The sequence below is a fragment of the Streptomyces sp. NPDC003032 genome, assembly GCF_053591415.1.
Map to the genome: position 1 here is coordinate 1 of NZ_JBSFTT010000024.1, position 112996 is coordinate 112996.

Genomic DNA, 112996 nt, shown 5'->3' on the forward strand with positions numbered 1-112996 from the left:
TGGCGGCTCCTGAACGGCCTGGACGACATCAGCATCACACTGCGGAACGAGCCCGACATCGCCGCCTATGAGACCGAGCGCCCCGCCTACAAGCCGCGAACCGTGCGGGTCTGACACCGCGCAACAACCGCAACGCCCTGTTGTACCCCCAATCGTGGACGGTTGGGGGTACTTCTGCGTGGGGGTCCGGAGAGGTGCCCGATGGCCTGAACGGGTGGTCTCAACTCCCTTGATTCGGACGGAAGAAGAGGCCGGAAATCCCCTTGCACTCGGCCGGACCGGGTACCCTCATGAGGGCGGTGGATGGCGGTAGTTACCCCCTGCGGAGGCGACAACTCGCCCCAGATGGCACAATCGGTGCATGGGACGCGACAGCCAACTCGAGCTCTACAGGCTCGTCGCCGACCAACTGAAGGAAGCGCACTCACGAGTGCGTGCACTGCAAGTCCCGGAGGGCGTACGGATGGCGCTGACCCGGAAGCTGCTGGTCATTACGGCCGCGGCCAAACACGATCTCGCCGATGCGGCAAGGCGTCTGGAGCGATTGATGGCGTCCCTCGACGAAGCCGACGAGGGCCGATTCCCCGAAGACACCTGAGCCTCAAGCCTCAACGGGCCTTCGAGGAACTCCGAGATGGGCCAGTTCGTTGCGGCACAAGGGTGATTAGCCCGTTTCGTGTTTGATTTGCGGTATATATCTGCCTAACGTGCGAAAAAGCCGGAGTATTTCGCTCCCGGCAATGTCTCCGAAGGGGAAGACGTGAACAAGGCGCAGCTCGTAGAAGCGATTGCCGACAAGGTGGGAGGCCGCCAGCAGGCCGCCGACGCCGTCGACGCGGTACTGGACGCCGTCGTCCGCGCCGTGGTCAGCGGGGACCGTGTTTCGGTCACCGGCTTCGGCTCGTTCGAGAAGGTCGACCGCCCGGCCCGCTACGCCCGCAACCCGCAGACCGGGGAGCGCGTGCGGGTCAAGAAGACCTCGGTTCCGCGCTTCCGCGCCGGCCAGGGTTTCAAGGACCTGGTGAGCGGCTCGAAGAAGCTGCCGAAGAACGATGTCGCGGTCAAGAAGGCGCCCAAGGGCAGCCTGACCGGCGGTGCTTCGGCGACGGTCAAGAAGGCCGCGGCCAAGAAGGCCACCACCGCCAAGAAGGCGGCCGCGAAGAAGGCCACGCCCGCCGCCAAGAAGGCCACGCCGGCGAAGAAGACGACGGCGACGGCGAAGAAGGCCACGGCGACGGCGAAGAAGACCACCGCCAAGAAGGCCACCGCGACGCCGACGGCGACGAAGGCCGCGGCCAAGAAGACCACCGCGAAGAAGGCCGCACCCGCCGCCAAGAAGGCCACGCCGGCGAAGAAGACCACGGCGCCGGCGAAGAAGGCCACGGCCAAGAAGGCGCCCGCCAAGAAGTCCACGGCGCGCAAGACGACCGCCAAGAAGGCCACCGCCCGCAAGAAGTAAGGGCACAGGGGCACTCACGCGCCGGGCCGGACTCCCACGGGGGAGCCCGGCCCGCGTCGTGTGCCCACAGGGCGTCCCGTGACGTCCTTGGGCCCGGCCCCGGAAGGTCTTCGGCCCGGTCTCAGAACGTCTGGAGCGTCACCAAGGTGATGCGGCGCGCCGCGCCCTCACCGTCGACCTCGATCCGCACCCGCTGGCCCGGCCGCAGCAGCCGCAGCCCGCCCGCGTCGAACGCGGGGGCCTCGAAGGGCACCGGAGTGCCGTCGTCGAGCAGCACACTGCCGCTGCGGGTCTCGGAGTCGTACGTATACGCGGTCGCCTGCATGGAAGCAGCGTACTCAGTCGGCGATGAGCAGCCTGGCGGCGGCCGTCGCGGTGCGCGGACCCACGCCCAGTGCGAGGGCGGCGCGCAGGTCCTCTCCGGTATCCACGTCCTGGCGTACGGAATCGACGCCGGCGAGCGTCAGTTCCACGGCGCCGGACGCCGTGTGTCGGGCGCGGGACGCCGTGCCGAATGCGGGGCGCAATTCCATTCCGCTCACCGCGGTCAGCAGTGTCGTCCCGATTCCGGCGGCGTCCGGCAGAAATGCGCGGGGAAATGGAGCGGCCCCGTCCAGGACGCGGGCCAATTCCATGGGGCGCAGCGCGGGCAGATCGGCGTTCAGGGCGGCGACGGACGCTTCGGTCCGTTCGGCGCGTACGGCCGCCGCCCCGTGCTGCAGGGCGGCGTTCAGGCCTTCTCCCGGTTCGTCCGGGACGATCCGGGCGCCCAGCGCCGCCAGCTCGCGGCGCGCGAGGGCGTCGTCCGTGACGACCGCCACATCCCGCACCGCCGGGCACGCCACCGCGGCGGCCACGGTGTCCTGCGCGAACGCCAGGGCGAGGCCCGGACGCAGGCCGTCGCCGGCGGTGGGGGTGAGCCTGCTCTTGGCGCGCGCCAGCGGTTTAAGGGGTATGACCAGGGTCCACTGCACGGGCGCTCCGTCCTTGTCGTCGGCCTATTGTGGCCCGCTCGCAGGGGCGGTGGTGGGAGACGGGTGGGCGTACGGTGTTCTCGACAGACCGGCAGCCTGGGCGACACTTGTGCGGCCGACAGGTTCATGGAGGAAGGTGTCCGCGTGTCCCGCCGCAGAATCGGCTTCTGGTACCGCCTGGCGGCGGTCATCGCAAAACCGCCGCTGGTGGTTCTGTTCAAGCGGGACTGGCGTGGAATGGAACACATTCCGGCCGACGAGGGTTTCATCACGGCGGTGAATCACAACTCGCATATCGACCCGTTGTCGTACGCACACTTCCAGTACAACACCGGCAGGGTGCCGCGTTTCCTGGCAAAGGACGGCCTTTTCAAGGCGGGCTTTGTCGGGCGGGTCATGAAGGGCACGGGCCAGATCCCCGTCTACCGCGAGACCACGAACGCGCTCGACGCCTTCCGCGCCGCGGTCGCCGCCATCAAGCGTGGCGAGTGCGTCGCGTTCTATCCCGAGGGCACGCTCACCAGGGACCCCGACATGTGGCCGATGACGGCCAAGTCCGGTGCCGCGCGGGTCGCTCTGGAGACCAGGTGCCCGGTGATCCCCGTCGCGCAGTGGGGCGCCAACCTCGCGCTGCCGCCGTACAGCAAGAAGCCCGCGTTCTTCCCGCGCAAGACCCTTCAGGTGAAGGCCGGGGCCCCCGTCGACCTGTCGCGCTTCTACGACAAGGAGCCGACGCCCGAGGTGCTCCGCGAGGCGACCGAGGCCATCATGGCCGCGATCACCGAACTCCTTGAGGAGATCCGGGGCGAGAAGGCCCCCGACCGGCCGTACGATCCGCGCCGGGCACGGCTGGAGCAACGACGCAAGGCGGCGGGCCGCAACGCCGCGCGGAACGGCACGGGGAGCACGACACAGAGCACCGCGGAAAGCACCACGAAAAGCACCGCACAGAGCCCCGCACAGAACCCCACTCAGAGCACCTCGGAGGACAGCAAGTGACGAACCCCGTGAACTCGGCAGGTTCCGTGAAGGCCGCCGTCTTCGGAACGGGCTCCTGGGGTACGGCGTTCGGCATGGTGCTCGCCGACGCGGGGTGCGACGTCACCCTGTGGGGCCGTCGCGCCGAACTCGCCGACGCGGTCAACTCCACGCGGACCAACCCGGACTACCTCCCCGGCGTCGAACTCCCCGAGAACCTCAGGGCGACCACCGACCCGGCCGAGGCCGCCGCGGGCGCCGACTTCACCGTCCTCGCCGTGCCCTCGCAGACGTTGCGCGGCAACCTCGCCGCGTGGGCGCCGCTGCTGGCCCCCGAGACCGTCCTCGTCTCCCTCATGAAGGGTGTCGAGCTGGGCTCCGCGATGCGCATGAGCGAGGTCATCGGGGACGTCACGAAGGTCCCGGCCGACCGGGTCGCCGTCGTCACCGGCCCCAACCTCGCCCGTGAGATCGCCGCCCGGCAGCCCGCGGCCGCCGTGGTCGCCTGCCGGGACGAAGCGGTCGCCCAGCGTCTCCAGAGGGCCTGCCACACGCCGTACTTCCGTCCGTACACCAACACGGACGTGGTCGGCTGCGAGCTGGGCGGCGCCGTCAAGAACGTCATCGGGCTCGCCGTCGGCATCGCGGACGGCATGGGCCTCGGCGACAACGCCAAGGGCTCGCTCATCACGCGCGGCCTCGCCGAGACCACCCGCCTCGGGCTCGCCATGGGCGCCGACCCGCTGACGTTCTCGGGACTCGCGGGCCTCGGCGACCTGGTGGCCACCTGCTCCTCGCCGCTCTCGCGGAACCACACCTTCGGCACCAACCTCGGCAGGGGGATGACCCTGGAGGAGACCATCGCGGTCACCAAGCAGACCGCCGAGGGCGTCAAGTCCTGTGAGTCGGTGCTGGACCTGGCCCGCAGGCACGGCGTCGACATGCCCATCACGGAAACCGTCGTAGGCATCGTCCACGACGGCACACCCCCGGTGGTGGCCCTCAAGGAGCTCATGTCGCGCAGCGCGAAGCCCGAGCGTCGCTGACTGTTTTTCGGTCAGCGGGTACGCTCAACGCGATATGAGCAGCGAGAACCTCCCCCTGAGCCCTGATGCGAGCCCCGAGGCGCGCTCCGAGAAGCCGCTCCGCAAGCTGTGCGTGGCCGTCGTGTTCGGCGGCCGCAGCTCGGAGCACGGCATCTCCGTGGTGACGGCCGGCGCCATCCTGAGCGCCATCGACCGCACCAAGTACGACGTCCTGCCCATCGGCATCACCAAGGACGGCCGTTGGGTGCTGACCGCGGACGAGCCCGAGCGGATGGCCATCACCGACCGCAGGATGCCGAGCGTCGCCGAGATCGTCGACTCCATGGAGGGTGGCGTCGTACTGCCGCTCGACCCGGGCGACCGCGAGGTCGTCTACAGCGAGCCCGGCTCCGTGCGCAAGGCGCTCGGCGAGGTCGACGTCGTCTTCCCGATGCTGCACGGTCCCTACGGAGAGGACGGCACCCTCCAGGGGCTGCTGGAACTCTCCGGAGTGCCGTACGTCGGCTCCGGTGTCTTGTCCTCGGCCGTCGGCCAGGACAAGGACTACATGAAGCGGGTGTTCACGTCCTTCGGGCTGAACGTCGGCCCCTACCTGGTCATCCGCCCGCGCGAGTGGCACCAGGACGAGGCGGGCGCCCGGCGGCGCGTCGCGGACTTCGCGGGCGAGCACGGCTGGCCGCTGTTCATCAAGCCCGCGCGCGCGGGCTCCTCGATCGGCATCACGAAGGTCGACTCCTTCGAGGGCCTCGACGAGGCGATCGCCGAGGCGCAGCGCCACGACCCGAAGATCCTCGTCGAGGCGCTTCTTCGCGGCCGTGAGATCGAGTGCGGCGTCCTGGAGTTCGAGGACGGCCCGCGCGCGAGCGTCCCGGCCGAGATCCCGCCGGCGCAGGCGCACGACTACTACGACTTCGACGCGAAGTACATCGACTCGACGCCCGGCATCGTGCCCGCCCCGCTGACGCCCGAGCAGACCGCGGAGATCCAGCGGCTCGCGGTCGAGGCGTTCGAGGCGGCGTCCTGCGAGGGCCTGGTGCGCGCGGACTTCTTCCTTACGGAGGACGGCCGGTTCGTGATCAACGAGATCAATACGATGCCGGGCTTCACGCCCATCTCGATGTACCCGCAGATGTGGGAGAAGAGCGGTGTCGGCTACGCGGAGCTGGTGGACCGCCTCATCCAGGCGGCGCTGAACCGCTCGACAGGACTGCGCTGACGCACCCCTACGGGCCTACGGAGTCAGGCGATCCCCTTGGGGACGGTCTCCTTGATGGGCGCGGCGAAGTCCGTGAGCGGGCCGAGGCCGTCCCCCGTCCGCTCCTCGGGCAGCGTCACCTCCACGTAGGCGAGCCGCGCCCCCGTGGTGAAGGTGTACGAGCCGTCGTCGCGCTTCTGCAGAAGCCAGGCGACGCCGTTCACGCGCACGCCGTTCTTCTCGGCGTACGCGGGATCGATCATCTCGGGGGGCCGCTCCACTCCGCAGCGCAGTATGATCGCCGGGTCTCCCCACCCGGCGGTCAACTCCGACTTCGGCCCGGGGTCGGTGCGCCCCAACCCGTCGATTTCCTTCGGGAGCTGCTCGTGCAGGTCCCGGCAGAGCCCGGCGGCCTTCGCGTCCGGGGACGGAACCACCACCGACGCCCCGTCGTCCGTAGCTGAGCAGGCCGCTGTCGTGATCGACAGGGCGAGAGCGGACGTTCCTATGAGGCAGCGGCGCCGGAGACGAGCGATGTTCACCGGGTCAGGGTAGACGGGGGCTACAAGTGCACGACCGGGCAGGTCAGAGTTCGGGTGATGCCGTCCACTTGCTGGACCTTGGCGACCACCATGCGGCCGAGCTCGTCCACGGTGTCCGCCTGTGCGCGCACGATGACATCGTAGGGACCGGTCACGTCCTCGGCCTGGATCACTCCGGGGATCTTGCCGATCAGTTCGGCGACGGTCGACGCCTTGCCGACCTCTGTCTGGATCAGGATGTACGCCTGTACCACGGAACCTCCAGGGCGGCGACGAGGATCATGTGGGGGAAAGAGACGCAACGGTACCGCGTCGTCGCTCGCCACGGGGAGACCCGGGCGAGCTGTGGCGCGCACATCGTGGTGGACGGACAGCACAAGTCGACGCTCACGTCGACCGTACCGACGACAGTGACGGCTCGCGACCGGGGGCCGGGCAGCGTGAAAGGGCATGGTGAGACTCGGTGAAGGGAACCGTGGGCGAGTTGGGGGAGTTCGGGCTCATCAGAGAGCTCACCTCGCGGCTCACCTCGACTCCGGCCGTACGGCTCGGCCCCGGCGATGACGCCGCGGTCGTGTCCGCTCCGGACCGCAGGGTCGTGGCGAGCACCGACATCCTCCTGGAGGGGCGGCACTTCCGCCGCGACTGGTCCACCGCCTACGACGTGGGCCGCAAGGCCGCCGCGCAGAACCTCGCCGACATCGCGGCCATGGGCGCCGTGCCGACCGCGCTCCTGCTGGGTCTGGTCGTCCCGGCCGAGCTGCCCGTCAGCTGGCCCACCGAGCTGATGGACGGCCTCAGGGACGAGTGCCAGGTCGCGGGCGCGGCCGTCGTGGGCGGCGACGTCGTCCGCGGCGACACCATCACCGTCGCGATCACCGCCCTCGGTGATCTGCGCAACCACGAGCCGGTCACGCGCGCGGGCGCGCAGCCCGGCGACGTCGTCGCCGTCACCGGCTGGCTGGGCTGGTCGGCCGCCGGGCACGCGGTGCTCTCCCGCGGCTTCCGCTCGCCGCGCGCCTTCGTGGAGGCGCACCGCAGGCCCGAGCCGCCCTACCACGCGGGCCCCGCGGCCGCCGGGCTCGGCGCGACCTCCATGACGGACGTGAGTGACGGGCTCATCGCCGACCTCGGCCACATCGCCGAGTCCAGCAAGGTACGCATCGACATCCGCTCCTCAGACGTCGACGTGCCCTCCCAGATGAACGACATCGGCCAGGCCGTCGGCGTCGACCCGCTCCAGTGGGTGCTCAACGGCGGCGAGGACCACGCGATCGTGGCGACCTTCCCTCCCGACGTCAAGCTGCCCGCCCGCTGGAAGGTCATCGGCGAGGTCCTCAATCTCTCGGCGCTGCCCCAGGTGACCGTGGACGGCGCCCCCTGGACCAGCAAGGGCTGGGACCACTTCGGGGACAACGGAGACGCGGAGTGACCCCGCCCCCGCGGGTGCTCACCGTCGCCGGCTCCGACTCCGGGGGCGGCGCGGGCATCCAGGCCGACCTGAAGACGATGCTCGCCCTCGGCACGCACGGCATGAGTGTCGTCACGGCCGTCACCGCGCAGAACTCGTTGGGCGTGCAGGGCTTCTGGGAGCTGCCGGCCGAGGCGGTGCGGGCCCAGTACCGCAGCGTCGTCGACGACATCGGCGTACAGGCCGTGAAGACCGGCATGCTCGCCTCCGCCGAACTGGTCGAGACCGTCGCCGACTTGCTCGCGGGCACCGAGGCGCCCGCCGTCGTCGACCCGGTCGGCGTCTCCAAGCACGGCGACTCGCTGCTCGCGGCCTCCGCCCTGGACTCGGTACGCACGAAGCTGCTGCCTGCGGCCACCGTCGCCACGCCCAACCTCGACGAGGTCGCCCAGCTCACCGGCGTCGAGGTCACCTCCGAGGACGACATGCGGCGCGCGGCCGCCGCCGTCCTCGCGTACGGCCCGGAGTGGGTGCTCATCAAGGGCGGCCATCTGCGCGGCGACGCCGTGGACCTGCTCACCGACGGCTCCGAGGAGCATGTGCTGCGCGCCCCCCGCCACGACAACCGCCACACGCACGGCACCGGCTGCACCCTCGCCAGCGCGATCGCGGCGCAGCTGGCGAAGGGACGGAGCGTTCCGGAGGCCGTCGCGTCGGCCAAGGAGTACGTCACCGGGGCGATCGCCGCCGGGTTCGCGCTCGGCGGGGGGATCGGGCCGGTGGATCACGGCTGGCGGTTCAGGGAGGCGTAGCCCTCCGCGGGCTGCCGGGCGTAGTCCTTGAGCGTGAGATCGCTCGCGGCCTTCTCCGTCAGCCTCTTGAAGAAGCCCGCGAGGAGGCGGGAGCTGAGCAGGCGGTACGCGCGGTCGCGGCTGCGGATCTTCTTCTGTGAGGGCGGGGCGAGGAAGGGGCCCGCGTTGCCCGAGGTCTTCTGGCAGCCCTTGGCATAGGCGCTGATCTCCGCCTCGTACGCGGCGAAGCCGACCCGGTGGTCGCCCCGCGCGGCGGCCAGTTCACCGGCCAGGACGTACGCGCCGACCAGCGCCGTACCCGTGCCGATGCCGCCCATCGTGGCGCCGTACCCCGCATCCCCCAGGAGCACCACACGGCCCTCGGAGAGCCTGTCGACGTGGATCTGCGCGATGGCGTCGAAGTAGAGGTTCTCGGCGCCCTCAAGGCCCTCCAGGACCTGTGCGGCGTGCGTCCAGCCCATGTCCGCGAACTTCTCGGCGAGGATCGCCTTCTGCCGGCCGATGTCGTGGCGGTCGTACGAGAGCCGCTCGGACCTGAAGACCAGGGCCGCGCCCGCCCTCTCCGGGTCACCGTCGTAGTTGTTGATCATGAGGGTGCGGCCGGGTTCCGTGTAGATGCGGGCGGTGCGGTCCAGTCCCAGGTGGTTGGGGAGGTCGAAGCCCGCCACGTAGTAGCCGAGGAACCGCAGGTACCGGGACTCGTCACCGAAGACGAGGCGGCGCGTGTGCGAGTGCAGCCCGTCGGCGCCGACGACGAGGTGGAAGCGGCGGGGAGCGCCGTGGTCGAAGGTCACGTCGATGCCTTCGGAGTCCTCGGTCAGCGAGGCGATGGAGTCCCCGAAGACGTACTCCACGCGGTCCCTGGTGCGCTCGTACAGGATCTTGGAGAGATCGCCGCGGAAGATCTCCACATCGCCGCTCATCAGGAACGCGGGCAGATCCACGCGTTCCTTGTCGTCGGCTTCGACGATGGTCTGGCGGCCCATGTGCGTCTGGCGGCGGTGGACCTCGTCCCAGACGCCCATGCGCCGCAGCACGGTCCGGTGCACGTCGCCGCGGAAGTCGACCGCGAAGCCTCCCTCGCGCAGGGCGGGCGCCTTCTCAAGGACGGTGACGTTCGCGCCGTAGCGGGAGAGCCACAGGGCGAGCGCGGGGCCCGCGACGCTGGCCCCGGAGATCAGGACGTCCAGGTGGCCGAGGCTGTGGGTGGCGGTCTGCGTCGTGCTCGTCGCTGTCGTCATGCCACGAAGCTTCGGGGTGGGCGCTGACCGTCCGCCTACCGTCCCCTTACCGCCGCTGACCGCAGCTGCCGACCCTGCTCGAAGGCCTTCTCGTACGCCTCAGGGGAGAGCCGCCCACGCGCCGACCGCTCCACGGGTACGACATCGGGGTCGTCGGCGATGAGAGTGCCGCGCAGGCCGTGGGCGGCGCCCAGAAGCCGGGCGGCGTCCTCGGAGCAGGGGGCGACGGCCGCCAACGCCTCGGCGACCTCGGCCAGTTCACCGGTGTCCGAGGCGAGCACGCGGGCCTGCTCGAACCAGTCGGCCGCCTCCCCGGCACGGGCCTCGGCGAGCGCGCTACGGCCGAGGCCCACCAGGGTCCGCACGCTCTCGCCCAGGCTGTACCAGTTGGCGGCGCACGCCTCCAGAGCCGCTTCGTAGTGCTCACGCGCGCGTGCCGTGTCTCCGGAGAGCCGCGCCACGTCCCCGAGGCCGCGCCGCGCGGTCGCCACCTTGTCGGGCACACCCGTGGTGCGGGCCAGGGCGGCCGAGTGCGTGTAATGGGCGGCGGCCCCTTCGAAGTCGCCGGCGTGCAGCAGGACCGTGGCGCGCCGGTGCAGCAGATCGGCGGTCTCTTCGGGGGCGGCCAACTCGCGTACGTACGTGAGCCCTTCGTCCAGCATCCCAAGGGCCCGCTCCCGCTCGCCCCGCCAGTCGGCGAACATCCCCAGCGGATCGAGGCAGTTGGCCATGCCCCAGCGGTCCCCTGTCGTCCGGAAACCCGCGAGGGCGTGGGCGAACGCCGACTCGGACGCGTCGGCGCGGCCCGCGAACAGCTCCTGGAAGCCCCGGCCCAGGCCGAGGAGGGCCACACCTCAGGGATGATCGCCGACCTGGGCCCGCACCCGGTCCTCCATGGCGCGCGCGGGGCCGCCCGCCACCGACCAGAGCACCACCAGGTGCGGCAGCCGCAGAGGTCCCTCCAACTCCGCGAGCAGGCCGTCCGCGCGCGCGAGGCGCTCCGGTTCCGTGGGGTCGGCGCCGTCACCCGCGATCGTGTTGATCACGCACAGGACGTACTCCTCGGTGAGCCCCTTCGGAGGCTCGGTGCCCACGGCGTCGAGCAGTTCCCGGGCGAGGAGCGTCCGCTCTCCGTAGAGGCCGCGCAGCCGCCAGAACCAGGAGAGCGCCGCCATCAGCCGGAGCCCGCCATGGGGCTCGGTGCCGGTCAGATGGCGCAGCGCGGCGTCCAGATTGCCGCGCTCGGCGGCGAGCCCCGCCAGCCAGGGGAGCTGCTCGCGCCCGCGCAGCCGCGGTTCGGCCAGCTCGGCGAGGTCCAGGAAGTACGCGGCGTGCGCGGCCCGCAACCGGCCCTCCTCGCCCGCTTCGGCGAGGTGCCGGGCGCAGAACGCGTGAATGGTCCGCAGCATGCCGTACCGCCCGTCGGCCACCTCGAGAAACGACTTCTCCGCGAGGGAGGCCAGCAGATCCTCCGGATACGGGATCCCGCAGACGGCCTCCACGGCGGCCGCGGTGGCGCCCCCGGAGAACACCGTCAGGCGGCGGGCCAGCTCCCGCTCCTCGTCGTCGAGCAGCTCCCAGCTCCACTCCACGACCGCGTGCAGGGTGCGGTGGCGCGGCGCCTTCGTGCGGTCGCCGCGCGACAGCAGCCGGAAGCGGTCGCCGAGGCGGGCGGCGAGCTGGTCCAGGGTGAGCGTGCGCAGCCGGGCGGCGGCCAGCTCGATGGCGAGCGGCAGCCCGTCGAGGGCCGCGCAGATCTCGGCGACGAGCCGTCCACCGTCCCCGGCGGCGAGTCCTTCCAGGTCGGGACGTACGGCGGCCGCCCGGTCCGCGAAGAGCCGGGCGGCGGGTCCGGCGTCGAGCGGCGGCACCGGCCACAGGACCTCTCCGGTGATCCCGAGCCCCTCCCGGCTGGTGGCGAGGACGCGCACACCGGGGCAGGCCCCGAGCAGCAGCCCGGCGACCCGGGCCGCCTCCTCGACGAGGTGCTCGCAGTTGTCCAGGACGAGCAGCAGCTCACGGCCGTGCAGCACGGACAGCAGCCGCTCGGCGGTGTCGCCGCCCGGCGCGTGGAAGCCTTCCCGCACCCCGAGCGCGGTGAGGATCGCGTACGTCACCTGGGCCCCGTCGGCGAGCGGCGCCAGTTCCACGTAGCAGACGTCGGGCAGCGCGCGGGCGGCCTCGATCGCCAGCCGCGTCTTGCCCGCGCCGCCCGGCCCGGTGAGCGTGACGAGCCGGGCCCCGGTCAGCAGGGCGCCGATCCGCGCCAGCTCGTCGGCCCGCCCGATGAACCGCGTCAACTGCGCGGGCACCCCCCGCTGCCGGGTCGGCTCCTGGCCCTGGAGCAGTTCCAGATGGAGCGCGGACAGCTCGGCCGAGGGGGCGGTGCCCAGTTCTGCGGCGAGGATACGGCGGGCGTCCTCATAGGCGGTGAGCGCCTCCGCGGGCCGCCCCGCCGCGTGCAGCGCCCGCATGAGCTGGGCGTGGAGCCGCTCGCTGAGCGGATGCGCGGCGGTCAGCTCGCGCAGCTCCGGTACGAGTTCGGAGCCGCCGCCCAGCGCGAGGTCGGCCTGGACGCGGTCCTGCGTGGCGGCGAGCCGCAGCTCGTCGAGACGGGCGACGGACGCGTGGGCGTCCGGAAGGCCGGCGAGGGCCGGGCCGTGCCACAGGCCGAGCGCCTCCCTCAGGAGTGCGGCGGCCCCGGCGTGGTCGCCGGAGCCGAGCGCCCGGCGTCCCTCACGGGCGAGGCGCTCGAAGCGGTGCAGGTCGACGTCCTCGGGGGAGACGGCGAGGCGGTAGCCCGTGGGGAGGGCCTCGATGTCCAGGCCCAGGCGCTTGCGCAGTCGGGAGACCTGGGACTGCAGGGCGTTCGCGGCGCCCGCCGGCGGTTCGTCCCCGTAGAGCCCGTCGATGAGTCGCTCCACGGAGACGGCACGCCCCGCGTCCAGGAGCAGCAGGGTGAGCAGGGCGCGGGGGCGCGGTCCGCCGGGGTCCAGGGGGACGCCGTCGCGGGAGCGTATGTCGAGGGGACCGAGGATGCCGAAGCGCATCCGCCAGATTCTGACAGGTGCCCACGCGCGTGGGCGCACGAAAAAGCCGGCTCCCCGAGGGGAACCGGCTGATTCAGCAACCAGCTAGGTGGCCGCGCTGACGTCAGCGCGAGACCTTGCCGGCCTTGATGCACGAGGTGCAGGCGTTGAGGCGCTTCGGCGTCCCGCTCACCACGGCACGCACACGCTGGATGTTCGGGTTCCAGCGACGGGGCGTACGGCGGTGCGAGTGCGAGATGTTGTTGCCGAAGCCCGGCCCCTTGCCGCAGACGTCGCAGTTGGCAGCCACGGGTCACTCCAAAGACTTCAGATGCACTTACGGTTAATCCCGGCATGCCGAGATCAGTGCAATGATCGAAGTGGCGTTGCCAGGAGGAATGTCCCGATGAGTATCGGGCAACCGGAGCAGCATACAACGACTGCTTCGGTACAACGAAACTACCACGGCTCGCCCGGCCCCCGCCCCGGGCCCTGTGTTCACCCTGGGTCTACGCTGCGTCCATTCCGGATGGTCAAGGAGGCGAACAGGTGCCGCAGAACCTCGACGCGGTCGCGGTGCGCGCCTGGTGCCGACTGGCTCTGGACGCCCTCGGCAGGGCCCGCGAGGAGATCGACGCCATCAACGTCTACCCGGTCGCGGACGGGGACACCGGCACGAACCTCTATCTGACCGTGGAGTCGGCGTCCCAGGCGGTCGACGCGGCCTTCACGGGCCATGACCCGGCCCTTCCCTCGCTGGCCGAGACCGTGCGCGCGATGGCGCACGGGGCGCTCATCGGGGCCCGCGGAAACTCCGGCACGATCCTGTCCCAGCTGCTGCGGGGGATGGCGCAGATCCTCGGCGGCCCCGACAGCGACGACGCCCGAGACATCCGTGACGCCCTCGACTCCCGTGACGCGGATCACGCCGACGGGCGGACCCTGGCGCTCGCTCTGAGAAGGGCCGCGGAGTCCGCGTACGAAGCCGTCGCCCACCCCGTCGAAGGCACCGTCCTGACGGTGGCCACCGCCGCGGCCACGGCGGCCGAGGCGGCCGGCGGCGCCGCCGACTGCGAGGCGGTGGCACGAGCCGCGTACGACGGCGCCTGCGCCGCCCTGGACGCCACACCTCGGCAGCTCGCCGTCCTCGGGAGGGCCGGAGTGGTGGACGCCGGAGGGCGCGGCCTCGTCGCGGTGCTCGGGGCCCTCGTCGGGGCGCTGTCGGGCGAGACGGTGGCGCACAGGGCGGCCGACGGCCCACGCGCGCGCGTGCAGGACACCGAGCAGTGCGACACCGAGTGCGACGACCTTCCGGCGGCCGACGGAGGCGGGCCCGCGTTCGAGGTGATCTACCTCTTGGAGGCCGACGACAGCGCGGTGGCACGGCTGCGGTCCCGGCTCGACGGGCTCGGCGACTCGCTCGTGGTGGTCGGCGGCGACGGGCTCTGGAACGTCCACGTCCACGTCGACGACGCGGGAGCCGCCGTCGAGGCGGGCGTCGAGGCGGGCCGCCCGCACCGCATCCGCATCACCCACTTCGGAGCGGGCGACGCGCACACCACCGCGCAGCCGCCCCGGGAACGTACGCAGCGGGCCATCGTCGCCGTCGTACCCGGCGAAGGGCTCGCCGAGCTCTACGCCGAGGCAGGGGCGACCACCGTGCCCACGCGCGTGGGGGAGCCGCCCGCGAGCGGCGAGCTCGTCGACGCCATCCGGCGGGCGCACGCGCGCGAGGTGGTCCTGCTGCCCAACGACGCCGAGCTGCGCCACACCGCGGCCGCCGCGGCGGAACAGGCCCGTACGGAAGGCGTGCGCGTCGCCCTCATCCCCACCCGCTCCGCAGTCCAGGGCATCGCGGCCCTCGCCGTGCACGCGCCGGACCGCCGCTTCGACGAGGACGTCGTCGCCATGACATCGGCGGCCGGCGCGACCCGCTACGGCGAACTGACCGTCGCCGAGCGGCAGTCGTGGACGATGGCGGGCATCTGCCAGGCCGGCGACGTCCTCGGCCTGATCGACGGCGACGTCGCGGTGATCGGCTCGGAGGTCGCCCACACCGCGGCCTCCGTCCTGGACCGCATGCTGTCGGCGGGCGGCGAGATGGTCACGCTCGTGCTCGGCGAATCCGTGCCCGACACCGTCGCCGACCGGCTGGAGAAGCATGTGCGCGAGACGTACCTGGCCGTCGACACGGTCGTCTACCGCGGCGGCCGCCAGTCCGCGCTGATGCTGATCGGCGTGGAGTAGCGCCGCCTGCGACCGGTCGATCCGCGGGACCTGCGGCGGATTGTCAGTGGCGTGGTGTGCAATGGATCTCGTGCCCGCGCTCGAAGAACCCCTGAAGAAAGTGGTCGGCCCCGCCACCGCGAAGGTGATGGCCGAGCATCTCGACCTGCACACGGTCGGCGACCTCCTGCACCACTACCCCCGGCGGTATGCCGAGCGGGGCGAGCTGACCCGCCTCGCCGACCTCCCCCTGGACGAGCACGTCACGGTGGTCGCCCAGGTCGCGACCGCGCGCCTGCACACGTTCAAGTCGCCCAAGGCACCCCGGGGCCAGGGCCAGCGCCTCGAAGTCACCATCACCGACGGCAGCGGCGAGCTGCGCCTGGTCTTCTTCGGCCGCGGCGTCCACAAGCCGCACACGGAGCTGCTGCCCGGCACCCGCGCGATGTTCGCGGGCAAGGTCTCCGTCTTCAACCACCGCCTCCAGCTCGCCCATCCCGCGTACGAACCGCTGCGCGGCGGCGACCCGGACGCGGTGGACAGCTGGGCGGGCGCGCTCATCCCGATCTACCCTGCCTGCAAGCAGCTGGAGTCCTGGAAGATCACCAAGTCCGTCGAGACGGTCCTGCCCAGCGCCCAGGAGGCCCTCGACCCGCTGCCGCCCGCCCTCAGGGAGGGCCGCGCCCTGATCCCGCTCCCCGAAGCGCTCCTGAAGATCCACCGCCCGCACTCCAAAGCGGACATCGCCGCCGCCCGCGACCGCCTCAAGTGGGACGAGGCCTTCGTCCTCCAAGTAGCCCTGGCCAGGCGGCGGTACGCGGACGCGCAACTGCCCGCCGTCGCCCGCCGCCCCAAGGACGGCGGCCTCCTCGACGCCTTCGACGCCAAGCTGCCCTTCACGCTCACCGAAGGCCAGGAGAAGGTCTCCAAGGAGATCTTCGACGACCTCGCGACCGAGCACCCGATGCACCGCCTCCTCCAGGGAGAGGTCGGATCGGGCAAGACGATGGTCGCCCTGCGCGCCATGCTCGCCGTCGTGGACGCGGGCGGACAGGCCGCGATGCTCGCGCCCACCGAAGTCCTCGCCCAGCAGCACCACCGCTCGATCGTCGAGATGATGGGCGAGCTGGCCGAGGGCGGCATGCTCGGTGGCGCCGAGCAGGCGACCAAGGTCACGCTGCTCACGGGCTCCATGGGCACCGCTGCCCGCCGCCAGGCCCTGCTCGACCTGGTCACCGGCGAGGCCGGCATCGTCATCGGCACCCACGCGCTGATCGAGGACAAGGTGCAGTTCCACGACCTCGGCCTGGTCGTCGTCGACGAGCAGCACCGCTTCGGTGTCGAGCAGCGCGACGCCCTGCGCGGCAAGGGCAAGCAGCCCCCGCACCTCCTGGTCATGACGGCCACGCCCATTCCCCGCACGGTCGCGATGACGGTCTTCGGAGACCTGGAGACCTCCGTCCTCGACCAGCTCCCCGCCGGGCGCTCACCGATCGCCAGCCATGTCGTGCCCGCCCAGGACAAGCCGCACTTCCTCGCCCGCGCGTGGGAGCGCGTGCGCGAAGAGGTGGAGAAGGGGCACCAGGCGTACGTGGTCTGCCCGCGCATCGGCGACGAGGGCGACGAGGGTGACGCCCCGAAGAAGGCCAAGAAGAAGGCCGAGAAGGCCGAGGAAGAGGCCACCGCCGAGAAGCGCCCCCCGCTCGCCGTCCTCGACGTCGCCGAGCAGCTCGCCCAGGGCCCCCTGAGCGGCCTGCGGGTGGAGGTCCTGCACGGGCGCATGCAGCCCGACGACAAGGACGCCGTGATGCGCCGCTTCGCCGCGGGCGAGACGCAGGTGCTCGTCGCGACGACGGTCATCGAGGTCGGGGTGAACGTCCCGAACGCCACCGCCATGGTGATCATGGACGCGGACCGCTTCGGCGTCTCCCAGCTGCACCAGCTGCGCGGCCGCGTGGGCCGCGGCTCCGCCCCGGGCCTGTGCCTGCTGGTCACCGACATGCCCGAGGCCAGTCCCGCCCGCGCCCGCCTCGGCGCCGTCGCCTCCACGCTCGACGGTTTCGAGCTCTCCCGCATCGACCTGGAGCAGCGCCGCGAGGGCGACGTGCTCGGCCAGGCCCAGTCCGGCGTCCGCTCCTCCTTGCGCATGCTCGCGGTCATCGAGGACGAGGAGGTCATCGCCGCCGCCCGCGAAGAGGCGGTCACGGTCGTCGCGAAGGACCCCGACCTGGAGCACCTGCCGGAGCTGCGCACCGCCCTGGACGCCCTGCTCGACGCCGAGCGCGAGCAGTACCTCGACAAGGGGTGACAAGGGGCGACGCCCGCGCACGCCATATCGTGGGGGGACCACCGCCCAGCCAGAAGGACACAGATGACCCGCGTGATCGCCGGTGCGGCCGGCGGACGCCGCCTCGCCGTCCCGCCAGGGAACGGCACCCGCCCCACGTCCGACCGCGCGCGCGAGGGCCTCTTCTCCACCTGGCAGGCCCTCCAGGGCACGCTCGACGGGGCGCGCGTGCTCGATCTGTACGCGGGCTCCGGCGCCGTCGGCCTGGAAGCCCTCTCCCGTGGCGCCGCGCACACCCTGCTCGTCGAGGCCGACGCCAGGGCGGCCCGCACCATCAGGGAGAACGTGAAGGCGGTCGGTCTGCCCGGCGCCGAGGTACGAGCGGGCAAAGCCGCCCAGATCGTCCAGCAAGGGGCGCCCTCCACCCCGTACGACCTGGTGTTCCTCGATCCGCCCTACGCCGTCACCGATGACGATCTTCGGGAGATACTGCTCACACTCCGCTCGGAAGGCTGGCTCACGGACGACGCGCTCGTCACCGTTGAACGCAGTACAAGAGGCGGTGTCTTCGGCTGGCCGGAGGGTTTCGAGGCCCTCAGGTCCCGTCGCTACGGCGAAGGGACGTTTTGGTACGGTCGCGCCGCCTCTACGTGCGACGACTCAGTGATCGCGCCATGACCGGACCGGAGAGCGAGGGACTCACGTTGCGCCGCGCCGTCTGTCCGGGGTCTTTCGACCCCATCACCAATGGACACCTCGACATCATCGCCCGCGCCTCCAAGCTGTACGACGTGGTGCACGTCGCGGTGATGATCAATCAGTCGAAGAAGGGCCTGTTCGAGATCGAGGAGCGGATCGAGCTGATCCGCCAGGTCACCGCCGACTTCGGCAACGTGGAGGTCGAGTCCTTCCACGGCCTTCTCGTCGACTTCTGCAAGCAGCGCGACATCCCGGCCATCGTCAAGGGCCTGCGCGCGGTCAGCGACTTCGACTACGAGCTCCAGATGGCCCAGATGAACAACGGCCTCTCGGGCGTCGAGACGCTGTTCGTCCCGACCAACCCCACCTACAGCTTCCTCTCCTCCTCGCTGGTCAAGGAGGTCGCCGCCTGGGGCGGAGACGTCGCGCACCTGCTGCCGCCGGTGGTCCACGAGGCCCTCGTCGAACGCCTGGGCGAGAAGTGACCCACCCGCAGGTGTACTGACAGCCCGTCACCCGCTGTCGGGCGGGCGCCCCCTGGCCTTACAGTCGTCCCGTCCGTCTCCCAACCAGCTGTAGAGAGTGGCGAGCACACGGTGGACGTGCAGAAGAAGATCGACGAGATCGTCCGGGCGATCGGCAGCGCCCGGTCCATGCCCATGTCGGCCTCGTGCGTGGTCAACCGCGCCGATCTGCTCTCGATGCTCGAAGAGGTGCGCCAGGCCCTGCCCGGCTCCCTCGCCCAGGCCCAGGAGCTGATCGGCGGCCGCGAGCAGCTGGTCGAGCAGGCCCGCCAGGAGGCGGAGCGGATCATCGAGGGCGCGCACGCCGAGCGCGGCTCCCTGATCTCCGACACGGAGGTCGCCCGCCGCTCCCAGGGCGAGGCCGAACGCATCCTCGCCGAGGCCCGCCAGGCCGCCGAGGAAGTCCGCGTCGAGGCCGACGACTACGTGGACAGCAAGCTCGCCAACTTCGAGGTCGTCCTCACCAAGACGCTCGGCTCCGTCGGCCGCGGCCGCGAGAAGCTCCTCGGCACCGGTCCCGGCCTCGACGAGCACGGCTACGAGGACGAGGACGCCCCCGAGCGCAGCCACGACCCGGAGACCCTGCGCCGCAACGCGGACGCGTACGTCGACGCCAAGCTCGGTGCCTTCGAGGCGGTCCTCGCCAAGACCCTGGAGGCGGTCGGCCGCGGCCGCCAGACCCTGCACGGCCGGGCCCCCGCCGACGAGCTGGGCGCCCTCGGCGAGGGCGCCACCACACAGGGCCACACCACCGACGCCGAATTCCTGGCGGACCTCGCGGACCCGGCCGCCGCCCCGGCACCCCAGCAGGCCCCCGTACCCCAGCAGGCCCCGCCCCCGCAGCAGCCGCCGTACGCCCCGCAGCAGCCCCCGCAGCAGCCCGACCCGTACGGATATCAGCAGCAGGACCAGTACGCGTACCAGCAGCCGTACGAGCAGGACCCCTACGGGTACCAGCAGCAGCACCAGTACGGATACGCGCAGCAGGGCTACGAGCAGCCTCCGTACGAGACGCCCGCGGCGCTGGAGGAGGCCAGCCTCTTCGACACGACCATGATCAGCGCCGAACAGCTGCGCCAGTACGAGCAGGGGCGCCAGGAGAGGACACCGGGCCGGATTGGGCCGTGAGCGAAAGGTCCAGTATCCTGGCTCTTCGGTCGCGCATACGTCCGCGGCTCGGGCTGCCCACCCCAGCATCATCTTTGACGCATCGGTGAGGCGGCCCCCTCCTCATGAACTTCCAGGATCGAAAGCAGGAAAAGCCCTGAGTGCTCGCCTTGACCACCGCAACCCTCTCGTGTTCGACACACACGAGCTGGGTCGGCGTCCCGGTGCGCTGCAGCGGCTCACCCGTGAGATCGAGGCGCCCGGTCCGCCGAGCGCCTTCGGCATCGAAGGGGTCATCGGAGTGCCGCAGGGCGCCCCGGTCCAGCTGGAGGTCCGCCTTGAGTCGGTCATGGAAGGGGTGCTTGTCACAGGCACCGCCCGTGCATCGGCCGAGGGGGAGTGCGTAAGGTGTCTGGAGCCGCTAGAGCTGCAGCTCGACGCGGATTTCCAGGAGATGTTCTCGTACCCTGACGCCGACGACCGGAGCCGCACCGCGGAACCGGCCGACGACGCCGAGGAAGACGAGGGCAGGCTCTGTCTCGAGGACGGCATGTTCGACCTCGAGCCTGTGCTGCGTGATGCGGTGGTGCTCGCACTGCCGATGCAGCCGGTGTGCCAGGACGACTGTCCGGGCCTGTGCTCCCAGTGCGGGGCACGGCTCGCGGACGACCCGGACCACCACCACGACGCCGTCGACATTCGTTGGGCGGCACTGCAGGGACTCGCCGGGACCATCCAGGACGGCGAGAAGGACGAGATGAGCGGCGCCGGCGATGCGGGCGTCGACGAGAAGCAGGAGAAGTAGCCGTGGCTGTTCCGAAGCGGAAGATGTCGCGCAGCAACACGCGCCACCGCCGGTCGCAGTGGAAGGCTGCGGTCCCCACCCTGGTTTCGTGTGAGCGTTGCCAGGAGCCCAAGCAGCAGCACATCGCGTGCCCGAGCTGCGGCACCTACAACAAGCGCCAGGTCCTCGAGGTCTGAGCGGCTGGTGAGAGGCACCGTGTCTAGCCCCAAGAAGGCGGAAGACGCCAAGAAATTGGCGGAGACAACGGCCTCGTCCCACACGCTTCTGGAAGGGCGGCTCGGGTACAAGCTCGAGTCCGCCCTTCTGGTGCGTGCGCTGACCCACCGTTCGTACGCGTACGAGAACGGCGGCCTGCCGACGAACGAGCGTCTGGAGTTCCTCGGTGACTCCGTCCTCGGCCTCGTCGTCACGGACACGCTGTATCGCACCCACCCCGACCTGCCCGAAGGCCAGCTGGCCAAGTTGCGGGCCGCGGTGGTCAATTCGCGTGCGCTGGCGGAGGTCAGCCGCGGCCTCGAACTCGGCTCCTTCATCCGGCTCGGCCGGGGCGAAGAGGGTACGGGTGGCCGGGACAAGGCATCCATCCTCGCCGACACCCTCGAAGCGGTGATCGGCGCGGTCTATCTGGACCAGGGTCTGGACGCGGCGGGTGAGCTGGTGCACCGGCTCTTCGACCCGCTGATCGAAAAGTCCTCGAACCTGGGCGCGGGCCTGGACTGGAAGACCAGTCTCCAGGAGCTCACCGCGACGGAGGGGCTCGGCGTGCCCGAGTACCTCGTCACGGAGAGCGGCCCCGACCACGAGAAGACCTTTACTGCTGCCGCCCGCGTCGGAGGCGTCTCGTACGGCACCGGCACCGGCCGCAGCAAGAAGGAAGCGGAGCAGCAAGCCGCTGAGTCCGCGTGGCGCGCGATCCGCGCCGCGGCGGACGAGCGGATCAAGGCGGCGGAAGCCGCTGTCGCTGCCGCGCAGTCCGGGGGGATCGCCGACACCCCCTCGGTCTGACGGCCGTCTGTCCTTTGATGCCGGTCGCCCCCACGGGGCGGCCGGCATCGTGCTGGAGGAAACCATGCCTGAGTTGCCCGAAGTCGAAGTCGTCCGCCGTGGCCTGGAGCGCTGGGTCAGCGGGCGGGTCGTCGCCGATGTGCGGGTGCTGCACCCGCGTGCCGTGCGGCGGCATCTCGCGGGCGGTGAGGACTTCGGGGCCCGTCTGAAGGGGCACCGGATCGGCCTCGCCCAGCGGCGCGGCAAGTACCTGTGGCTGCCGCTCGCCGACTCCGGGCAGTCGATCCTCGCCCACCTCGGCATGAGCGGCCAGCTCCTGGTCCAGCCGCACGACGCCGCGGACGAGAAGCATCTGCGGATCCGCGTCCGCTTCGACGACGTCCAGAGCACCGAGCTGCGCTTCGTCGACCAGCGGACCTTCGGCGGGCTCTCGCTGCACGACAACACCGCCGACGGGCTGCCGGACGTCATCGCGCACATCGCGCGCGACCCGCTCGACGCCGCGTTCGACGACGACGCCTTCCACCTCGCGCTGCGCCGCCGCCGTACGACGATCAAGCGGGCCCTGCTCGACCAGTCGCTGATCAGCGGCGTCGGCAACATCTACGCGGACGAGGCGCTGTGGCGGGCCCGGCTGCACTACGAGCGGCCCACCGCCACCTTCACACGCCCGCGCACGGCCGGACTCCTCGGCCACATACGGGACGTGATGAACGAGGCGCTCGCCGTCGGAGGCACCAGCTTCGACAGCCTCTACGTCAATGTGAACGGCGAGTCAGGCTACTTCGAGCGGTCGTTGGACGCCTACGGCCGCGAGAACCTGCCCTGCCGCCGCTGCGGCACCGCGATCCGCCGCCGACCCTGGATGAACCGGTCCAGCTACTTCTGCCCGGGCTGTCAGAGGGCGCCGCGCGTGGCGTCGTAGCGCTCCTGCGCCTTCAGTACGTCGCCCTGCCGGCCCTCCACGAAGCGGATCAGGGTCAGCAGCCGCTCGGCGATCTCCCGTCCCAGTTCGGTGAGCCGATAGTCCACGCGCGGCGGGTTGGTGGGCTGCGCGTCGCGGTGCACCAGGCCGTCGCGCTCCAGCGCGTGCAGGGTCTGGGAGAGCATCTTCTCGCTCACGCCGTCGACGCGGCGGCGCAGTTCGTTGAAGCGGAACGTGCCGTCGTGCAGCGCACCGAGGGTGAGCGCGCCCCAGCGTCCCGTGACGTGCTCCAGTGTGCTCCGCGAGGGGCACTGCCGGGAGAACACGTCGTACGCCAGGTCCGTGGAATCCATGCGGACACCGTACTCCCGCACAGCGCTGTCCAGAAGACAGCGCTGCGGGGAGGGCGGCTCAGAAGCCGAAGTCCTGGGTCCACCAGGGGCCGCCCGGCGCGAAGTGCGCGCCGACGCCCATGGTCTTGTAGTCGCAGTTGAGGATGTTGGCGCGGTGGCCGGTGCTGTTCATCCAGGCGTCCATCACCGACTGGGCGTCGGTCTGGCCGCGGGCGATGTTCTCGCCGCCCAGATCCGGGATGCCGGCCTTCTCGGCGCGGTCCCACGGCGTCGCGCCGTCCGGGTCGGTGTGGTCGAAGAAGCCGCGCTCGGCCATGTCCGAGCTGAACCGGCCGGCCAGCGCGGCGAGCCCGCTGTCGGCGGTCACCGGGCGGCAGCCCACCTTGGCCCGCTCCTCGTTGACCAGAGTGAGCACCGCGGCCTCGGCCGCGCTCTCGCCGGACGGCGACGGCGTGCTCGCCGGGGGAGCCTTGGGCTTCTGCTCGGGCGGACGAGGCGTACGAGAGGGAGTCGGCTTCGACGTCCTGTCGGTGTCCGGCTTCGGCACCCGGGACGACGGCTTCCGGGAGGGCGTCTTCGACGGCTTCGGGTCGGCCTTCGATGGCGTGGGCTCCGGGGCCTCGGTGCGGCCGGTGCCACGGCTCGGCGACGGCTCACCGCGGTCGGCGCCGCCGCCCGAGCCGCCCTGGGGGTCGACCTCGGCGGGAGCGCTCGCGGAGTGCGCCTTGCCGGGCTCGTCGGCGCGGTCGAGGCGGTAGCCGTCGCTGCCGGGCAGCACGCCCGAGGCGACCGCTACGGCGCCCATCGCGACGGCGGCGGAGACGCCGAGCAGACCCGTGCGCACCGGGGCGTAGGCCCGGCCGGAGCGGCCCCCGAGGCGGTGCGACACCGACCCCGGGTGGTTCTCAGGGGTGGCGGCGGCCCGCCCAGCGCCGGAGCGTCGGTGGCGTCCCATCTCCTGGCCTTTCGTTCTCCACGATCTTTATGATCGAATTCTGTGATCAACGTTTATGATCAACGTGACTCACCCATACGGGTGAGTTCATCGAGTCGCGACTGTACGCGATGGCCTATGGGGACGAAGTGCTCCCAGAGCAATTGGCCGGTTAGCGTGCACCCATGAATGAAGAAGTGCGACTCACCGCCTGGGTACGAGGGCGCGTACAGGCCGTGGGTTTCCGCTGGTTCACGCGGGCCAAGGCGCTGGAGATCGGCGGCCTGAGTGGTTTTGCTCTCAATCTGGAGGACGGCCGCGTACAAGTCGTCGCCGAAGGGCCCCGCGCCGGCTGCCAGGAACTGCTCGACTGGCTTCGCGAGGGCGACACACCCGGCCGGGTCGACGGAGTCACAGAGATCTGGGACACACCACGTGGCATATACGAGACCTTCGCCATCCGCTGACCGTGACCCGGGCGGACGTCACCGGACGGGTTCCGCGACGGCCCCGTCCGGGTGTCTCAGGCAACTGCCTGGGGCAGAAAAGACCTGGTGGTTGCCAAGAACGGCTTGTCGTGGCAGGCTCCCGGAGTAAGGATGATCTCCACGCCCCCAGGGCCCCGAAGGAGAAGCCGCGCCGCCCGTTCCAAGGCCGCGCGCCCCCGGGTCGCCCGCCGATACGGGGCGTGATCGTGTTGACCGTCAAACTTTTTGGTGAGACTCTGGAAGCCCCGCGCACCTTAGCTGTTTGGCATGTGAGAACGGCCAGCAAGACCAGCAGAACAATGAGTGCCAAGCACCGCGGGTGCGATTCCCTCACGACCCACACCGCTTCGGTCGGTCACTCAGTGTGGAGGACCATCCATCATGGCAAAGGCGCTTCTCGGTTACGTCGGCGGCAGCGACCCGCGACTCCTCGCCGAGATGCGACGGCTCCAGCAGCGCGTCCAGGATCTGGAATCCGAACTCGTTCGGATCCAGCAGGAGAACGACGCGCTCGCGGCTGCCGCTTCTCACGAATCGCTCATGGAGAGCATCGACGTACCCCAGGCGGAGCCTGCGCTCACCTGACCACCACTTGATGAAGTAAGCACCGGCGCCTTCCCGTAAAGGCACCTCGCAATAAGCACGTGGTCAGGCTGTCGTGTCAGCCGCTGTCTCCAGATCTGCAAGGGACGCTTCGGCGTCCCTTCTTTCTTGCCCCCACGTACGCTGCTTCCTTTACCGTCTGATGTGCCCTGCACCTTCATCGGTGAAACGGCAAGCGAAAGGTAGAGTCCGACGGCGTGCATCTCAAGGCCCTGACCCTGCGCGGATTCAAGTCCTTCGCGTCGGCCACGACGCTGAAGTTCGAACCGGGCATCACCTGCGTCGTCGGACCCAACGGCTCCGGCAAGTCCAACGTCGTGGACGCGCTCAGCTGGGTCATGGGCGAGCAGGGCGCCAAGTCGCTGCGCGGCGGCAAGATGGAGGACGTCATCTTCGCCGGCACCACCGGGCGTCCCCCGCTCGGCCGCGCCGAGGTCTCCCTCACCATCGACAACTCCGACGGCGCACTCCCCATCGAGTACGCCGAGGTCACCATCACGCGGATCATGTTCCGCAACGGCGGCAGCGAATACCAGATCAACGGCGACACCTGCCGCCTCCTCGACATCCAGGAACTGCTCTCCGACTCCGGCATCGGCCGCGAGATGCACGTCATCGTCGGACAGGGCCAGCTCGACGGCGTGCTGCACGCCGACCCGATGGGGCGCCGCGCCTTCATCGAGGAGGCCGCGGGCGTCCTCAAGCACCGCAAGCGCAAAGAGAAGGCGCTGCGCAAGCTCGACGCCATGCGGGCCAACCTCGCGCGCGTCCAGGACCTGACCGACGAGCTGCGGCGCCAGCTGAAGCCGCTCGGCCGACAGGCCGCCGTGGCGCGCCGGGCCGCCGTCATCCAGGCCGATCTGCGCGACGCCCGGCTGCGCCTGCTCGCCGCCGACCTCGTACACCTGCGCGAGGCGCTGAACGCGGAGGTCGCCGACGAGGCCGCCCTCAAGGAGCGCAAGGAGCACGCCGAGGCCGAGCTGAAGGCCGCCCAGCAGCGCGAGGCCCGGCTCGAAGAAGAGGTACGACGCCTCACGCCGCGCCTGCAGCGGGCCCAGCAGACCTGGTACGAGCTGTCACAGCTCGCCGAGCGGGTGCGCGGCACCGTCTCGCTGGCCGACGCCCGGGTCAAGAGCGCCACCGCCGCGCCCCCCGAGGAGCGGCGCGGGCGCGACCCCGAGGACATGGAGCGGGAGGCCGCGCGGATCCGGGAGCAGGAGGCCGAGCTGGCAGCCGCCCTGGAAGCGGCCGAGCACGCGCTGGACGACACGGTCGCCCACCGGGCCGAACTGGAACGGCAGCTGACGGTCGAGGAGCGGCGGCTCAAGGACGTGGCACGGGCCATCGCCGACCGGCGTGAAGGGCTCGCACGCCTCGGCGGCCAGGTCAACGCGGCCCGTTCGCGCGCGGCCTCAGCCCGGGCGGAGATCGACCGGCTCGCCCTCGCGCGCGATGAGGCCGCCGAGCGCGCGGTCGCCGCGCAGGAGGAGTACGAGCAGCTCAAGGCCGAGGTCGACGGGCTGGACGCGGACGACGCGGAGCTCGGTGAGCGGCACGACGCGGCCAAGCGGGACCTCGCCGATGCCGAGGCCGCGCTCACCGCGGCACGGGAGGAGGCGACCGCCGCCGAGCGCAAGCGGGCCGCGGTCGCCGCCCGGCACGAGGCGCTCGCCCTCGGCCTGCGGCGCAAGGACGGGACCGGCGCGCTGCTCGGCGCCAAGGACCAGCTCACCGGGCTGCTCGGCCCGGCCGCCGCGCTTCTCACCGTCGACCCCGGCTACGAGGTGCCCGTCGCGGCGGCGCTGGGCGCCGGGGCCGACGCCATCGCCGTGCACGGTCCGAGCACGGCCGCCGAGGCTATCCGCCTGCTCCGCAAGCAGGACGCGGGGCGTGCGGCGCTGCTGCTGGGCGGCGCGCCCGACGACGTACAGCCGGAGCGTCCCGGCGGGCCGCCGTACGTCGCCGATCTGGTGCGGGGCCCCGAGGAGCTGATGCCCGCCGTGCGGCGGCTGCTGCGCGGGATCGTCGCCGTCGGGACGCTGGAGGACGCCGAGGATCTGGTCTACGCCCATCCGGAGCTGACCGCCGTCACCGCGGAGGGCGACCTGCTCGGGGCGCACTTCGCGCAGGGCGGGTCCGCCGGGGCGCCCAGCCTTCTGGAGGTGCAGGCGTCCGTCGACGAGGCCGCGGCCGAGCTGGCCGAACTTGCCGTGAGCTGCGAGGAGTTGGCGCGGGAGCAGGGCCGGGCGGGGGAGCTGCGGAAGGAATGCGCGGCGCTCGTCGAGGAGTTGGGGGAGCGGCGCAGGGCCGCCGACCGGGAGAAGTCGTCCGTCGCCAAGGAGTTGGGACGCCTCGCCGGGCAGGCGCGGGGCGCCTCCGGCGAGGCCGAGCGGTCCGCCGCCGCGGCAGCCAGGGCACAGGACGCCCTTGACCGGGCGGTGGAGGAGGCCGAGGAGCTGGCCGAGCGGCTCGCCGTCGCGGAAGAGGCGGCCCCCTCCGGGGAAAGAGGGGAGGAGGAGCCCGACACCTCCGTGCGCGACCGCCTCGCCGCCGACGGGGCCAACGCGCGCCAGACCGAGATGGAGGCCAGGCTCCAGGCACGGACGCACGAGGAGCGGGTGAAGGCGCTCGCCGGGCGGGCCGACGCCCTGGACCGGGCCGCGCGCGCCGAACGAGAGGCACGCGCGCGTGCCGAGCGGCGCACGGCGCGGCTGCGCCACGAGGCCGCCGTCGCCGAGGCCGTCGCATCCGGTGGGCGGCAGCTGCTCGCCCACGTCGAGGTCTCCCTCGTACGCGCCGATGAGGAACGCGCCGCGGCCGAGCGGGCCAAGGAGGTACGGGAGGCGGAGCTTGCCGCCGAGCGTGGCCGGGGCCGCGATCTGAAGGCGGAACTCGACAAGCTGACGGATTCGGTCCACCGCGGTGAGGTACTCGGCGCCGAGAAGCGGCTGCGGATCGAGCAGCTGGAGGCCAAGGCACTGGAGGAGCTCGGTGTGGAACCGGCGGGACTCGTGGCCGACTACGGCCCCGATCAGCCCGTGCCGCCCTCGCCCCCCGCCGAGGGCGAGGAGCTGCCGGAAGACCCTGAGCACCCGCGGAACAGGCCGGTGCCGTTCGTCCGCGCCGAGCAGGAGAAGCGCCTCAAGTCAGCCGAACGGGCGTACCAGCAGCTCGGAAAAGTGAACCCGCTGGCGCTTGAGGAGTTCGCGGCGCTGGAGGAACGTCATAAGTTCCTCAGTGAGCAGCTGGAAGACCTGAAGAAGACGCGGACGGACCTCCTCCAAGTGGTGAAGGAGGTCGACGAACGCGTCGAGCAGGTCTTCACCGAGGCCTACCGGGACACGGCCCGGGAGTTCGAGGGGGTCTTCTCGCGGCTGTTCCCGGGCGGTGAGGGGCGGCTCATCCTGACCGATCCCGACAATATGCTCGCCACGGGCGTGGACGTCGAGGCCCGGCCGCCGGGCAAGAAGGTCAAGCGGCTCTCGCTCCTTTCGGGCGGTGAGCGGTCGCTGACGGCGGTGGCGCTGCTCGTTTCGATCTTCAAGGCGCGGCCCAGCCCGTTCTATGTGATGGATGAGGTGGAGGCGGCCCTTGACGACACCAACCTGCAGCGGCTCATCCGCATCATGCAGGAGCTGCAGGAGGCCTCGCAGCTCATCGTGATCACGCACCAGAAGCGCACGATGGAGGTCGCGGACGCGCTGTACGGCGTGGCCATGCAGGGTGACGGCGTCTCGAAGGTGATCAGCCAGCGGCTCCGGTAGCCGCCCTCGGCCCACCTTTCACGACTTCAAGACTTGAACATGAGCAGCTTCACGTTGCCTGAAAATTCACAGCAGACCAGGTATTGACTTCGAAACTTGAAGGCATAGTCTCTGCAACGTTGCTTTTACCTTCAGGTGGTGGGCGGCACGAAGTTGTGCGCCACTTGAAGAGCTCGCCCCCACCCCCGGCAGTGCAGCCGGTGGCCCGAGGAGTACACGTGACCAGCACATCGCAGGCGCCTCAGTCCGGAGCCAGAGAGGCCCACCCGGACCATCTCGGCCATGTCATCTTCATTACGGCGGCCGCCGCGATGGGTGGCTTCCTCTTCGGCTACGACAGTTCGGTGATCAACGGCGCGACCGTCGCCATCCAGCACCGCTTCGACGTCAACGCCAACGTGCTCGGCTGGATCATCGCCACCGCGCTGCTCGGCTGTGCCGTCGGTGCCGCCGTCGCCGGACGCATCGCCGACCGCATCGGCCGCATCCGCTGCATGCAGATCGCCGCCGTGCTCTTCGCGGCCAGCGCCGTCGGCTCGGCGCTGCCCTTCGCGGCCTGGGACCTGACGATGTGGCGCTTCATCGGCGGCGTCGGCATCGGCATGGCCTCGGTGATCGGCCCGGCGTACATCGCCGAGGTCGCGCCCCCCGCCTACCGCGGCCGGCTCGCCTCCTTCCAGCAGGCCGCCATCGTCATCGGCATCGCGGTCTCCCAGCTGGTCAACTGGGGCATCCTGAACATGGCCGACGGCGACCAGCGCGGCAAGCTGGCGGGCATGGAGGCCTGGCAGTGGATGCTCGGCGTCATGGTGATCCCGGCGCTCCTCTACGGCCTGCTGTCCTTCATCATCCCGGAGTCGCCGCGCTTCCTGGTCTCGGCCGGCCGGCACGCGGAGGCCAAGAAGGTGCTCGGTGAGGTCGAGGGCCACGCCATCGACCTGGACGCGCGCGTCGACGAGATCGAGCGGGGCCTGCGCAGGGAGCACAAGCCGTCCTTCAAGGACCTGCTCGGCAAGGTCGGCTTCCTGCCGATCGTCTGGATCGGCATCGGGCTCTCGGTCTTCCAGCAGCTCGTCGGCATCAACGTGATCTTCTACTACTCGAACCAGCTGTGGCAGTCGATCGGCAAGGACCCGTCCAGCTCGTTCCTGTACTCGTTCGAGACCTCGATCGTGAACATCATCGGCACGGTCATCGCGATGATCTTCGTCGACCGCATCGGCCGCAAGCCGCTGGCCATCATCGGTTCCACGGGCATGGCCGCGGCGCTGTTCACCATGGCGTGGGCGTTCTCGTACCGGACCGGCTCCGGTGACAGCGTGTCCCTGCCGAACACACAGGGCCTGGTCGCGATCATCGCCGCCAACGCCTTCGTGCTCTTCTTCGCCCTGTCCTGGGGTGTGGTCGTCTGGGTGCTGCTCGGCGAGATCTTCCCCAACCGGCTGCGCGCCGCCGCGCTCGGTGTGGCCGCCTCGGCCCAGTGGCTCGCCAACTTCGCGATCACCAAGACCTTCCCGAGCATGTCCGAGTGGTCCCTGTCCGGCTCGTACATCATCTACGGCGCCTTCGCCGCGATCTCGATCCCCTTCGTCATGAAGTTCGTCAAGGAGACGAAGGGCAAGGCCCTGGAGGAGATGGGCTAAACCCCGCTGCCCCCTCCTCTTGAGGAAGCTGCCCCGGCTGAAGGACTCGTGCTCACTTGTCCTTGAGCCGGGGCAGTACGTTTTCGCAGAAGTGGTGCAGGCTGCGCCAGCCCTCGTCCACGGGCATCCCGCCGGCGAGCGGATGCAGGATCAGGCTGCCGGTGTCGCCCTTCGCGTACGCCACGCACTCCTCCGGCGTCACGACGCGGTAGATGCCCTCCGCGCGCAGCTCGCCGACCGTGGTGGCCGTCGACTTCACCGCCGAACGGATGGCGCCGTTCGACCGCGCCTGCCAGGAGGCGTACGTCCGCGCCTCGTGCAGGAAGTGCTCGCCGTGCTCGGCCCAGGTGCGGTCGGGGTCGTCGGCGATGTGCAGCAGCGGGGTCTCGGCGGCGGGCATCATCGTCCAGCCCTCGGTGCCGTGCGCCGCGAGCTGTTCGTTGTAGTACGCCTCCAGGTCGGGCAGGTGCGCGCTGGGGAAGAACGGCAGGCCGAACCGGGCCGCGCGCCGGGCCGCCGCCTTCGAGGAGCCGCCGACCAGCAGCATCGGGTGCGGCTGGGTGAAGGGGCGCGGGGTCACGCGCACCGTGCGGTCGCGGAAGGTGAAGGGCTCACCCGTCCAGGCCTTGAGCAGCGTCTCCACCAGCTCGTCCTGGAGCTCGCCGCGGCGCTTGAAGTCGACGCCCGCCCGTTCGTACTCCTCCGGCCGGTAGCCGATCCCCGCCACGGTGACCAGGCGGCCGCCGCTCAGCAGATCGAGTACGGCGATGTCCTCGGCGAGCCGCAGCGGATCGTGCAGCGGGCCGATGACCGCGGACACCGTCACCGCGATCCGCCGCGTCGCGCCGAAGACCGCGCCGGCGAAGACCAGGGGAGAGGGCAGCCAGTTGTTCCCGGCGCCGTGGTGCTCCTCGGTCTGGATGGTGGAGATGCCGCGGTCGTCCGCGTACGCGGACATCTCCAGGGCGGCCTTGTAGCGCTCGCTCAGCGAGGCCGGCCTGGCCGCGGGATCGACGAGGTTGAACCGTACAACTGTGGTGGGCATGGAAACGTCCCCCTTCACCGTGCGTGGGCGGCGAAGGGGGACGTTAGTTGACGTGATGTCAGATGGGTAGCCTCGTACGGAAGTTGGGGAAGTCCGTACGGAAGTTGGCGAGGATCAGGCGGAGACCAGCTCGGTGTCGCCCTCGCTCTTGCCGCCGGGGGCAGCGTCCTTCTCGACGAGCGGCGTCTTGGGCAGGACCGCGTACAGCACCGCCGCGACGACGATCGTGGCGAGCCAGCCCAGGCCGTGGCGGCCGATCCAGGATGTGGCGAGCGGGCCGCTGAACCAGTCGACCTTCGTGAAGAGCAGACCCGAGATCAGGGCGAGGGCCCACGCGGTCATGGCCTGCCAGGCGAAGCCCGCCTTGTACCAGTAGGCGCTGGTGCGCTTGGTGTCCATCAGGGCCTCGCCGTCGTACGTCGTACGGCGCAGCATGTCGACGCCGAAGACGCCGATCCAGGCGGAGAAGGCGACCGCGAGCAGCGTGAGGAAGGAGATGAAGGAACCCATGAAGCTCGTCGCCACGTTCATCAGGATGTAGCCGAAGATCAGGCTGATGACGGCGTTCACGCTGACCGCCCACGCGCGCGGGACCTTGATGCCGAGGGTCATGGCGGTGAAGCCGGCGGAGTACATCGACATCGAGTTGATCAGCAGCATGCCGACCAGGGCCATGATCAGGTACGGCACAGCGATCCACGTCGGGAGCAGCGAGCCGAGGAAGGACACCGGGTCCTGCGCCGAGGAGAGCTTCGGCGCGGAGACCGCCATGACGGCGCCCATCAGGACCATCGGGACGACGACGATGCCGGCGCCCCCGATGGCGTGGCCGATCAGCGGCTTGTTCGAGGCGGTGCGCGGGAGGTAGCGGGTGAAGTCGGGGCCCGTGGGCACCCAGCTGATGCCGCCCGCGGCGATCGTGCCGACGCCCGCGATCATCATCGCGGTGGAGCCCGCGGGCTTGTCGAAGACGGCGGACCAGTCGGTCTCGGCGAGGAGGTAGACCAGCACGAGCACGCTGAACGCGCCGAAGGCGTACGTCGACCACGTGCTGCAGATGTGCAGGATCTTCCGGCCGAGGCCGCTGATCAGGAACGTACAGGTGACGAAGGCGACCAGGGTGACGACGGTCAGCCAGGTGCTCGACTCGACGTCGAAGCAGATGTTCAGGACCGTGATGATCGCGTACGCGCCGGTGACGGCGTTGATCGTCTCCCAGCCCCAGCGGGCCACCCAGATCAGCGCGCCCGGGAAGAGGTTGCCGCGCTGGCCGAAGACCGCGCGCGAGAGCGTCATGCCGGGCGAACCGCCGCGCTTGCCCGCGATGGAGATGAGGCCGACGAGGCCGTAGCTCAGCAGGGGCGAGACGAGCGCGACGACCAGGACCTGCCAGAAGTTCAGGCCGTTGGAGACGATCAGGCCCGCGCCCATGGTGAGCAGCAGAACGCTGATGTTCGCCGCTACCCAGGTGGGAAACAGTTCGCGGGTCCGGCCCGTGCGCTCGGCGTCGGGGACGGGCTCAAGGCCGCGCGTCTCCAGGGCGCCTTCGGATTCGGCGGTGGTGCTGCTCATGGGGGTGGGTCCGTGCCTCTCGCTCGGCTCGCAACGTCGCGATCCGTCGGTGGGGGTGATTGCGATGGACTCTACGCGCGTTGATGCGGGACCTCTATCGTACTTTAATCTGAGTAGTACCTTCCCGTGGCATATGTTCTTTGGAGGAAGACACAAACTGGGCCTCCGGGAGGGCCATGGCGGATACTGGGTGAGTTATGGAAATCGTCATCCTTGCTGTAGTCATCGCCGTGGTCGTGATCGGCGCGCTCGGCGGGCTCGTGATCGGCAGCCGCAAGAAGAAGCAGCTGCCCCCGCAGGCCCCGTCCAGTACGCCCACCATCACCGCCCCTCCCGCCGAACCGCACGTCGGCGACGAGGCCGAGACGCCGCGCGACGAACCGCGCCGCACGATCGAGGAGGTGGAACTCCCGCTCGTCGAGCCGTCGGCCACGGCCCCGGTCGTCGTCGAGGAGCCGGTCGCCGAACCGGCCGCCCCGGAGATCGAGACCCCCGAGCCCACCGCCGGCCGCCTGGTCCGGCTGCGGGCCCGGCTCTCCCGCTCGCAGAACGCGCTCGGCAAGGGACTGCTCACGCTGCTGTCCCGCGAGCACCTCGACGAGGACACCTGGGAGGAGATCGAGGACACGCTCCTCACCGCGGACGTCGGCGTCGCACCCACCCAGGAGCTCGTGGAGCGGCTGCGCGAGCGTGTCCGCGTCCTCGGCACCCGCACTCCGGACGAGCTGCGCACGCTGCTGCGCGAGGAGCTCATCGCGCTCCTCGGCACGGGCTCCGGCACGGACTTCGACCGTACGGTGAAGACCGAGTCGGGCCTGGAGACGCCGGGCATCGTGATGGTCGTCGGTGTCAACGGCACCGGCAAGACCACCACCACCGGCAAGCTCGCCCGCGTCCTCGTCGCCGACGGCCGCTCGGTCGTCCTCGGCGCCGCCGACACCTTCCGCGCGGCCGCCGCCGACCAGCTGCAGACCTGGGGTGAGCGCGTCGGCGCCCGCACGGTCCGCGGCCCCGAGGGCGGCGACCCGGCGTCGATCGCCTTCGACGCCGTCAAGGAAGGCATCGCGGAGGGCGCGGACGTCGTGCTCATCGACACCGCGGGCCGGCTGCACACCAAGACGGGCCTGATGGACGAGCTGGGAAAGGTCAAGCGCGTCGTCGAGAAGCACGCCCCGCTCGACGAGGTGCTGCTCGTCCTGGACGCCACGACCGGGCAGAACGGCCTGGTGCAGGCGCGGGTCTTCGCCGAGGTCGTCGACATCACGGGCATCGTCCTCACCAAGCTCGACGGCACCGCCAAGGGCGGCATCGTCGTCGCCGTCCAGCGCGAACTGGGCGTGCCGGTCAAGCTCGTGGGCCTCGGCGAGGGCGCGGACGACCTGGCGCCGTTCGAGCCGGAGGCGTTCGTGGACGCGCTCATCGGCGACTGAGGGTTCGCACTCTCGTACGTACGTAGAACTCTCGTACGTACGCGGAACTCTCGGACGCGCGTGAAGAAGGGCCCCCTCGCACGGTGCAGGTGCGAGGGGGCCCTTTCGTCCGTCCGTCCGCCGCCCTACGCCCGCGAGCGATGAGCCACGTACGCCAAGGTCCCAAGGAGCAGCCGCGCCTGCGGTGGCTCCGTCGCCGAGTCGAGCGCGGGGGAGCGGAGCCAGCGGACCGGGCCGCGGCCGCCGCGGTCGGACGGGGGCGCCGTGATGTGATCGCCCGGGCCCAGACCGTGCAGGTCGAGGGCCGCGTCGTCCCAGCCCATGCGGTAGAGCAGCCGGGGAAGCTCGGCGGCCGAGCCCGGGGCGACGAAGAACTGCGCCCGGCCGTCGGGCGTGACCGTCACCGGCCCCAGGGGAAGGCCCATCCGCTCCAGCCGGACCAGGGCGCGCCGCCCCGCGGTCTCCGCCACCTCGATCACGTCGAAGGCCCGCCCCACCGGCAGCAGCACGGCCGCTCCGGGGAACTCGGCCCAGGCCGCCGCCACTTCATGAAGCGTGGCTCCGGCGGGGATCTCCGGGGCGAACCCCAAGGGGTGCGCGCCGGGTGCGGCGCAGTCGGCGACGCCGCACGAGCAGGCGCCGTCCAGGGCGCGGGCGCCCGGTACCGTGTCCCAGCCCCACAGGCCGGTGTACTCGGCCACCGCCGTGCAGTCCGACGGGCGGCCGCGCCGCCTGGATCCGGTCCGGAGCTTTTCGGTCCCCCGGGTGCCGCCGATCGTGAAGCCCATGCCCCCTCCAACGGGTCGAGCGTGCCGCGGTTACGTGAAGGAATCGGAACGTGACCCTCTGTTCTTGAGACGGCGCTTGGTGGTCTCGCGGGTGGTGCGTCCGGCGATACGCGCCCCGGCGCACCCCGTTCCGCCACTTTCCGTCGTCCCGTGTCAAGTCAATCGCGTGTAGCGGGGCGGGAGTTCATACGAAGGGGTGGCGAATGGTGGCGTTTCCGGGATCGCCCTCGCGGGAGGGGTGATCGTGGGATTACGTTCAGTACACGGCCCTTGGATTTCGAGCACTCGTGGGTATGCCGGAGGCAAGTCGGTTTCCTGTTCGACGGGTGACATTCTCCGGACGGACGGCCGCAACAGGCGGCATTCTGTTAGGGCTTGTGGGAACGCGCGGCGTGGTCGGCGCGCACGTGTCTTGAAGGATGGGGGCGTTCCAGTGGGCGGCAGTGGCGGAAGCGGTACGAACGCTGAGAAGCGCCCCAACGAGATGCTCACATCCTGGTTCGTGCGCAGCGGCTGGTCCAAGGGCGAGCTGGCGCGCCAAGTGAACCGCAGAGCGCGGCAGCTGGGCGCCCACCACATCTCCACGGACACCTCACGAGTGCGCCGCTGGCTGGACGGTGAGAACCCCCGCGAGCCGATTCCGCGCATTCTCTCCGAGCTGTTCTCCGAGCGCTTCGGCTGTGTCGTCGCCGTCGAGGACCTGGGCCTGCGCGCCGCCCACCGCACACCCGCATCCTCCGGGGTCGACCTGCCCTGGACCGGCCCGCAGACCGTCGCGCTGATCAGCGAGTTCTCGCGCAGCGACCTGATGCTGGCCCGCCGCGGCTTCCTCGGCACCTCCCTCGCGCTCTCCGCAGGTCCCGCCCTCATCGAGCCCATGCAGCGCTGGCTGGTGCCCTCGCCGGCGACGCCGCGCGAGGAGCCGGAGCCGGCCGCGATGCGCCGCCCGGCGCGTCTGTCCAAGCCGGAGCTGGACCTGCTCGAGTCCACGACGGTGATGTTCCGCCAGTGGGACGCCCAGTGCGGGGGAGGGCTCCGGCGCAAGGCCGTCGTCGGTCAGCTGCACGAGGTGACGGACCTGCTGCAGGAGCCCCAGCCCGAAGCCACCGCCAAGCGCCTCTTCAAGGTCGCGGGCGAGCTGGCCGAACTCGCGGGGTGGATGAGCTACGACGTGGGTCTGCAGCCCACCGCCCAGAAGTACTTCGTCCTCGCCCTGCACGCCGCGAAGGAAGCGGGCGAGAAGCCCCTCGGGTCGTACATCCTCTCCAGCATGAGCCGCCAGATGATCCACCTCGGCAGGCCGGACGACGCCCTCGAACTCATCCACCTCGCGCAGTACGGCAGCCGTGACTGCGCCGGCCCCCGCACCCAGGCGATGCTGTATGCGATGGAGGCCCGCGCGTACGCCACCATGGGCCAGCCCGGCAAGTGCAAGCGGGCCGTCCGGATGGCCGAGGACACCTTCGCCGACGCCGAGGAGTGCGACGAACCCGATCCGGACTGGATCCGCTTCTTCTCCGAGGCCGAGCTGAACGGCGAGAACGCCCACTCGTACCGCGACCTGGCCTACGTGGCAGGCCGCAGCCCCGCCTACGCCTCGCTCGCCGAGCCGGTCATGGAGCGCGCCGTGCGGCTCTTCGGGGAGGACGCCGAGCACCGGCGTTCGTACGCCCTGAACCTCATCGGCAAGGCCACCGTCCACCTGCTCCAGCGCGAGCCCGAGCAGAGTACGGTCCTTGCCGGGCAGGCCCTCGACATCGCCAAGAAGGTCCGCTCCGAGCGAGTCAACACCCGCCTGCGCAAGACCGTCGACACCGCCGTACGGGACTTCGGGGACGTCGCCGAGGTCATACAGATCACCGAGCGGCTCGCCATCGAGATGCCGGAGACCGCGGAGGCGGTCTGAGACCCGGCACGACCGGCTCCGGCCGCGGCGTCCATCCCGAACAACCCGACTCGGCTCCCCCCACGCCAAGTCATCCGGATGGCCGCCGCGGCCGGTTCGTGTGCCGTGCGCAGGGTAGGAAATCCCGCCCCGCGTGACCCGGCAGTTCATGGACGCGTAACACGTACGACCTCTTCGTCATTGCGGCGAAACACCGAGGGGCGCCCACCGAAACCGCGCTGCGCCAATCTCTTGGCGCATAACCGGCCCACAGCCCCGACCTCCCCAGGAGCACGGGCCCCCTCGGTACCGCACAGGCTTCGCCCGCACGGGCCGCATACGACGACGAGGAGACGCCGATGCCCCCAGGCATCACGATCGCCGCAGACGCCCCCGAGCTGTCTGCCGCAAACACCGGGTTCATGCTCATCTGTTCCGCCCTGGTGATGCTCATGACGCCGGGACTGGCCTTCTTCTACGGAGGCATGGTCCGCGTCAAGAGCACCTTGAACATGCTGATGATGAGCTTCATCAGCCTGGGGATCGTCACCATCCTCTGGGTGCTGTACGGCTTCTCCGTCGCGTTCGGCACCGACCACGGCAGTCTCTTCGGATGGGACAGCGACTACGTCGGACTCAGCGGCCTCGGCATCAACCAGCTCTGGGACGGCTACACCATCCCGGTCTACGTCTTCGCCGTCTTCCAGCTGATGTTCGCCGTTATCACGCCCGCCCTGATCAGCGGCGCCCTCGCGGACCGCGTCAAGTTCACGGCCTGGGCGCTCTTCGTCGCCCTGTGGGCCACGATCGTGTACTTCCCCGTCGCGCACTGGGTGTGGGGCACCGGCGGCTGGGCCTTCGAGCTCGGCGTCATCGACTTCGCGGGCGGCACGGCCGTCCACATCAACGCCGGTGCCGCGGCGCTCGGCGTCATCCTCGTCATCGGCAAGCGCGTCGGCTTCAAGAAGGACCCGATGCGGCCCCACTCGCTGCCGCTCGTGATGCTCGGCGCGGCCCTGCTGTGGTTCGGCTGGTTCGGCTTCAACGCCGGGTCGTGGCTCGGCAACGACGACGGCGTCGGCGCGCTCATGTTCGTCAACACGCAGGTCGCCACCGCCGCCGCCATGCTCGCCTGGCTCGCCTACGAGAAGATCCGCCACGGCGCGTTCACCACGCTGGGTGCCGCGTCGGGCGCCGTCGCCGGCCTCGTCGCCATCACCCCGTCCGGCGGCTCCTGCTCGCCGCTCGGTGCCATCGCCATCGGCGCGATCGCCGGTCTGCTGTGTGCCATGGCCGTCGGCCTCAAGTTCCGGTTCGGTTTCGACGACTCCCTCGACGTCGTCGGTGTCCACCTGGTCGGCGGTGTGGTCGGCTCGGTCCTCGTCGGCTTCTTCGCCACCGGTGGCGGGCAGTCGAAGGCCCAGGGGCTCTTCTACGGGGGCGGCCTTGAGCAGCTGTGGAAGCAGCTGGCCGGTGTCGGCGCCGTCCTCGCGTACTCCCTGATCGCCTCAGCGGTCCTCGCCCTGCTCATCGACAAGACGATCGGGATGCGCGTCAGCGAGGATGACGAGGTCGCGGGCATCGACCAGGTCGAACACGCCGAGACCGCCTACGACTTCAGCGGCGCGGGCGGCGGCACCGTCCCGCGCACCCCTCTCCCGGGGCCGGTCCAGGGCACGGCGGCAGCTCAGGCTCAGAAGAACAAGAAGGTGGACGCATGAAGCTCATCACCGCGGTGGTCAAGCCGCACCGGCTCGACGAGATCAAGGAGGCGCTGCAGGCCTTCGGCGTGCAGGGCCTGACCGTCACCGAGGCCAGCGGATACGGACGCCAGCGCGGACACACCGAGGTCTACCGGGGCGCCGAGTACACGGTGGACCTCGTACCGAAGATCCGCATCGAGGTCCTCGTGGAGGACGACGACGCCGACCAGGTCCTCGATGTCGTGGTCAAGGCCGCCCGGACCGGCAAGATCGGCGACGGCAAGGTCTGGAGCGTCCCGGTCGACACGGCCATCCGGGTGCGCACCGGCGAGCGAGGCCCTGACGCGCTGTGAACCGGTGCCGACCAGGCCGTGACGGGACGGAACTGAGCGGGACTGACCGGGACTGAGCTGAACTGAGCGGAACTGAGCGGGACGGAACAGGAGCTGCTGGGTGGCGAGTGTGGACGTACGAACCGAATCGGAAGCGGAAGACTCCGGACCCAGCGGCTACGCGGCGGCCCGGCTGCGGCTCCTCCAAGAGGAGTCGCGGTCCGGGCCGCCGCGCCGTTCCGCCCTCTCGGAGCTGACGGACCACTGGCTGGCCGGGCTCTTCCAGGCGGGCTCCGGCTCCCAGAGTGTGCCGCGGGGCGTCGCGCTCGTCGCGGTGGGCGGATACGGGCGCGGCGAGCTGTCGCCGCGCAGCGATCTCGACCTGCTCCTGCTGCACGACGGGAACACGGACGCCGCGCAGGTGGCCGCCCTCGCCGACCGTCTCTGGTACCCCGTCTGGGACCTCGGGCTCGCCCTCGACCACTCCGTGCGTACGCCGTCCCAGGCGCGCAAGACCGCCGGGGAGGACCTCAAGGTGCACCTCGGTCTCCTTGACGCACGGCACGTCGCCGGGGACCTGGGGCTGACCGCGGGGCTGCGTACCGCCGTCCTCGCCGACTGGCGCAACCTCGCCCCGAAGCGGCTGCCCGAGCTGCGCGAGCTGTGCGAGGAGCGGGCCGCCCGCCAGGGCGAGTTGAGCCACCTCCTCGAACCCGATCTGAAGGAGGCCAGGGGCGGACTGCGCGACGCCACGGCGCTGCGGGCCGTCGCCGCCTCCTGGCTCGCGGACGCTCCGCGCGAGGGCCTCGCCGACGCCCGGCGCCGGCTGCTCGACGTGCGCGACGCGCTGCACCTCGCCACGGGGCGGGCCACAGACCGGCTCGCCCTTCAGGAGCAGGACCAGGTCGCGGCCGCGCTGGGCCTGCTGGACGCCGACACCTTGCTGCGCGAGGTGTACGAATCCGCTCGCGTCGTCTCCTACGCCAGCGACGTCACCTGGCGCGAGGTCGGACGGGTGCTGCGGGCCCGGTCCGTGCGGCCGCGGCTGCGGGCCATGCTGGGCGGCGGCCGGGGGGCCGTGGCCGAGCGGTCGCCGCTGGCGGAGGGGGTCGTGGAGCAGGACGGGGAGGTCGTGCTCGCCCGCGCCGCCCGGCCCGAACGGGACCCCGTCCTGCCGCTGCGGGCCGCCGCGGCCGCCGCGCAGGCGGGGCTGCCGCTCTCCCTGCACGCCGTGCGGCGACTGGCCGCCTCCGTGCGGCCCCTGCCCACTCCGTGGCCCGCCGAGGCGCGCGAGCAACTGGTGACGCTGCTCGGCGCGGGGCGGCCGACCGTCGAGGTGTGGGAGGCGCTGGAGGCGGAAGGCCTCATTACGCGGTTGCTGCCCGACTGGGAGCGGGTGCGGTGCCGGCCGCAGCGCAACGCCGTCCACACGTGGACGGTCGACCGGCACCTGGTGGAGACGGCGGTACGGGCCGCCGAACTGACGCGGCGGGTGGGGCGGCCCGATCTGCTCCTGTTGGCCGCGCTGCTCCACGACATCGGCAAGGGCTGGCCCGGGGACCACTCCGTGGCCGGGGAGATCATCGCGCGTGACGTCGCGGCGAGGGTGGGCTTCGACGCGGGGGACGTGGCCGTCGTCGCCTGTCTCGTACGCCATCACCTACTGCTGGTCGAGACCGCCACACGGCGTGACCTCGACGACCCGGCGACGGTACGGGGGGTCGCCGAGGCCGTCGGTTCCGTCGGGACGCTGGAGCTGCTGCACGCCCTGACCGAGGCCGACGCGCTGGCCACCGGGCCCGCGGCCTGGTCGGCGTGGCGGGGCGCGCTGGTCACCGATCTGGTGAAGCGGGTGGCGGCGGTGCTCTCCGGGGACGCGCCGGGCGAGGCCTCTTCGGAGGGGGCGGCGCCGACGGCCGAGCAGGAGCGGCTGGCGGTTGAGGCGTTCCGTACGGGGGGGCCGGTGCTTGCCCTGCGGGCGCGGGCGGAGGAGTCTCCCGTAGAGCCGGGGCTGGCGCTGGAGCCGGCGCCGGAGCCGCTCGGCGTCGAACTGCTTATCGCCGTGCCGGAGCAGGCCGGGGTGCTGTCCGCCGTGGCCGGGGTCCTGGCCGTGCACCGGCTCACGGTGCGGACGGCGGAGCTGCGGGAGATCGCGCTGCCGTCCGGGATCGAGGGCGCGGCGGGCTCGGTGCTGCTGCTCGACTGGCGGGTCGCGTCGGAGTACGGCTCCTTGCCGCAGGCAGCGCGGCTGCGGGCCGATCTGGTGCGGGCGCTCGACGGGTCGCTGGACATCGCGGGGCGGCTGCGGGAACGGGACGCCGCGTATCCCCGACGGCGGGGAACCGTGGCGCCGCCGCCGCGGGTGACGGTGGCTCCGTCGGGATCACGCCTCGCGACGGTCATCGAGGTCCGCGCCCAGGACGCGCCGGGGCTGCTGCATCGGATCGGGCGGGCGTTGGAGGCGGCGGGGGTGGTGGTGCGCAGCGCGCACGCCTCGACGCTGGGGGCGAACGCGGTGGACGCCTTTTATGTGACGGGGCTGGATGGGGGGCCGCTGTCGGGGGAGGGGGCGGTGGAGGTGGCTCGGGGGGTGGAGGCGGCTCTGAGGGAGCTGGCGGGGGCGCCTTGAGCGGGGTCTGCGCCTTGGGTTCGTCTGTGGGGCGGGGCCGCGGGGGTATGTGCGTGCTCGCCATCTTGGTGTGGGCGTTGATTTGCTGCTGGGTTAGTTCTTCCACTGTGCTCCGCTCGCACATACCCCCACGTCCCCTCGCGCGCGCTCGCGGCCGCGGGCCGTCACGGCTTCCCAGCTCTTACGACCACTCCTGCCGCACGGGGAACTCTCTGCCCGCCGTATGTTCCCGCGCCAGCCTTTGCAGCGCGGGAGATCCCTACCCACCCACCCTCTGTTTCCCCACCCACCCCTACAGCGCGGGAGCTACCCACCCGCCCGTGTTCCTACGCCACCCCGCAACGCGGGGTAAACGGGTGGGTGGGAGACATCCGCCGCGGAGCGGCGGGACTGTTTGTGACGGGAGGGCAGTCGCGGGGGACAGGGCTACCGGCGGGGCCGAGGTCGCCGGGGGAAGAGCCGCCCAGAGCCCCAGGCACCGCCACACGCCAGATACTCTGGAAGGCGACCTGTCAGCCCGCCCCCAACTCTAGGATTCGCGACCGCCGTGTTCGATACTCTCTCCGACCGCCTCGCAGCGACATTCAAGAACCTCCGGGGCAAGGGCCGCCTGTCCGAGGCGGACATCGACGCCACGGCGCGCGAGATCCGCATCGCCCTGCTCGAGGCGGACGTCGCCCTGCCCGTCGTACGCGCCTTCATCAAGCAGATCAAGGAGCGCGCGGCCGGCGCGGAGGTCTCCCAGGCCCTCAACCCCGCCCAGCAGGTCATCAAGATCGTCAATGAGGAGCTCATTGGCATTCTGGGTGGCGAGACCCGGCGCCTGCGGTTCGCGAAGACCGCGCCGACCGTCATCATGCTCGCGGGTCTGCAGGGTGCCGGTAAGACGACCCTCGCCGGAAAGCTCGGCCTCTGGCTGAAGGGGCAGGGCCACGCGCCGCTCCTCGTCGCCTGCGACCTCCAGCGCCCCAACGCCGTCAACCAGCTGAGCGTCGTCGCCGAGCGCGCCGGCGTGGGTGTGTACGCCCCGCAGCCGGGCAACGGCGTGGGCGACCCGGTGCAGGTCGCCAAGGACTCCATCGAGTTCGCGCGGACCAAGCAGTACGACGTGGTCGTCGTCGACACCGCCGGCCGCCTCGGCATCGACGAGGAGCTGATGCAGCAGGCCGCGGACATCCGCGACGCGGTCAGCCCCGACGAGGTCCTGTTCGTCGTCGACGCCATGATCGGTCAGGACGCCGTCAACACGGCGGAGGCCTTCCGTGACGGCGTCGGCTTCGACGGCGTGGTGCTCTCGAAGCTGGACGGCGACGCCCGCGGCGGTGCCGCGCTGTCGATCGCGCAGGTCACCGGGCGTCAGATCATGTTCGCCTCGAACGGCGAGAAGCTGGACGAGTTCGACGCGTTCCACCCGGACCGCATGGCGTCCCGCATCCTCGGCATGGGCGACATGCTCACGCTCATCGAGAAGGCCGAGCAGACCTTCTCCCAGCAAGAGGCCGAGAAGATGGCCTCCAAGCTGGCGAGCAGCAAGGGCAAGGACTTCACACTCGATGACTTCCTGGCCCAGATGGAGCAGGTCAGGAAGATGGGCAGCATCAGCAAGCTGCTCGGGATGATGCCCGGCATGGGGCAGATCAAGGACCAGATCAACAACATCGACGAGCGGGACGTCGACCGCACCGCCGCCATCATCAAGTCGATGACGCCCGCCGAGCGGGAGGACGCGACGATCATCAACGGCTCGCGTCGGGCCCGCATCGCCAAGGGCTCCGGCGTCGAGGTCAGCGCCGTGAAGAACCTCGTCGAGCGGTTCTTCGAGGCGCGGAAGATGATGTCGCGCATGGCCCAGGGCGGCGGCATGCCGGGTATGCCCGGGATGCCGGGCATGGGTGGCGGCGCCGGCAAGCAGAAGAAGAAGCAGAAGCAGGCCAAGGGCAAGCGGCGCTCCGGCAACCCGATGAAGCGCAAGCAGGAGGAGCTGGAGGCGGCCACGCGCCGCGAGCAGGCCGGTCAGCCGGGGGACGCCTTCGGCCTTCCCGGTGGCCAGGCCGCGCAGAACTTCGAGCTGCCGGACGAGTTCAAGAAGTTCATGGGCTGAGCCGGTTCGCCGGTTCGGCCGGTCCGGTCCGCCGCGCGAGTTTATTTCGTACTACATCTGGGGCGCCCCTCCGAGGAGGGGCGCCCCAGGCGTTTCCAGGGGCATGGGGTGGGGGCGCGGAGCGGGTGCCTCCGTCTGTTTTCTGACGTAACGTCCCGATATGAGCAACCCTGTGCCACCGCGCCAGGCGCCCGATCGGCCGTGGCGCTCCGAGGGCGCGCCCTCGCCCGACCCCACGCCGCCGCCGAAGAAGAAGATGCCGGGCGGCTGGGGCGGGCTGATCCTGACGGCCCTGATCGTCTACCTCATCGCCAACCTCGTGCTGTCCTTCTTCAACGAGGGCGACGAGCCGACCATCTCGTACACCGAGTTCAGCAAGCAGGTCGACTCCGGCAACGTCTCGAAGATCTACTCCAAGGGCGACGCGATCCAGGGGCAGCTCAAGAAGGAGCAGGAGAAACCCGGTGACGGCAAGGGGAACTACACCAAGTTCACCACCCAGCGGCCCGCCTTCGCCGACGACAAGCTCTGGGACGACCTGACCGAGCACAAGGTCACCGTCACCGCCGAGCCCGTCGTGCAGGAGCGCAGCTTCCTCTCCAACCTGCTCATCTCGCTCGCCCCGATGCTGCTCCTCGTGGTGCTCTGGATCTTCATCGCCCGGCGCATGAGCGCGGGCATGGGCGGTGGTGGCGGCATGCTGGGGCGCAAGACGCCGCCCAAGCCGGTCGAGCTGGAGCCCGGCGCGAAGCGGACCACGTTCGAGGACGTGGCGGGCATCGACGAGGTCGAGGGCGAGCTGAACGACGTCGTCGACTTCCTCAAGAATCCCGACGCCTATCGCACGATGGGCGCCAAGATGCCGCGCGGCGTGCTGCTCTCGGGGCCGCCCGGCACCGGCAAGACCCTGCTGGCGCGCGCCGTCGCGGGCGAGGCGGGCGTGCCCTTCTTCTCGGCCTCCGCCTCGGAGTTCATCGAGATGATCGTGGGCGTGGGCGCCTCACGCGTACGGGAACTCTTCGCCGAGGCCCGCAAGGTCGCGCCGTCGATCATCTTCATCGACGAGATCGACACGATCGGGCGCGCGCGGGGCGGCGGCAGCGGCATGGGCGGTCACGACGAGCGCGAGCAGACCCTGAACCAGATCCTCACCGAGATGGATGGTTTCTCGGGGGCGGAAGGCGTCATCGTGCTCGCCGCCACCAACCGCGCCGACGTCCTCGACCCCGCCCTCACCCGGCCCGGCCGCTTCGACCGCGTCGTCAACGTCTCGCCCCCCGACCGCGGCGGCCGCGAGGCCATCCTCAGGATTCACACACGCGCCATCCCGTTGGCCGACGACGTCGACCTCGCCCAGGTCGCCCGTACGACACCGGGCATGACCGGCGCCGAACTCGCCAACCTCGCCAACGAAGCCGCCCTCCTCGCCGTCAAACGCAAGCGGAAGGTGGTCACGCACTCCGACCTCTCCGAAGCCATGGAGAAGGTCCAGCTCGGCGCCGAGCGGCCGCTGGTCATGCCGGAGGAGGAGCGTCGGCGTACGGCGTACCACGAGAGCGGTCACGCCCTGCTCGGCATGCTGCAGCCCGGCGCCGACCCGGTCCGCAAGATCACGATCGTGCCGCGCGGCCGCGCCCTCGGCGTCACGCTGTCCACCCCGGACTCCGACAAGTACGCCTACACGGAGGAGTACCTACGCGGCCGCATCATCGGCGCCCTAGGAGGCATGGCCGCCGAACACGTCGTCTACGGAGTCATCACCACCGGCGCCGAGAACGACTTGGAGCAGGTCACCAACATCGCCCGCGGCATGGTCGGCCGCTGGGGCATGAGCGAACTCGTGGGGCGCCTGTCCGCCCTGCCGGGCGACGCCCAGCAGGCGTACGGACTGTCGGCCGCCCCTCGGACGCTCGACACGATCGACGGCGAGATGCGGCGGATCGTCGACGAGTGCTACGAGAACGCCTGCCGCCAGCTGCGCGAGCACCGGGACCAACTGGACGCGCTGGCCGCGGCGCTGCTTGAGAGCGAGACCCTGGAGGAGGCCGAGGCGTACCGGGTCGCCGGCGTCACACGGAAGGCGTACCAGAACCACTGAGGCGTACCCGAACGGCTCATGCGTACCAGAACCGCTAAGGCGTACGCGCGATCAAGTACCGGAAGACGTTCGGCATCCACACCGTCCCGTCACGGCGCCGATACGGATGCAGCGCCTCCGTCAGCTCCTTGTCGACCTGCGCCTTGTCCGTCGCGCCCACCGCCGCGTCGAACAGGCCCGTCGAGAGCAGCCCCCGGACCGCGCTCTCCACGTCCGCGTATCCGAAGGGGCACGCGACCCGCCCCGAGCCGTCCGGCTTGAGGCCCGCCCGCTGGGCGACCTCCTCCAGGTCGTCCCGCAGCGCCGGGCGCCAACTGCCCGCGGCCCGCAAGGGGTCGGTGAGCTTGGTCGCCACCCTCATGACCGTGGACGTGGCGCAACGCTCCGGAGGACCCCATCCGGCGAGCACCACAGGGGCGCCCCGGCCGGTGAGCGGAGCCGCCGCCTCCAGAAGGCTGGAGAGCCCTTCGGAGTCGCCCCCCATGCAGCCGATCGGCTGGAACGCGGTGACGAGGTTGTACGCGGGCACGTCCGGGCCCGCCGCGTCCGCGGGGCCGCCTTCGACGAGCCGGGCCCCGGCACGCGCGCGCGCCTCCGACGTGGCGTCCGACAGCAGCCTCTCGCGCGCGAGGGCCAGCCGTTCGGGCGCCGACGCGTCGACACCGGTGACCGCTGCGCCACGGGATGTCGCCATCAGCAGGGCGAGTCCCGATCCGCAGCCGAGGCCGAGCAGCCGGGTGCCGTTGCCCACGTCGAGCCGTTCGTACACCGCTTCATAGAGCGGGACCAGCATCCGTTCCTGGATCTCCGCCCAGTCACGCGCGCGTGCACACAGGTCCACACGGGGCGCCGTGCCCGCGCGAGGGAGGTGCGACTGCACGAGTGTTGGTGTCATCGAAAGCGCCCCAATCCGCCGAGAGTTAAAGCCGTGCCGGAATTCAACGGTTCGTCCGCCCCCGTGTAGTGCGCTCGCACTCCCCCCGTATGCCAGAGAACTCCGCATCCGTCGTGGCGTCCAGAGGTTGTGGGCCAATGCTTGCGTGCCACCGTTGTGCGCCCCCCGGGGGAAATCGATTTACGCTCCCCGCAGGCTCGCCCCTACCATGCGCGCCATGGCCAAGACCCCCGTGCTCACGCCCCAGGCGGACGACTTTCCGCGCTGGTACCAGGACTTGATCAACAAGGCCGAGCTGGCCGACAACGGCCCAGTGCGCGGCACCATGGTGATCCGGCCGTACGGGTACGGCCTGTGGGAGCGGATGCAGCGGGACATGGACGCCCGCATCAAGGAGACGGGCACCCAGAACGCGTACTTCCCGCTCCTCATCCCGCAGTCGTACCTCACCAGGGAGGCCGAGCACGTCGAGGGCTTCGCGCCGGAACTCGCCGTCGTGACGCACGGCGGCGGCAAGGAACTGGAGGAGCCGGTCGTCGTGCGCCCCACCTCCGAGACGATCGTCAACGAGTACTTCTCCAAGTGGGTGCAGAGCTACCGCGACCTGCCCCTGCTGATCAACCAGTGGGCGAACGTCGTCCGTTGGGAGATGCGCCCCCGCCTGTTCCTGCGCACGTCGGAGTTCCTCTGGCAGGAGGGCCACACCGCCCACGCGACGTACGAGGAGGCCCGCGACTTCGCCGCCCGCATCCACCGTCACGTCTACGGAGACTTCATGCGTGACGTCCTCGCCATGGATTTCGTGCTCGGCCGCAAGACCGCCAAGGAACGCTTCGCGGGCGCCGTCAACACCCTCACCCTCGAAGGCATGATGGGCGACGGCAAGGCCCTCCAGCTCGGTACCAGCCACGAGCTGGGGCAGAACTTCGCCAAGGCCTTCCACACCCGGTACCTGTCCAAGGAGGGCGAGCAGGAGCTGGTCTGGCAGACCTCCTGGGGGAGCACGACACGGTTGATCGGCGCCCTGGTGATGATGCACGGCGACGACAACGGCATGCGCGTGCCGCCCCGCCTCGCGCCCGTGCAGGCCGTCGTCCTCGCCGTCAAGGGCGACGACGCGGTGCTCGCCAAGGTCCGCGAGATCGGCGCCGCCCTGCGGGCCGCGGGCGTACGCGTCCAGGTCGACGACCGTACGGACATCCCCTTCGGGAGGCGCGCCGTCGACTGGGAGCTCAAGGGCGTGCCCGTACGCGTCGAGGTCGGCCCGCGCGACCTGGAGAACGGCACCGCGATGCTCGCCCGCCGTATCCCGGGAGGCAAGCGGCCCGTCGCGATCGACGCCCTTGCCGAGCTGCTGCCCACCGTCCTGGAGGAGGACCAGGCACTGCTGCTCACCCAGGCCCGTGCGCGCCGCGCGTCCCGGACCTCGGACGTGACCACCGTCGAGGAAGCCGTGGAAGCCACCTCCGACGGCGGCTGGGCGCGGATCCCGTGGGCCTCGCTCGGCGAAGAAGGCGAGGCCGGGCTGGCCGAGCACTCCGTGACCGTACGGTGTCTGGTCGCCGAGGACGGGGCGGTGCCGGACGCGGAGGACACCCCGGGTAACGTCGCTGTCGTGGCCCGCTCCTACTGAGGAGCGCGGCCCCGGTGCGAAGCGCCCGTTTTCGGCTCGTACGCCTGTAGAGGCAACACAAGCCCCGGCGTGAGGGCTTTCCCTACGCGCCGGGGCGTACGCGCCACTACGTACCGGCTTGATGCGAGCTGTGAGGCTTCTCCGCAGATCAGCGCACCCGCCCTCGTCCGGACGCATCAATGGCAACTGACGGGTACGTGCAAATTATTTGGGATGCCCCGGAATGGAACCCCCGGGGCGCCCGGCTCGTTGTCACGACGTGAGCACGACACCACCTGTTCTCGCCGCAGAGCTGGCACAGGCGTGGGCCGACATTCAGCGGCACCACCCCGAGCTGCCCGATCTTGCCGCGCCCGAATCCCTGATCGGAGAGTCGTCGTCCGCGTGTGGCGCCGAGCTCTCCTTCGAGCGACTGCTTCACGAGGCAGTCCATGGCATCGCCGCCTCGCGCGGCGTACGCGACACCTCACGCGCCGGCCGGTATCACAACCGCCGGTTCCTCGCGATCGCCGAGGAACTGGGCCTGGACCATCCCGAGGAGCCGCATCCCAGCAGCGGCTTCTCACTGGTCACGCTCAACCCCGACGCCAAGAAGCGCTACCGCCCGACGATCGAGCGACTGCAGCGCGCCCTGAAGGCGCACACCGCGGCGACGACCGCGGACACCGCGCGCAGCTTCAGGGGCCCGGCAGCCCGGCACGGCTCCTCCGGAGGCGGCGTGCGCGTGAAGGCCGTCTGCGACTGCGGGCGCAACGTCCGCGTGGTCCCGTCCGTGCTCGCCCAGGCCCCCATCATGTGCGGCGGCTGCGGCAAGCCCTTCCGGATCCCGGAAGCGATCGGCGCGGGCGTGGGCTGAGCTGGACCGGGGCGCCCGGACCGGGGTGCGGGTGCCCCGGCGACGTATGGCACAATGGCTAGCTGTACTCGACAGTCGCATAGGACCCCTCTCTCCTCCGGCTGACGCGTCCATCGGGCACTCGAGTACCGCAACCCCACGCGGCATCACCGTTGTGCCCACCCACGTCAAGACCAGGAGACACCACTCCCGTGGCAGTCAAGATCAAGCTGAAGCGTCTGGGCAAGATCCGTTCGCCTCACTACCGCATCGTCGTCGCCGACTCCCGTACCCGCCGTGACGGCCGGGCCATCGAGGAGATCGGCCTGTACCACCCGGTGCAGAACCCCTCGCGCATCGAGGTCAACTCGGAGCGTGCCCAGTACTGGCTGTCCGTCGGCGCCCAGCCGACCGAGCCGGTCATGGCCATCCTGAAGCTCACCGGTGACTGGCAGAAGCACAAGGGCCTGCCGGCCCCCGCGCCGCTGCTCGTCGCCGAGCCCAAGGACAAGCGCGCCGCGTTCGAAGCCTTCACCAAGGGCTTCGAGGGCGACGACGCCAAGGGCGAGGCCATCACCCAGAAGGCCAAGAAGTCTGACAAGAAGGCGGACGAGGCCGAGGCCGCGTCCACCGAGTCGACCGAGGCCTGAGCATGCTCGAGGAGGCTCTCGAGCACCTCGTGAAAGGCATCGTCGACAACCCCGACGACGTGCAGGTCGCCTCGCGCAACCTGCGCCGTGGACGCGTCCTCGAGGTCCGGGTCCACCCCGACGACCTCGGCAAGGTGATCGGCCGCAACGGCCGCACCGCGCGCGCTCTGCGGACCGTCGTGGGCGCCATCGGCGGCCGCGGTGTCCGCGTCGACCTCGTCGACGTGGACCAGGTTCGCTGAACCGGGTTCGTAGAACCACAGCAACACCGGCTCGGGCCGGGGAGGGCTTTCGAGCCGTCCCCGGCCCGCAGTCGTATACCGAGGAGAGAACGCAGTGCAGTTGGTAGTCGCCCGTATCGGCCGTGCCCACGGCATCAAGGGTGAGGTCACCGTCGAGGTCCGCACCGACGAGCCCGAGCTGCGGCTCGGCCCCGGCGCCGTGCTCGCCACCGACCCCGCTTCCGTGGGGCCGCTGACCATCGAGACGGGCCGGGTGCACAGCGGCAAGCTGCTGCTGCGCTTCGAGGGCGTGCGCGACCGCACCGGCGCCGAGGCCCTGCGCAACACCCTCCTGATCGCCGAGGTCGACCCGGAGCAGCTCCCGGAGGACCCCGACGAGTACTACGACCATCAGCTGATGGACCTCGATGTGGTCACCAAGGACGGCGTCGAGGTCGGCCGCATCACGGAGATCTCGCACCTGCCCTCGCAGGACCTGTTCATCGTGGAGCGGCCCGACGGCGAAGAGGTCATGATCCCCTTCGTCGAGGAGATCGTCACCGAGATCGACCTGGAGGAGCAGCGGGCGATCATCGACCCGCCTCCGGGACTCATCGACGACCGCGCGGAGATCGCCTCCGCCCGGGACGCCGAGGAGACCTCGGGGGACGAGGCGTAATGCGGCTCGACGTCGTCACGATCTTCCCCGAGTACCTGGAACCCCTGAACGTCTCCCTCGTCGGCAAGGCACGCGCGCGTGGGCAGCTCGACGTGCAGGTGCACGACCTCAGGGAGTGGACGTACGACCGCCACAACACGGTCGACGACACGCCCTACGGCGGCGGCCCCGGCATGGTCATGAAGACCGACCCCTGGGGCGCGGCCCTCGACGACGTGCTCGCCGAGGGGTACGAGTCCGGGGCCCACGGGCCCGTCCTGGTCGTCCCCACGCCCAGCGGCCGCCCCTTCACCCAGGAGCTCGCCGTCGAGCTCTCGGAGCGCCCCTGGCTGGTCTTCACGCCCGCGCGCTACGAGGGCATCGACCGCCGTGTCATGGACGAGTACGCGACCCGCATGCCCGTCTACGAGGTGTCCATCGGCGACTACGTCCTCGCGGGCGGGGAAGCGGCCGTCCTGGTCGTCACCGAGGCGGTGGCCCGGCTCCTGCCCGGCGTCCTGGGCAACGCCGAATCCCACCGGGACGACTCCTTCGCGCCCGGCGCCATGGCCAACCTCCTCGAAGGCCCCGTCTACACCAAGCCCCCCGAGTGGCGCGGTCACGGCATCCCGGACGTCCTGCTCAGCGGCCACCACGGCAAGATCGCGCGCTGGCGGCGGGACGAGGCGCTGCGCCGCACCACCCGCAACAGGCCCGATCTCATCGAGCGTTGCGATCCCAAGGTCTTCGACAAGAAGGACCGCGAGATGCTCTCGATCCTGGGGTGGCGGCCGGGGCCCGACGGCCGATTTGGGCCTGACCCCGAAGCCGTGGAAGAATAGGCTGCTGCTGTACGTCCAGCGTGCGCCCCTGCCACAGGGGGAATGACGCCCGCCCGACGCGATCAGCTACCGAATCCTCATCTCCACGTACCGCTGATGACCTGTGGCATCAGTGAAGAAAGCAGACGATCATGGCTAACCTGCTCGACGCCGTCGACAGCGCGTCGCTGCGCAGCGACATCCCGGCCTTCCGCCCGGGTGACACCGTCAACGTCCACGTCCGCGTCATCGAGGGCAACCGCTCCCGTGTGCAGCAGTTCAAGGGCGTAGTCATCCGTCGCCAGGGTGCCGGCGTGCGCGAGAGCTTCACGGTCCGCAAGGTCTCCTTCTCCGTCGGCGTGGAGCGCACCTTCCCGGTGCACACCCCGATCGTCGAGAAGATCGAGCTCGTCACCCGCGGTGACGTGCGTCGCGCGAAGCTGTACTACCTCCGTGACCTGCGCGGCAAGGCCGCGAAGATCAAGGAGAAGCGCGAGCGCTGAGCTCCCGCGCGGGTCCACGGCGGCGCCGGATAGCATCTGGCTCCGATGGACACCGAAGCACGGCACACGGAGCGCGACCGCTCCTCCCCACCCTCCGATTCCGGAGACGTCCCGCACGTCGCCGAAGCATCCGAGGAGACGGAGGAACGGTCGCGCTCCGTTTTCATGTCGCTCGTCTCCCGGCTGCCGGGCGGCGGGTACACACTGACGTTCCTGCTGTGCGTGGGGGCCCTCCTCCTGGTCAGCGCCTTCGTGGTGCAGCCCTTCCAGATCCCGAGCCGTTCCATGGAGCCCGCGTTCCGCGTCGGGGACCGGGTACTCGTCAACAAGTTGGCGTACCGTTTCGGTTCCGAGCCGCAGCGGGGTGACGCGGTCGTCTTTGACGGCAGCGGTTACTTCGGGGATGCCGACTACATCAAGCGGGTCGTGGGCACCGGCGGAGACCGGGTGGTCTGCTGCCGGCGGGGGAGGATCAAGGTGAACGGCGAGCCCGTCGACGAGCCGTACCTCTACCCAGGGGACACCCCCTCACAGGTGCCCTTCGACGTCGTCGTCCCCGAAGGCAGCCTCTTCCTGCTCGGTGACCACCGCAGTGACTCACGTGACTCCCGCGACCATCTGGGACAGCCCGGCGGCGGCATGATCCCCGTCGACGAAGTCATCGGCCGGGCCGACTGGATCGCCTGGCCGATCGGCCACTGGACCTCCCTCAAGCGTCCCGACGGCTACGCGCGCGTGCCCGAACCGGGCGGCGCGCATGGGTAACCGCGGGCGGACACGCGCCGCCTCGGGCCACGGGGCCGACCCCCGGCTGCCCACGGGGTCCCGGCCCACCAGCGGCCCCGTACTGCCGGGCCGGGCGGAGCGGCGCAAGCTCGCGAAGAAGGTCAAGCGGCGCAGGCGGCGCTCGGCGATCAAGGAGATACCCCTCCTCATCGGTGTGGCGCTGCTGATAGCCCTCGTCCTGAAGACCTTCCTGGTGCAGGCCTTCGTGATCCCCACGGGCTCCATGGAGCAGACGATCCGCATCGGGGACCGGGTCCTGGTCGACAAGCTCACCCCCTGGTTCGGAGCGAAGCCGGAGCGCGGCGACGTCGTCGTCTTCAAGGACCCCGGCAACTGGCTCGAAGAGGAACAGGGCAGGAAGAAGGACGACCCGGTGGTCGTCAAGCAGGTCAAGGAAGGCCTGACCCAGATCGGTCTGCTGCCGTCCGACAGCGAGCGGGACCTGATCAAGCGCGTGATCGGCGTCGGCGGCGACACCGTCAAGTGCTGCGACAAGAACGACAAGGTCACCGTCAACGGCGTACCGCTCGACGAGCCCTACATCCACCCCGGAGACAAGCCGTCGGCGTTCGAGTTCAAGGTGAAGGTCCCCAAGGGGCGCCTCTTCATGATGGGCGACCACCGGAGCGACTCGGCCGACTCCCGCTTCCACCGTACGGAGAAGTTCGGCGGAACGGTCTCCGAGGACCAGGTCGTCGGGCGTGCCCTCGTCATCGCCTGGCCCTTCGGCCACTGGCGCGAATTGGAGGAGCCGGACACATACGCGTCCGTACCCGACGCGCGTGCGGCATCGGACACCGCCACAGGAGCGTCGCATAGGGTGGCACACGGCGATCGATACGGATTGATCCGACTCCCGACCCCTGCGGAACTCCCGCTCGTTATGGGAGTGGTGGGCCTGCATCGCATCTGGGGCAGGCGGCGGCACGGACTGAGGAGTGGATGTGGGGGATTTGGCGGTCGGCGCACGATCCGGACACGAGGGGCCCGAGGAGCGGCCGGGACGATCCGACGAGCCGGGCGTCGAGGCCGCCGCGGGCGGTACGAACCCCGGGAGTGACGCCGCGGACGGCGACCGGGCGGAGAGCGAGCAGGCGAAGAGCGAGCAGGACACCAAGCAGCCGAAGAAGCCGCGCTCCTTCTGGAAGGAGCTGCCGCTCCTCATCGGTATCGCTCTGGTTCTGGCGCTGGTGATCAAGTCCTTCCTGGTCCAGGCGTTCTCGATCCCCTCGGACTCGATGCAGAACACACTGCAGCAGGGTGACCGCGTCCTCGTCGACAAGCTGACGCCGTGGTTCGGCTCCGAACCCGAGCGCGGCGAAGTCGTTGTCTTCAGGGACCCCGGCCACTGGCTGGACGGCGAGCCCACGCCCGACCCCAACGCCGTGCAGCGGGTCCTCGGCTGGATCGGCCTGATGCCGTCCGCCGACGAGAAGGACCTGATCAAGCGCGTCATCGCGGTCGGCGGCGACACCGTGGAGTGCAAGGGCACCGGCCCGGTGAAGGTCAACGGCAAGGCGCTGAACGAGCCGTACGTCTTCGCCGGGAACACCCCGTGCACGGTCGACGACCAGGGCGGCCAGTTCAAGGTCACCGTGCCCAAGGGCAAAATCTGGGTCATGGGTGACCACCGGCAGAACTCGCTGGACTCCCGCTACCACCAGAACCAGCCCGGCGGCGGCGCCGTCCCCGTGGACAACGTCGTGGGCCGCGCCATCGTGATCGCCTGGCCGCCCACCCGCTGGGCCACGCTGCCCAAGCCGGACACGTTCGACCAGCCGGGCATCAACGCGCTGTCGAGCGCCGCTCCGGGCGTCCTCGGCCTCGCGGGCGCCGTGCCGATCGTGCTGTGGCGCCGGCGGCGGCTGACGATCACGGCCGCGCGGGACGCGAGGGTTTCTGGCGGCAGTACCGCCGGGTAGGGTGCCGTCCCAGATCGCCGATCTTCCGCCGTCCGTACGCACGGGCGGCGGAGTCGTCTCCAGGACGGGGGAGCACCGGGATGAGCAGGACACGTCGTACGGACGAGGGCCGGGGCCGGCTCGGCAGCGTGCTGTCGGGTGTGGCCGTGGCCCTCGGCTGTGTGCTCTTCCTCGGCGGCTTCGTCTGGGGCGCGGTCCTGTACCAGCCGTACACGGTGCCCACCGGGTCGATGACGCCGACGATCGGCTCGGGCGACCGGGTACTGGCGCAGCGGATCGACGGTGACGAGGTGCGCCGCGGTGACGTCGTCGTCTTCAAGCAGGAGACCTGGGGCGACCTGCCGATGGTCAAGCGCGTGGTCGGCGTGGGCGGCGACAAGGTCGCCTGCTGCAAGGACGGCAAGCTGACCGTCAACGGCAAGGAAGTCGCAGAACCGTATCTCCCCGAGGGGCAACAAGCCGCGGCCATCGGCATCCCCACCACGACCGTCCCCAAGGGCCGCCTGTTCCTGCTCGGCGACGAGCGCAGCGGCTCCCTGGACTCCAGCGTGCATCTGAGCGACGGGGAGAACGGCTCGGTGCCGCGCGGCGCGGTGCGGGCGAGGGTCGACGCGGTGGCCTGGCCGATGGACAAGTTCGGCATGCTGGAGCGCCCCGAGGGCTTCGCGGACATGCCGGGCGGCCTCTCCACGCCCGGCCCGCTGCGCATGGTGGTGACCGCGGTCGTGGTGGGCATGGGGCTCGTCCTGGGCGGCGCCGCGTACGGCCCGGTGGCCAGGCGCCTGGGCCGCGGACGCGGCAACAGTCGTACGAGGGAGGCCGTCGGTGCCGCCTGAGCGGCTGCGCAGGGTCGCCCGGGTGGTGCTGCTCGACCCGAGCGACCGCATTCTGCTGCTGCACGGACATGAGCCAGGCGACCTCGCGGACGACTGGTGGTTCACGCCGGGCGGCGGTCTGGAGGGCGACGAGACGCGGGAACAGGCCGCCCTGCGCGAGCTGCGCGAGGAGACCGGCATCACGGAGGTCGAGCTCGGCCCGGTGCTGTGGCGCCGGGTCTGCTCCTTTCCCTTCGCCGGGCGCCGTTGGGACCAGGACGAGTGGTACTACCTGGCGCGTACGTCGCAGACGGCGACCGTCGCCGAGGGACTGACGGAGCTGGAGCGCCGCAGTGTCGCCGGAGCACGTTGGTGGACGTGCCGAGAACTGACCGAGGCTCATGAGACGGTGTACCCGACCAGGCTCGCCGAGCTGTTCCGCAGACTGCTCGACGAGGGGCCCCCGGTCCGGCCCGAGATCCTCGACACGGAAATCGTGTAGGGGTTCGCGGGGCTGACGCACAATAGGGGGACGCACGGCTGAAGGGGAACATGCCATGAGCGCCGAGGACCTCGAGAAGTACGAGACCGAGATGGAGCTGAAGCTCTACCGGGAGTACCGCGATGTCGTCGGTCTGTTCAAATACGTGATCGAGACCGAGCGGCGCTTCTACCTCACCAATGACTACGAGATGCAGGTGCACTCCGTCCAGGGCGAGGTTTTCTTTGAGGTGTCCATGGCGGATGCCTGGGTGTGGGACATGTACCGGCCCGCTCGGTTCGTGAAGCAGGTGCGCGTGCTCACGTTCAAGGACGTGAACATCGAGGAGCTGAACAAGAGCGACCTGGAGCTGCCCGGAGGCTGAGGCCGGGAGTTCGGGCGCGGGCGGCTTCACTCGCCGGGGTGGCGGGGTTTTCCACAACCGGCGAGTAATGCACCAAGATCCAATAGGTGTGGCCGGGTCCGTGACTGTGGGTGCCGGAGGTGGTGCCGACATGAACGCACGGGGAGCACTCGGCAAGTACGGCGAAGACCTGGCCGCGCGGCGGCTGGTCGAGTCGGGGATGACGGTCCTGGAGCGCAATTGGCGCGCGGGCAGGACCGGTGAGATCGACATCGTGGCCATGGACGGCGAGGCCCTCGTCGTCTGCGAGGTCAAGACGCGCAGGGCGGGCCTGGTCGGCACCGCGCTGTTCGAGCATCCGATGGCGGCCGTGGGCCGGGCCAAGGCGGAGCGGCTGCGGCGCCTGGCGCAGCGCTGGATCGAGCAGCGCGGAGGCCCGCCGCCGGGAGGCGTCCGCATCGACCTGGTCGGTGTCCTGCTCCCGCGGCGCGGCGCTCCCGTCGTCGAGCATGCGCGGGGGGTGGCCTGATGGGGTTCGCGCGTACGTGTTCCGTGGCCCTGGTCGGCGTCGAAGGCGTCGTCGTGGAGGTGCAGGCCGATCTGGAGCCGGGCGTGGCGGCGTTCACGCTGGTGGGGCTGCCGGACAAGAGTCTGACGGAGAGCCGTGACCGGGTCAGGGCCGCTGTGGTCAACTCGGGTGGGGAGTGGCCCCAGAAGAAGCTCACGGTGGGGCTGAGCCCGGCATCGGTCCCCAAGGGCGGCAGCGGTTTCGATCTCGCTGTCGCGTGCGCGGTGCTCGGGGCGGCCGAGCGGATCGATCCACGGGTGCTCGCCGACATCGTGATGATCGGTGAGCTGGGGCTCGACGGGCGGGTGCGACCGGTCCGGGGAGTGCTGCCGGCGGTCCTGGCCGCGGCGGACGCGGGGTACGAACAGGTGGTCGTCCCGGAGTGCACGGCCGCGGAGGCCTCGCTGGTGCCGGGGGTCTCGGTCCTCGGGGTGCGCAGTCTGCGGCAGCTCATCGCGGTGCTCACCGACGAGCCGGTGCCGCAGGAGGAGCCGGACGAGCCAGGGCGGCCCGATCCGCTGCTGGCCGGGCTCTGCGTGCCGGGCACCGGAGTGGGCACGGGCCTCGGCGCCGCGATGGACGACGCCCACGCGCTGGACCTGGCCGACGTCGTCGGGCAGGCGTCGGCGAGGACCGCCGTGGAGGTGGCCGCCGCAGGCGCGCACCACATCTTCCTGCAAGGGCCGCCGGGCGCGGGCAAGACGATGCTCGCGGAGCGGCTGCCGGCGATCCTGCCCCGGCTGACCCGCGAGGAGTCCCTGGAGGTGACGGCGGTTCACTCGGTGGCGGGCATGCTCCCTCCGGGCAGGCCGCTGGTGGACATCGCGCCGTACTGCGCGCCGCACCACTCCGCGACGATGCAGTCGCTCGTGGGCGGCGGCAAAGGGCTCGCGCGGCCCGGAGCGGTCTCGCTGGCTCACCGCGGGGTGCTTTTCCTGGACGAGGCGCCGGAGTTCAGCAGCCAGACCCTCGACTCCTTGCGCCAGCCGCTCGAGTCGGGCCATGTGGTGATCGCCCGCAGCGCGGGAGTGGTGCGGCTGCCCGCCAAGTTCCTGATGGTGCTTGCGGCCAACCCCTGTCCTTGCGGGCGGCATACGCTGCTCGGCGACGGCTGCGAGTGCCCGGCCTCCGTCGTCCGCCGCTACCAGGCCCGCCTGTCGGGACCGCTGCTCGACCGGGTCGACCTCAAGGTCGAGGTGGAGGCCGTCACCCGCTCCGAACTGGCCGGGTACGGCGCGCCCGGAGAGTCCACGCGGACCGTCGCCGACCGCGTGCGCATCGCGCGCGAGAGAGCGGCGGCCAGACTCTCCGGCACCGGCTGGCGGACCAACAGCGAAGTGCCCGGCCACGCGCTTCGTACACGATGGCCGGCTGCCCTGGGCGCACTGGACGCGGCCGAGATGGACCTGGAGCGCGGCTTTCTGACCGCCCGCGGACTCGACCGCGTCCTGCGGGTGGCATGGACCGTCGCGGACCTGGCCGGGCACGACCGGCCCTGCGCGCAAGACGTCGCGCTGGCGCTCCAGTTGCGCACGGGGATCTCACGCGGCGTGCCGATGGTGATCGGGGCGCCGAGGTGACCGTCGGGCCCCCGGCGGAGGAGGAACGCAAGGCGAGGGTCGCCCTGACGCGGGTGTTGGAGCCCGGGGACGAGGTCGGGGGCCGGTGGCTGCGGGAGGCCGGGGCCGTGGAGGTGCTGCGCAGGCTCGGTGGTGAGGAGAAGCGGCTCCCGGGAGTGACCGCGCGGCGGTGGGAAGGACTGAGGGCGCGGGCCGCGAGGGTGCGGCCGGAGCACGACCTGGAGACGGCGCGGGACACCGGGGCGCGGTTCGTGTGCCCGGGGGACGTGGAGTGGCCCTCGCCGCTGGACGACCTCGGAGACGCGCGGCCGATCGGGCTCTGGGTGCGGGGGCGGCCGTCCCTACGGATATGGGCACTGCGATCGGTGGCCGTCGTCGGAGCCCGGGCCTGCACGGAGTACGGCGCGCACATGGCGGCCTGTCTCGGCGCCGGGCTGGCGGAACGCGGCTGGGTCGTGGTCTCCGGAGGGGCGTACGGCGTGGACGGCGCCGCGCACCGTGGAGCGCTCGGCGCGGGCGGTGCCACCGTGGCCGTGCTGGCCTGCGGGGTTGACCGGCCCTATCCCCGCGGACACGCCGGGTTGATCGGGCGGATCGCGGAACAGGGACTGGTGGTCGGGGAGTTGCCTCCGGGGGACCATCCGACGCCGAGCCGGTTCATCCTGCGGAACAGGGTGATCGCCGCGCTGACCCGAGGGACGGTGGTGGTGGAGGCCGCGTACCGCAGCGGGGCGCTCGCCACCGCTCGGTCCGCCCAGGAGCTGGGACGCTTCACCATGGGGGTCCCGGGGCCCGCGACCAGCGGGCTCTCCGCGGGGGTGCATGAACTGCTGCGGGGTGAGGGAGTCCTGGTGACCGACGCCGCGGAAGTCGTCGAGCTGGTCGGCGGCATGGGTGAGCTGGCCCCGGAGCGGCGCGGGCCCGTCATGCCGCGCGATCTGCTCGCCCCGGAGGCGGCCCGCGTCCTGGCCGCGCTGCCCGCGCGAGGACGGGCGACGGCCCGGGACATCGCGGTCGGCGCGGGGACGACCGGGGACGACGCGGTAGGGCGCCTGTACGAACTTCAGTCGTTGGGGTTCGTCGAACGACACGGCGACGGCTGGCAGTTGACACGCCAGGCGTTTCCGCCGGTCTTCGCCACTGGAGGTGAATCGTGACCTAGCGCGTTCCGCCGGACGGATGACCCTGGACGACCCTGGGAAAACGCGCAGTTGATGCGGCGACGCCGTTACATACCGCCACGGGGCCGACGCCGCGGGCCACCCAGCGGAACGTATCTGCGCACGCACGATCCCATAGTCTTCGCACACTGCGACACTCCAGTCACGCTACGCTCACAAGGGTTCCGACGCGGACAGGCAACAGATGGACAACCTCATTCAATCCTCGCAAGCTTCCCGACCTCACTGACCTCGCTGAGCGCAGCGACCTCACCGACCCCTCCGGCCCCTCCGGCCCCACAGACCCCACCGACTCACGCGACCTCACCACTTCACGGCAGAACGGCTCAAGGCGACGAATGCCCCAGCACACCTCCGGGTCCGACCGGGCGGCGGTTCCTCCCGCTGCCCGTAGCGGCGAGCGGGAGCGGCCTCCCGCCCCCTCGTCGCTGGACGAGTTGTGGCGCTCGTACAAGGAGACGGGGGACGGGCGGCTGCGGGAGCAGCTGATCCTCCACTACTCGCCGCTGGTGAAGTACGTCGCGGGCCGGGTGAGCGTGGGGCTGCCGCCCAATGTGGAGCAGGCCGACTTCGTCTCGTCCGGGGTGTTCGGGCTGATCGACGCGATCGAGAAGTTCGACATCGAGCGGTCGATCAAGTTCGAGACCTATGCGATCACACGCATTCGCGGGGCGATGATCGACGAACTGCGGGCGCTCGACTGGATCCCGCGGTCCGTACGACAGAAGGCGCGCAACGTCGAGCGGGCCTACGCCACCCTGGAGGCGCAGCTCCGGCGCACTCCGTCGGAGGGCGAGGTCGCCGCGGAGATGGGGATCGCGCTGGAGGAACTGCACGCGGTTTTCAGCCAGTTGTCGCTGGCGAACGTGGTGGCGCTCGAAGAGCTGCTGCACGTCGGCGGTGACGGCGGCGACCGGCTGAGCCTGATGGACACGCTCGAGGACCACGCGGCCGACAACCCCGTGGAGGTCGCCGAGGACCGGGAGCTGCGCAGGCTGCTGGCGCGGGCGATCAACACGCTTCCCGAGCGCGAGAAGACCGTCGTGACGCTCTACTACTACGAAGGGCTCACGCTCGCCGAGATCGGCAATGTGCTCGGGGTGACCGAGAGCCGGGTGAGTCAGATCCACACCAAGTCGGTGCTGCAGCTGCGGGCGAAGCTGGCGAGTTTTGGCCGCTGACGTGGCGCGTCGGGTGAGCTGAATCGTCCCTGCCCGAGGCATGTGCGCACGGCGACGACTCCCGCGCGGGGCCTGCCGTCCGTAAGGTGGGGCTGTGCCAAGGATTCGAGCGGCCTCTGTGGCCGAGCACCGGTCGATGCAGCGCGGGGCCCTGCTGGACGCCGCGCGGTCCCTGTTGTCCGAAGGCGGTACGGAGGCGTTGACCTTCCCCGCCCTCGCCGAGCGCACCGGGCTCGCCCGGTCGTCCGTGTATGAGTACTTCCGGTCGCGGGCGGCCGTCGTGGAAGAGCTGTGCGAGGTCGACTTCCCCGTCTGGGCGGCCGAGGTGTCGGCGGCCATGGAGGGCGCGGAATCGGCCGAGGACAAGGTCGAGGCGTATGTGCGGCGGCAGCTGGCCCTGGTGGGGGACCGGCGGCACCGGGCCGTGGTCGCCATCTCCGCCAGTGAGCTGGACGCCGGGGCCAGGGAGAAGATCCGTGCCGCGCACGGCGGGCTCATCGCGATGATCGTCGAGGCGTTGGAAGAGCTGGGGCACGAGCAGCCCCGGATGGCGGCGATGTTGCTCCAGGGCATCGTGGACGCGGCCGTGCGGCGGATCGAGTTGGGCGCCGCGGAGGACCCCGGTGCCATCACCGAGGCGGCGGTTTCCATGGCCCTGCGCGGAGTCAGGGGCTGAGGCCGCGCTCATCGGCCCGGTGGCTGTCCGTGCGGCGGGAGCAGACGGGACGGGCCCCGGCGCTGTAGCCAGGGCGGGAGCAGGGTCAGCGGGTTCAGGTACGCCTCGTCCCTGAGCAGGCCCCAGTGCAGGCAGCTTTCGGGGCAGTGGCCCGTCGGGGCCTCCAGGGCGCCGACCTCCTCGCCCGCGGCGACTTCGGCGCCCTTCTTCAGCGTGGGCCGCACCGGTTCGTACGTCGTGCGCAGCGGGGGATCACCGGTGCCGTCCAGCTCCACCGAGACCACACCTCTGCCCGCCACCCGGCCGGCGAAGGAGACCCGGCCGGGTGCCACCGCCCGGACCGGAGTGCCCGGCGGCGCGGCGAGGTCCACGCCCCGGTGGCCCGTGCCGTACGCGGTCGAGGGTGGATCCCAGGCGCGTACGACCGGAGGGTGTGTGCCCACCGGCCACGCCGTCGCCGCGGGGAGGGGCGGGACGAGGGGCGGGACCGGAGACGGGACCGGGGACGGGGCCGAGGTCCGGATCGAGGGCGGGCTCAGGGTGGTGGCCAGCAGTGCGGCCAGCGTCGTCAGCAGCAGTTCCAGGCGCATGTGAGAACCGTCCCGCGCCCCGGCGCTCCGTGGGGATCATGGTCCGGATCTGTGGAGTACCGGCCGGTTGTGGACAGTGCCGTCACCCGCTCGGGGCACCCCCCGAACGGCTCCGTCGCCAGGTCACGGGCGGCGGCGTCACCCGGCGCCCCGCGGGTCCCGTACACTTCTTGTGGCGATCCGGGTCACCGGGTCGACTTCGCACGCCCCGACACCAGGTCATGAAAAATCCGGTGTCAGCGCCCCTCGGTCCCTCGCGGGCAAGGCGCACAGCGGGCGTCAGGCGCGAGTGCCGTCCGGCACACGCGGCACAACCGAGAATCTCAAGGAGAACGGCCATGGCCGTCGTCACGATGCGGGAGCTGCTGGAAAGCGGCGTCCACTTCGGTCACCAGACCCGTCGTTGGAACCCGAAGATGAAGCGCTTCATCTTCACGGAGCGCAACGGCATCTACATCATCGACCTGCTCCAGTCGCTGTCGTACATCGACCGCGCCTACGAGTTCGTCAAGGAGACCGTCGCCCACGGCGGCACGGTCATGTTCGTCGGCACGAAGAAGCAGGCGCAGGAGGCCATCGCCGAGCAGGCCACCCGCGTCGGCATGCCCTACGTCAACCAGCGCTGGCTGGGCGGCATGCTCACCAACTTCTCGACCGTCTACAAGCGTCTGCAGCGCCTCAAGGAGCTCGAGCAGATCGACTTCGAGGACGTCGCCGCCTCCGGGCTCACCAAGAAGGAGCTTCTCGTGCTGTCGCGCGAGAAGGCCAAGCTGGAGAAGACCCTCGGTGGTATCCGCGAGATGTCCAAGGTGCCCAGCGCCGTCTGGATCGTGGACACCAAGAAGGAGCACATCGCGGTCGGTGAGGCCCGGAAGCTCAACATCCCGGTCGTCGCCATCCTCGACACCAACTGCGACCCCGACGAGGTCGACTACAAGATCCCCGGCAACGACGACGCGATCCGCTCCGTCACGCTGCTCACCCGCGTGATCGCCGACGCCGTCGCCGAGGGCCTCATCGCCCGCTCCGGCGCGGCCACCGGTGACTCGAAGCCGGGCGAGAAGGCCGCCGGCGAGCCGCTCGCCGAGTGGGAGCGCGACCTGCTCGAGGGCGAGAAGAAGGCCGACGACGCCGCCGAGGCCCCCAAGGCCGAGGAGGCGCCGGCTGAGGCCGCCGCCGAGGTTCCGGCCGCTGAGGCTCCGGTCGCCGAGGCCCCGGCCGCCGAGGCCGAGTCCGCCGAGGCCCCGGCCGCGGACGTCGAGCAGGCCTGACCTCACAGGTTCGGTAGTTGACGGCGGGGGCCCGATCGGCCCCCGCCGTTCACCCGTAGACCTCCGTAGATCTTTCAGACTTCGAGAGAGAATTTTCGATCATGGCGAACTACACCGCCGCTGACGTCAAGAAGCTCCGTGAGCTCACGGGCGCCGGCATGATGGACTGCAAGAAGGCGCTCGACGAGGCCGAGGGCAGCGTCGACAAGGCCGTCGAGGCGCTCCGCATCAAGGGCCAGAAGGGCGTCGCCAAGCGCGAGGGCCGCTCCGCCGAGAACGGCGCCGTGGTCTCCCTCATCGCCGACGACAACACCTCCGGTGTCATCGTCGAGCTGAAGTGCGAGACGGACTTCGTCGCCAAGGGTGAGAAGTTCCAGGCCGTGGCGAACAACCTCGCCGCCCACGTCGCCAAGACCTCCCCGGCCGACATCGAGACGCTGCTCGCCTCCGAGATCGAGGCCGGCAAGACCGTCCAGGCGTACGTCGACGAGGCCAACGCCAACCTCGGCGAGAAGATCGTCCTGGACCGCTTCGCGCAGTTCTCGGGCGCCTACGTCACCGCGTACATGCACCGCACGATGCCCGACCTGCCCCCGCAGATCGGTGTCCTCGTCGAGCTGGACAAGGCCGACGCCGCCGTCGCCAAGGGTGTCGCGCAGCACATCGCCGCCTTCGCGCCGAAGTACCTCTCCCGCGAGGACGTCCCGGCCGAGGTCGTCGAGACCGAGCGTCGCGTCGCCGAGGAGACCACCCGCGCCGAGGGCAAGCCCGAGGCCGCGCTCCCGAAGATCGTCGAGGGTCGCGTCAACGGCTTCTTCAAGGAGGCCACGCTCCTCGGCCAGCCGTACGCGCTGGACAACAAGAAGTCGGTCGAGAAGGTTCTCGCCGAGGCCGGTGTCACCCTGAAGCGCTTCTCGCGCATCAAGGTCGGCATCTGAGTCCGTACCGCGATCGACGGTAGACCCCGCTAGGGTCGACAGCGGTCGCCCGCGTGGGAAGCCCTCTCCAGGGAACTCCGTACGCGATGTACGACCGCAGGATCTGACGAGGAGGCCACTGCCGAGCATGGGATGCGAACGACACCCCACCGGCAGTGGCCTTCTTCGTATGTGTGTCAAGTAAGAGAAGCGAGAACACCATGACCACCAAGGCCGACTCGAAGAGTGACGACGACAAAGGCGCCGGACGCTTCCTGCTGAAGCTCTCCGGTGAGGCGTTCGCCGGCGGGGGCGGCCTCGGGGTCGACCCCGACGTGGTGCACGCCATCGCCCGGGAGATCGCGGCCGTGGTCCGCGACGGCGCCCAGATCGCCATCGTCATCGGCGGCGGAAACTTCTTCCGCGGCGCCGAGCTCCAGCAGCGCGGCATGGACCGGGCACGCTCGGACTACATGGGCATGCTCGGCACGGTCATGAACTGCCTCGCGCTGCAGGACTTCCTGGAGAAGGAAGGCATCGACTGCCGCGTCCAGACCGCCATCACCATGGGGCAGGTCGCGGAGCCGTACATCCCGCTGCGCGCCGTGCGCCACCTGGAGAAGGGCCGTGTGGTCATCTTCGGCGCCGGTATGGGCATGCCGTACTTCTCCACCGACACCACCGCCGCCCAGCGCGCCCTGGAGATCGACGCCGAGGCGCTGCTCATGGGCAAGAACGGCGTGGACGGTGTCTATGACTCCGACCCGAAGACCAACCCCGACGCGGTGAAGTTCGACGCCCTCGGCTACGGCGAGGTCATCACCCGCGACCTCAAGGTCGCCGACATGACCGCGATCACGCTGTGCCGGGACAACAAGCTGCCCATCCTCGTCTTCGAGCTGCTCTCCGAAGGCAATATCGCCCGGGCCGTCAAGGGTGAGAAGATCGGCACTCTCGTGGGCGACCAGGGAAGCCGGGACTGACCCCAGGGACCTGGCCCAGTCTCAAGGGACGGACGCGAGACGTCACTTGAGGGGATGGACAAAGCCCTGCCGGTCGGACACCGTGCAGGAAAGACACGCGACGCAGCCGGCCGCCCCGTGCCGGCCGGGCCTACTCAGACACGCAGGAGCAAGTGGTGATCGAAGAGACCCTCCTCGAGGCCGAGGAGAAGATGGAGAAGGCCGTCGTGGTCGCCAAGGAGGACTTCGCCGCGATCCGCACCGGCCGTGCGCACCCGGCGATGTTCAACAAGATCGTGGCTGACTACTACGGCGCGCTGACGCCGATCAACCAGCTGGCCTCGTTCTCGGTGCCGGAGCCGCGGATGGCCGTGGTGACCCCGTTCGACAAGACCGCGCTGCGCAACATCGAGCAGGCGATCCGCGACTCGGACCTCGGCGTCAACCCGAGCAACGACGGAAACATCATCCGGGTGACGTTCCCCGAGCTGACGCAGGACCGTCGCAAGGAGTACATCAAGGTCGCCAAGACCAAGGCCGAGGACTCCAAGATCTCGATCCGCTCCATCCGCCGCAAGGCCAAGGAAGCCATCGACAAGGCCGTCAAGGACGGCGACATCGGTGAGGACGAGGGCCGCCGCGCGGAGAAGGAGCTCGACGACACCACCGCGAAGTACGTCGCTCAGGTGGACGAGCTGCTCAAGCACAAGGAAGCCGAGCTGCTCGAAGTCTGAGGCTCGAGTCCGAGGAATCAGGAATCCGATCCGTGAACGACTCTTCCTGGGGGGCGCCGCCCAGAACCGGGTACTGGGGGCCGTCCGACCAGGGACCTGGTCGGGGGGCGCCCCCGGCAGGTCCCGCGTACGATGCGCAGGACGCGCTGCTTCCGTCCGGGACGCAGCCCATGCCCGTCGGGCCCGACGTACCCGTGAGCGGCTCAGCTCAGGACGAGGACCGGGGGGTCACCCGGACGGGCGGCCCCCCGGTCCGTGACGAGCCTCCGCAGGAGCCCATGCCCAGCGCACCACAGCCAGCCCCGGCAGCGCCGCAGCCTCCGCCCAAGAAGAGCGCGGGCCGCGATCTCGGGGCGGCCATAGGAGTCGGTGTGGGACTCGGCGCGGTGATCGTCGCGTCGCTGTTCATCGTCAAGGCCGTCTTCATCGGTGTCATAGCGGTCGCTGTCGTGGTCGGCCTCTGGGAGCTCACCTCCCGGCTCGACGAGCGCAAGGGCATCAAGCCGCCGCTGGTGCCGCTCGCGGTCGGCGGCGCGGCGATGGTCGTCGCCGGGTATGTCCGCGGTCCCGAGGGCGCGTGGGTGGCGATGGCGCTCACCGCGCTCGCGGTCCTGGTCTGGCGCATGACAGAGCCCCCTGAGGGCTATCTGAAGGACGTCACGGCCGGGGTCTTCGCGGCCTTCTACGTTCCTTTCCTCGCGACGTTCGTGGCGCTGATGCTCACCGCGGACGACGGACCGCAGCGGGTGCTGACGTTCCTGCTGCTCACCGTGGTCAGCGACACCGGGGCGTACGCGATCGGCTGGCGCTTCGGCAAGCACAAGCTGGCGCCCCGCATCAGCCCCGGCAAGACCCGCGAGGGCCTGCTCGGCGCGGTCACGTTCGCGATGGCCGCGGGCGCGCTGTGCATGGAGTTCCTGATCGACGGCGGGACGTGGTGGCAGGGGCTGCTCATCGGCCTCGCGGTCGCGGCGAGCGCCACGCTCGGTGACCTCGGCGAGTCGATGATCAAGCGGGACCTGGGCATCAAGGACATGGGCACGCTGCTGCCGGGCCACGGCGGAATCATGGACCGATTGGACTCCTTGCTGCCGACGGCGCCGGTGGTGTGGCTGCTGCTCGTGGTGTTCGTGGGCTCCGGCTGACCGTCTGACCTGCGTAGATGTGAGTGAGGGGCTCGTTGTCCACAGGGCGGCGGGCCCCTTGTCGTATGTCTGCGACACTGGATGGACCATGCCTGTACCCGGAGAACTCAGCCGGGAACGACAGGCAAACACCGGCTCACCTGCACGTTCCCCGCTCAGAGCCCATCTGGCTACGCCGCTTGGGCCGCCTCTGGGCCGTCATCGCTCTTGCTCACGCTCTCGTAAAGGCTGTCCACTGCCTTCCGAGTACGGCTCTCGCTGCTTGGCATCAGGTGCGTGTACACCCGCAGAGTGAATCCGGGGTCGGTGTGCCCGAGGTACTTGCTCAGGGCCTTGATGTTCTCTCCCGCGTCCAAGAGCACCGAAGCGTAGAAGTGCCGCAGCGCGTGCATGCCGTGCTCGCGCGCTGACGGGAGTGGCCCGCCGTCCTTTGGCTGGGAGATGAGCCCTGCCGCAGCGAGCGCGGGTTTCCATGGGTTGATGTTGAAATTGCTTCGGTAGACGTGGTTGCCCTGCGGCCCCGAGAAGACAAGCCGCTTGGTCACGGGCGGGCCATCGGGCCTCTTCCAGGGGAGCGTCACGTCCACGAGCGGGTGCTCCTTCATATGCTGGGCGAGTGCGCGGCCAACCGCTTTGGGAAGGGGCACGTCCCGCAGCTTGTCCCCCTTCGGCAGCCCGAAGAATGCCTTTCCTTTGACGACCTTGATTTGCAGTCCGACGTGCAGCCATCCGGTCAGGAACCCCACGGCGTCGACAGGCAGTCCGAAGATCTCACCTTGCCGCAGACCGCATCCGGCTCCGAGGTCCACCATGCTCCGGTAGCGCGCCGGCAGAGCCTCGCGCACCGCGAACGTCTGCTCTGCGGTCCAGGGTGCGACACGTTCGCCGCTTTGCCTCGGGGCCTTCACCGAACTGGCTCGGCAGGGGTTCCGGGGAATCAGCCCATCGTCCACAGCGGCGATGAGGATTGCGGAGACGTTCGCGAAGATGCTGCGGCGGTACGACGACGCGAGGCCAGCATCTTCGAGCTGACGCACCCACGTGCGGATGTGGCTGGGCCGGAAGGACGACAGGGGCCGTGTCCCGAAGTAGGGGAAGGCGTGCAGCCGGATGCGGGTCTCTGCGGTTACCCGTGTCGACACGTCCGTGGACTGGGCAGCGATCCAGCGTTCGGCGTACTGCTTGAAAGTGGTGCGAGCAGCGGCGGGGTCCGTGTAATGGCCGCGCGACATGTCGGCCTCGATGTTGGCCAGCCACTGTTCGGCGAGGCGCTTCTGTCCGTCGCGGAAACTCTTGCTCTTCTCGGTCCCGTCGGGTCCGACATAGCGGGCCCGGTAGCGCATGCCCGTGCCGTGGCGGTCGGTCTTGACGCGGACGGTCTTGCCGTCGGTGTTGGTCTCGGTCTTGAACCAGCGGTCTTGAATGTGGCCTGCCATGCGGGGGTGATCCCTTCCTGAGAGCGAGCGGGGAGGGTCACGGCGTGGCCCTCCCCGGGGAGTTGGGTGGTGCTCTGTAGGTGTCAGGCGGCAGCGTCTGTGGTGCGGCACTCCGTGACGTAGGCGCGTACGTCGGTGGGGTCGTAGCGGACGTACTTGCCGATGCGGAATCCGGGCGGGCCGGTGCGCTTCTTGCGCCACTGGTAGACGGTTTCGAGGGGCACGCCGAACATCTCGGCGATGTCGTCGGGGGTGAGGTAGCGGTCTGGAAGTCCGGCGCGGAGTGCCGCGCGCGGGTCGGTCTGCTCGCGTGTGTGGGTGCTCATGGCGTGGCCTCCGTGCGCGGGTGGGGGCGTGCCCCCCTCCTCAGAAGTCCGCTACTTCCGCTACCGCCGCTACTTCGCAGGTCAGGGGCCTGTTGGAGGTAGCGGGAGGGGGTAGCGGTAGCGGGAAGGTAGCGGCAAGCAGTGCTGCTTGCCGCTACCGCATCACTGCTGGTCAAGCCGCGTTTTCGGTGCCGGGTAGCGGAGGTAGCGGACTTTCCGGGGGAGGGGGGCAGTAGCGGGCCCACGCGTCCCAGAGGTCGGCGGTGTAGTAGCCCTTGAGGACGCTTCCGGCGGTCTTGATGTTGCGGGAGGCGATGGGCTCGTTGTCGGCCGTCATGTACTCGGCGAGCATCTTGGACAGGCGCCGGTTGTCGAGCGGCTTGCCGTGGAGGTCGGCCCATGGCGCATCGTCCAGGGCGTTGAGCCGGTCGAGGATGGCGATGGTGGGCAGGCGGTCGATGCCGACCATGACGTGGTCGCGCAGGTCGGTCAGCAGCCGCACGCCCAAGCTGCCTTTGTCGTTGGTTTTGGACGCGGTCACGAGCGTCACGCATGCCTCGCGTGCCCGGCGCGGCCAGTCGCCACCGGCGGCGTCGGCGATGGCGAGCAGCGGTTCCCACACGTCGGCGGGTCGGTCGGTGACGCCGTCGGGCATCTCGGGCCACGCTCCCATGACGACCTCGCGGGCGTGTTCGGCCCATTGCGCGAGCCGGTCACGGAGCTTGTGGCCCTCCACCTCGTGGAGGCGGGCGCGGAAGGGTTCGATGTGCTCGTTGCGGGCCCGTCGGCGCATGCGGATGATGACGGAGCGGGTCATGATCGTGTCCGGCAGGTGCCCAAGTCCGGCGACCGCGACGCCTGCGTACGAGGGGAAGGCCTGAACGGTCTGATTGCCGCCATCGCCAATGCACCGGTAGGTGACCCCGGAGCGGCGGTGGCCCGCGTTGAGGAAGCCGCGCAGTTCCTCGTTGTCGCCTGCCTTGGGCCCGAAGACCGTGTCGATCTCGTCGAAGAGGATCGTGGGTCGTCCGTTGGGGTTGGACACGGACCGGAAAAGGGCGGCGGCGGAGGCGTTGACGGCCGTCATGGGGTCGGGTACGAGGGTTTCCACGATCTCCAGTGCCCGTGACTTGCCCGACCCCGGCTCGGGGGACAGGAAGGCAAGGCGGGGGGTGGAGTCGAAGCAGTCGAGCAGGTGGGCGTGCGCGTCCCACAACGCGACGGCCACGTAGGCGGCTTCGGTGGGGAAGACGTTGAAGCGGCGGTGGAAGGCTTCCACCTCATCCAACAGCGCGGCCCCGTCAGTGGTGTTGGTCATGCGGCGGCCCTTCCTTCCTGGGGAGCGCGCAGGGGACATGCGTCACGGTGGGCGGCGTGGTCGGCGATCAGGGCTTGCACCTTGCCGTGGCCCACGGTGCTGCGGTCACGGCCGCACAGGCACTTGGAGGTGGCGGTGGGCACGGCGCCGCGCGGGGCGCAGATGTGCAGCCACGCGACGGGGAAACGCCCGTCCGGGAGCGGTGGCGTGGCCGCGCGCGGGTCAGGGCGAACGGCAATGGGGACGCCTTCGGCGACGCCCTTCGGGGCGCCCACGGCCGTCCGTGGTCCGCTCGGGTCGGCGGGGCGGGGGCCGGTGGGGGTGCCCGGAATGCTCTTCAGAGGAGGGCGGGGCGGGGCGCTCATGCCGCGTTCCGGCGCTGTTGGTTGTGGGCGATAGACCAGTTCAGGGCGCTGCGCAGGGTCGAGCGGCACTGCGCTGCCGGGAGCCCGGTGGCCTCCCCCGCCTCCTGAAGAGCATCCTCGACCGTCGACCGGGCAAGGTCGCCCCACGCGATGAACCGCCCCAAGGCTCGCGCCGCCGCGAACAACTTCGCCTCGCGCTCCCCGTGTTGGGCCCCGGACACGCTGCGCGTCTCGTTGGCGAGCGCGGTGTCCGCGTATCGGCGGGATTGCGCCGTTACAGCCACTGAGGGGGCCCGAGAGGACTTGGAAGCCGGTTTCAGGATGTTCAGCAGCCACGAGGGCGCCGGGGCCGCCTCAGAGCCGCCCACGGCTTCATAGGTTCCGGCGGGGGTAGTGCTGCCCGCCGCAACGACGTAGCCGCCCCAGGCGCGGGTGTCGACCAACGGGGCGATGGTGCCAGCCGTGTTGGTCAGTCGCACGCCGTGCGGAGCGGCGAAGTACAGGTGCTCCCCGCCGCCCGCGGTCCGGACCCGGTAGACATCGGGGATGGCATGCCCGGCGCGCTCGCAGAGCGCCTTGAAGGTCGTCACGCCGCAAGGCGTGTCCGCACTGCTGTTGTCCTTGGGCATGTCCAGGTCGACGACCAGCAGCCCGGAAGGGCCGGTGGCGATGCCGACGTTGTACGGGGCATGCGACCAGGTGGCGCGGATGCGGTCCGCGTCGGTGGTGGCGCGCTGCTCCCACTTGCGGTGCCCGCTCGCGCACGCGCCGGTGCGGGAGCAGGTGGTTTCGCCGTGCAGGGCGGGCCGCTTGGTTCCGGGGCGGAGCGGGAAGACGTGCCAGCCTTGCTCTGCGGCGTCCAAGGCGGCGTCGAGCAGGCCCTCTCGCCGGTCGTCGGTGGATTGCGTCATGCTGGAGACCTCCACAGGTCTGTAGTGGGCAGGTGGACAAGGGCGGCCCCGGTTCTTTGGCGAGATGCGGGGGCCGCCCTTGGTTGTGCCGGGGCGGTCAGTAGGTGAGGCGCACGGTGTGGGCGAGGACCGGGAAGGTGTCGTCCCACACGTGGCCGCAGTACCGGGCGCCGTACTCGATCAGGGCGTCACACAGGTAGTACTCAGCCTCAGCGGCGCGCATCGGGTTGGGTTCGTCTGTGACCGTGGCGAACGTCCAGCTGCCGAAGTAGTCGCGGGCGTTCGGCTCTGCGTCCAGCAATGCGGCAAGGTGCGCGTCCGCCTCGATGGCGTGGTGGGTGAAGTCGGCGGTCGGCACTGCGTCGGTGTCCCTGGCTCGCGGGTACATCACCCGCTTCAGACGGTCGGGTACCTGTTCGGCCAGGTTCTCGCGTGTCTGGGACGGGATCTGCGACCAGGGCGGCAGGGGGGACCCGTCGGCGCGGGGGTAGTGGGGTGCCATGTGGCTCCTTCAGCCGTGGAAGTGGTTGCGTTTGAAGATGGCTTTGCGGATGTTGAAGGTGTTGCCGCTGCTGTTCGTGCTGAAGATCTGGGCGGCGATCCATCCGCCGAAGATGACTGCGGCCAGGATGATGAGCTGTTGGATGAGCGCGGTGAGCGCGGCGATGAATGTGGTGAGCAGGAGCAGGCCGCCGCAGACTGCGCCGAAGCCGATGCCTCCGAGCGCGATGTTCATCGCCGTGCGTGAGACAGCTGGCTTGGCAGCGATGGCGGGTTCGGGCTTGGTTGCCTCGATCGCGTAGCCGGTGGCGACGCGGCCGTCGGGCAGCACGATGGACTGCACCGCCGCGACATGCCCGTTGGCGGGCACGATCGGAACGGCCTGTGCCGGGACGATCGGGGTGGGGTGGTGGACGGTCACGGCCCGTTCCACGGGCGTGTGCTGCTGGCGTTCGGGATACATGCGGAATCCCTTCTGGCAAGCGTTCAGGGAGGTGAGACACCCCCTGCCGGGGGCGCTGTGGAGGGGGTTTCGGGGATGCCGACCTGCGGGCCTCCCTGACTCCCTGCACGATCATTTGCACAGGTCAAGCCCAGGGAGACAGGGCAGGGAGAGGGTTAGGGAGTTCTCCCTTCCTCCCTGACCCGGCGGGGTGCGGCTCCCTCTAGCCGATCGCGGAAACGGAATCGTCGTCGTCGCGGTTGGCGAGGGCGCGGCGGACGCGGTCGGCGGCCACGACCATGCGGCCGTCGGACTTGTACGGTTCGGCCCCGGTGCCGTGCAGGACGCGCTTGAGGTCGACGAATGACCACTTGCCGTAGGCGTCCGGGGTGAGCGCGGCCAGGCGCTTGAGGACGTCTTGGGTGAGCAGCCGCGGGGCATCGCCGAACACGTCGGCGATGTCGGCCAGCGGGTCGCGCTGCTCGCGCCGGTCAATGGCGTGCAGGGTGGTGACGCCATCACGCAGGGCCTTGGCCCGGTCGATGATGGCTTCGGCTGCGTCGTCGTCGATGTAGTGCGTGCGCACCGTGATGGATGACTGTCCGGCCGGGATGTCGATGCCGCTCGATGCCAGGACCAGGGTGCCCTGGTCCAGCCCCGGACGCAGCAGGTTCGGAGCGGCCCCGCCGTCCACGGCCTTGTCGCCCAGGGCCATGCGGGCCTGGGACTCGGTGCCCAGGGCGAGGGAGGCGCGGGTGTGGGCGCCCTCGCGGACCAGCTTGGGCAGGTTCTCGTTGGTGGGGTCCTGCGTGCCCTGCCACATCAGCACGTTCACCGCGCGCCCCTGGTTGTGAATCTTGCGGACGGCCATGTAGTACCGGGAGTTGGCCTTGGCCCCGCCGTAGGGGCGCTTGTCGGCGTCCTTGAGCGGGCACATGAACGCCACCTGGGCCTCGTCGACCAGCACGATCAGCGCCGGGAAGACGGTGCCAGAAGGGGCCTGGAGGCGGCGGTTCATCTCCTCCACCGCGCCCTCGACCATCTCGGTCACCTCGATGACGTGCTCATCCGTCGGCCCCTGGATCAGGGTGGAGGCGAGGCCGTCGAACATGGCCCAGTCGCCCACGCCCTTGAGGTCGCCCATGAGGAACTGCACCGACTTGTCCAGCGCCAGCCACAGTGCCAGGGAGCGCAGGGCCACGGTCTTGCCCTGGTTGGACAGGCCGGTGATGAGCAGGTGGCGTTGGTACAGGCTCAGTGCGGCTGCGTCGCCGCGCAGGTCCTGACCCCAGGGGGCGCGGCCCTTGGTGTAGTCGGCGGTCATCGTCTCGTCGGTGACCAGCGGGGAGGGGCCGATCGGCTCGTCCAGCGCGCCGGAGTCGGCGATCCACAGGCGGACCGTGCGGGCCGCCTCGGGGAGCGTGATGAACACCTCGTGCTCGTGCCGGGTCAGGTTCTCGGCGAGCTTGCGCCGCTTGTTCTGCACCTCGTTCGTCGACACCCCGGAAGGGAGGGTCACGTCGACTTCGACACCGCATCCGGCGATCCGGATGGGACCGAGCATGGCGGCGCCGGCGTCGCCCATCTCCTTGATGGCGTTGCGCAGCGCCGGGACGCCGAGGTCGCGCAGGGCCTTGACGACGATCGAGGGCGTGATGGGCTCGCCCTCGCCCGATCGGACGTTCGCCGGAAGTGCCCAGTTCGGTGCGGCTTGCTGCTTGCGGCCCACCGACCACAGGGCGAGCAGGGCGAGGAACGGGCCGATCGTGAGGGCGGGGCCCCACACGACCTGCACGATCCGGATGAGCAGGCCGATGAAGTCGATGGTCGCCGCGAGCGGGGTGATGACATCGGTGGCATCCCCGTTGTTGATGGCCATCACGATGCCGAGCGCGACCAGAGTGCCGATGCCCATGCCCGTGCCCACGGCGAGACCTTTGGCGGCGTCGACCGGGGAGTGGAGCAGGTCCATGCGGCGGCGGTGGCGGGCATCGCGGAAGCGCTGCAAGCGCTCCTCCCACTCCTCGGCGACCTCGTAGTTTCCGGCCGCCTCTGCGGCGCGGAGCATGCGCTCATAGCGGGAGCCGGTGCGCCCGTCCCAGGTGCGGCGGGCCACGATCCGCGTGCCGCCCATCACGTACATGCTGTGGCGCACGGCCAACCGGCCCGCCTCACGCGTGCGCTCATCGGTGGCGATCTGGCGCATGGCGCGCCCGGAGCGCACCCACAGCGGCACGGGCGTGGGCGGTGCGGGGTCAGGGACCACGCTCAGCGTGGTCACACTCGCGCTATCGGCGGGAGGGGCGGGGTTCTTGTGCAGGCGAACGACGGTGACACCCATGAGGGGAAAGCTCCTGACTGCACTGGTGGGGCGGAAAGTTGAGGGGGCGCCGGGGTGGCCGGGTCCGTGGCAGGGACGGCCACCCCGAGCAGCCGAAACAGGCGGGCGCGCTACGCGGCGGGACGTGCGCGGGCGGGCGCGGTCACCACCATCCCGAGGACTTCTTGGCGGCCTTGGCCTTGGCGTTGTCGTTGACGATGCGCTGACGCTCGGCTTGCAACGCGAGGATCTCTGCGTTCAGCCGCATCTCGGCCGCGTTCCAGGCGGTGTCGGCCTTGGTCTCGTCGCGGGCGGTGCTCTTGTGCCGCACGACCTTGACCGAGCTGGTGACGATGGCGGAGGCGATGGCGCGTCGCTCGCGGCCGTCCAGCGGCCACATCTCGCGGTTCTGTACGGCGGTCAGCTTGCGGGTCGTCTGCTGGATCTCGCGGTCCAGGCGACGGGTGTCGGGCTTACCCATGGCAAGCACTCCTTGGGAAGTCGGAGGGTTCGGGGTAGGCGCAGGTCACGCACGTGCCGAGCGAGGCGGGGATGACGTAACCCGCATCGCGCCTGCACTGCGGGCAGCGGCGGCGGGCAGCGTTCGCCTTGGCCAGCGCTGCCCATCGCCCCGGGGTCATCGGCCGGACGGGCTTGGCGAGGTCGACGCGGTAGAGGTAGGCGACCAGCGGGCTCCGGCGGCGGCGCGGCCGTTCGAGCTGCGCGGCCACGCACTGACCACCAGGGCGCAGGCCGCGCGCCCGAAGCTGGCGGCGGGTGGCGTAGCCGTCCGGGGCCAGACGCCACCGGAACACCGGCAGCGCAGCCATCACGCGGCCTTGGCCGTGGCGGCGCGTTCGGCGAGGATCGTGTCCCGCAGTGATCGGGCGTTGGCCGGTGAGGTGTGGATGGCGCGGCGGATGCCCTCGCCGGTCACCTTCGCGTCTGGCCAACCGGCCGTCGCCGCCCGTGCTTCGATCAGCAACTGTGCCGGGGTGCGCTTGGGTCGAGTCGGCTTCGCCGCGTCCGGGACGCGGCCGGTGGCGCGGCGCGGACGGGTCGACTCAGCCGCTGCCACGTGCGGCTCGATCGGCACGACCGGGGCCAGGGCGATCGAGGGGAGCGGCTTGGCCGCGAGCGTCGACTTCAGGAAGCCGACGGTCACCGGCCGGGGCAGCACCACCGTGTTCGGGGTGATCGGTGCCGGGGCCGATACTGGCAGGTCAGCCGTAGACCGTTTCATGCTGGTATCGGCCGATTCCTCCGCATTCATCTCTATGGTCGGCTGCTCGATCGAGGTAGGGCGGTGGTGCAGCACCTTGGCGACCAGATCGGACCCGAAGTAGATCGACCCGACCGGCAGCGACGTGGCCAGCAGCACCAGGGCCCAGTTCGCGGGGTCCCAGTCGGCCAGCCGCCCCCAGTCGACCGTGCGGCCGTGCAGCTCCGGCACCAGACCGTGCACGTAGTTCAGGACCAGCGAGGCGCCGGTGTAGGTGCCCAGCACGCGAAGTGCGAACGTCCGGTCGCGTCCGGCGAGTACGAGGGTGGCGACCAGGGCGAGCGCCATCAGGCCATCGACCACGAACGGATACAGCGTCGCCGCCGTGGCGTCGGCACCGACCGCGTTCGCGATGTCCCGCAGCGCGTTCCACGAGACGCGGAACGCCATCCCGACGACCGCGACCAGGGCGAGGACGAGCAGGGTCTTGCCGGTGCGGTTCATGCGGCACCGCCCCTCTGGCGGGCGTGGCGGCGCCAGCCGATGAGCTGCACGGTGAAGCACACGGCGGACACGGCCGCGAGCCACGGCAGGCCCCACACCAGGGAGCCCACCGAAGCGGCGATGGACAGCAGCGCGGCGACGCGGAAGACGATCACGTTCCGGTCGGTGGGGGTCTGCTCGCTCATGCCAGCCCACCCCCGACCGCGATGAGCGCGGCCGACAGGTTCGCTTCGATGGCACTCACGCGCCCACCCCCGAAAAGCCGGTGGCGGCGGTGTTGGCCAGCGTGCGGCGGGCGGCGAGCACCTTGCGCCGCGCCCTGCGGATGCGCCGCTCGTCCAGCTCGGACGGGACACGGTCCAAAATGATGATCTCCGCGTCCAGCAGCTCGATGCCCGCCTCAATGAGGGGCATCTCCAGCTCGATGGCGTCCAGCTCAGCGGCCGTCGGCCCGCCCTTGATCTCGTCGGCGGTAACGGCCGCCTGAAGTGCAGCGATGTGCTTCATGGGTCGTGTTCTCCCTAGCAGGTGGCAACGGCCCCAACAGAGCCCCCGGAGTTGCACCTCCGGGGGCTCACGCCGTTGTGGTGGAAGCCGCGCGGGAAGCGGCGCGGCACGGCCGCCAGAGCGGCGACCGAAGCGGTGTCCTACTTGCTGCGGCCGTCCGCGATGTACACGTTGCCGCTGTCGTCGGTGACGGCCTGGCCCGGCTCGACGGTGAACGACTCGTCGACCTCCAAGCCCTGCTCCTGCGGAGTGACCATCTCCCCATCGCGGAAGCCAAATACGAGGCCCATCGGGATTCCCCCCTCTAGATCGCTGAAGTCGGCTGATCCGGCTCCCTCGAAGGAGTCGGGAACGCGGCTTCACCGGTGCCTCGCTGCCGCGAGGCACCGGTCCCGAGCCGGAGAATCGGGCGCGTCATCTTCACTGCTCTGACGCCAGCAGGGCAGCGCGCACCAGGTGGCATCGGAAGGGCTGCCCCCCAGTGATGGAGGGATGATCCCGACCGATGTTCTCCAGAGCTGACACGCAGGGCAGGACATGTACACCTGCCGCGAAGTGGCTGCCGGCGACCATCACCCGGGCCGCAGCGGGGACGGGGACTCTCACCCCGTCGACTTGTCGCGCTGTTCAGTTCTCAAGGAACGACCGGCATAAAGACTGACTCATCGGTGTTGGTGGTGTTGTACCAACAACTCGATGTCCTGAGATTGCACCACGACGTTGGAGTCGTCAAGGCGTTCCGCGTATGTTGTTGGCACAAGTCAGCCAACTAGCAGGGAGGCACCGTGAGGGAGCAACGCCCGAGGTACCACCGAATCGCCGATGACCTGCGAGGACAGATCGAGCGGGGTGAGCTGAAGGCCGGTGAGCAGCTCCCGACGGAGTACGAACTAGTAGAGCGCTACGAAGCGAGTCGCAACACGGTCCGGTTGGCCCTACGGCGTCTGACGGAAGAGGGGCTGGTCATCGCTGGTCAGGGACGGGGCAGCTTTGTTCGCCGTCGCCTGACTCCAGCGGTCTGGGACTGGTCGGTATTGGAGTCGCGGGCGCGTCACAAGTCAGATGAGCGTGGCGACCAGTGGGCCAGCATCGTGGCCGAAAGTGGTCGTCAGCCCCGGCAGGAAGTCCGTGTTTCCATCCGCCGCCCGTCTGCTGAGATCGCTGAACGACTGGAGCTGGACCCCGAGACCGCTCTGACCGTGGTTCGGGAGCGGGTGCGCATAGTGGATCAGGACCCGTACGCGCTGGCAGACTCCTACTTCCCCGAGGAACTGGTTCGCGGCACGCCTCTCATGCTGCCGGAAGATGTCTCCGCGCCCGGCGGGGTACTCGCCAGCGTCGGTCTCATCCAGGCTCGCTACCGAGACGAGATCACCGTACGGATGCCGACGCGTGCAGAGATCGAGAAGTTGTCCCTGCCCTCGGCTACTCCCATCGCCGTGCACATGCGCACGGGTTACGACGAAAACGACAAGCCCCTTCGGGTAATGGTCACCATCCTCCCGGGAGATCGTCATGTCATCAGGTACGACGTTTCGGCGGAATGAGCGCGCCGCACAGGAGAGAGCCAGCGTGAAGGCCCTGCGAAGTATCGACTCGACACTGCCGCGCGATCGGCATCCCGAGCGAGTTTGGTACACCTCCTACGGCTCGAACATGCACCTCGATCGACTGGCCGCCTACATCCGAGGCGGCCGTCCACCTGGCGCAGCGAAGGACTACCCGGGGTGCCGCAACCCCGCCATGCCCGCGCAATCCATCCCTGTCGAGCTGACCGGAGCGATGTACTTCGCGACCGAGTCACCCGTGTGGGGAGGCGGTAGAGCCTTCTACGACCCTCGCGCGAGCGGGCGCGTCCTGGCCAGGGCTCACCTGGTGACCGTTGAGCAGTTCGCGGATATCGCGGCTCAGGAGATGTACCGCGAGCCGGGGGGCGACCTGGATCTGACGCACGCGCTCGCGCGGGGGCGCGACGTGCTGGGAGAAGGTCGCTACGAAACGCTGGTGTGCGCTGGTCAAGTCGACCGCATGCCCGTTCTGACCTTCACGGCCCCTTGGGGCATGGATGACGTTCAGTGGGTCCCTCCGTCACCCGCCTACGTACGCTTTCTGGCCTCAGGTCTGTTGTCGGCTGGCGCGTGGGATACGGAAGCGGTTGCGTCATACGTCGCGGCCTGTCCCGGCGCGGCTGGCCACTGGTCCGAAGAGGGCATCGCTGATCTGCTGAGTAGCGGTCTGTAAGGACCTTGTGCTGCCATCCCTGTGGGCCCCGGGCGCGAGGGCCCGGACGGCATGCCAGAGGCTGTTTCCGCAGCTCAGCGCGAATGCGTCGGGCCGTCTGGGGGCCGTCCTAGGTCGGCCCACAGCGACCAACAACGACCAATGACAACCGTCACCGATGTGCGCTGACCTGGTCTACCTCTGGCCGTCTGCGACACTGGGTGGACCATGCCTGTACCCGGAGAACTCACCTTCGTCGCGCCCCGCGGAGCCAAGAAGCCCCCGCGGCACCTCGCCGACCTCACGCCCGCCGAGCGCAAGGAAGCCGTCGCCGCCATCGGCGAGAAGCCGTTCCGTGCCAAGCAGCTCTCGCAGCACTACTTCGCGCGGTACGCCCACGACCCGGCCGAGTGGACCGACATCCCCGCCGGTGCGCGCGACAAGCTTCGGGAAGCGCTGCTGCCCGACCTGATGTCCGTGCTGCGGCACATCAGCTGTGACGACGACACCACGCGCAAGACCCTGTGGCGGCTCTTCGACGGGACGCTCGTCGAGTCGGTGCTCATGCGCTACCCCGACCGGGTCACCATGTGCATCAGCTCCCAGGCGGGCTGCGGTATGAACTGCCCGTTCTGCGCCACCGGGCAGGCCGGTCTCGACCGGAACCTGTCGACGGGCGAGATCGTGCACCAGATCGTCGACGGCATGCGCGCGCTGCGGGACGGCGAGATTCCCGGCGGGCCCGCGCGGCTCTCCAACATCGTCTTCATGGGCATGGGGGAGCCGCTGGCCAACTACAACCGCGTGACCGGCGCCATCCGCCGCCTCACCGACCCGGAGCCGGACGGCCTCGGCCTCTCGCAGCGCGGGATCACCGTGTCGACGGTGGGCCTCGTGCCCGCCATCCACCGGTTCTCCGACGAGGGCTTCAAGTGCCGCCTCGCGATCTCGCTGCACGCGCCGGACGACGACCTGCGCGACACCCTCGTGCCGGTCAACACGAGGTGGAAGGTGCGGGAGGTGCTCGACGCGGGCTGGGAGTACGCCGCCAAGTCGGGGCGCCGCCTCTCCATCGAGTACGCGCTGATCCGCGACATCAACGACCAGGCGTGGCGCGGTGACCGCCTGGGCCGGCTGCTCAAGAGCAAGCCGGTGCACGTCAACCTCATTCCGCTGAACCCGACGCCGGGCTCGAAGTGGACGGCCTCGCGGCCCGAGGACGAGAAGGCGTTCGTGGAGGCCATCGCCGCCCATGGTGTGCCGGTGACGGTCCGGGACACCCGGGGCCAGGAGATCGACGGGGCGTGCGGGCAGCTCGCCGCGGCCGAGAGGTAGTCTGGCGGGCGTACACACATCTGCATATTCCGACAGGGGAGCGCCACAGCGCTGAGAGTGCGGCACCTTGGACAGGTGGGCCGCAGACCCTCTGAACCTCGCCCAGGTCATTCTGGGTAGGAAGTTCGGGCACGACTCAAGCTGTTGCGCCCTGCCCGCGGGCCTCTCCGGTCGGCGGGCAGGGCCGCGTCTCTTCCTGGTCTCCCAGGAGGAAGTTTTCAGTGAGGACTACCAAGAAGGTCACGTTCACCGCCGTCGCGGTGGGCGTCGGGCTCGTCGCGGTCTCGGCGTGCGGCGGCTCCGACAGTGATTCCACCAAGGCCGGCTCCAAGAGCGTCACGCTCGTCAGCCACGACTCCTTCAACGTCTCCAAGGACGTACTGAAGGAGTTCGAGAAGCGGTCCGGCTACAAGGTCCGCGTCCTCAAGGACGGCGACGCGGGCGCCGCCGTGAACAAGGCGATCCTCTCCAAGGACAACCCGCAGGGCGATGTCTTCTTCGGCGTCGACAACACGCTGCTCTCGCGCGCGCTCGACAACGGCCTCTTCCAGTCGTACGAGGCCAAGGGCTCGGAGAAGACCAAGCCGGAGTTCCGGGTCGATCAGGGCAAGCACCGGGTGACGCCCGTCGACAGCGGTGACATCTGCGTCAACTACGACAAGAAGTACTTCGCCGACAAGAAGCTGGCGCCGCCGAAGACCTTCGAGGACCTCGCCGAGCCCGCCTACAAGAACCTCCTCGTGACCGAGAACGCCGCGACGTCCTCGCCCGGGCTCGGCTTCCTGCTCGGCACCGCCGCGAAGTACGGCGACAAGGGCTGGCAGAGCTACTGGAACAAGCTCAAGGCCAACGGCGTCAAGGTCGTCGACGGCTGGGAGCAGGCCTACAACGAGGAGTTCTCCGGGTCCGCCGGCGGCAAGAAGGCCAAGGGCGACCGGCCCCTCGTCGTCTCCTACGCCTCCTCCCCGCCCGTCGAGGTGCTCTACGCGAAGCCGCAGCCCAAGGAGGCGCCGACCGGCGTCGCGACCGGCACGTGCTTCCGGCAGGTCGAGTACGCGGGTCTGCTCAGCAACGCGAAGAACACCAAGGGCGGCAAGGCGCTCCTCGACTTCCTCGCGGGCAAGGAGTTCCAGGAGGACATGCCGCTGAACATGTTCGTGAACCCGGTGCGCGAGGACGCCGAGCTGCCCGAGCTGTTCACGGAGCACGGCGTGACGGTCGACAAGCCCCAGACCATGGACCCGAAGAAGATCGCCGACAACCGTGAGCCGTGGATCAAGTCGTGGACCTCGCTCGTACTGAAGTGAAGGCGGGGCCCCGCAGGGGCCTGAGCCGCGGGAGCGCGGCGCGGCTCGGTCTGATGGCCGTGCCCGTCGCCTTCTTCGCGGTCTTCTTCGCCTACCCGGTCACGGCGATCGTCGCGCGCGGACTGCACATCGACGGAGTGTGGCGGTTCGGGCGGATCGCGGACGTGCTCGGGCAGTCCGACATCCGGCATGTGCTGTGGTTCACGACCTGGCAGGCGCTCGCGTCGACCGCGCTCACGCTGCTGATCGCGCTCCCCGGCGCGTATGTCTTCGCGCGCTTCGACTTCCCCGGCAAGCAGGTGCTGCGGGCCGTCGTCACCGTGCCGTTCGTGCTGCCCACGGTCGTCGTGGGTACGGCCTTCCTCGCGCTGCTCGGACGAGGCGGGCTCCTCGACGAGCTGTGGGGCGTGCGCCTGGACACCACCGTGTGGGCGATCCTGCTCGCGCACGTCTTCTTCAACTACGCCGTCGTCGTCCGCACGGTCGGCGGGCTCTGGTCGCAGCTCGACCCGCGGCAGGAGGAGGCCGCGCGGGTGCTCGGCGCCTCGCGCTGGACGGCCTGGCGGACGGTGACGCTGCCCGCGCTCGGACCGGCGGTGGCCGCGGCCGCGCTCATGGTCTTCCTCTTCACCTTCACCTCCTTCGGCGTCGTGCAGATCCTCGGCGGACCCGCGTACTCCACGCTCGAAGTCGAGATCTACCGGCAGACCGCCCAGCTCCTCGACCTGCCGACCGCCGCCGTACTGACGATCGTGCAGTTCGCGGCGGTGGGGCTGATCCTCGCCGTCCACGGGTGGACGGCGAGGCGGCGCGAGAGCGCGCTGAAACTGGTCGACGCCTCGGCCGTCGCGCGACGCCCGCGCGGGGCGGGGCAGTGGTCGCTGCTCGGCCTGGTCATGGCCACCGTCGCGGTGCTGATCCTGCTGCCGCTCGGGGTGCTGGTCCAGCGCTCCTTCGACGGGCCCGACGGCTTCGGATTCGCGTACTACAAGGAGCTGACCTCGGCGGACGGCGGCGCCTTCCTCGTGCCGCCGATCGAGGCGATCTGGAATTCGCTCCAGTACGCGGTCGTGGCCACCGCCATCGCGGTCGTCGTCGGGGGTCTTGCGGCCGCCGCTCTCACTCGCCGTGCCGGTCGTCTCGTACGCGGCTTCGACGCGCTGCTCATGCTGCCGCTCGGGGTCTCCGCGGTGACCGTCGGCTTCGGGTTCCTGATCACATTGGACGAGCCGCCGCTCGATCTGCGGGACACCTGGATCCTGGTCCCGCTCGCCCAGGCCCTGGTGGGCGTTCCCTTCGTCGTACGCACCATGCTGCCCGTCCTGCGCGCGGTCGACGGACGGCTCCGCGAGGCGGCGGCCGTGCTCGGGGCCTCCCCGCTGCGGGCCTGGCGGGAGGTCGACCTGCCGATGGTGCGGCGGGCGCTGCTGATCGCCGCCGGGTTCGCCTTCGCCGTGTCGCTCGGCGAGTTCGGGGCGACCGTGTTCATCGCGCGGCCCGACAACCCGACGCTGCCGGTGGCCGTGGCGCGGCTGCTCGGGCGGGCCGGGGACCTCAACTACGGGCAGGCGATGGCCCTCTCGACGATTCTCATGGTGGTGTGCGCGGTGTCCCTGCTGCTCCTGGAACGCATCCGGACCGACCGCACCTCGGGGGAGTTCTGATGACGACCGCCTTGCTGAGCCTGCGTGACGCGACAGTGCGGTTCGGGGCTCGGGCCGCGCTCGACGCGGTGGACCTGGAGGTCGCCGAGCACGAGATCGTCTGTGTGCTCGGGCCGAGCGGCAGCGGCAAGTCGACGCTGCTGCGGGTGGTGGCCGGGCTCCAGTCGCTCGACGCGGGGCGGATCGAGCTCGGCGGCCGCGACCAGCGCGGGGTGCCCGCGCACAAGCGGGGCGTCGGCCTGATGTTCCAGGACCACCAGCTCTTCCCGCAGCGCGACGTGGCGGGGAACGTCGCCTTCGGGCTGCGCATGCGCGGCGCGTCGCGGGTCGAACAGGCCGAGCGCGTCGCGGAGTTGCTGGAGCTCGTCGGGCTGCCGAAGGCGCAGCGGCGCGCGGTGGCCTCGCTGTCCGGCGGCGAGCAGCAGCGGGTCGCGCTCGCGCGTGCGCTGGCGCCGCGGCCGCGGCTGCTGATGCTGGACGAGCCGCTCGGGCAGCTCGACCGCTCGCTGCGGGAGCGGCTCGTCGTCGAACTGCGCGAACTCTTCGACGAGTTGGGTACGACCGTCCTCGCCGTCACGCACGACCAGGGCGAGGCCTTCGCGCTCGCCGACCGGGTCGTCGTCATGCGCGACGGGCGGATCGCCCAGTCCGGCACGCCTCTTGAGGTGTGGCAGCGCCCGGCGGACGAGTTCGTCGCGCGGTTCCTCGGCTTCGACAACGTCGTCGACGCGACGGTCACCGGCGGGACGGCCGACACGCCGTGGGGCAAGATCCCCGTACCGGCGGGCGCCCCTGTCGGCCGGCGCAAGATCCTGGTGCGCCCCGCCGGGGTGCGGCTCCTCCCCGCCGACCAGGGGCTGGCGTGCGAGGTGACGGCCCGCACCTTCCGCGGCACCCATGTCGCGCTGCATCTCCAGCCGAAGGAGGGGCCGCGCCTGGAGGCGGCGTGCGCGCTGCGGCAGGCACCGGAGGTGGGGGAGGCGGTCGGCGCCGGCTTCGACGCGGGGGACGTGGTCATCCTCGGAGAAGCAGGCGTGGATACGAGTGTGGCGGCGCCGTGAGTCACGGGCGTGGATACGAGTGTGGTGGCGCCGCGAGTCCTGGGCGTGGCCCGCGCCGGAAACACAGGTGCCAACGACCCGTAAATCATTCTAGTGTTCGATCATGACGACACTGGGCCACGACCGCTACTGCGCCGAAGTCACCACGCAGATCGACCTCCTGAGAGCCACGCTGAACGGAGCGGACCTCTCCGTCACCGTGCCGACCTGCCCCGACTGGACGCTGTCGCAGCTCGCCCGGCACATGGGCGGGGCGGTGCGCTGGAGCGAACACCTTGTCGCGACGCGCGCCGAGCGGAACGTCCCGGACGAGGACGTTCCGGACGCCGGGGGACCCGAGGGCGACGACCCGGCCGCCCTCGACGACTGGCTGGCCCGGACCGCGGCGCTCGGCGAGCGGACGTTCCGCGCCGCGGGCGCCGACGCCAAGGTGTGGGCGTGGGCCGACGACCACACCGCCGGGTTCTGGGCGAGGCGCATGACCCATGAGCTGGCGATCCACCGCGCGGACGCGGCCATCGCCGCCGGTGTCGCGTACGAGGTCGCGCCGGATGTCGCCGCCGACGCGATCGACGAATGGCTGGACCTCGTACGGTTCGCGCAGGTCACCGACCCCGAGGACGGCGCGTCGGAGCTCAAGGGCGCCGGGCGCTCCATCCATCTGCACGCGACCGACGCCCCGCCCGGACTGAACGCCGAGTGGCTCATCGAGTTCGGCGACGACGGCTTCACCTGGCGGCGCGGGCACGCCAAGGCGACGGTCGCGCTGCGCGGCCCGCTCACCGAGGTGCTGCTCGCCTTCTACCGGCGGCGGCCGCTGGACGGCGGGAGCGTCGAGGTTCTGGGCGAGCGGGAGCTGCTCGACTTCTGGCTGGAGCGGGCCACGTTCGGATGACGGCCTCAGGTCTGGGCCGAGCACCCGTGAGCCGAGGCGGCCCTCACCAGACCCAGTTCGTACGCGAGGATCACCGCCTGCGCCCGGTCGCGCAGCCCCATCTTCGTGAAGAGGCGGTTGATGTGCGTCTTCACGGTGTGGTCGCTGATGGTGAGGCGGTGGGCGATCTCCGCGTTCGACAGTCCCTGCGCGATGAGGACGAGCACCTCGGCCTCCCGGGCCGTCAGCCCGTCGATGCCGCCCGCGGGGGCCGGGGGCGCGGCGGCCCGCTGGCGCGTGAACTCCGCGACGAGGCGCTTGGTGATCTCGGGTGACAGCAGCGCGTTGCCGGCCGCCACGACCCGCACCGCGTGCAGGAGTTCGGGGAACGTGGCGTCCTTGAGCAGGAACCCGGAGGCTCCGGCGGCCAGCGCCTCGTACACGTACTCGTCGAGTCCGAACGTCGTCAGCATCAGCGCCTTCGTCGCGCCGCCGGACGCGGCGAGGATCTCGCGGGCCGCGTCGATGCCGTTCTTGTGCGGCATACGGATGTCGAGGAGGACAAGGTCGGGGCGGTGCTCGGCGGCCAGGCGGACGGCCTGGACGCCGTCCTCGGCCTCGGCGACCACCTGGATGTCGTCCTGGGTGTTCAGGAGGTTCACGAATCCGGTGCGGACGACGGCCTGGTCGTCGGCCACGAGGGTTCTGATCACGCTGCGTCCGCCCCTTTCAGGGGTGCCAAGAGCCGTTGTCACCAAAGGGGTCACCGAAGGGGTCACCAAGGGAGTTCCGCCTCCACGCAGAAGCCGCCGTCCCGGCCCGCGCCCGCGCCCGCGGTGAGGCTGCCGCCGACCAGGGCCGCGCGCTCGCGCATGCCGGTCAGGCCGTGGCCGCTCGCGCCGCCCCCGCCGGAGGCGGCAGGTGGCGGGCCGGGGCCGTCGTCGGTGACGCGCAGCGTCAGACGGTCGTGGCGGTAGCCCAGTTCGACGATCGCGCGGGCGCCGGGGGCGTGCTTGCGCGCGTTCGTCAGGGACTCCTGGACGATGCGGTACGCCGACAGCTCCCACACCGCGGCCAGCGGCACCCGCTCCCCGGTGATCCGCAGCTCCGCCCTGCCGCCCACCGCGCGGTGCTGGTCGAGGAGTCCGTCGAGGTGGGCGAGGGTGGGCTGCGGGGTGGTCGCGGCGGCCTCGCCGGGGAGCGGGGTGCGCAGGACGCCGAGGAGGCGGCGCAGTTCGGCCATGGAGGCGCGGGCGGTCCCCGCGATCTGCTGGAAGCCGTCGCGGGCCTGCGGGGTCAGGCCCGGTGTCGTGTACGTCGCGCTCTCCGCCTGCACCGCGATCATCGACACCGAGTGCGAGACGATGTCGTGCAGCTCACGGGCGATCGCCGCACGCTCGGCCTCGGCCGCCTGCCTGCGCTCCATGGCGATCAACTGGTCCTGCGCCAGGGCCCGTTCGCGCCGCGTCTCCTCGCGGGCCCGCACCGCGTCGCCCATGCTGACGGCGCCGAGAATCACCGCGCACAGACCGAACCCCTCGGCGAAGAGGCCGAGGGAGCCCGCGTTGCCGAGCGCGGGCACATCGGGCAGGCGGTCGTCGCGGGCCCAGCTCAGGATGTGCCAGAGGTTCGCGGCGACGGCGCCGAGCGCGCCGCCCGCCACGAGCAGCGCCGGGTGCAGCACGCGATGCCGGCCCAGGACGTAGCAGCCCACGAGACCGCTGATCATCACGGCGATGGACAGCGACGTGTCGGCGCCGAAGCTCAGCAGCCCGGCGGCGACGGTCACCAGGGCGACCGGCGGGAAGGCGCGGCGCCACATCAGGGAGGCCGTGGAGACGAGGATCGCGGTCGTGTTGGTGACGGAGCCGGAGAATTCCACGAGTTCGGCGGCCGCGCCCGCGGTCAGGACCGCGCCCGTGAGCCATGGGTAGGCGGGGGAGGCCGTCAGCGCGCGCACACGTCCGAGGAGACGTCTGCGCAGGCGGGCCGGCCGCCCCGGGATGGTCGTGCTCATGCCGCTGATTCTTCCGGCCCGGACGGGGCGGACGCGTCGGCGCCCAGGTGGAGACCTGAGCCGGATGTCATGCCACGGGTTGACCCGCGGGTCCGGAGCCTCGTGCGACGCGCCCGGCACCGCGCGTTCCTAGCGTCGGAGCATGCCTCGCACCCTTGTCGTCACCAATGACTTCCCGCCCCGCCAGGGCGGCATCGAGACCTTCGTGGACACCCTCGTCCGGCGCTTCCCGCCCGGCTCGGCCGTCGTGTACACCTCGGCGGAGCCGGGCGACGTGACGTACGACCGGACCTTCCCCCACCTCGTCGTACGCGACCGGGCCCGCACCCTGCTGCCGACGCGCCGCACGGGCGAGCGGGCGGTCGCCCTCGCCCGGCGGTACGGCTGCGACAGCGTTTGGTTCGGGGCCGCGGCGCCGCTCGGGCTGCTCGCCGGGCGGCTGCGGCGGGAGGCGGCGGTGCGCAGGGTCGTCGCCACGACGCACGGCCACGAGGTGTGGTGGGCCCGCACCCCGGGCGCGCGGGCGCTGCTGCGCAGGATCGGGGCGGGCGCCGACTGCGTCACGTACCTCGGGCCGAGCACCCGCGAGCCCATCCGCTGGGCCATGGACCCCGGAGTGCGGCTCGCGCGCCTGGTGCCCGGCGTCGACGCCGAGGCGTTCGCGCCGGGCCTGGACGGCCGCCCGGTGCGGGAGCGGTACGGGCTCACCGACGGCAGGCCGGTCGTCCTGTGCGCCGCGCGCCTGGTCCCGCGCAAGGGCCAGGACACCCTGATCCAGGCCTGGCCGATGGTGCGCAGGGCGGTCACCGACGCCACGCTGCTGCTGGTCGGCGCGGGGCCGTACGAGGCGCGCCTGCGTCAACTCGCCGAGGACCGGGGCGTCCTGGACGGCGTCGTCTTCGCGGGCGGTCACCCGCACCCCGAGATGCCCCTCTTCTACGCCGCCGCCGACGCCTTCGCCATGCCGTGCCGCACGCGCAGGGGCGGCCTGGAGGTGGAGGGGCTCGGCATCGTCTTCCTGGAGGCGGCCGCGGCCGGGCTGCCGGTCGTGGTGGGCGACTCCGGGGGCGCGCCGGACGCCGTACGGGACGGCGAGAGCGGCTATGTCGTCGACGGCCGTTCGCCCGCGGCCGTCGCCGACCGCCTCGTACGACTGCTGCGCGATCGCGAGCAGGCCCGCTCCATGGGGGAGAAGGGACGGGCGTGGGTGCGTCAGGAGTGGGACTGGGGGCGGTCCTACGAGGTGCTGGCGGGGCTGTTGGAGACGTGACGCACGCCCGACAGGACGGAGTCGAGCGCGGCCGGGGCGTCCTCCACCCGGTCCACCAGCGCGATCCGCGACTCCATGGACCTGTCGCGGGCCAGCGACCGGAGCAGGGGCCAGACCGGGAGGTGTTCCGTCCAGTGGGCGCGGTCGACCAGGACCATGGGGGTGGGCTCGCCGCGCGACTCGTAGTAGTTGGGGGTGGCGTTGTCGAAGACCTCCTGGACCGTGCCCGCGGCTCCCGGCAGGAAGACGACGCCCGCGTTCGAGCGGGCCAGCAGGCCGTCCTCGCGGGTGGCGTTGGCGAAGTACTTGGCCAGGTGCGAGGCGAAGGCGTTCGGCGGCTCGTGGCCGTAGAACCAGGTGGGGATGCCGACCGACGCGCCGCCGTCCGGCCAGCGCTCGCGGACCGCGAAGGCCGCCCGCGCCCACTCGGTGACGGACGGCGTGAACGACGGGGCCTTGGCGAGGAGTTCGAGGGCCTCGTCCAGCATGCCGTCGGCGCGGACGGCGGCGTACGCGCCGAGGTTCGCCGCCTCCATCGCGCCCGGACCGCCGCCCGTCGCGACGGTGAACCCGGCGCGGGCCAGCGAGCGGCCGAGCCGTGCCGCTCCCGCGTACGCCTCCGTGCCGCGCGCCATCGCGTGGCCGCCCATGACGCCTACCACCCGTGCCCCGGCGAGCAGCTCGTCCAGGGCGTCGGAGATGGAGTCGTCGTGTATGGCACGCAGCATCGACGAGAAGACGTCGCCGTCGGCCTTCGTCCGCTGGAACCAGTCGTACGCGTGGGCGTCGGGCGTCGCGTCGTACCCGCCGTCGGCGAGGCCGGCGAACAGGTCGTCGGGGGTGTAGAGCAGCCCCCGGTAGGGGTTGAACGGCAGCCCCGGCACGGGCGGGAAGACCAGTGCGCCCGAGGCCCGCACCTTCGCGGCCGCGTCCTCGCGCATCGGGCAGCCGAGGAAGACGGCGCCCGCGACATGGGCGGTCAGGAGCGCGGAGGTGCGCTCGGTCAGATCGACGGCCTGGACGCGGCATCCGGCGAGCGCGTCGCGTCCCAGGGCCTCGTCGAACTCGGCGAGGGATTCGATCTCACGGTCCTCGCCGGTCGGTCGCGGGGCGGATGCGGTTTCGGGCTCGGGTCCGGGCTCGGGAGTCGGCTGCATCCGCCCATGCTAAGCAGCACCGCCGGAGGCGGGCTCACTCAGCCCTGGACCTCCGAGGGGTCCATCCACATGAACTCCCAGGTGTGGCCGTCCAGGTCGTCGAAGGCGCGGCCGTACATCGTGCCGTAGTCCTGGACCTTGCCCGCCGTGCCGCCGGCGGCGATCGCCTTGTCGACGATCTCGTCGACCTTCTCGCGGCTCTCGGCGCTCAGACACAGCAGCGTCTCGCTGGTCTTCGTGGAGTCCGCGATCTCCTTCTCCGTGAAGTCCGCGTAGCGCTGCTTGCCCAGCATCATCGCGATGATGGTGTCGCTGATGACCACGCAGGCGCAGTCGTCCGTGGTGAACTGCGGGTTGATGGTGTAGCCGAGGTCCGTGAAGAACTTCTTCGTGGCGTCGACGTCGTTCACGGCGAGGTTCACGAAGATCATCTGCTGGTACATGAGCGGGTCTCCCAGGGGGTGCGTGTGCGGTACGCGTCCGCCGTACGTATCTGCCGTACGTGTCTGCTGTGTACGCAGGGTTAGACGCGTGCCCGGCACCGAACTCATCGGTCGCCGCCCAGTTTTTCGCACGAAATTTTCGACCAGATTTCTCAACGCCCCAGCGGCAGTGCCGCCAGCTCCGCGACGGCCCAGGTCAGCGGGGTGAAGACGGCGGTCAGCGTCGCCACCCGCAGCGCCACCGAGCCGCGCAGCAGAGTCACGGGCGCCCCGAGCCGCAGCAGCGCCGCGGTCATGTCCGCGCGGGACTGCCTGGCCTCGACGGCCGCCGTGGCCAGGGTCAGCACGGCACAGCCCGCGACGAGCAGCACGCCGAGGGCGGTGAGCGGGCCGACGCCGGGGCGCGGGCCCGCGTACAGGACCACGGAGGCGTACGTGCCCGACACCACCGCGCACAGCACGCCGAGCGGCCGCCCGATGCGCCGGGCCTCCGCCTGAAGGACGCGCCCGGCGAGCAGCCGCACCGCGCCGGGCCGCGCGGCCTGGAGGAACCGGCCGCAGAAATGGGTGAGGCCGGGACCGGCGAGCGTGAGGCCGAGCGCGGTCAGCGCCCATCCGGCGAGGACGCCCGCGGGGTTGTCGGTGGCGCCGCCTCCCGGCATGCGGAAGCCGGCCCGCAGCCCCTGGCCGACACCGCTCGCGTACGTCTCCACGGCGAGGCCCGCCGCGATCAGCGCGAAGCCCCACGGCAGGCCGCTGGGCGGGGCGGCCGGGGAGTCGTCCGGCTTGTCGGCATCGTCCTCGGCGCCGGTCGCCGCCCCGGCCTTGGCGGACCGCGGCCGCAGCGCGACGGCGCTCGCGACCGAGGCGACGAGCGGGACCACGGTGAGCAGCGTCAGCGCGGCGGCGAGCGGCAGGGGCCGATGGGCGGCGAGCAGTGCGGCGGCGGCTCCGTCGAAGGGCACGCCCGGCAGGCCGCCGCGCAGATGCAGGAAGAAGAGCAGCGCCAGCAGGGAGCCGAGGGTGCAGGCCACGGCCGTGGAGACCGCGGCGAGCACCATCAGACGGCCGGGGCCGAGCCCCACCGCGGCGAGCCCGGCGCGCGGCCGGGTCCCCGGGTCGGTGCGGGCCACGGCGACGGCGAAGTACACGGTCGCGGTGATCGGCACGGCACACCAGGCCAGGCGCAGCACGGATGCGGCTCCCGGCTGCCGCATCGCGTACGCGAGGGTGCACAGCAGCAGGAATCCCGTACCGGCGGACGCGGCGGCGACGAGCAGCCGCCGCACCTGGACGAGCGGATGGGCCCCGCGGGCTAGACGGAGAGCGAGCACGCGGCCCGACCTTCCGTGTCGGAGGCGGCGGGGGCGGCGCCGGCTGTGGCGGTGGGGACTGTACCGGCAGCGGCGGCTGGGGCTCCTGGCTTCGTCGGCGCTGCCGGCGCTGCTGACGGGGCGGGTGAGGCGTCTGTGGAGGCGGCCGTCGAGGAGTCCGAAGCGCCTGAGCCATCTGCGGGCTCCGAGGCCTCTGAGGTGTCGATGTCGTTCTCGGTATCGGTGGTGGTGGCATCGGTGGCCGAGACCTCCGAGGGCCGAGCTTCCGAGACCTGTGCTGCCGGTGCGGGAGCTTCTGGGGTCTGCGCCTCCGCCGCCCGGGTCGCCGAAGCACGTGCCGCCAGAGCCCGCGCCGCCAGAGCCCGCCTGGCCTTGAACGCCTTCGCGGTCCGTGAAGCGCCGTCCGTCTCGGCCGTACCGTCCGTCCCGGGCGTCTCGGCGGTACCGCCCGTCTCCTGAGGAGCCTCATTCGCCCCCGGCAGATGCACCGTATGCACCCGCCGCCCGTCGAGCAGCGAGACCGTGCGGTCGGCGAGGGTGGTGAGTTCCGTGTCATGGGTGGCCAGGACCACCGTGATGCCGTGGGAGCGGGCCGCGGTCGTCAGCGTCCGTAGGACGTGCGCGCGGTCGGCGCGGTGCAGGGGCGCTGTCGGCTCGTCGGCGAAGATCACGGCCGGTGTGGTGACCAGCGCGCGGGCGACGGCGACGCGCTGGCGCTCCGCCTGGAGGAGCGCGTGCGGGCGCTTGCGGGCGCAGGCGCCGACGTCGAGGCGCTCCAGCCACTCCTCGGCGGCGGGCTTGGCGACGCGGTGCGAGGTGCCGCGCAGCATCAGCGGCAGGGCGACGTTCTCCCAGACGGTCAGCTCGGGCACGAGATGCGGCTCGGGGTCGATCCACCCGAAGCGGTCGCGGCGCAGGCGTTCACGCGCCAGAAGGCGCATGGTGTGGACGGGGGTGCTGTCGAACCACACCTCGCCCTGCTGGGGGAGCAACTGGCCGGACAGACACCGCAGAAGAGTCGTTTTGCCGCTGGCGCGTGGGCCGCTGACGGCGAGGATCTCGCCCTCGCGGACACCGAGCGAGACGCCGGTGAGGGCGGGGGAGCCGTTGTGTGTGACATGCAGTGCGCGTGCCCGCAGCACGTCGTTGTCAGGCGGGGCCACCATGGCGTACACCTCGGTTCAGATCAGTTTGCCTCCCCCGTACGGGGGAACGAAGGCGGGGCCGATCGGTCACTTGGCACGCTAAGGATTCGGGTGGACTTGCCTGGAAAGGACGCGGCCCGGGGGCACCCGTTCTCACTCGAACGGACGCTCCCGGGCCGGTGCTGATCAGACAATCACGCGCGGACGGCGGCCGGTCAGAGCTTCGTCCAGGCCTCCGTGAGGACCTGCCGCAGGATGCCCTCGATCTCGTCGAACGTCTCCTGCGTGGAGATCAGCGGCGGGGCGAGCTGGACGACCGGGTCGCCGCGGTCGTCGGCACGGCAGTACAGGCCGTTCTCGTAGAGCGCCTTGGAGAGGAAGCCGTACAGGACGCGCTCGGTCTCCTCGTCGTTGAAGGTCTCCTTGGTGGCCTTGTCCTTCACCAGCTCGATGCCGTAGAAGAAGCCGTTGCCGCGGACGTCGCCGACGATCGGCAGGTCGTGCAGCTTGCGCAGGGTCTGGTAGAACGCGTCCTCGTTGTCGAGGACGTGCTGGTTCAGACCCTCCTTCTCGAAGATGTCGAGGTTGGCGATGCCCACCGCGGCCGACACGGGGTGGCCGCCGAAGGTGTAGCCGTGCAGGAAGGTGTTGTCACCCTTGTAGAACGGCTCGGCGATCTTGTCCGAGATGATGCACGCGCCGATCGGGGAGTAGCCCGAGGTCATGCCCTTGGCGCAGGTGATCATGTCCGGGACGTAGCCGAACTTGTCGCAGGCGAACATCGTGCCGAGGCGGCCGAAGGCGCAGATGACCTCGTCGGAGACCAGCAGGACGTCGTACTTGTCGCAGATCTCGCGCACCCGCTGGAAGTACCCGGGCGGGGGCGGGAAGCAGCCGCCCGCGTTCTGCACCGGCTCCAGGAAGACGGCCGCGACCGTCTCCGGGCCCTCGAAGAGGATCTCCTGCTCGATCTGGTCGGCAGCCCAGCGGCCGAAGGCCACCGGGTCGTCGGCGTGGATCGAGGCGCGGTAGATGTTGGTGTTCGGCACCTTGTGCGCGCCCGGGACGAGCGGCTCGAAGGGGGCCTTGAGGGCCGGCAGACCGGTGATGGACAGGGCGCCCTGCGGGGTGCCGTGGTAGGCGACCGCGCGGGATATGACCTTGTACTTCGTGTAGTTGCCGGTGAGCTTGTGGTACTGCTTCGCCAGCTTCCACGCGGTCTCGACGGCCTCGCCGCCACCGGTGGTGAAGAAGACCTTGTTGAGGTCGCCCGGCGCGTAGTCGGCGAGGCGCTCCGCCAGCTCGACTGCCTTGGGGTGGGCGTAGCTCCACACCGGGAAGAAGGCGAGCTCCTTCGCCTGCTTGTACGCGGTCTCGGCGAGCTCGTGACGGCCGTGGCCGGCGTTGACGACGAAGAGGCCGGAGAGGCCGTCCAGGTACTTCTTGCCCTTGTCGTCGTAGATGTAGGTGCCCTCGCCACGCACGATGGTGGGCACGGGTGCGTTCTCGTAGTCCGACATGCGGGTGAAGTGCATCCACAGGTGGTCGTACGCGGTCTGGCTGAGGTCCTGGCTCACGGCTATCGGGTTCCCCACATATAGGTCTGCTTCTTGAGCTTGAGGTAGACGAAGCTCTCGGTGGAGCGCACGCCGGGGAGGGCGCGGATGCGCTTGTTGATGACTTCCAGGAGGTGGTCGTCGTCCTCGCAGACGATCTCCGCCAGGAGGTCGTACGAGCCCGCGGTCATCACCACGTACTCGGCTTCCGGCATGGCGGTCAGCGCGTCCGCGACGGGGTCGAGGTCGCCCTCGACCGTGATGCCCACCATCGCCTGCCTGCGGAAGCCCACGGTGAGCGGGTCCGTGACGGCGACGATCTGCATCACGCCCTGGTCGAGCAGCTTCTGGACGCGCTGGCGCACGGCCGCCTCCGACAGGCCCACGGCCTTGCCGATGGCGGCGTACGGACGGCGTCCGTCCTCCTGGAGCTGCTCGATGATCGCCAGGGAGACGGCGTCCACCGGAGGGGAGCCGTTCCCATTGCCGCTGCCGCCCGGATTTCCGGTACGGGAGCCGCGGGGGCTGCTGGGGTCTGCGCTGCGACTGGCCACGACCTCACTCTGCACGACGTCTCGTCACTTCCGCAAGACCAGACCGATGAAATTCGTTGTCTGCGGCTTCAATCTTCACGGATTCCGCAGTTCTGGGCCGCTGGGTATGTTGAAAGCGTCGGTATAGCGACTAGGGTGGGTGTCTCATCCACTGGACATCTGACTGGAGGGCCGGAAGTGAGCACCGAGCTGCGCCGTCTGCGCAACTACATCAACGGAGAATTCCGGGACGCGGCCGACGGACGGACCACCGAGGTGATCAATCCGGCGACCGGCGAGGCGTACGCCACCGCGCCGCTGTCGGGTCAGGCCGACGTCGACGCCGCGATGAAGGCCGCCGCCGCCGCGTTCCCCGCCTGGCGCGACCAGACGCCCGCGGAGCGGCAGAAGGCCCTGCTGAAGATCGCCGACGCGTTCGAGGAGCGGGCCGAGGAACTGATCGCCGCCGAGGTCGAGAACACGGGCAAGCCGATCGGACTCACGCGGTCCGAGGAGATCCCGCCCATGGTCGACCAGATCCGCTTCTTCGCGGGCGCGGCCCGGATGCTGGAGGGGCGTGCCGCGGGCGAGTACATGGAGGGTCTGACCTCCATCGTCCGCCGCGAGCCGATCGGCGTCTGCGCGCAGGTCGCGCCGTGGAACTACCCCATGATGATGGGCGTATGGAAGTTCGCCCCGGCGCTCGCGGCCGGTAACACGGTCGTCCTGAAGCCGTCCGACACCACGCCCGCGTCGACCGTCCTGATGGCCGAGATCATCGGCTCCATCGTGCCGCCCGGCGTCTTCAACGTCATCACCGGCGACCGCGACACCGGCCGCGCCATGGTCGAGCACCCCATCCCCGCGATGGCCTCCATCACCGGCTCCGTGCGCGCCGGCATGCAGGTCGCCGAGTCCGCCGCCAAGGACCTCAAGCGGGTCCACCTGGAGCTCGGCGGCAAGGCTCCCGTCGTGGTCTTCGAGGACACCGACATCGCCAAGGCCGTCGAGGACATCTCGATGGCGGGCTTCTTCAACGCGGGCCAGGACTGTACGGCCGCCACGCGCGTGCTCGTCCACGAGTCCATCCACGACGACTTCGTGACGGCGCTCGCCAAGGCCGCCGCCGACACGAAGACCGGGCAGCCGGACGACGAGGACGTGCTCTACGGCCCGCTCAACAACGCCAACCAGCTCGCGCAGGTCTCCGGCTTCATCGACCGGCTGCCCGCGCACGCCAAGGTCGAGGCGGGCGGGCAGCGGGTCGGCGAGAAGGGCTACTTCTACGCGCCGACCGTCGTCTCGGGTCTCAAGCAGGACGACGAGATCGTCCAGAAGGAGGTCTTCGGCCCGGTCATCACCGTGCAGCCCTTCACGGACGAGGCGCAGGCCGTCGAGTACGCGAACGGCGTGGAGTACGCGCTGGCGTCCTCGGTGTGGACCAAGGACCACGCGCGGGCGATGCGGATGTCCAAGGTCCTCGACTTCGGCTGCGTCTGGATCAACACGCACATTCCCCTCGTGGCCGAGATGCCGCACGGAGGCTTCAAGAAGTCCGGGTACGGCAAGGACCTCTCGGGTTACGGCTTCGACGACTACACGCGCATCAAGCACGTGATGACGTCCATCGAGGGCTGAACCCCGCCCCGGCCGACCCGCGCCTAATTCAGGTGCCGGGCCCGCCCGCCCCCGCGTACCGTTGCGTACGCGGGGGCGGCTCCGCGGTGTGCTTCCTTCTCCCTTCTTATGCGAAAAGATCCGTAGCGCACCCACTCCCCGCTCCCGCCTTTCCGCTTCACGGGGGTGTGGCCTGATGACGACGACCGACGACCTCGCCGGACTGCTGCTGCGCCGCCGGCAGAGCGTGTACGTGCCTTCCGGTGCCGGACGGTCCGCCGGGACCGATGCCGCGGTCGTCGTACTCGAAGCCGAACTCGCCGACCTGGGGCACCTGCTGACCGCCCCGCTGCGCCGCGCGTTGACCGCGCTGTCCGTCGAGGACCTCACCGCGACCGGGCGCAAGCTGCTCGCCGACGTCGACGCCCTGATGGGCTCCGACCGCCACCACGCCCCGCTGTTCCAGCGGTTCCCCGACGAGATCCCGTACCAGCACGCGTACGACCACTACACCTCCACCGTCGTCGCCCACCTCGCCGCCCAGCCGCACCAGCCCTGCATGAACTGCGCGGGCACCAAGGCGCCGGTCCGCGCGCTCGCGCCCTGCGCGCACCTGCTGTGCGACGACTGCCACCGCAAGGAGAAGGACTGGGGCTGCTGCGACGACTGCTGCGTCTGGTACGCCTGCCAGATCTGCGAGAACCGCTACGAGACGGACGGGCCCACCAACCCGTGGATCGACACCGGCGCGGGCCTCGGCGGCGACGGCGGCCCCGTCCTGCGCGCCCTGCGCCTCGCCGCGCCCGGCGACGCCGCCGCCGAACTCGCCGCCCTGCTCGCCCGCCGTACGCCCCTGAGCCCCCAGGACCACGACGACCTGGTCCTGCTCCTCGGGCGCGCCGACCCGGCCGACGCCGCCCGCTGGCTGCCCGGGGCCGCCATTCCGCTGCGCGAGAGCAAGGCGCTCGCCCTGGCGCCGCTCCTCGACCTCCCCGACGTGCGCCCGCTCGTCGGGCGGTACGCGGACACCGCCACGGATGTCCTGCGGATCCTCGTCGTACGGTCCGGGGGCGATCCCGACCTGCTCGAACTGCCGCGCCTGCGCGGTCTTACGCGTCCCGTACGCCGTGAACTCCTCGCCCTGCTCGACCAGCTGGACTTCCGGAGCCTCGTCGAGGACATGGCCCGCCATCCGCGCGCCTGGAAGCGGGTCGGTGAGATCCTGCACCCCTTCGAGGCCGCCCACCGGCACGCGCGCGTGGCGCTCGCCTTCGCGGTCCTGCGCGGGACACGCCTCGGCGACCGCGCCCTCGACGAGCTGCTGCTCACCGAGGCCGCGCGGCACGACAGCGTCCGGCTCGCGGGCGACCGGCTGCGCGTCGTCACCTGGCAGAGCCGCGTCGAGGAGGCCCTCGGCCGCTGGGACGTCACGGCCGCGGCAGGGCTGCTGAGCGACCGTCCCGGTGAACTCCTGCGCCGACTGGACCTGTTGCTGGCCCGCTCCGGCGCGCAGACCCTCCCGGAGCCGGTCGGCGAGGCGCTCGCGGACGCCCTGCCGCGCACCGCACCCGGCCCGCTGCTCGGCGCGTACGGGCAGCTCAAGGTCCGTACCGCCCCGTCGCACCGCCGCGTCTTCTTCCCGCGCGGGCGCGTCACCAAGGCGTTCGCCGTCGAGGACCACCGGCCGCCGCTGCCCTCCCGCGTCGCGGGCCGCGCCGGTGAGCTGATCGAGGCGGAGGCCGTGCGGCGCCTCGCCGCGCGCGAGGGGGAGCGGTACGACGTGGCCGTCGTCGACGCCTCCCTCGCCGACCTGCCCGTGCCGTTCGCCGAGCGCGCGTCGGCGGCCTCCCTGGTCGCCGTGCCGCGCGGCAGCTCGCTGCCCATGCCCGCGGACAGCGAGACCGTGCGGCTCTTCCTGCACTGGACGCAGCCCAAGGGCACGCGCGTCGACCTCGACCTGTCCGTGGCGCTCTACGACGACCTGTGGCGCTTCGTCGGCCTGTGCGACTACACGCAGCTGGAGTACGCGGGCGGCGCCGCCCGGCACTCCGGGGACCTGACCTCGGCGCCCGCCCCGCACGGCGCCACCGAGTACCTGGACCTCGACCTGCCGCGGCTCGCGCACGCCGGGGTGCGGTTCGTCGTGCCCGCGGTGCTCGCGTACAACGACGTGCCCTTCGACGAACTTCCCGACGCCTTCGCGGGGTTCATGGCGGTCGAGGGCAAGGCACGCGCCGTCTACGACCCGCGGACCGTACGGCAGCGCTTCGACCTCGCGGGCGACGCGAAGCTGCGCGTCCCGATGATCGTCGACCTGCGGACCCGGCGCGCCTGGTGGGCCGACGTCACCCTCGCCACGGCGGGGACCGGCCACGACGTATGGCGCTACCGCCGGCAGATCCGGCGCATGGGCAACGACCTGCTCGACACCTTCCAGCCGTGCGGCCGCGCCACCCTGTGGGAGCTGGCCTGCTGGACGGCCGCGGCCCGCACCGACGGCGACGTGTATGTGCGCGGACGCGGGCACGCCCTGTGGGGCTACCGCCGCGCGGCGGACGAACCGCGCGCCGACTTCGCGCTGCGCATCCGCGACGGCTGGGAGCCGGACTCCCTCCGCGCCGAGCCCGACCTCACGGGCCGCCGCGCTCTTCTCGCCCTGCTGCACGGCGAGTTGGCGGCCGCGGGCGACGCCGCGTCCGGCACGGTGTACCGCCTCTACCCCGGCCCGGTCGACGCCGCGCCGCTGGAGCGGATCACGGCGGGGGACCTGGCGGCGTGGCTGGAGCCCGCCGGGTGAGCCCGCCGGGTGAGCGGGACGGGGGCGCGACGATCGACAGGGTGTCGGGTCAGGCCCGCCGCGCTCGACGCAGCGTCCATTGCCCGGCGGGGACGCGCGGGCGCATGCTGCCGGGGTGCGAGCGAACCCCATAGCCTCCGTGTCCCGCCGGTCCCTGCTGTGTGCCCTCGGTGGGGGCGCGGCCGCCACCGCGCTCGCGGGGTGCGGTGTGCCCGCCGCGTACATCGCGCCGGACGAGCGTTCCGCCGGTGACCGCTCGGCGAAGGACATGCGGCTGACCTTCGCCAACTGGCCGCTCTACATCGACACCGACGACGAGGACAAGACGAAGCGCCCCTCGCTGGACGCCTTCGAGAAGCGGACCGGGATCGACGTCCGCTACACGGAGGAGATCAACGACAACGACGAGTTCTTCGGCAAGATCAGCCCGTCCCTGATGAACCACCAGGAGACCGGCCGCGACCTCATCGTCATCAGCGACTGGATGTGCGCCCGCTTCGTGCGGCTCGGCTGGGTGCAGGAGATGGACCGCTCGCGTCAGCCCAACGTCACCAAGTACCTGGACCCGCTGCTGCGTTCGCCGCACTTCGACCCCGGGCGGAAGTCCACCGTGCCCTGGCAGTCGGGCATCACCGGCATCGCGTACAACAAGCGGAAGCTCGGCCGCGAGATCAAGCACGTCTCCGACCTGTGGGCCGACGACCTCAAGGGCCGGGTCACGCTGCTCTCCGGCCTCGACGAGGCGTTCGCGCTGCTCCTCCAGGGCGACGGCGTCGACATCACCGAGTGGAAGGCGGACGACTTCCACCGCATGTGCGACAAGGTCGAGAAGCTGGTGAACAGCCACCACATCCGCCGCTTCACCGGCAACGACTACATCAAGGACCTCTCCAGCGGCGACGTGCTGGCCTGCCAGGCCTACAGCGGCGACGTCATCCAGCTCCAGGCGGACGACCCGGACATCGAGTTCGTCGTCCCCGAGGAGGGCGCCGAGCTGTGGGCCGAGTCCCTGATGGTCCCCAACCTCGCCCGCCACAAGCGCAACGCCGAGCGGCTCATCGACTACTACTACGACCCCGAGGTGGCCGCGGAGCTCGCCGCCTGGGTCAACTACGTCTGCCCCGTCCCGGCGGCCCGCGACGTCCTCGCCTCCTCCAAGGACAAGGAACTCGCCGCGCTCGCCGAGGACCCGCTGATCTTCCCGGACGACGCGATGCGCAAGCGGCTCGCCATCGCGCGGGACATCACGTCGAAGGAGCGCACGGAGTTCGCGAAGCGGTGGAACGCGTTGGCGGGGCTGTAGGGGCTGTAGGAGAAGTGGGGCGGCCGCCGCCGGAGGCGGAGGTGCCGGCGTCGGCGGCGGCCGGGAGCGCGAGAAGGCCGGGGCTCCCCTTCGCGGCCTCGCGCGCTCGTCGTCCCCACACCGGCCCCGGGATGCGCGGGAGTGCAACCCGGTTGGGGCGGGCGGGTGGGGACGGAGGGCTGGAACCGCCCGGTGTCGGCGCTGCGCGGTTCCGGCCAGGTCCGGGCTCATCGGGCCAGGGGTACCTCGCACACGTACGCGTGCATCGGCAGGTCACGGCGGGTCGGCATGGTCATGGTCTGCTCCCGGGCAGTGTGGAACCGGGGCTCAGCCGCTGCCTGACCGCACCTCGTCTCGAAAGTAGCCGATCGCTGTCGCCGGGTGAAGCCCTGTCCGGGAATCCGGCCGGTCATGCCGGTCTCCCTTGTGGGTACGCGATCCGGGACACCGTCATCGTCGTGGGGACCCCACCATGACCGCCGAAGGACCACCGGACCCGTCCGGCATCGGAGAGCAGGCCCTGGCCCAACTCCAGGCGCTGCTCCTGGACTCCGACCGCCTCGACGACTTCCTCCAGGACCTCGTCCGGCTCACCACGCAGCTGCTGCCGATGCGGCTGTCCTGCTCCATCACCCTCAACCCGGAGGACCGTCTGCGCACCGCCGCCGCCAGCGACGACATGGTCCACCGCTTCGACCAGGACCAGTACGACCTCGGCGAAGGCCCGTGCCTGGCCACCCTCCACAGCGGCGAGGCCCACGCGATCACCGACATGCGCACCGAGGAACGCTTCGGCTCCTTTCCCGCCCGCGCGCAGGCACACGGCATCCTCAGCCTGCTCGCGCTGCCGCTGACCCCGCCCGGCCTGGGCACCAGCGGAGTCCTCAACCTGTACGCCTCCGAGAAGGACGCCTTTCCCCCGGCGGTCCGCGACCAGGCGGCGGTCTTCGCCAGCTACGCGGCAGGCGCCCTGGGCGTCGCCCAGAAGATCGCGAACCAGACGCGGTTCAGCACCGACCTGCAGGCCGCGCTGGTCTCCCGCACCGTCATCGACCAGGCCCTTGGCATCATCATGGGCCAGCAGCGGTGCACCGCCGAACGGGCCTTCCAGATCCTCGGCCGCGCCTCCCAGAACCGCAACATGAAGCTCCGCGACGTCGCCGCCGGCCTCATCACCCAGGTCAGCGGCGCACCACCGGCCAAGTCCCCGCTGCGCCCACGGACGCCGCCGTCGGCCCCGGGCGCGGGGGAGCGGTAGGCGCTCAGGCCTGTTCCGCCCGGAACCCCGCCGGTGTCACTCCGGTGCGCTGCTGGAAGAACTTCGAGAAGTTCGCCGAGTCCGCGAAGCCGACGGCCACTCCGATGCGGCCCGCCGGCAGGTCGGTGTGGGCGAGGAGCCGCTTCGCCTCCAGGATCACGCGGCGGTCGATGAAGTCCTTCGGGGTCTGGCCGGTGGCGGCGCGTACGGCGCGGACGAGGGTGCGGCGCGAGTAGCCGAGCTCGTCGGCGTACGCGCTGACGCTGTGGTTGGTCGTGAAGCCCCGCTCCACCGCGGTGCGGAACCGGGAGAACGTCGTGTCGGGCAGCGGTCTGCACTCGTCCGCCGCCGCCTGCGCCGACACGTGCGCCACCCGCAGCATGAAGGCCGTCAGGGAGTGCCGGAGGACCGACGTGTGCAGGCTCAGCGGCAGCGTCGCCGTGTCCAGGTACTCGCGCTGGAGCTGGCCCAAGGAGGCCTCCAGCGCGGCCAGTTGGGGCTCTTCGGGGTGCAGGAGCGGCGGCCTGTCGTAGCGGTACAGGCCCGTCGCCTCCACGATCGCGCGCGGCAGGAAGCCGGGCTGCATCGTGAGCGCCGTGCCGACGTAGCTGTCGGTCGCCGAGAAGCCGTGCACCTGGCCGGGCCGGATCCACAGGACGTCGCCGGCCCCCGCCTCGTACTCCGTGAAGTCGACCATGTGGCGGACCGGGCCCTCGCGGAAGAAGAGCAGGACGTGGAAGTCGATGCGGTGCACGCGCCGCGAGAGGCCGACGCCGCCCGCCCAGGGGCCGTCCGTGCCCATCGGGCCGACCTGCATCCCGACCCCGGAGACGCTCGCGCTCGGGTCGAAGGGGTAGGTACGGATGTGCTCCGCGGCTCCCAGATGCGCGCTCGGATGTGCGCTGTCCCGCTCCGTCATGCGTGTTCCCCGCGTCTCCGTCGGTCAGGGCCGTCTCCGCTCCCCGCGTGTGTCCCATTTTCACCGAACGCTGACACGGGGGCACCTTCCTCCATAAAAGTATGACCTTTAAGTTCGTAGGTGGCTGGACCAGGGCCTTTGGGCCCGGACCACCGGTGCCTCGCGGCACCGTCGATGCACCACGGATGCGAAGGAAGTCATACAGATGAGCACGCAGACACCGGACGGCCTCGACCCCTTCGAGCGCCCTTTCGAGTGGACCGGAACCGACCGGCGTGCCGTCGACACCGCCCGCCTCCTGGCGGCCGATGCCGTGCAGAAGGTCGGCAACGGACACCCCGGCACGGCCATGAGCCTGGCGCCCGCCGCGTACACCCTCTTCCAGAAGGCCATGCGGCACGACCCGGCCGACCCCGAGTGGACCGGCCGCGACCGCTTCGTCCTCTCTCCCGGCCACACCAGCCTCACCCTCTACACCCAGCTCTTCCTCTCCGGCTACGAGCTGGAGCTCGACGATCTGAAGGCGTTCCGCACGCAGGGCTCGAAGACCCCGGGCCACCCCGAGTACGGCCACACCGCCGGTGTCGAGACGACGACGGGACCGCTCGGCCAGGGCCTTGCCAACGCCGTCGGCATGGCCATGGCCGCCCGCTACGAGCGCGGCCTGTTCGACCCCGACGCCCCCCAGGGCACGAGCCCCTTCGACCACACCATCTGGGCGATCGTCTCCGACGGCGACCTGGAGGAGGGCGTCTCCGCCGAGGCCTCCTCGCTCGCCGGACACCAGAAGCTCGGCAACCTCGTCTTCCTCTACGACGACAACCACATCTCCATCGAGGGCGACACCGACACCGCGTTCTCCGAGGACGTCGCCAAGCGCTACGAGGCGTACGGCTGGCATGTGCGGCGCGTCGCACCGCAGGCCGACGGCGACATCGACGTCAAGGCCCTGTACGAGGCGCTCGCCGCCGCCAAGGCCGAGACGGAGCGCCCGTCCCTCGTCGTGATGCGCACGATCATCGCCTGGCCCGCCCCCAACGCCCAGAACACGGCGGGCTCGCACGGCTCCGCGCTCGGCGCCGACGAGATCGCCGCCACCAAGCGCGTCCTCGGCTTCGACCCCGAGCGGTCGTTCGTCGTGGAGGACGACGTCATCGCCCACACCCGCAAGGCCCTCGACCGCGGCGCCGAGGCGCACGCCGCCTGGGACAAGCGGCTCGCCGAGTGGCGCACCGCCGACCCCGAGCGCGCGAAGCTGTTCGACCGTGTCCTCGCAGGCCGCCTCCCCGAGGGCTGGGAGCAGGCGCTGCCCGCCTTCGAGGCCGGTACGAAGCTCGCCACGCGCGCCGCGTCCGGCAAGGTCCTCCAGGCGCTCGGCCCGGTCGTCCCCGAGCTGTGGGGCGGCTCCGCCGACCTCGCGGGCTCGAACAACACCACCATCGACAAGACGTCGTCTTTCCTGCCGAAGGGCAACCCGCTCCCGGAGGCCGACCCCTACGGCCGCACCGTCCACTTCGGCATCCGCGAGTTCTCGATGGCCGCCGAGATGAACGGCATCGCGCTGCACGGCAACACCCGTATCTACGGTGGCACCTTCCTGGTCTTCTCCGACTACATGCGCAACGCCGTGCGGATGTCGGCCCTCATGCAGCTGCCCGTCACGTACGTGTGGACGCACGACTCCATCGGTCTCGGCGAGGACGGCCCGACCCACCAGCCCGTCGAACACCTGGCCTCGCTGCGCGCCATCCCGGGCCTGAACGTCGTACGCCCGGCCGACGCCAACGAGACCGCCATCGCCTGGCGCGAGATCCTGCGCCGCGGCTCGGACAAGCCGGCTCCGCACGGCCTGGCGCTGACCCGGCAGGGCGTGCCGACGTACGAGGCCAACGAGGAAGCGGCGAAGGGCGGTTACGTCCTGGCCGAGGCGTCCGGGGCCACCCCGGACGTGATCCTGATCGCCACCGGCTCCGAGGTGCACCTCGCCGTCGGGGCGCGCGAGCGTCTGGAGGCGGAGGGGATCGCCACGCGCGTCGTGTCGATGCCGTCCGTCGAGTGGTTCGAGGAGCAGCCGCGGGAGTACCGCGACAGCGTCCTGCCGCCCGCCGTGAGGGCCCGCGTCGCCGTCGAGGCCGGCATCGGTCTGACCTGGTACCGCTATGTCGGGGACGCCGGACGCATCGTCTCCCTGGAGCACTTCGGCGCGTCCGCGGACGCCGACGTCCTCTTCGCCGAGTTCGGCTTCACCGCCGAGAACGTCGCCGCCGAGGCGCGTGAATCCCTCGCCGCCGCCCGCGCCTGACCCGTCCGTACGCCATGCGCGCCTGAACCGTACGCCCCGCGCGCCCGACTCCCGTAACACCTGAAAGAAGTTGAAGAACATGACCAGCGCCGCACCCGCTGCCCCCGCCACCCCCTCATCGCCGCGCCTCAAGGCCCTCTCCGACGAAGGCGTCTCCATCTGGCTGGACGACCTGTCCCGCACCCGCATCGAGTCCGGCAACCTCGCCGAGCTGATCGAGAAGAGCCATGTCGTGGGCGTCACCACGAACCCCTCGATCTTCCAGGCCGCCATCGGCTCCGGCGAGGGCTACGAGGAGCAGCTCGCCGACCTGGCCGCCCGCGAGGTCACCGTCGACGAGGCCGTCCGCATGATGACCACCGCCGACGTGCGTGCCGCCGCCGACGTGCTGCGTCCCGTGTACGACACGACCGGCGGCCGTGACGGCCGTGTGTCGATCGAGGTCGACCCGCGTCTGGCGCACGAGACCGGGGCCACCATCGCCGAGGCCAAGCAGCTCGCCTGGCTCGTCGACCGCCCGAACGTCATGATCAAGATCCCGGCGACCGAGGCGGGCCTGCCGGCCATCACCGAGGTCATCGGCCTCGGTATCAGCGTCAATGTCACGCTGATCTTCTCCCTGGACCGCTACAAGGCCGTCATGGACGCCTACCTCGCGGGCCTGGAGAAGGCGCACGAGCGCGGCATCGACCTCGCCACCATCCACTCCGTCGCCTCCTTCTTCGTCTCGCGCGTCGACGCCGAGATCGACAAGCGCCTCGCCGCGGTCGGCACGGACGGTGCCAAGGCGCTCAAGGGCAAGGCCGCCCTCGCCAACGCCCGGCTCGCCTACGAGGCGTACGAGCAGGTCTTCGCCACCGACCGCGCCGCCAGGCTGGAGGCCGCGGGCGCCCACAAGCAGCGTCCGCTGTGGGCCTCGACGGGCGTCAAGGACCCGGCGTACAAGGACACCCTGTACGTCGACGAGCTGGCCGCGCCCGGCACCGTCAACACCATGCCGGAGGCCACCCTCAAGGCCACCGCCGACCACGGCGACATCCACGGCGACGCCGTCACCGGCACCTACGACGCCTCCCGCGCGGAGCTGGCCGCCGTCGAGAAGCTCGGCATCTCCTACGACGAGGTCGTCCAGCAGCTGGAGGACGAGGCCGTCGCCAAGTTCGAGGCCGCGTGGAACGACCTGCTCGGCACGGTGGCGAACCGCCTCGCGGACAAGGGAACTGACGCAGAGGGAACTGCCGCAAAGGGAGCTGACGCCAAGTGAGCACCACCGCTTGGCAGAACCCGCTGAGGGACCCCCGCGACCGGCGTCTGCCGCGCATCGCGGGCCCCTCCGGGCTCGTCATCTTCGGCGTCACGGGCGACCTGTCCCGCAAGAAGCTGATGCCGGCCGTCTACGACCTCGCCAACCGCGGTCTGCTCCCGCCGGGCTTCTCGCTCCTCGGGTTCGCCCGCCGCGAGTGGGAGGACCAGGACTTCGCGCAGGTCGTCCACGACTCGGTGCGCGAGCACGCCCGTACCCCCTTCCGCGAGGAGGTCTGGCAGCAGCTCGCCGACGGCATGCGCTTCATCCCGGGCGACTTCGACGACGACACCGCGTTCAAGCAGCTGCGCGACGCCGTCGACGAGCTGGACGAGAAGCGCGGTACGAGCGGCAACTACGCCTTCTACCTCTCCGTACCGCCGAAGTTCTTCCCGAAGGTCGTCAAGCAGCTGAAGAAGCACGGCCTCGCGGACGCCCCCGAGGGCTCCTGGCGCCGCGCCGTCATCGAGAAGCCGTTCGGCCACGACACCCGGTCGGCCCAGGACCTGAACGCGATCGTGCACGAGGTGTTCGCCCCCGACCAGGTCTTCCGCATCGACCACTACCTCGGCAAGGAGACCGTCCAGAACATCCTGGCGCTCCGCTTCGCCAACCAGATGTACGAACCCGTCTGGAACCGCAGCTACGTCGACCACGTGCAGATCACCATGGCCGAGGACATCGGCATCGGCGGCCGCGCCGGCTACTACGACGGCATCGGCGCCGCCCGCGACGTCATCCAGAACCACCTGCTCCAGCTGATGGCCCTCACGGCCATGGAGGAGCCGGCCGCGTTCGACGCCGAGTCGCTGGTCATGGAGAAGCTCAAGGTCCTCAAGGCAGTGCGTCTCCCCGACGACCTGGCCGCGTCCACGGTCCGCGCCCAGTACGCCGAGGGCTGGCAGGGCGGCGAGAAGGTCAGCGGCTACCTCCAGGAAGACGGCATCGACCCCCGGTCGACGACCGACACCTACGCCGCGGTCAAGCTGGAGGTCGACAACCGCCGCTGGGCGGGCGTCCCCTTCTACCTGCGCACCGGCAAGCGCCTGGGCCGCCGCGTCACCGAGATCGCGGTCGTCTTCCAGCGCGCCCCGCACTCCCCGTTCGACTCCACCGCCACCGAGGAACTCGGGCAGAACGCCATCGTCATCCGCGTCCAGCCCGACGAAGGCATGACCGTGCGCTTCGGCTCCAAGGTCCCGGGTACGTCGATGGAGATCCGCGACGTGTCCATGGACTTCGCGTACGGCGAGTCGTTCACGGAGTCCAGCCCGGAAGCGTACGAGCGGCTGATCCTGGACGTACTGCTGGGCGACGCCAACCTCTTCCCGCGCACGGAAGAGGTCGAGGAGTCCTGGCGCGTCCTCGACCCCATCGAGGAGCACTGGGACACCCACGGCGAACCGGCCCAGTACGCCTCGGGCAGCTGGGGCCCGAAGGAAGCGGACGAGATGCTCGCACGAGACGGACGGAGCTGGCGCAGGCCATGAAGATCGATCTGACCGACACCACGGCAAGCAAGATCAATAAGGCCATCGTGAAAGGACGCCGGGCCATCGGGACACCCGCCGTGGGCGTGGTCCTTACGATGGTCATCGTCACCGACGAGGAGAACGCCTACGACTCGGTCAAGGCCGCCGAGGAGGCGTCCCGCGAGCACCCCTCGCGCACCCTCGTCGTCATCCGGCGCACCGCCCGCTCCCCGCGCGACCGGCAGGGCAACCGCCTCGACGCCGAGGTCCGCGTCGGCTCCGAGGCCGGCACCGGCGAGACCGTGATCCTTCGCCTGTACGGCGAGGTGGGCCTGCACGCCGACTCCGTCGTGCTGCCGCTGCTCCTGCCCGACGCCCCGGTCGTCGTGTGGTGGCCGGTCGACGCGCCGGAGAACGCCGCCAAGGACCCGCTGGGCGCGCTCGCCGCCCGCCGCATCACCGACGCGTACGCCGTCGAGGACCCGCCGGCCGCCCTCGCCGCCCGCGCCCAGTCCTACGCCCCCGGCGACACCGACCTCGCCTGGACCCGCCTCACCCCCTGGCGCTCCATGCTGGCCGCCGCCCTCGACCAGGCCCGCGCCGACGTCACGTCGGCCGCAGTCGAGTCCGAGGCCGACAATCCAAGCGCCGAGCTGCTCGCCCGGTGGCTGGGCGCCCGGCTCGGCGTCGCCGTAGAGCGCGTCACGACCGCCGGGCCCGTCGTCACCGCGGTCCGCCTCGGCACGGCCGACGGAGAGATCCGCATCGACCGCCCCGAGGGCCCCCTCGCCACCCTGTCCCTGCCCGGCCAGCCCGCGCGCACCCTCGCCCTGAAGGTCCGCTCGACCGCCGAGCTGATCGCCGAAGAGCTCCGCCGTCTCGACGCCGACGAGATGTACGCCGTCGCGCTGCACGGGGACGCCTCCGGCGCCAAGGAGTCCGTTCAACATGCCTGACACCAAGGACACCAAGCCCTTTTTGAAGCGCCGCCCGCAGTGGACCGCCCTGGAGGACCACCGCGCCAAGTCCGACGGCACGCACCTGCGCGACCTCTTCGCCGCCGACCCGGGCCGCGCCGAGCGCTACACCGTCCGCGTGGGCGACCTGCACATCGACTATTCCAAGCACCTGATCACGGACGAGACGCTCGCCCTCCTCCAGGAGCTGGCCGCCGCCACCGACGTGTTCGGGCAGCGCGACGCCATGTTCCGCGGCGACAAGATCAACACCACCGAGGACCGCGCCGTGCTGCACACCGCGCTGCGCGCCCCGCGTGACGCCGTGATCGAGGTCGACGGCGAGAACGTCGTGCCGAAGGTCCACGCCGTCCTCGACAAGATGGCGCTCTTCGCACAGAAGGTCCGTACGGGCGAGTGGACCGGCCACAGCGGCAAGCGCATCCGCAATGTCGTCAACGTCGGCATCGGCGGCTCCGACCTCGGCCCCGCGATGGCCTACGAGGCGCTGCGCCCGTACACCGCCCGGGAGCTGACGTTCCGCTTCGTCTCGAACGTCGACGGCGCCGACCTCCACGAGGCTGTCCGCGACCTCGACCCGGCCGAGACGCTGTTCATCGTCGCCTCGAAGACGTTCACGACCATCGAGACGATCACGAACGCCGAGGCCGCGCGGTCCTGGCTGCTGGCTTCCCTCGGTGACGAGGCGGCCGTGGCCAAGCACTTCGTGGCCCTGTCGACCAACGCCGAGAAGGTGTCGGACTTCGGCATCGACACGGCGAACATGTTCGAGTTCTGGGACTGGGTCGGCGGCCGCTACTCCTTCGACTCCGCCATCGGCCTCTCCCTGATGATCGCCGTCGGGCCCGACCGCTTCCGCGAGATGCTCGACGGCTTCCACCTCGTCGACGAGCACTTCCGCACGGCACCGGCCGAGGCCAACGCGCCCCTGCTGCTCGGCCTCCTCGGCATCTGGTACGGCGACTTCCACGACGCCCAGTCGCACGCGGTCCTGCCGTACTCGCACTACCTGTCCAAGTTCACCGCGTACCTCCAGCAGCTCGACATGGAGTCCAACGGCAAGTCCGTGGACCGCGAGGGACGCCCGGTCGACTGGCAGACCGGCCCGGTCGTCTGGGGCACGCCCGGAACCAACGGCCAGCACGCCTACTACCAGCTCATCCACCAGGGCACGAAGTTGATCCCGGCGGACCTCATCGGCTTCGCGCAGCCGGTCGCCGAGCTGGGCACCGAACTCGCCGCGCAGCACGACCTGCTGATGGCCAACCTGTTCGCGCAGGGCCAGGCGCTCGCCTTCGGCAAGACCGCCGACGAGGTGCGGGCCGAGGGCGTCGCCGAGGAACAGGTCGCCCACCGCACGTTCAAGGGCAACCACCCGACGACCACGATCCTCGCCCGCGAGCTGACCCCGTCGGTCCTCGGCCAGCTCATCGCCCTCTACGAGCAGAAGGTGTTCGTCCAGGGCGCCGTCTGGAACATCGACTCCTTCGACCAGTGGGGCGTCGAGCTGGGCAAGGTTCTCGCCAAGCGCGTCGAGCCGGCCCTCACCGAAGGCGCCGAAGTCCCCGGCCTCGACGCCTCCACGCAGTCCCTGGTCGCGACGTACCGCGCCCTGCGCGGCCGTACGTCCTGAACCCGACCCCGCGAACGACCCCCGCGAACGACCTCCGCGAAAGAGAGCAACTGACATGCAGCTCGGACTGATCGGCCTCGGCAAGATGGGCGGCAACATGCGCGAGCGCATCCGCCGCGCGGGCCACACCGTCGTCGGCTACGACCGCAACCCGGACGTCTCCGACGTCGCCTCGCTCGCCGAACTCGTCGACAAGCTCGAAGGCCCGCGCGTGGTCTGGGTGATGGTCCCGGCGGGCGCCCCCACCCAGTCGACCGTCGACGAACTGAAGGACCTCCTCGCCGAGGGCGACATCGTCGTCGACGGCGGCAACTCCCGCTGGACGGACGACGAGAAGCACGCGGAGGAGCTGAAGGCCAAGGGCATCGGTTTCGTCGACTGCGGCGTCTCCGGCGGCGTGTGGGGCCTGGAGAACGGCTACGCCCTCATGGTCGGCGGCGACGACGAGAACGTCGCCCGCGTCAAGCCGGTCTTCGACGCCCTCAAGCCGGAGGGCGACTTCGGCTACGTCCACGCGGGCAAGGTCGGCGCCGGCCACTTCTCCAAGATGGTCCACAACGGCATCGAGTACGCCATGATGCAGGCCTACGCCGAGGGCTGGGAGCTCCTTGAGGCCGCCGACTCGGTCACGGACGTCCGTGAGGTCTTCCGCTCCTGGCAGGAGGGCACGGTCATCCGTTCCTGGCTGCTCGACCTGGCGGTCAACGCCCTGGACGACGACGAGCACCTGGAGAAGCTGCGCGGTTTCGCCGCGGACTCCGGAGAGGGCCGCTGGACCGTCGAGGCGGCCATCGACAACGCGGTGCCGCTCCCGGCGATCACCGCGTCGCTCTTCGCGCGCTTCGCGTCCCGCCAGGACGACTCGCCGCAGATGAAGATGATCGCCGCGCTGCGCAACCAGTTCGGCGGCCACGCGGTGGAGTCCGCGAAGTAATCCTGCCTACGAAGACCGTACGGCGCCGCCTCAGGAAGGGCGGCGCCGTACGGTCTTCCAGGCGTCCAGGACCGCCTCCACGGACCGCAGCCACCAGCCCTTCGGCCTGTCGCGCACATACGTCAGCGGAACGCGAGGCCGATGGCTCCGGACGCCACACCCGGCCCCCGCTCCGTCATCGCCGCCGCACAGCCTTCCAGGCTTCCTCGGCCGCGTCGGCGATGGTCAGCCGCCATGCGTCCAGCCTGCCCCGCACCGAGGTGTAGAGCCAGCGCCACTTGAACCACAGCGGCAGCTTGCGGAACGGCACGAACGTCAGCGTGTCGTCGACGGCGTTCTCGGCGACGCCACGATGGCCCACCGCGCGCAGCGCCGTGTACAGCTCCGGGGTCAGCTCACCGTTGAGCCGGGCCGCGGTGCCCGCCGCCGTGAAGGCGAACCCCCGCTGGCCGGCGTCGGGCAGCCGCATCGCCTTGAGGATGCGGGGGGATGCCTCCTCCAGCGGACAGTGGAACGCGAGGCCGATGGCTGCCGTGCCGAGATGGTTCTCGCCGCGTTCGCAGGCGGCGTCCCAGTCGGCGGGGTCGTCGATACGGATCAGACCCTCGCCGCTCTGCCAGTCCCACTCGGACGCCATACCGGACCTTCGGCTTTCCTTCGTCACGTCCTGCCGCCACCCGTCAGCTGTCGCGGGGAGGCGGCGGGAGCACCCGCTGCTTCTTGAGGTTGGCGATCATGCCCGCCCATGTGAGGATCGCGTCCTCGGTCCTTGTCCTGCCTCACCCCAACGCGGCCCCCACGATGCGCTCGGCCACCGGATTCATGCCCTGACCCTTCGCGTCGGTCGCGTTGACCGAGTAGACGAGCGTACGGGAGCCGTTCTCGGTGGTGGCGATGATGTTCGTGTAGCCGTAGCGGGAACCGGTCTTGCCCCAGAACCCCTTGCCGCCGATCTTTATGTACTGCGGCCCACCACCGAAGGTGGCCTCAGGGACGCCCGGCGCGAGGCGGGGCAGCGTGAACATCTCACTCAACTGCGAGCGCGGCACGGTCTCTCCGCCGGACAGTGACCGCGTGAAGGTCTCCAGGTCGGCCGTGGAGGAGATCATGTCGCCCGCCGCGAAGCGGTCGAACTGGTTCCACTCGGTGACGTCGACCAGCCGGGTCGTCCCGTCCGGCCGCTCCCTCTTCTGGTAGCCGCGGTTGTGCGGTCCGTGGATGCGGGGGTCGGCGCCGGGGAAGTACGTGTCGCGCATGTGCAGCGGCTTGAAGATCCGCTGACGGGCCTGATGGGCGTACGAGTCTCCGGTGACCCGCTCGATCAGCAGGCCGAGCACGGTGTAGCCGATGTTGCGGTAGTGCTGCTCGTCGCCCGGGGCGTGCTCGGGTCCCTTGGCGATGGCGGAGCCGACGACGGTCCGTGGGTCCAACGTGTCGTAGCGGTGGGCGTATTCGTCGTCGAAGCCGTCGCCGTGCTGGAGGCCGCTGGTGTAGTCGAGGAGGCTGCGCACGGGGATGGGGGCGAATTCTTTCGCCTTCGTCGTTTCGAACAGGTCCGGCATGTAGTGCTGGACCGGCTTGTCGAGGTCGAGCTCGCCCTCGTCGGCCAGCTGCAGCGCCACGGCCGCCGTCACGATCTTCGTCACGGATCCGGCGCGGAACCGGCCGTGCGGGTCGGCCTTGCGGTGCGT

The 112996-nt window shown here is 70.7% G+C and carries 106 protein-coding genes and 3 pseudogenes (1 of these 109 cut by a window edge); 69 read left to right on the plus strand and 40 right to left on the minus strand.

Going from position 1 to position 112996, the window contains the following annotated elements; translation table 11 throughout:
* From ACWDZ7_RS28835 to ACWDZ7_RS28845, 3 genes and pseudogenes are all read left to right on the plus strand, one after another.
* Positions 1 to 114 (plus strand): annotated as a pseudogene (locus ACWDZ7_RS28835) (3-isopropylmalate dehydratase small subunit); the annotation flags it as partial.
* Between the two features lie 247 nt (positions 115 to 361).
* The gene (locus ACWDZ7_RS28840; RefSeq protein WP_223776996.1) at positions 362 to 598 is read left to right on the plus strand and encodes an SCO5555 family protein; all 237 of its coding nucleotides are present in this window, start codon (positions 362 to 364) and stop codon (positions 596 to 598) included.
* A gap of 162 nt (positions 599 to 760) precedes the next feature.
* Positions 761 to 1459, plus strand: a complete 699-nt coding sequence (locus ACWDZ7_RS28845) for an HU family DNA-binding protein (protein ID WP_451800973.1) — start codon at positions 761 to 763, stop codon at positions 1457 to 1459.
* Between the two features lie 121 nt (positions 1460 to 1580).
* Here ACWDZ7_RS28845 and ACWDZ7_RS28850 read toward each other — a convergent pair whose 3' ends face one another.
* Together ACWDZ7_RS28850 and cofC are read right to left on the minus strand one after the other, a co-directional pair.
* Complete coding sequence (locus ACWDZ7_RS28850; RefSeq protein ID WP_451515758.1) at positions 1581 to 1784, minus strand: hypothetical protein; 204 nt, start codon at positions 1782 to 1784, stop codon at positions 1581 to 1583.
* Positions 1785 to 1797: 13 nt separating this feature from the next.
* Positions 1798 to 2433 carry a 2-phospho-L-lactate guanylyltransferase gene (gene cofC, locus ACWDZ7_RS28855; protein ID WP_451800975.1) on the minus strand — a complete coding sequence of 212 codons (636 nt, stop codon included), beginning with the start codon at positions 2431 to 2433 and terminating at the stop codon, positions 1798 to 1800.
* A gap of 144 nt (positions 2434 to 2577) precedes the next feature.
* On the opposite strand from cofC, the gene ACWDZ7_RS28860 reads away from it, so the two are divergent.
* Genes ACWDZ7_RS28860 through ACWDZ7_RS28870 form a run of 3 tightly spaced genes read left to right on the plus strand, consistent with a single transcriptional unit; the run spans position 2578 to position 5673 of the window.
* Entirely contained in the window at positions 2578 to 3432 is an 855-nt protein-coding gene (locus tag ACWDZ7_RS28860; protein ID WP_451800976.1) for a lysophospholipid acyltransferase family protein, read from the plus strand.
* Entirely contained in the window at positions 3429 to 4457 is a 1029-nt protein-coding gene (locus ACWDZ7_RS28865; protein WP_451800978.1) for an NAD(P)H-dependent glycerol-3-phosphate dehydrogenase, read from the plus strand. The genes ACWDZ7_RS28860 and ACWDZ7_RS28865 overlap by 4 nt, the downstream gene beginning before the upstream one ends.
* A 34-nt stretch (positions 4458 to 4491) precedes the next feature.
* On the plus strand, positions 4492 to 5673 hold the full coding sequence (locus ACWDZ7_RS28870) for a D-alanine--D-alanine ligase family protein (RefSeq protein WP_451800980.1): 1182 nt from the start codon (positions 4492 to 4494) through the stop codon (positions 5671 to 5673).
* Positions 5674 to 5696: 23 nt separating this feature from the next.
* Here ACWDZ7_RS28870 and ACWDZ7_RS28875 read toward each other — a convergent pair whose 3' ends face one another.
* Positions 5697 to 6194, minus strand: a complete 498-nt coding sequence (locus ACWDZ7_RS28875; RefSeq protein WP_451800981.1) for a DUF3515 domain-containing protein — start codon at positions 6192 to 6194, stop codon at positions 5697 to 5699.
* A 20-nt stretch (positions 6195 to 6214) separates the two neighbouring features.
* Positions 6215 to 6448 carry an Lrp/AsnC family transcriptional regulator gene (locus ACWDZ7_RS28880; RefSeq protein ID WP_016642988.1) on the minus strand — a complete coding sequence of 78 codons (234 nt, stop codon included), beginning with the start codon at positions 6446 to 6448 and terminating at the stop codon, positions 6215 to 6217.
* 209 nt (positions 6449 to 6657) lie between these two features.
* Here ACWDZ7_RS28880 and ACWDZ7_RS28885 point away from each other — a divergent pair, with 209 nt between their 5' ends.
* Both ACWDZ7_RS28885 and thiD read left to right on the plus strand, forming a co-directional pair.
* On the plus strand, positions 6658 to 7626 hold the full coding sequence (locus ACWDZ7_RS28885) for a thiamine-phosphate kinase (protein ID WP_451800982.1): 969 nt from the start codon (positions 6658 to 6660) through the stop codon (positions 7624 to 7626).
* Positions 7623 to 8417 (plus strand): bifunctional hydroxymethylpyrimidine kinase/phosphomethylpyrimidine kinase, encoded by a 795-nt coding sequence (thiD, locus tag ACWDZ7_RS28890; RefSeq protein ID WP_451800983.1) that lies wholly within the window; start codon positions 7623 to 7625, stop codon positions 8415 to 8417. The genes ACWDZ7_RS28885 and thiD overlap by 4 nt, the downstream gene beginning before the upstream one ends.
* Here thiD and ACWDZ7_RS28895 read toward each other — a convergent pair.
* The 4 genes from ACWDZ7_RS28895 to rpmB form a co-directional block, all read right to left on the minus strand.
* Positions 8390 to 9658, minus strand: a complete 1269-nt coding sequence (locus tag ACWDZ7_RS28895) for an FAD-dependent monooxygenase (RefSeq protein WP_451800985.1) — start codon at positions 9656 to 9658, stop codon at positions 8390 to 8392. The two genes, thiD and ACWDZ7_RS28895, sit on opposite strands and share 28 nt — an antisense overlap.
* A 35-nt stretch (positions 9659 to 9693) precedes the next feature.
* Positions 9694 to 10509 (minus strand): tetratricopeptide repeat protein, encoded by an 816-nt coding sequence (locus tag ACWDZ7_RS28900; protein ID WP_451800987.1) that lies wholly within the window; start codon positions 10507 to 10509, stop codon positions 9694 to 9696.
* Positions 10510 to 10512: 3 nt separating this feature from the next.
* Positions 10513 to 12708: a BTAD domain-containing putative transcriptional regulator gene (locus ACWDZ7_RS28905; RefSeq protein WP_451800988.1), complete on the minus strand. Its 2196-nt coding sequence runs from the start codon at positions 12706 to 12708 to the stop codon at positions 10513 to 10515.
* A 103-nt stretch (positions 12709 to 12811) separates the two neighbouring features.
* Complete coding sequence (gene rpmB, locus ACWDZ7_RS28910) at positions 12812 to 12997, minus strand: 50S ribosomal protein L28 (RefSeq protein WP_016642993.1); 186 nt, start codon at positions 12995 to 12997, stop codon at positions 12812 to 12814.
* A 239-nt stretch (positions 12998 to 13236) separates the two neighbouring features.
* Here rpmB and ACWDZ7_RS28915 point away from each other — a divergent pair, with 239 nt between their 5' ends.
* The 9 genes from ACWDZ7_RS28915 (at position 13237) to mutM (ending at position 22265) form a co-directional block, all read left to right on the plus strand.
* Positions 13237 to 14934 carry a DAK2 domain-containing protein gene (locus tag ACWDZ7_RS28915; RefSeq protein WP_451800990.1) on the plus strand — a complete coding sequence of 566 codons (1698 nt, stop codon included), beginning with the start codon at positions 13237 to 13239 and terminating at the stop codon, positions 14932 to 14934.
* Positions 14935 to 14995: 61 nt separating this feature from the next.
* Positions 14996 to 17221 (plus strand): ATP-dependent DNA helicase RecG, encoded by a 2226-nt coding sequence (recG, locus tag ACWDZ7_RS28920; RefSeq protein ID WP_451800991.1) that lies wholly within the window; start codon positions 14996 to 14998, stop codon positions 17219 to 17221.
* Positions 17222 to 17284: 63 nt separating this feature from the next.
* A complete protein-coding gene (rsmD, locus tag ACWDZ7_RS28925) occupies positions 17285 to 17878 on the plus strand; it encodes a 16S rRNA (guanine(966)-N(2))-methyltransferase RsmD (protein ID WP_451800992.1) in 594 nt (197 codons plus the stop codon).
* A gap of 26 nt (positions 17879 to 17904) precedes the next feature.
* Positions 17905 to 18384 carry a pantetheine-phosphate adenylyltransferase gene (coaD, locus tag ACWDZ7_RS28930; protein ID WP_451515864.1) on the plus strand — a complete coding sequence of 160 codons (480 nt, stop codon included), beginning with the start codon at positions 17905 to 17907 and terminating at the stop codon, positions 18382 to 18384.
* Between the two features lie 111 nt (positions 18385 to 18495).
* A complete protein-coding gene (locus ACWDZ7_RS28935) occupies positions 18496 to 19551 on the plus strand; it encodes a cell division initiation protein (RefSeq protein ID WP_451800994.1) in 1056 nt (351 codons plus the stop codon).
* A gap of 136 nt (positions 19552 to 19687) precedes the next feature.
* Positions 19688 to 20335 (plus strand): YceD family protein, encoded by a 648-nt coding sequence (locus ACWDZ7_RS28940; RefSeq protein ID WP_451801121.1) that lies wholly within the window; start codon positions 19688 to 19690, stop codon positions 20333 to 20335.
* A 2-nt stretch (positions 20336 to 20337) separates the two neighbouring features.
* On the plus strand, positions 20338 to 20511 hold the full coding sequence (rpmF, locus tag ACWDZ7_RS28945) for a 50S ribosomal protein L32 (protein ID WP_026165248.1): 174 nt from the start codon (positions 20338 to 20340) through the stop codon (positions 20509 to 20511).
* A gap of 7 nt (positions 20512 to 20518) precedes the next feature.
* Entirely contained in the window at positions 20519 to 21340 is an 822-nt protein-coding gene (gene rnc / locus ACWDZ7_RS28950) for a ribonuclease III (protein ID WP_451515773.1), read from the plus strand.
* 64 nt (positions 21341 to 21404) lie between these two features.
* Entirely contained in the window at positions 21405 to 22265 is an 861-nt protein-coding gene (gene mutM / locus ACWDZ7_RS28955) for a bifunctional DNA-formamidopyrimidine glycosylase/DNA-(apurinic or apyrimidinic site) lyase (RefSeq protein ID WP_451800995.1), read from the plus strand.
* Here mutM and ACWDZ7_RS28960 read toward each other — a convergent pair.
* Together ACWDZ7_RS28960 and ACWDZ7_RS28965 are read right to left on the minus strand one after the other, a co-directional pair.
* Positions 22238 to 22618, minus strand: a complete 381-nt coding sequence (locus tag ACWDZ7_RS28960) for a winged helix-turn-helix transcriptional regulator (RefSeq protein ID WP_451800997.1) — start codon at positions 22616 to 22618, stop codon at positions 22238 to 22240. The two genes, mutM and ACWDZ7_RS28960, sit on opposite strands and share 28 nt — an antisense overlap.
* 58 nt (positions 22619 to 22676) lie before the next feature.
* Positions 22677 to 23573, minus strand: a complete 897-nt coding sequence (locus ACWDZ7_RS28965) for a CAP domain-containing protein (protein ID WP_451800998.1) — start codon at positions 23571 to 23573, stop codon at positions 22677 to 22679.
* A gap of 164 nt (positions 23574 to 23737) precedes the next feature.
* Here ACWDZ7_RS28965 and ACWDZ7_RS28970 point away from each other — a divergent pair, with 164 nt between their 5' ends.
* From ACWDZ7_RS28970 to ACWDZ7_RS28985, 4 genes are all read left to right on the plus strand, one after another.
* Complete coding sequence (locus ACWDZ7_RS28970) at positions 23738 to 24019, plus strand: acylphosphatase (protein ID WP_451515777.1); 282 nt, start codon at positions 23738 to 23740, stop codon at positions 24017 to 24019.
* 402 nt (positions 24020 to 24421) lie between these two features.
* A complete protein-coding gene (locus tag ACWDZ7_RS28975) occupies positions 24422 to 24625 on the plus strand; it encodes a hypothetical protein (RefSeq protein ID WP_030787543.1) in 204 nt (67 codons plus the stop codon).
* Positions 24626 to 24840: 215 nt separating this feature from the next.
* Positions 24841 to 28407, plus strand: a complete 3567-nt coding sequence (gene smc, locus ACWDZ7_RS28980; protein ID WP_451801000.1) for a chromosome segregation protein SMC — start codon at positions 24841 to 24843, stop codon at positions 28405 to 28407.
* Positions 28408 to 28625: 218 nt separating this feature from the next.
* Entirely contained in the window at positions 28626 to 30050 is a 1425-nt protein-coding gene (locus ACWDZ7_RS28985) for a sugar porter family MFS transporter (protein WP_451801001.1), read from the plus strand.
* A gap of 52 nt (positions 30051 to 30102) precedes the next feature.
* On the opposite strand, the gene ACWDZ7_RS28990 is transcribed toward ACWDZ7_RS28985, so the two are convergent.
* On the minus strand, positions 30103 to 31095 hold the full coding sequence (locus ACWDZ7_RS28990; RefSeq protein WP_451801002.1) for an LLM class flavin-dependent oxidoreductase: 993 nt from the start codon (positions 31093 to 31095) through the stop codon (positions 30103 to 30105).
* A 114-nt stretch (positions 31096 to 31209) separates the two neighbouring features.
* The gene (locus ACWDZ7_RS28995; RefSeq protein ID WP_451801004.1) at positions 31210 to 32667 is read right to left on the minus strand and encodes a purine-cytosine permease family protein; all 1458 of its coding nucleotides are present in this window, start codon (positions 32665 to 32667) and stop codon (positions 31210 to 31212) included.
* A 197-nt stretch (positions 32668 to 32864) separates the two neighbouring features.
* On the opposite strand from ACWDZ7_RS28995, the gene ftsY reads away from it, so the two are divergent.
* Positions 32865 to 34097, plus strand: coding sequence for a signal recognition particle-docking protein FtsY (gene ftsY / locus ACWDZ7_RS29000; protein ID WP_451801005.1), 1233 nt, complete (start codon positions 32865 to 32867; stop codon positions 34095 to 34097).
* A gap of 125 nt (positions 34098 to 34222) precedes the next feature.
* On the opposite strand, the gene ACWDZ7_RS29005 is transcribed toward ftsY, so the two are convergent.
* Positions 34223 to 34885, minus strand: coding sequence for a bifunctional DNA primase/polymerase (locus ACWDZ7_RS29005; protein ID WP_451801006.1), 663 nt, complete (start codon positions 34883 to 34885; stop codon positions 34223 to 34225).
* Between the two features lie 433 nt (positions 34886 to 35318).
* On the opposite strand from ACWDZ7_RS29005, the gene nsdA reads away from it, so the two are divergent.
* The 6 genes from nsdA (at position 35319) to ftsH (ending at position 45633) form a co-directional block, all read left to right on the plus strand.
* Positions 35319 to 36791, plus strand: coding sequence for a transcriptional repressor NsdA (gene nsdA, locus ACWDZ7_RS29010; protein ID WP_451801008.1), 1473 nt, complete (start codon positions 35319 to 35321; stop codon positions 36789 to 36791).
* Positions 36792 to 37129: 338 nt separating this feature from the next.
* Positions 37130 to 38491, plus strand: coding sequence for an ammonium transporter (locus ACWDZ7_RS29015; RefSeq protein ID WP_451801010.1), 1362 nt, complete (start codon positions 37130 to 37132; stop codon positions 38489 to 38491).
* A complete protein-coding gene (locus ACWDZ7_RS29020; RefSeq protein WP_451515786.1) occupies positions 38488 to 38826 on the plus strand; it encodes a P-II family nitrogen regulator in 339 nt (112 codons plus the stop codon). The genes ACWDZ7_RS29015 and ACWDZ7_RS29020 overlap by 4 nt, the downstream gene beginning before the upstream one ends.
* Positions 38827 to 38926: 100 nt before the next feature.
* Positions 38927 to 41434, plus strand: a complete 2508-nt coding sequence (locus tag ACWDZ7_RS29025) for a [protein-PII] uridylyltransferase (protein WP_451801011.1) — start codon at positions 38927 to 38929, stop codon at positions 41432 to 41434.
* Between the two features lie 547 nt (positions 41435 to 41981).
* Positions 41982 to 43535 carry a signal recognition particle protein gene (gene ffh / locus ACWDZ7_RS29030; RefSeq protein WP_451801013.1) on the plus strand — a complete coding sequence of 518 codons (1554 nt, stop codon included), beginning with the start codon at positions 41982 to 41984 and terminating at the stop codon, positions 43533 to 43535.
* Between the two features lie 160 nt (positions 43536 to 43695).
* Complete coding sequence (gene ftsH, locus ACWDZ7_RS29035; protein WP_451801014.1) at positions 43696 to 45633, plus strand: ATP-dependent zinc metalloprotease FtsH; 1938 nt, start codon at positions 43696 to 43698, stop codon at positions 45631 to 45633.
* A 34-nt stretch (positions 45634 to 45667) separates the two neighbouring features.
* On the opposite strand, the gene ACWDZ7_RS29040 is transcribed toward ftsH, so the two are convergent.
* A complete protein-coding gene (locus ACWDZ7_RS29040) occupies positions 45668 to 46528 on the minus strand; it encodes an SAM-dependent methyltransferase (RefSeq protein WP_451801016.1) in 861 nt (286 codons plus the stop codon).
* 217 nt (positions 46529 to 46745) lie between these two features.
* On the opposite strand from ACWDZ7_RS29040, the gene proS reads away from it, so the two are divergent.
* From proS to ACWDZ7_RS29130, 18 genes are all read left to right on the plus strand, one after another.
* Positions 46746 to 48161: a proline--tRNA ligase gene (gene proS / locus ACWDZ7_RS29045; RefSeq protein WP_451801018.1), complete on the plus strand. Its 1416-nt coding sequence runs from the start codon at positions 46746 to 46748 to the stop codon at positions 48159 to 48161.
* Between the two features lie 223 nt (positions 48162 to 48384).
* Positions 48385 to 49017, plus strand: a complete 633-nt coding sequence (locus ACWDZ7_RS29050) for a hypothetical protein (protein ID WP_451801019.1) — start codon at positions 48385 to 48387, stop codon at positions 49015 to 49017.
* Between the two features lie 191 nt (positions 49018 to 49208).
* A complete protein-coding gene (gene rpsP, locus ACWDZ7_RS29055) occupies positions 49209 to 49646 on the plus strand; it encodes a 30S ribosomal protein S16 (protein ID WP_451801020.1) in 438 nt (145 codons plus the stop codon).
* Positions 49647 to 49648: 2 nt separating this feature from the next.
* Complete coding sequence (locus tag ACWDZ7_RS29060) at positions 49649 to 49888, plus strand: RNA-binding protein (RefSeq protein WP_014176063.1); 240 nt, start codon at positions 49649 to 49651, stop codon at positions 49886 to 49888.
* A gap of 94 nt (positions 49889 to 49982) precedes the next feature.
* Positions 49983 to 50546, plus strand: a complete 564-nt coding sequence (gene rimM / locus ACWDZ7_RS29065; protein ID WP_451801021.1) for a ribosome maturation factor RimM — start codon at positions 49983 to 49985, stop codon at positions 50544 to 50546.
* A complete protein-coding gene (gene trmD, locus ACWDZ7_RS29070; RefSeq protein ID WP_451801023.1) occupies positions 50546 to 51367 on the plus strand; it encodes a tRNA (guanosine(37)-N1)-methyltransferase TrmD in 822 nt (273 codons plus the stop codon). The genes rimM and trmD overlap by 1 nt, the downstream gene beginning before the upstream one ends.
* 131 nt (positions 51368 to 51498) lie before the next feature.
* The gene (gene rplS, locus ACWDZ7_RS29075; protein WP_451515794.1) at positions 51499 to 51849 is read left to right on the plus strand and encodes a 50S ribosomal protein L19; all 351 of its coding nucleotides are present in this window, start codon (positions 51499 to 51501) and stop codon (positions 51847 to 51849) included.
* A 45-nt stretch (positions 51850 to 51894) separates the two neighbouring features.
* Positions 51895 to 52614, plus strand: a complete 720-nt coding sequence (gene lepB, locus ACWDZ7_RS29080; RefSeq protein ID WP_451801025.1) for a signal peptidase I — start codon at positions 51895 to 51897, stop codon at positions 52612 to 52614.
* Positions 52607 to 53695: a signal peptidase I gene (gene lepB / locus ACWDZ7_RS29085; protein WP_451801027.1), complete on the plus strand. Its 1089-nt coding sequence runs from the start codon at positions 52607 to 52609 to the stop codon at positions 53693 to 53695. Before lepB (ACWDZ7_RS29080) ends, lepB (ACWDZ7_RS29085) begins: the two co-directional genes overlap by 8 nt.
* Entirely contained in the window at positions 53580 to 54557 is a 978-nt protein-coding gene (gene lepB / locus ACWDZ7_RS29090; protein ID WP_451801029.1) for a signal peptidase I, read from the plus strand. The genes lepB (ACWDZ7_RS29085) and lepB (ACWDZ7_RS29090) overlap by 116 nt, the downstream gene beginning before the upstream one ends.
* A gap of 80 nt (positions 54558 to 54637) precedes the next feature.
* A complete protein-coding gene (gene lepB, locus ACWDZ7_RS29095; RefSeq protein ID WP_451801030.1) occupies positions 54638 to 55393 on the plus strand; it encodes a signal peptidase I in 756 nt (251 codons plus the stop codon).
* Complete coding sequence (locus tag ACWDZ7_RS29100; protein WP_451801032.1) at positions 55383 to 55874, plus strand: NUDIX hydrolase; 492 nt, start codon at positions 55383 to 55385, stop codon at positions 55872 to 55874. Before lepB (ACWDZ7_RS29095) ends, ACWDZ7_RS29100 begins: the two co-directional genes overlap by 11 nt.
* Before the next feature lie 55 nt (positions 55875 to 55929).
* Positions 55930 to 56238, plus strand: coding sequence for a DUF2469 domain-containing protein (locus tag ACWDZ7_RS29105; RefSeq protein WP_003965949.1), 309 nt, complete (start codon positions 55930 to 55932; stop codon positions 56236 to 56238).
* Between the two features lie 130 nt (positions 56239 to 56368).
* The gene (locus ACWDZ7_RS29110; protein WP_451515800.1) at positions 56369 to 56746 is read left to right on the plus strand and encodes a YraN family protein; all 378 of its coding nucleotides are present in this window, start codon (positions 56369 to 56371) and stop codon (positions 56744 to 56746) included.
* Entirely contained in the window at positions 56746 to 58365 is a 1620-nt protein-coding gene (locus ACWDZ7_RS29115) for a YifB family Mg chelatase-like AAA ATPase (protein ID WP_451801033.1), read from the plus strand. The genes ACWDZ7_RS29110 and ACWDZ7_RS29115 overlap by 1 nt, the downstream gene beginning before the upstream one ends.
* 53 nt (positions 58366 to 58418) lie before the next feature.
* Positions 58419 to 59522, plus strand: coding sequence for a DNA-processing protein DprA (gene dprA / locus ACWDZ7_RS29120; protein ID WP_451801123.1), 1104 nt, complete (start codon positions 58419 to 58421; stop codon positions 59520 to 59522).
* Between the two features lie 362 nt (positions 59523 to 59884).
* A complete protein-coding gene (gene whiG / locus ACWDZ7_RS29125) occupies positions 59885 to 60727 on the plus strand; it encodes an RNA polymerase sigma factor WhiG (protein WP_362339986.1) in 843 nt (280 codons plus the stop codon).
* A gap of 118 nt (positions 60728 to 60845) precedes the next feature.
* Positions 60846 to 61403, plus strand: coding sequence for a TetR/AcrR family transcriptional regulator (locus tag ACWDZ7_RS29130; RefSeq protein WP_451801124.1), 558 nt, complete (start codon positions 60846 to 60848; stop codon positions 61401 to 61403).
* A gap of 8 nt (positions 61404 to 61411) precedes the next feature.
* Here ACWDZ7_RS29130 and ACWDZ7_RS29135 read toward each other — a convergent pair whose 3' ends face one another.
* A complete protein-coding gene (locus ACWDZ7_RS29135) occupies positions 61412 to 61993 on the minus strand; it encodes a murein hydrolase activator EnvC family protein (RefSeq protein WP_451801035.1) in 582 nt (193 codons plus the stop codon).
* 338 nt (positions 61994 to 62331) lie between these two features.
* Here ACWDZ7_RS29135 and rpsB point away from each other — a divergent pair, with 338 nt between their 5' ends.
* The 5 genes from rpsB (at position 62332) to ACWDZ7_RS29160 (ending at position 67022) form a co-directional block, all read left to right on the plus strand.
* The gene (gene rpsB / locus ACWDZ7_RS29140) at positions 62332 to 63264 is read left to right on the plus strand and encodes a 30S ribosomal protein S2 (RefSeq protein ID WP_451801036.1); all 933 of its coding nucleotides are present in this window, start codon (positions 62332 to 62334) and stop codon (positions 63262 to 63264) included.
* A gap of 101 nt (positions 63265 to 63365) precedes the next feature.
* Positions 63366 to 64202, plus strand: a complete 837-nt coding sequence (gene tsf / locus ACWDZ7_RS29145; protein WP_451801037.1) for a translation elongation factor Ts — start codon at positions 63366 to 63368, stop codon at positions 64200 to 64202.
* Positions 64203 to 64402: 200 nt separating this feature from the next.
* Positions 64403 to 65164 (plus strand): UMP kinase, encoded by a 762-nt coding sequence (gene pyrH / locus ACWDZ7_RS29150; protein ID WP_451515808.1) that lies wholly within the window; start codon positions 64403 to 64405, stop codon positions 65162 to 65164.
* 155 nt (positions 65165 to 65319) lie between these two features.
* On the plus strand, positions 65320 to 65877 hold the full coding sequence (gene frr, locus ACWDZ7_RS29155) for a ribosome recycling factor (RefSeq protein WP_451801038.1): 558 nt from the start codon (positions 65320 to 65322) through the stop codon (positions 65875 to 65877).
* A 32-nt stretch (positions 65878 to 65909) separates the two neighbouring features.
* Positions 65910 to 67022: a phosphatidate cytidylyltransferase gene (locus tag ACWDZ7_RS29160; protein WP_451801039.1), complete on the plus strand. Its 1113-nt coding sequence runs from the start codon at positions 65910 to 65912 to the stop codon at positions 67020 to 67022.
* A 170-nt stretch (positions 67023 to 67192) separates the two neighbouring features.
* On the opposite strand, the gene ACWDZ7_RS29165 is transcribed toward ACWDZ7_RS29160, so the two are convergent.
* From ACWDZ7_RS29165 to ACWDZ7_RS29230, 14 genes are all read right to left on the minus strand, one after another.
* Positions 67193 to 68458: a tyrosine-type recombinase/integrase gene (locus tag ACWDZ7_RS29165; RefSeq protein ID WP_451801040.1), complete on the minus strand. Its 1266-nt coding sequence runs from the start codon at positions 68456 to 68458 to the stop codon at positions 67193 to 67195.
* An 83-nt stretch (positions 68459 to 68541) separates the two neighbouring features.
* Positions 68542 to 68784 (minus strand): helix-turn-helix domain-containing protein, encoded by a 243-nt coding sequence (locus tag ACWDZ7_RS29170; protein WP_451801041.1) that lies wholly within the window; start codon positions 68782 to 68784, stop codon positions 68542 to 68544.
* Positions 68785 to 68956: 172 nt separating this feature from the next.
* Complete coding sequence (locus ACWDZ7_RS29175) at positions 68957 to 70102, minus strand: DUF3631 domain-containing protein (protein WP_451801042.1); 1146 nt, start codon at positions 70100 to 70102, stop codon at positions 68957 to 68959.
* A complete protein-coding gene (locus tag ACWDZ7_RS29180) occupies positions 70099 to 70467 on the minus strand; it encodes a hypothetical protein (RefSeq protein WP_451801043.1) in 369 nt (122 codons plus the stop codon). Before ACWDZ7_RS29180 ends, ACWDZ7_RS29175 begins: the two co-directional genes overlap by 4 nt.
* The gene (locus ACWDZ7_RS29185; protein WP_451801044.1) at positions 70464 to 71378 is read right to left on the minus strand and encodes a bifunctional DNA primase/polymerase; all 915 of its coding nucleotides are present in this window, start codon (positions 71376 to 71378) and stop codon (positions 70464 to 70466) included. Before ACWDZ7_RS29185 ends, ACWDZ7_RS29180 begins: the two co-directional genes overlap by 4 nt.
* Positions 71379 to 71475: 97 nt before the next feature.
* Positions 71476 to 71880 carry a hypothetical protein gene (locus ACWDZ7_RS29190; protein ID WP_451801045.1) on the minus strand — a complete coding sequence of 135 codons (405 nt, stop codon included), beginning with the start codon at positions 71878 to 71880 and terminating at the stop codon, positions 71476 to 71478.
* Between the two features lie 9 nt (positions 71881 to 71889).
* On the minus strand, positions 71890 to 72342 hold the full coding sequence (locus ACWDZ7_RS29195; protein ID WP_451801047.1) for a hypothetical protein: 453 nt from the start codon (positions 72340 to 72342) through the stop codon (positions 71890 to 71892).
* A 202-nt stretch (positions 72343 to 72544) separates the two neighbouring features.
* Positions 72545 to 74662 carry an FtsK/SpoIIIE domain-containing protein gene (locus ACWDZ7_RS29200; protein ID WP_451801048.1) on the minus strand — a complete coding sequence of 706 codons (2118 nt, stop codon included), beginning with the start codon at positions 74660 to 74662 and terminating at the stop codon, positions 72545 to 72547.
* Between the two features lie 142 nt (positions 74663 to 74804).
* On the minus strand, positions 74805 to 75122 hold the full coding sequence (locus ACWDZ7_RS29205) for a hypothetical protein (RefSeq protein WP_451801049.1): 318 nt from the start codon (positions 75120 to 75122) through the stop codon (positions 74805 to 74807).
* Entirely contained in the window at positions 75115 to 75471 is a 357-nt protein-coding gene (locus tag ACWDZ7_RS29210; protein WP_451801050.1) for an RRQRL motif-containing zinc-binding protein, read from the minus strand. Before ACWDZ7_RS29210 ends, ACWDZ7_RS29205 begins: the two co-directional genes overlap by 8 nt.
* The gene (locus ACWDZ7_RS29215; RefSeq protein WP_451801051.1) at positions 75471 to 76367 is read right to left on the minus strand and encodes a DUF2637 domain-containing protein; all 897 of its coding nucleotides are present in this window, start codon (positions 76365 to 76367) and stop codon (positions 75471 to 75473) included. Before ACWDZ7_RS29215 ends, ACWDZ7_RS29210 begins: the two co-directional genes overlap by 1 nt.
* Positions 76364 to 76552: a hypothetical protein gene (locus tag ACWDZ7_RS29220; protein ID WP_451801052.1), complete on the minus strand. Its 189-nt coding sequence runs from the start codon at positions 76550 to 76552 to the stop codon at positions 76364 to 76366. The genes ACWDZ7_RS29215 and ACWDZ7_RS29220 overlap by 4 nt, the downstream gene beginning before the upstream one ends.
* A gap of 55 nt (positions 76553 to 76607) precedes the next feature.
* The gene (locus tag ACWDZ7_RS29225) at positions 76608 to 76874 is read right to left on the minus strand and encodes a DUF6284 family protein (protein WP_451801053.1); all 267 of its coding nucleotides are present in this window, start codon (positions 76872 to 76874) and stop codon (positions 76608 to 76610) included.
* A 140-nt stretch (positions 76875 to 77014) separates the two neighbouring features.
* Positions 77015 to 77164, minus strand: a complete 150-nt coding sequence (locus ACWDZ7_RS29230) for a hypothetical protein (RefSeq protein WP_451801055.1) — start codon at positions 77162 to 77164, stop codon at positions 77015 to 77017.
* 495 nt (positions 77165 to 77659) lie between these two features.
* Here ACWDZ7_RS29230 and ACWDZ7_RS29235 point away from each other — a divergent pair, with 495 nt between their 5' ends.
* The 7 genes from ACWDZ7_RS29235 to ACWDZ7_RS29265 all read left to right on the plus strand — a co-directional run bounded on the left by ACWDZ7_RS29235 (position 77660) and on the right by ACWDZ7_RS29265 (position 85356).
* Positions 77660 to 78421, plus strand: a complete 762-nt coding sequence (locus ACWDZ7_RS29235; RefSeq protein WP_451801057.1) for a GntR family transcriptional regulator — start codon at positions 77660 to 77662, stop codon at positions 78419 to 78421.
* Positions 78422 to 78446: 25 nt separating this feature from the next.
* Positions 78447 to 79115, plus strand: a complete 669-nt coding sequence (locus ACWDZ7_RS29240) for a histone deacetylase (protein ID WP_451801058.1) — start codon at positions 78447 to 78449, stop codon at positions 79113 to 79115.
* Between the two features lie 207 nt (positions 79116 to 79322).
* The gene (rlmN, locus tag ACWDZ7_RS29245; protein WP_451801060.1) at positions 79323 to 80429 is read left to right on the plus strand and encodes a 23S rRNA (adenine(2503)-C(2))-methyltransferase RlmN; all 1107 of its coding nucleotides are present in this window, start codon (positions 79323 to 79325) and stop codon (positions 80427 to 80429) included.
* A 221-nt stretch (positions 80430 to 80650) separates the two neighbouring features.
* Positions 80651 to 81736 carry a thiamine ABC transporter substrate-binding protein gene (locus tag ACWDZ7_RS29250; protein WP_451801062.1) on the plus strand — a complete coding sequence of 362 codons (1086 nt, stop codon included), beginning with the start codon at positions 80651 to 80653 and terminating at the stop codon, positions 81734 to 81736.
* Positions 81712 to 83400, plus strand: a complete 1689-nt coding sequence (locus tag ACWDZ7_RS29255) for an ABC transporter permease (RefSeq protein ID WP_451801063.1) — start codon at positions 81712 to 81714, stop codon at positions 83398 to 83400. The genes ACWDZ7_RS29250 and ACWDZ7_RS29255 overlap by 25 nt, the downstream gene beginning before the upstream one ends.
* Positions 83400 to 84461: an ABC transporter ATP-binding protein gene (locus ACWDZ7_RS29260; protein WP_451801064.1), complete on the plus strand. Its 1062-nt coding sequence runs from the start codon at positions 83400 to 83402 to the stop codon at positions 84459 to 84461. The genes ACWDZ7_RS29255 and ACWDZ7_RS29260 overlap by 1 nt, the downstream gene beginning before the upstream one ends.
* 103 nt (positions 84462 to 84564) lie before the next feature.
* Positions 84565 to 85356, plus strand: a complete 792-nt coding sequence (locus ACWDZ7_RS29265) for a maleylpyruvate isomerase family mycothiol-dependent enzyme (protein WP_451801065.1) — start codon at positions 84565 to 84567, stop codon at positions 85354 to 85356.
* Positions 85357 to 85361: 5 nt separating this feature from the next.
* Here the strand turns inward: ACWDZ7_RS29265 and ACWDZ7_RS29270 are convergent, their stop codons facing one another.
* Positions 85362 to 86048, minus strand: coding sequence for a response regulator (locus ACWDZ7_RS29270; protein WP_451801066.1), 687 nt, complete (start codon positions 86046 to 86048; stop codon positions 85362 to 85364).
* Positions 86049 to 86110: 62 nt separating this feature from the next.
* Entirely contained in the window at positions 86111 to 87352 is a 1242-nt protein-coding gene (locus ACWDZ7_RS29275; RefSeq protein WP_451801068.1) for a sensor histidine kinase, read from the minus strand.
* 142 nt (positions 87353 to 87494) lie between these two features.
* Here ACWDZ7_RS29275 and ACWDZ7_RS29280 point away from each other — a divergent pair, with 142 nt between their 5' ends.
* Entirely contained in the window at positions 87495 to 88622 is a 1128-nt protein-coding gene (locus tag ACWDZ7_RS29280) for a glycosyltransferase family 4 protein (protein WP_451801069.1), read from the plus strand.
* Here the strand turns inward: ACWDZ7_RS29280 and ACWDZ7_RS29285 are convergent.
* The 6 genes and pseudogenes from ACWDZ7_RS29285 to ACWDZ7_RS29310 all read right to left on the minus strand — a co-directional run bounded on the left by ACWDZ7_RS29285 (position 88589) and on the right by ACWDZ7_RS29310 (position 94826).
* Complete coding sequence (locus ACWDZ7_RS29285; protein ID WP_451801070.1) at positions 88589 to 89779, minus strand: LOG family protein; 1191 nt, start codon at positions 89777 to 89779, stop codon at positions 88589 to 88591. The genes ACWDZ7_RS29280 and ACWDZ7_RS29285 overlap by 34 nt on opposite strands.
* 38 nt (positions 89780 to 89817) lie before the next feature.
* The gene (locus tag ACWDZ7_RS29290; protein ID WP_451801072.1) at positions 89818 to 90222 is read right to left on the minus strand and encodes a VOC family protein; all 405 of its coding nucleotides are present in this window, start codon (positions 90220 to 90222) and stop codon (positions 89818 to 89820) included.
* A gap of 152 nt (positions 90223 to 90374) precedes the next feature.
* Positions 90375 to 91556 (minus strand): hypothetical protein, encoded by a 1182-nt coding sequence (locus tag ACWDZ7_RS29295; protein ID WP_451801073.1) that lies wholly within the window; start codon positions 91554 to 91556, stop codon positions 90375 to 90377.
* Positions 91557 to 91966: 410 nt separating this feature from the next.
* Positions 91967 to 92722 (minus strand): annotated as a pseudogene (locus ACWDZ7_RS29300) (ABC transporter ATP-binding protein); the annotation flags it as partial.
* A 194-nt stretch (positions 92723 to 92916) separates the two neighbouring features.
* Positions 92917 to 94296 (minus strand): aspartate aminotransferase family protein, encoded by a 1380-nt coding sequence (locus ACWDZ7_RS29305; RefSeq protein WP_451801074.1) that lies wholly within the window; start codon positions 94294 to 94296, stop codon positions 92917 to 92919.
* Entirely contained in the window at positions 94281 to 94826 is a 546-nt protein-coding gene (locus ACWDZ7_RS29310; RefSeq protein ID WP_451515823.1) for an Lrp/AsnC family transcriptional regulator, read from the minus strand. Before ACWDZ7_RS29310 ends, ACWDZ7_RS29305 begins: the two co-directional genes overlap by 16 nt.
* Before the next feature lie 162 nt (positions 94827 to 94988).
* On the opposite strand from ACWDZ7_RS29310, the gene ACWDZ7_RS29315 reads away from it, so the two are divergent.
* From ACWDZ7_RS29315 to ACWDZ7_RS29330, 4 genes are all read left to right on the plus strand, one after another.
* Positions 94989 to 96428, plus strand: a complete 1440-nt coding sequence (locus tag ACWDZ7_RS29315) for a gamma-aminobutyraldehyde dehydrogenase (RefSeq protein WP_451801075.1) — start codon at positions 94989 to 94991, stop codon at positions 96426 to 96428.
* 175 nt (positions 96429 to 96603) lie between these two features.
* Entirely contained in the window at positions 96604 to 99204 is a 2601-nt protein-coding gene (locus ACWDZ7_RS29320) for an MXAN_6230/SCO0854 family RING domain-containing protein (RefSeq protein WP_451801077.1), read from the plus strand.
* 139 nt (positions 99205 to 99343) lie between these two features.
* Positions 99344 to 100507 (plus strand): polyamine ABC transporter substrate-binding protein, encoded by a 1164-nt coding sequence (locus tag ACWDZ7_RS29325; protein WP_451801079.1) that lies wholly within the window; start codon positions 99344 to 99346, stop codon positions 100505 to 100507.
* Positions 100508 to 100979: 472 nt separating this feature from the next.
* A complete protein-coding gene (locus ACWDZ7_RS29330; protein ID WP_451801080.1) occupies positions 100980 to 101765 on the plus strand; it encodes a GAF and ANTAR domain-containing protein in 786 nt (261 codons plus the stop codon).
* Positions 101766 to 101769: 4 nt separating this feature from the next.
* Here ACWDZ7_RS29330 and ACWDZ7_RS29335 read toward each other — a convergent pair whose 3' ends face one another.
* Positions 101770 to 102684 carry a helix-turn-helix domain-containing protein gene (locus ACWDZ7_RS29335; RefSeq protein ID WP_451801082.1) on the minus strand — a complete coding sequence of 305 codons (915 nt, stop codon included), beginning with the start codon at positions 102682 to 102684 and terminating at the stop codon, positions 101770 to 101772.
* A gap of 205 nt (positions 102685 to 102889) precedes the next feature.
* Here ACWDZ7_RS29335 and tkt point away from each other — a divergent pair, with 205 nt between their 5' ends.
* From tkt to gnd, 6 genes and pseudogenes are all read left to right on the plus strand, one after another.
* On the plus strand, positions 102890 to 104986 hold the full coding sequence (tkt, locus tag ACWDZ7_RS29340; protein WP_451801084.1) for a transketolase: 2097 nt from the start codon (positions 102890 to 102892) through the stop codon (positions 104984 to 104986).
* Positions 104987 to 105065: 79 nt separating this feature from the next.
* Entirely contained in the window at positions 105066 to 106250 is a 1185-nt protein-coding gene (gene tal / locus ACWDZ7_RS29345; RefSeq protein WP_451801086.1) for a transaldolase, read from the plus strand.
* Positions 106247 to 107779: a glucose-6-phosphate dehydrogenase gene (gene zwf / locus ACWDZ7_RS29350; RefSeq protein ID WP_451801087.1), complete on the plus strand. Its 1533-nt coding sequence runs from the start codon at positions 106247 to 106249 to the stop codon at positions 107777 to 107779. The genes tal and zwf overlap by 4 nt, the downstream gene beginning before the upstream one ends.
* On the plus strand, positions 107776 to 108717 hold the full coding sequence (gene opcA / locus ACWDZ7_RS29355; protein ID WP_451801088.1) for a glucose-6-phosphate dehydrogenase assembly protein OpcA: 942 nt from the start codon (positions 107776 to 107778) through the stop codon (positions 108715 to 108717). The genes zwf and opcA overlap by 4 nt, the downstream gene beginning before the upstream one ends.
* Positions 108710 to 110371: a glucose-6-phosphate isomerase gene (pgi, locus tag ACWDZ7_RS29360; RefSeq protein ID WP_451801090.1), complete on the plus strand. Its 1662-nt coding sequence runs from the start codon at positions 108710 to 108712 to the stop codon at positions 110369 to 110371. Before opcA ends, pgi begins: the two co-directional genes overlap by 8 nt.
* A gap of 40 nt (positions 110372 to 110411) precedes the next feature.
* Positions 110412 to 111305, plus strand: a pseudogene (gene gnd, locus ACWDZ7_RS29365) (phosphogluconate dehydrogenase (NAD(+)-dependent, decarboxylating)); the annotation flags it as partial.
* A gap of 175 nt (positions 111306 to 111480) precedes the next feature.
* Here the strand turns inward: gnd and ACWDZ7_RS29370 are convergent.
* Positions 111481 to 111942, minus strand: coding sequence for a hypothetical protein (locus ACWDZ7_RS29370; protein ID WP_451801091.1), 462 nt, complete (start codon positions 111940 to 111942; stop codon positions 111481 to 111483).
* Positions 111943 to 112084: 142 nt separating this feature from the next.
* Positions 112085 to 112996, minus strand: the 3' portion of a protein-coding gene (locus ACWDZ7_RS29375) for a serine hydrolase domain-containing protein (RefSeq protein WP_451801092.1). The gene runs 252 nt beyond the window's last position; only the last 912 of its 1164 coding nucleotides appear in the window; its start codon lies off the right edge, out of view; the stop codon is at positions 112085 to 112087.

Coding starts and splice junctions, on each gene's coding strand:
- ACWDZ7_RS29180 (WP_451801043.1), bottom strand. CDS start 70,467: ATGAGCGCCCCGCCCCGCCCTCCTCTGAAGAGCATTCCGGGCACCCCC.
- ACWDZ7_RS28960 (WP_451800997.1), bottom strand. CDS start 22,618: ATGGATTCCACGGACCTGGCGTACGACGTGTTCTCCCGGCAGTGCCCC.
- ACWDZ7_RS29005 (WP_451801006.1), bottom strand. CDS start 34,885: ATGGGCTTCACGATCGGCGGCACCCGGGGGACCGAAAAGCTCCGGACC.
- mutM (WP_451800995.1), top strand. CDS start 21,405: ATGCCTGAGTTGCCCGAAGTCGAAGTCGTCCGCCGTGGCCTGGAGCGC.
- ACWDZ7_RS28965 (WP_451800998.1), bottom strand. CDS start 23,573: ATGGGACGCCACCGACGCTCCGGCGCTGGGCGGGCCGCCGCCACCCCT.
- pyrH (WP_451515808.1), top strand. CDS start 64,403: ATGACCACCAAGGCCGACTCGAAGAGTGACGACGACAAAGGCGCCGGA.
- ACWDZ7_RS28850 (WP_451515758.1), bottom strand. CDS start 1,784: ATGCAGGCGACCGCGTATACGTACGACTCCGAGACCCGCAGCGGCAGT.
- ACWDZ7_RS29015 (WP_451801010.1), top strand. CDS start 37,130: ATGCCCCCAGGCATCACGATCGCCGCAGACGCCCCCGAGCTGTCTGCC.
- rplS (WP_451515794.1), top strand. CDS start 51,499: ATGGCTAACCTGCTCGACGCCGTCGACAGCGCGTCGCTGCGCAGCGAC.
- ACWDZ7_RS29205 (WP_451801049.1), bottom strand. CDS start 75,122: ATGGGTAAGCCCGACACCCGTCGCCTGGACCGCGAGATCCAGCAGACG.
- trmD (WP_451801023.1), top strand. CDS start 50,546: ATGCGGCTCGACGTCGTCACGATCTTCCCCGAGTACCTGGAACCCCTG.
- ACWDZ7_RS28840 (WP_223776996.1), top strand. CDS start 362: ATGGGACGCGACAGCCAACTCGAGCTCTACAGGCTCGTCGCCGACCAA.
- ACWDZ7_RS29195 (WP_451801047.1), bottom strand. CDS start 72,342: ATGTATCCCGAACGCCAGCAGCACACGCCCGTGGAACGGGCCGTGACC.
- lepB (WP_451801030.1), top strand. CDS start 54,638: ATGAGCAGGACACGTCGTACGGACGAGGGCCGGGGCCGGCTCGGCAGC.
- ACWDZ7_RS29285 (WP_451801070.1), bottom strand. CDS start 89,779: ATGCAGCCGACTCCCGAGCCCGGACCCGAGCCCGAAACCGCATCCGCC.
- ACWDZ7_RS28905 (WP_451800988.1), bottom strand. CDS start 12,708: ATGCGCTTCGGCATCCTCGGTCCCCTCGACATACGCTCCCGCGACGGC.
- ACWDZ7_RS29260 (WP_451801064.1), top strand. CDS start 83,400: ATGACGACCGCCTTGCTGAGCCTGCGTGACGCGACAGTGCGGTTCGGG.
- ACWDZ7_RS29280 (WP_451801069.1), top strand. CDS start 87,495: ATGCCTCGCACCCTTGTCGTCACCAATGACTTCCCGCCCCGCCAGGGC.
- ACWDZ7_RS29105 (WP_003965949.1), top strand. CDS start 55,930: ATGAGCGCCGAGGACCTCGAGAAGTACGAGACCGAGATGGAGCTGAAG.
- tsf (WP_451801037.1), top strand. CDS start 63,366: ATGGCGAACTACACCGCCGCTGACGTCAAGAAGCTCCGTGAGCTCACG.
- recG (WP_451800991.1), top strand. CDS start 14,996: ATGGATCTCGTGCCCGCGCTCGAAGAACCCCTGAAGAAAGTGGTCGGC.
- ACWDZ7_RS29230 (WP_451801055.1), bottom strand. CDS start 77,164: ATGGGCCTCGTATTTGGCTTCCGCGATGGGGAGATGGTCACTCCGCAG.
- lepB (WP_451801025.1), top strand. CDS start 51,895: ATGGACACCGAAGCACGGCACACGGAGCGCGACCGCTCCTCCCCACCC.
- ACWDZ7_RS28990 (WP_451801002.1), bottom strand. CDS start 31,095: ATGCCCACCACAGTTGTACGGTTCAACCTCGTCGATCCCGCGGCCAGG.
- ACWDZ7_RS29110 (WP_451515800.1), top strand. CDS start 56,369: ATGAACGCACGGGGAGCACTCGGCAAGTACGGCGAAGACCTGGCCGCG.
- ACWDZ7_RS29210 (WP_451801050.1), bottom strand. CDS start 75,471: ATGGCTGCGCTGCCGGTGTTCCGGTGGCGTCTGGCCCCGGACGGCTAC.
- ACWDZ7_RS29185 (WP_451801044.1), bottom strand. CDS start 71,378: ATGACGCAATCCACCGACGACCGGCGAGAGGGCCTGCTCGACGCCGCC.
- opcA (WP_451801088.1), top strand. CDS start 107,776: ATGAAGATCGATCTGACCGACACCACGGCAAGCAAGATCAATAAGGCC.
- ACWDZ7_RS29200 (WP_451801048.1), bottom strand. CDS start 74,662: ATGGGTGTCACCGTCGTTCGCCTGCACAAGAACCCCGCCCCTCCCGCC.
- proS (WP_451801018.1), top strand. CDS start 46,746: ATGGCCAAGACCCCCGTGCTCACGCCCCAGGCGGACGACTTTCCGCGC.
- tkt (WP_451801084.1), top strand. CDS start 102,890: ATGAGCACGCAGACACCGGACGGCCTCGACCCCTTCGAGCGCCCTTTC.
- whiG (WP_362339986.1), top strand. CDS start 59,885: ATGCCCCAGCACACCTCCGGGTCCGACCGGGCGGCGGTTCCTCCCGCT.
- ACWDZ7_RS29115 (WP_451801033.1), top strand. CDS start 56,746: ATGGGGTTCGCGCGTACGTGTTCCGTGGCCCTGGTCGGCGTCGAAGGC.
- rlmN (WP_451801060.1), top strand. CDS start 79,323: ATGCCTGTACCCGGAGAACTCACCTTCGTCGCGCCCCGCGGAGCCAAG.
- ACWDZ7_RS28895 (WP_451800985.1), bottom strand. CDS start 9,658: ATGACGACAGCGACGAGCACGACGCAGACCGCCACCCACAGCCTCGGC.
- ACWDZ7_RS29060 (WP_014176063.1), top strand. CDS start 49,649: ATGCTCGAGGAGGCTCTCGAGCACCTCGTGAAAGGCATCGTCGACAAC.
- ACWDZ7_RS28975 (WP_030787543.1), top strand. CDS start 24,422: ATGGCAAAGGCGCTTCTCGGTTACGTCGGCGGCAGCGACCCGCGACTC.
- ACWDZ7_RS29050 (WP_451801019.1), top strand. CDS start 48,385: ATGGAACCCCCGGGGCGCCCGGCTCGTTGTCACGACGTGAGCACGACA.
- ACWDZ7_RS29175 (WP_451801042.1), bottom strand. CDS start 70,102: ATGACCAACACCACTGACGGGGCCGCGCTGTTGGATGAGGTGGAAGCC.
- ACWDZ7_RS29225 (WP_451801053.1), bottom strand. CDS start 76,874: ATGAAGCACATCGCTGCACTTCAGGCGGCCGTTACCGCCGACGAGATC.
- rsmD (WP_451800992.1), top strand. CDS start 17,285: ATGACCCGCGTGATCGCCGGTGCGGCCGGCGGACGCCGCCTCGCCGTC.
- ACWDZ7_RS29265 (WP_451801065.1), top strand. CDS start 84,565: ATGACGACACTGGGCCACGACCGCTACTGCGCCGAAGTCACCACGCAG.
- ACWDZ7_RS28870 (WP_451800980.1), top strand. CDS start 4,492: ATGAGCAGCGAGAACCTCCCCCTGAGCCCTGATGCGAGCCCCGAGGCG.
- lepB (WP_451801027.1), top strand. CDS start 52,607: ATGGGTAACCGCGGGCGGACACGCGCCGCCTCGGGCCACGGGGCCGAC.
- tal (WP_451801086.1), top strand. CDS start 105,066: ATGACCAGCGCCGCACCCGCTGCCCCCGCCACCCCCTCATCGCCGCGC.
- ACWDZ7_RS29370 (WP_451801091.1), bottom strand. CDS start 111,942: ATGGCGTCCGAGTGGGACTGGCAGAGCGGCGAGGGTCTGATCCGTATC.
- ACWDZ7_RS29335 (WP_451801082.1), bottom strand. CDS start 102,684: ATGACGGAGCGGGACAGCGCACATCCGAGCGCGCATCTGGGAGCCGCG.
- ACWDZ7_RS29020 (WP_451515786.1), top strand. CDS start 38,488: ATGAAGCTCATCACCGCGGTGGTCAAGCCGCACCGGCTCGACGAGATC.
- rpsB (WP_451801036.1), top strand. CDS start 62,332: ATGGCCGTCGTCACGATGCGGGAGCTGCTGGAAAGCGGCGTCCACTTC.
- ACWDZ7_RS29190 (WP_451801045.1), bottom strand. CDS start 71,880: ATGGCACCCCACTACCCCCGCGCCGACGGGTCCCCCCTGCCGCCCTGG.
- ACWDZ7_RS29320 (WP_451801077.1), top strand. CDS start 96,604: ATGACGACGACCGACGACCTCGCCGGACTGCTGCTGCGCCGCCGGCAG.
- ACWDZ7_RS29215 (WP_451801051.1), bottom strand. CDS start 76,367: ATGAACCGCACCGGCAAGACCCTGCTCGTCCTCGCCCTGGTCGCGGTC.
- ACWDZ7_RS28970 (WP_451515777.1), top strand. CDS start 23,738: ATGAATGAAGAAGTGCGACTCACCGCCTGGGTACGAGGGCGCGTACAG.
- ACWDZ7_RS29220 (WP_451801052.1), bottom strand. CDS start 76,552: ATGAGCGAGCAGACCCCCACCGACCGGAACGTGATCGTCTTCCGCGTC.
- ftsH (WP_451801014.1), top strand. CDS start 43,696: ATGAGCAACCCTGTGCCACCGCGCCAGGCGCCCGATCGGCCGTGGCGC.
- ACWDZ7_RS29275 (WP_451801068.1), bottom strand. CDS start 87,352: ATGAGCACGACCATCCCGGGGCGGCCGGCCCGCCTGCGCAGACGTCTC.
- ACWDZ7_RS29135 (WP_451801035.1), bottom strand. CDS start 61,993: ATGCGCCTGGAACTGCTGCTGACGACGCTGGCCGCACTGCTGGCCACC.
- pgi (WP_451801090.1), top strand. CDS start 108,710: ATGCCTGACACCAAGGACACCAAGCCCTTTTTGAAGCGCCGCCCGCAG.
- ACWDZ7_RS29040 (WP_451801016.1), bottom strand. CDS start 46,528: ATGACACCAACACTCGTGCAGTCGCACCTCCCTCGCGCGGGCACGGCG.
- ACWDZ7_RS29170 (WP_451801041.1), bottom strand. CDS start 68,784: ATGAGCACCCACACACGCGAGCAGACCGACCCGCGCGCGGCACTCCGC.
- ftsY (WP_451801005.1), top strand. CDS start 32,865: ATGGAAATCGTCATCCTTGCTGTAGTCATCGCCGTGGTCGTGATCGGC.
- ACWDZ7_RS29165 (WP_451801040.1), bottom strand. CDS start 68,458: ATGGCAGGCCACATTCAAGACCGCTGGTTCAAGACCGAGACCAACACC.
- ACWDZ7_RS28995 (WP_451801004.1), bottom strand. CDS start 32,667: ATGAGCAGCACCACCGCCGAATCCGAAGGCGCCCTGGAGACGCGCGGC.
- ACWDZ7_RS29330 (WP_451801080.1), top strand. CDS start 100,980: ATGACCGCCGAAGGACCACCGGACCCGTCCGGCATCGGAGAGCAGGCC.
- ACWDZ7_RS29290 (WP_451801072.1), bottom strand. CDS start 90,222: ATGTACCAGCAGATGATCTTCGTGAACCTCGCCGTGAACGACGTCGAC.